The organism is Exiguobacterium undae DSM 14481, assembly GCF_000620805.1.
Taxonomy (GTDB): domain Bacteria; phylum Bacillota; class Bacilli; order Exiguobacteriales; family Exiguobacteriaceae; genus Exiguobacterium_A; species Exiguobacterium_A undae.
Genome location: NZ_KK211187.1, coordinates 2,596,732 through 2,712,074 on the forward strand (window position 1 = coordinate 2,596,732; position 115,343 = coordinate 2,712,074).

The 115,343-nt window shown below is 48.1% G+C and carries 102 protein-coding genes, 2 tRNA genes, 3 rRNA genes and 4 riboswitches (2 of these 111 only partly in view); of the genes, 26 read left to right on the plus strand and 81 right to left on the minus strand.

The annotated features are described in order from the left end of the window. Positions 1-27 carry the end of a CHASE3 domain-containing protein gene (locus P397_RS0114225; protein ID WP_026833880.1) on the plus strand. 591 nt of this gene lie to the left of the window's left edge, so only the last 27 of its 618 coding nucleotides appear in the window; its start codon lies beyond the left edge, outside the window; the stop codon is at positions 25-27. 61 nt (positions 28-88) lie between these two features. Here P397_RS0114225 and P397_RS0114230 read toward each other — a convergent pair whose 3' ends face one another. The 7 genes from P397_RS0114230 to P397_RS0114260 form a co-directional block, all read right to left on the minus strand. Further along, positions 89-454: an ArsR/SmtB family transcription factor gene (locus P397_RS0114230; protein WP_026833881.1), complete on the minus strand. Its 366-nt coding sequence runs from the start codon at positions 452-454 to the stop codon at positions 89-91. A 135-nt stretch (positions 455-589) separates the two neighbouring features. Continuing rightward, entirely contained in the window at positions 590-1,030 is a 441-nt protein-coding gene (locus tag P397_RS0114235) for a hypothetical protein (RefSeq protein WP_026833882.1), read from the minus strand. Between the two features lie 20 nt (positions 1,031-1,050). Then, a complete protein-coding gene (gene thiE, locus P397_RS0114240; RefSeq protein ID WP_028106934.1) occupies positions 1,051-1,689 on the minus strand; it encodes a thiamine phosphate synthase in 639 nt (212 codons plus the stop codon). Continuing rightward, a complete protein-coding gene (gene thiM, locus P397_RS0114245) occupies positions 1,679-2,449 on the minus strand; it encodes a hydroxyethylthiazole kinase (RefSeq protein ID WP_051524047.1) in 771 nt (256 codons plus the stop codon). Before thiM ends, thiE begins: the two co-directional genes overlap by 11 nt. Further along, positions 2,433-3,239 carry a bifunctional hydroxymethylpyrimidine kinase/phosphomethylpyrimidine kinase gene (gene thiD / locus P397_RS0114250; RefSeq protein WP_026833885.1) on the minus strand — a complete coding sequence of 269 codons (807 nt, stop codon included), beginning with the start codon at positions 3,237-3,239 and terminating at the stop codon, positions 2,433-2,435. The genes thiM and thiD overlap by 17 nt, the downstream gene beginning before the upstream one ends. A gap of 126 nt (positions 3,240-3,365) precedes the next feature. Continuing rightward, a riboswitch (TPP riboswitch) is annotated at positions 3,366-3,476 on the minus strand. A gap of 59 nt (positions 3,477-3,535) precedes the next feature. After that, on the minus strand, positions 3,536-4,828 hold the full coding sequence (locus tag P397_RS0114255) for a murein hydrolase activator EnvC family protein (RefSeq protein WP_028106935.1): 1,293 nt from the start codon (positions 4,826-4,828) through the stop codon (positions 3,536-3,538). 207 nt (positions 4,829-5,035) lie between these two features. Next, the gene (locus P397_RS0114260; RefSeq protein WP_026833887.1) at positions 5,036-6,484 is read right to left on the minus strand and encodes a murein hydrolase activator EnvC family protein; all 1,449 of its coding nucleotides are present in this window, start codon (positions 6,482-6,484) and stop codon (positions 5,036-5,038) included. Positions 6,485-6,739: 255 nt separating this feature from the next. Between P397_RS0114260 and P397_RS0114265 the strand changes: the two genes are divergently transcribed. Continuing rightward, complete coding sequence (locus tag P397_RS0114265) at positions 6,740-7,147, plus strand: VOC family protein (protein ID WP_028106936.1); 408 nt, start codon at positions 6,740-6,742, stop codon at positions 7,145-7,147. A 57-nt stretch (positions 7,148-7,204) separates the two neighbouring features. Here the strand turns inward: P397_RS0114265 and P397_RS0114270 are convergent, their stop codons facing one another. The 6 genes from P397_RS0114270 to P397_RS0114295 all read right to left on the minus strand — a co-directional run bounded on the left by P397_RS0114270 (position 7,205) and on the right by P397_RS0114295 (position 11,807). Further along, on the minus strand, positions 7,205-7,717 hold the full coding sequence (locus tag P397_RS0114270; protein ID WP_026833889.1) for a type 1 glutamine amidotransferase domain-containing protein: 513 nt from the start codon (positions 7,715-7,717) through the stop codon (positions 7,205-7,207). 29 nt (positions 7,718-7,746) lie between these two features. Beyond that, a complete protein-coding gene (locus P397_RS18025) occupies positions 7,747-7,917 on the minus strand; it encodes a hypothetical protein (protein WP_167331064.1) in 171 nt (56 codons plus the stop codon). Positions 7,918-7,945: 28 nt separating this feature from the next. Beyond that, positions 7,946-8,386 (minus strand): Ohr family peroxiredoxin, encoded by a 441-nt coding sequence (locus P397_RS0114280; RefSeq protein ID WP_026833890.1) that lies wholly within the window; start codon positions 8,384-8,386, stop codon positions 7,946-7,948. A 142-nt stretch (positions 8,387-8,528) separates the two neighbouring features. Next, positions 8,529-9,893 (minus strand): hemolysin family protein, encoded by a 1,365-nt coding sequence (locus P397_RS0114285; protein WP_051524049.1) that lies wholly within the window; start codon positions 9,891-9,893, stop codon positions 8,529-8,531. Between the two features lie 163 nt (positions 9,894-10,056). After that, positions 10,057-10,539 carry a DUF456 domain-containing protein gene (locus P397_RS0114290; protein ID WP_028106937.1) on the minus strand — a complete coding sequence of 161 codons (483 nt, stop codon included), beginning with the start codon at positions 10,537-10,539 and terminating at the stop codon, positions 10,057-10,059. A gap of 62 nt (positions 10,540-10,601) precedes the next feature. Continuing rightward, the gene (locus P397_RS0114295; RefSeq protein ID WP_028106938.1) at positions 10,602-11,807 is read right to left on the minus strand and encodes a DUF2254 domain-containing protein; all 1,206 of its coding nucleotides are present in this window, start codon (positions 11,805-11,807) and stop codon (positions 10,602-10,604) included. A gap of 196 nt (positions 11,808-12,003) precedes the next feature. Between P397_RS0114295 and P397_RS0114300 the strand changes: the two genes are divergently transcribed. Together P397_RS0114300 and P397_RS0114305 are read left to right on the plus strand one after the other, a co-directional pair. Then, entirely contained in the window at positions 12,004-13,488 is a 1,485-nt protein-coding gene (locus tag P397_RS0114300; protein WP_081776996.1) for an aldehyde dehydrogenase family protein, read from the plus strand. Between the two features lie 63 nt (positions 13,489-13,551). Continuing rightward, positions 13,552-13,941, plus strand: a complete 390-nt coding sequence (locus P397_RS0114305; protein ID WP_026833895.1) for a tautomerase family protein — start codon at positions 13,552-13,554, stop codon at positions 13,939-13,941. 66 nt (positions 13,942-14,007) lie between these two features. Here P397_RS0114305 and yidD read toward each other — a convergent pair whose 3' ends face one another. Next, the gene (gene yidD, locus P397_RS0114310; protein ID WP_026833896.1) at positions 14,008-14,274 is read right to left on the minus strand and encodes a membrane protein insertion efficiency factor YidD; all 267 of its coding nucleotides are present in this window, start codon (positions 14,272-14,274) and stop codon (positions 14,008-14,010) included. Between the two features lie 101 nt (positions 14,275-14,375). Here yidD and P397_RS0114315 point away from each other — a divergent pair, with 101 nt between their 5' ends. The 3 genes from P397_RS0114315 to P397_RS0114325 all read left to right on the plus strand — a co-directional run bounded on the left by P397_RS0114315 (position 14,376) and on the right by P397_RS0114325 (position 18,463). Continuing rightward, positions 14,376-15,341, plus strand: coding sequence for a quinone oxidoreductase family protein (locus P397_RS0114315; protein ID WP_026833897.1), 966 nt, complete (start codon positions 14,376-14,378; stop codon positions 15,339-15,341). Positions 15,342-15,558: 217 nt separating this feature from the next. Further along, entirely contained in the window at positions 15,559-17,916 is a 2,358-nt protein-coding gene (locus P397_RS0114320; protein ID WP_051524050.1) for a YhgE/Pip domain-containing protein, read from the plus strand. Next, complete coding sequence (locus tag P397_RS0114325) at positions 17,903-18,463, plus strand: TetR/AcrR family transcriptional regulator (RefSeq protein ID WP_026833899.1); 561 nt, start codon at positions 17,903-17,905, stop codon at positions 18,461-18,463. The genes P397_RS0114320 and P397_RS0114325 overlap by 14 nt, the downstream gene beginning before the upstream one ends. Positions 18,464-18,870: 407 nt before the next feature. Here the strand turns inward: P397_RS0114325 and P397_RS0114335 are convergent, their stop codons facing one another. Next, a complete protein-coding gene (locus P397_RS0114335) occupies positions 18,871-19,605 on the minus strand; it encodes a metallophosphoesterase family protein (protein ID WP_028106941.1) in 735 nt (244 codons plus the stop codon). Positions 19,606-19,942: 337 nt separating this feature from the next. Between P397_RS0114335 and P397_RS0114340 the strand changes: the two genes are divergently transcribed. After that, positions 19,943-20,965, plus strand: coding sequence for a PTS transporter subunit IIC (locus P397_RS0114340; protein WP_028106942.1), 1,023 nt, complete (start codon positions 19,943-19,945; stop codon positions 20,963-20,965). A 93-nt stretch (positions 20,966-21,058) separates the two neighbouring features. Here the strand turns inward: P397_RS0114340 and P397_RS0114345 are convergent. Next, positions 21,059-21,131: transfer RNA gene (locus P397_RS0114345), tRNA-Val, on the minus strand. 174 nt (positions 21,132-21,305) lie between these two features. Between P397_RS0114345 and P397_RS0114350 the strand changes: the two genes are divergently transcribed. Then, complete coding sequence (locus P397_RS0114350) at positions 21,306-24,413, plus strand: efflux RND transporter permease subunit (RefSeq protein ID WP_028106943.1); 3,108 nt, start codon at positions 21,306-21,308, stop codon at positions 24,411-24,413. Between the two features lie 42 nt (positions 24,414-24,455). Here P397_RS0114350 and P397_RS0114355 read toward each other — a convergent pair whose 3' ends face one another. Together P397_RS0114355 and P397_RS0114360 are read right to left on the minus strand one after the other, a co-directional pair. Further along, the gene (locus P397_RS0114355; RefSeq protein ID WP_026833904.1) at positions 24,456-24,932 is read right to left on the minus strand and encodes a DUF456 domain-containing protein; all 477 of its coding nucleotides are present in this window, start codon (positions 24,930-24,932) and stop codon (positions 24,456-24,458) included. A gap of 92 nt (positions 24,933-25,024) precedes the next feature. Then, positions 25,025-25,837, minus strand: coding sequence for a D-alanyl-D-alanine carboxypeptidase family protein (locus tag P397_RS0114360; RefSeq protein WP_026833905.1), 813 nt, complete (start codon positions 25,835-25,837; stop codon positions 25,025-25,027). Between the two features lie 234 nt (positions 25,838-26,071). On the opposite strand from P397_RS0114360, the gene P397_RS0114365 reads away from it, so the two are divergent. Next, positions 26,072-26,617 (plus strand): methyltransferase family protein, encoded by a 546-nt coding sequence (locus P397_RS0114365; RefSeq protein WP_026833906.1) that lies wholly within the window; start codon positions 26,072-26,074, stop codon positions 26,615-26,617. A 22-nt stretch (positions 26,618-26,639) separates the two neighbouring features. Then, a complete protein-coding gene (locus P397_RS0114370; RefSeq protein WP_028106944.1) occupies positions 26,640-28,127 on the plus strand; it encodes a phytoene desaturase family protein in 1,488 nt (495 codons plus the stop codon). Between the two features lie 48 nt (positions 28,128-28,175). Here P397_RS0114370 and P397_RS0114375 read toward each other — a convergent pair whose 3' ends face one another. Genes P397_RS0114375 through P397_RS0114385 form a run of 3 tightly spaced genes read right to left on the minus strand, consistent with a single transcriptional unit; the run spans position 28,176 to position 30,802 of the window. Further along, the gene (locus P397_RS0114375) at positions 28,176-28,742 is read right to left on the minus strand and encodes a histidine phosphatase family protein (RefSeq protein WP_028106945.1); all 567 of its coding nucleotides are present in this window, start codon (positions 28,740-28,742) and stop codon (positions 28,176-28,178) included. A 13-nt stretch (positions 28,743-28,755) separates the two neighbouring features. Then, positions 28,756-29,436, minus strand: coding sequence for a response regulator transcription factor (locus tag P397_RS0114380; RefSeq protein ID WP_028106946.1), 681 nt, complete (start codon positions 29,434-29,436; stop codon positions 28,756-28,758). A 4-nt stretch (positions 29,437-29,440) separates the two neighbouring features. Next, positions 29,441-30,802: a sensor histidine kinase gene (locus tag P397_RS0114385; protein ID WP_028106947.1), complete on the minus strand. Its 1,362-nt coding sequence runs from the start codon at positions 30,800-30,802 to the stop codon at positions 29,441-29,443. A 160-nt stretch (positions 30,803-30,962) separates the two neighbouring features. Here P397_RS0114385 and P397_RS0114390 point away from each other — a divergent pair, with 160 nt between their 5' ends. Beyond that, entirely contained in the window at positions 30,963-31,532 is a 570-nt protein-coding gene (locus P397_RS0114390) for a YdhK family protein (protein WP_028106948.1), read from the plus strand. Between the two features lie 40 nt (positions 31,533-31,572). Here the strand turns inward: P397_RS0114390 and P397_RS0114395 are convergent. Both P397_RS0114395 and P397_RS0114400 read right to left on the minus strand, forming a co-directional pair. Further along, a tRNA-Val gene (locus P397_RS0114395) sits at positions 31,573-31,645 on the minus strand. Between the two features lie 161 nt (positions 31,646-31,806). Beyond that, on the minus strand, positions 31,807-32,433 hold the full coding sequence (locus P397_RS0114400; protein ID WP_028106949.1) for a nitroreductase family protein: 627 nt from the start codon (positions 32,431-32,433) through the stop codon (positions 31,807-31,809). A 193-nt stretch (positions 32,434-32,626) separates the two neighbouring features. On the opposite strand from P397_RS0114400, the gene yhfH reads away from it, so the two are divergent. Continuing rightward, positions 32,627-32,773 (plus strand): protein YhfH, encoded by a 147-nt coding sequence (yhfH, locus tag P397_RS17430; protein ID WP_251135546.1) that lies wholly within the window; start codon positions 32,627-32,629, stop codon positions 32,771-32,773. 69 nt (positions 32,774-32,842) lie between these two features. Here the strand turns inward: yhfH and P397_RS0114410 are convergent, their stop codons facing one another. Continuing rightward, the gene (locus tag P397_RS0114410; RefSeq protein ID WP_028106950.1) at positions 32,843-33,850 is read right to left on the minus strand and encodes a serine hydrolase domain-containing protein; all 1,008 of its coding nucleotides are present in this window, start codon (positions 33,848-33,850) and stop codon (positions 32,843-32,845) included. A gap of 310 nt (positions 33,851-34,160) precedes the next feature. Between P397_RS0114410 and P397_RS0114415 the strand changes: the two genes are divergently transcribed. The 3 genes from P397_RS0114415 to P397_RS0114425 all read left to right on the plus strand — a co-directional run bounded on the left by P397_RS0114415 (position 34,161) and on the right by P397_RS0114425 (position 36,671). After that, positions 34,161-35,009 (plus strand): polysaccharide deacetylase family protein, encoded by an 849-nt coding sequence (locus P397_RS0114415; RefSeq protein WP_064506617.1) that lies wholly within the window; start codon positions 34,161-34,163, stop codon positions 35,007-35,009. A gap of 12 nt (positions 35,010-35,021) precedes the next feature. Beyond that, the gene (locus P397_RS0114420) at positions 35,022-35,672 is read left to right on the plus strand and encodes a YkyA family protein (protein WP_235184004.1); all 651 of its coding nucleotides are present in this window, start codon (positions 35,022-35,024) and stop codon (positions 35,670-35,672) included. A gap of 93 nt (positions 35,673-35,765) precedes the next feature. Then, positions 35,766-36,671, plus strand: coding sequence for an EamA family transporter (locus P397_RS0114425; RefSeq protein ID WP_028106953.1), 906 nt, complete (start codon positions 35,766-35,768; stop codon positions 36,669-36,671). Positions 36,672-36,699: 28 nt separating this feature from the next. Here the strand turns inward: P397_RS0114425 and nagE are convergent, their stop codons facing one another. The 3 genes from nagE to P397_RS0114440 form a co-directional block, all read right to left on the minus strand. After that, a complete protein-coding gene (nagE, locus tag P397_RS0114430; RefSeq protein ID WP_028106954.1) occupies positions 36,700-38,208 on the minus strand; it encodes an N-acetylglucosamine-specific PTS transporter subunit IIBC in 1,509 nt (502 codons plus the stop codon). A 158-nt stretch (positions 38,209-38,366) separates the two neighbouring features. Beyond that, positions 38,367-38,564 carry a CsbD family protein gene (locus P397_RS0114435; RefSeq protein WP_028106955.1) on the minus strand — a complete coding sequence of 66 codons (198 nt, stop codon included), beginning with the start codon at positions 38,562-38,564 and terminating at the stop codon, positions 38,367-38,369. Positions 38,565-38,664: 100 nt separating this feature from the next. Next, entirely contained in the window at positions 38,665-39,867 is a 1,203-nt protein-coding gene (locus tag P397_RS0114440; protein WP_026833919.1) for an ornithine--oxo-acid transaminase, read from the minus strand. Positions 39,868-40,037: 170 nt separating this feature from the next. On the opposite strand from P397_RS0114440, the gene P397_RS0114445 reads away from it, so the two are divergent. After that, entirely contained in the window at positions 40,038-42,071 is a 2,034-nt protein-coding gene (locus P397_RS0114445) for a sensor domain-containing protein (RefSeq protein WP_028106956.1), read from the plus strand. Positions 42,072-42,148: 77 nt separating this feature from the next. Here P397_RS0114445 and P397_RS0114450 read toward each other — a convergent pair whose 3' ends face one another. Beyond that, the gene (locus P397_RS0114450; RefSeq protein ID WP_200869455.1) at positions 42,149-43,546 is read right to left on the minus strand and encodes a basic amino acid/polyamine antiporter; all 1,398 of its coding nucleotides are present in this window, start codon (positions 43,544-43,546) and stop codon (positions 42,149-42,151) included. 115 nt (positions 43,547-43,661) lie between these two features. Between P397_RS0114450 and P397_RS0114455 the strand changes: the two genes are divergently transcribed. Then, entirely contained in the window at positions 43,662-44,345 is a 684-nt protein-coding gene (locus P397_RS0114455; RefSeq protein ID WP_028106958.1) for an MgtC/SapB family protein, read from the plus strand. Positions 44,346-44,454: 109 nt separating this feature from the next. Then, positions 44,455-46,089 carry a peptide ABC transporter substrate-binding protein gene (locus P397_RS0114460; RefSeq protein ID WP_028106959.1) on the plus strand — a complete coding sequence of 545 codons (1,635 nt, stop codon included), beginning with the start codon at positions 44,455-44,457 and terminating at the stop codon, positions 46,087-46,089. Positions 46,090-46,175: 86 nt separating this feature from the next. Here P397_RS0114460 and P397_RS0114465 read toward each other — a convergent pair whose 3' ends face one another. Then, entirely contained in the window at positions 46,176-46,433 is a 258-nt protein-coding gene (locus tag P397_RS0114465) for a hypothetical protein (protein WP_026833924.1), read from the minus strand. A 185-nt stretch (positions 46,434-46,618) separates the two neighbouring features. After that, the gene (ade, locus tag P397_RS0114470; protein WP_028106960.1) at positions 46,619-48,349 is read right to left on the minus strand and encodes an adenine deaminase; all 1,731 of its coding nucleotides are present in this window, start codon (positions 48,347-48,349) and stop codon (positions 46,619-46,621) included. Positions 48,350-48,473: 124 nt separating this feature from the next. Here ade and P397_RS0114475 point away from each other — a divergent pair, with 124 nt between their 5' ends. Next, positions 48,474-49,013, plus strand: a complete 540-nt coding sequence (locus P397_RS0114475; RefSeq protein WP_028106961.1) for a gamma carbonic anhydrase family protein — start codon at positions 48,474-48,476, stop codon at positions 49,011-49,013. Between the two features lie 108 nt (positions 49,014-49,121). Further along, complete coding sequence (locus P397_RS0114480) at positions 49,122-49,319, plus strand: hypothetical protein (RefSeq protein WP_028106962.1); 198 nt, start codon at positions 49,122-49,124, stop codon at positions 49,317-49,319. A gap of 145 nt (positions 49,320-49,464) precedes the next feature. Here the strand turns inward: P397_RS0114480 and P397_RS0114485 are convergent, their stop codons facing one another. Together P397_RS0114485 and P397_RS0114490 are read right to left on the minus strand one after the other, a co-directional pair. Further along, entirely contained in the window at positions 49,465-51,048 is a 1,584-nt protein-coding gene (locus tag P397_RS0114485; protein WP_026833928.1) for an ABC transporter permease/substrate-binding protein, read from the minus strand. Further along, positions 51,045-52,172: an ABC transporter ATP-binding protein gene (locus tag P397_RS0114490; RefSeq protein WP_028106963.1), complete on the minus strand. Its 1,128-nt coding sequence runs from the start codon at positions 52,170-52,172 to the stop codon at positions 51,045-51,047. The genes P397_RS0114485 and P397_RS0114490 overlap by 4 nt, the downstream gene beginning before the upstream one ends. 206 nt (positions 52,173-52,378) lie before the next feature. On the opposite strand from P397_RS0114490, the gene P397_RS0114495 reads away from it, so the two are divergent. Beyond that, complete coding sequence (locus P397_RS0114495; RefSeq protein ID WP_028106964.1) at positions 52,379-53,398, plus strand: LysM peptidoglycan-binding domain-containing protein; 1,020 nt, start codon at positions 52,379-52,381, stop codon at positions 53,396-53,398. 46 nt (positions 53,399-53,444) lie between these two features. On the opposite strand, the gene lysA is transcribed toward P397_RS0114495, so the two are convergent. The 12 genes from lysA to P397_RS0114555 form a co-directional block, all read right to left on the minus strand. Next, positions 53,445-54,758, minus strand: coding sequence for a diaminopimelate decarboxylase (gene lysA, locus P397_RS0114500; protein WP_035414256.1), 1,314 nt, complete (start codon positions 54,756-54,758; stop codon positions 53,445-53,447). 12 nt (positions 54,759-54,770) lie between these two features. After that, a complete protein-coding gene (gene alr, locus P397_RS0114505) occupies positions 54,771-55,829 on the minus strand; it encodes an alanine racemase (protein WP_028106966.1) in 1,059 nt (352 codons plus the stop codon). Continuing rightward, positions 55,829-56,761, minus strand: coding sequence for a branched-chain amino acid transaminase (locus tag P397_RS0114510; protein ID WP_028106967.1), 933 nt, complete (start codon positions 56,759-56,761; stop codon positions 55,829-55,831). The genes alr and P397_RS0114510 overlap by 1 nt, the downstream gene beginning before the upstream one ends. 25 nt (positions 56,762-56,786) lie before the next feature. Continuing rightward, positions 56,787-57,494 (minus strand): 2,3,4,5-tetrahydropyridine-2,6-dicarboxylate N-acetyltransferase, encoded by a 708-nt coding sequence (gene dapD, locus P397_RS0114515; RefSeq protein WP_026833934.1) that lies wholly within the window; start codon positions 57,492-57,494, stop codon positions 56,787-56,789. Next, positions 57,481-58,227, minus strand: coding sequence for a 4-hydroxy-tetrahydrodipicolinate reductase (gene dapB / locus P397_RS0114520; protein ID WP_028106968.1), 747 nt, complete (start codon positions 58,225-58,227; stop codon positions 57,481-57,483). The genes dapD and dapB overlap by 14 nt, the downstream gene beginning before the upstream one ends. Next, entirely contained in the window at positions 58,224-59,105 is an 882-nt protein-coding gene (dapA, locus tag P397_RS0114525) for a 4-hydroxy-tetrahydrodipicolinate synthase (RefSeq protein WP_028106969.1), read from the minus strand. Before dapA ends, dapB begins: the two co-directional genes overlap by 4 nt. A gap of 20 nt (positions 59,106-59,125) precedes the next feature. Then, entirely contained in the window at positions 59,126-60,118 is a 993-nt protein-coding gene (locus P397_RS0114530) for an aspartate-semialdehyde dehydrogenase (protein WP_028106970.1), read from the minus strand. Positions 60,119-60,130: 12 nt separating this feature from the next. Continuing rightward, entirely contained in the window at positions 60,131-61,330 is a 1,200-nt protein-coding gene (locus P397_RS0114535; protein WP_026833938.1) for an aspartate kinase, read from the minus strand. Positions 61,331-61,443: 113 nt separating this feature from the next. Continuing rightward, positions 61,444-61,621, minus strand: a riboswitch (Lysine riboswitch). 66 nt (positions 61,622-61,687) lie between these two features. Further along, complete coding sequence (gene argH, locus P397_RS0114540) at positions 61,688-63,061, minus strand: argininosuccinate lyase (protein ID WP_028106971.1); 1,374 nt, start codon at positions 63,059-63,061, stop codon at positions 61,688-61,690. Beyond that, the gene (locus P397_RS0114545) at positions 63,058-64,263 is read right to left on the minus strand and encodes an argininosuccinate synthase (RefSeq protein WP_028106972.1); all 1,206 of its coding nucleotides are present in this window, start codon (positions 64,261-64,263) and stop codon (positions 63,058-63,060) included. Before P397_RS0114545 ends, argH begins: the two co-directional genes overlap by 4 nt. Before the next feature lie 119 nt (positions 64,264-64,382). Further along, positions 64,383-64,811: a GNAT family N-acetyltransferase gene (locus tag P397_RS0114550; RefSeq protein ID WP_028106973.1), complete on the minus strand. Its 429-nt coding sequence runs from the start codon at positions 64,809-64,811 to the stop codon at positions 64,383-64,385. After that, a complete protein-coding gene (locus P397_RS0114555) occupies positions 64,808-65,959 on the minus strand; it encodes an alanyl-tRNA editing protein (RefSeq protein ID WP_028106974.1) in 1,152 nt (383 codons plus the stop codon). The genes P397_RS0114550 and P397_RS0114555 overlap by 4 nt, the downstream gene beginning before the upstream one ends. 128 nt (positions 65,960-66,087) lie before the next feature. On the opposite strand from P397_RS0114555, the gene phnF reads away from it, so the two are divergent. Then, a complete protein-coding gene (gene phnF / locus P397_RS0114560) occupies positions 66,088-66,825 on the plus strand; it encodes a phosphonate metabolism transcriptional regulator PhnF (protein ID WP_028106975.1) in 738 nt (245 codons plus the stop codon). 64 nt (positions 66,826-66,889) lie between these two features. Here the strand turns inward: phnF and P397_RS0114565 are convergent, their stop codons facing one another. From P397_RS0114565 to P397_RS0114585, 5 genes are all read right to left on the minus strand, one after another. Next, positions 66,890-67,987, minus strand: coding sequence for an LCP family protein (locus tag P397_RS0114565; protein ID WP_035387679.1), 1,098 nt, complete (start codon positions 67,985-67,987; stop codon positions 66,890-66,892). Positions 67,988-68,191: 204 nt separating this feature from the next. Next, on the minus strand, positions 68,192-68,950 hold the full coding sequence (gene nagB / locus P397_RS0114570; RefSeq protein ID WP_028106976.1) for a glucosamine-6-phosphate deaminase: 759 nt from the start codon (positions 68,948-68,950) through the stop codon (positions 68,192-68,194). A 3-nt stretch (positions 68,951-68,953) separates the two neighbouring features. Continuing rightward, entirely contained in the window at positions 68,954-70,102 is a 1,149-nt protein-coding gene (gene nagA, locus P397_RS0114575; protein WP_028106977.1) for an N-acetylglucosamine-6-phosphate deacetylase, read from the minus strand. 397 nt (positions 70,103-70,499) lie between these two features. Then, positions 70,500-73,058 (minus strand): bifunctional lysylphosphatidylglycerol flippase/synthetase MprF, encoded by a 2,559-nt coding sequence (gene mprF, locus P397_RS0114580; RefSeq protein WP_028106978.1) that lies wholly within the window; start codon positions 73,056-73,058, stop codon positions 70,500-70,502. After that, entirely contained in the window at positions 73,055-74,410 is a 1,356-nt protein-coding gene (locus P397_RS0114585) for an MATE family efflux transporter (RefSeq protein ID WP_026833948.1), read from the minus strand. Before P397_RS0114585 ends, mprF begins: the two co-directional genes overlap by 4 nt. 97 nt (positions 74,411-74,507) lie before the next feature. Here P397_RS0114585 and P397_RS0114590 point away from each other — a divergent pair, with 97 nt between their 5' ends. Beyond that, complete coding sequence (locus P397_RS0114590) at positions 74,508-75,290, plus strand: CHAD domain-containing protein (protein ID WP_028106979.1); 783 nt, start codon at positions 74,508-74,510, stop codon at positions 75,288-75,290. Here P397_RS0114590 and glsA read toward each other — a convergent pair. From glsA to P397_RS0114605, 3 genes are all read right to left on the minus strand, one after another. Continuing rightward, positions 75,287-76,219: a glutaminase A gene (gene glsA / locus P397_RS0114595; protein WP_026833950.1), complete on the minus strand. Its 933-nt coding sequence runs from the start codon at positions 76,217-76,219 to the stop codon at positions 75,287-75,289. The genes P397_RS0114590 and glsA overlap by 4 nt on opposite strands. Positions 76,220-76,453: 234 nt before the next feature. Further along, complete coding sequence (gene clpB / locus P397_RS0114600) at positions 76,454-79,027, minus strand: ATP-dependent chaperone ClpB (RefSeq protein WP_028106980.1); 2,574 nt, start codon at positions 79,025-79,027, stop codon at positions 76,454-76,456. 6 nt (positions 79,028-79,033) lie between these two features. After that, positions 79,034-79,900 (minus strand): DnaJ C-terminal domain-containing protein, encoded by an 867-nt coding sequence (locus tag P397_RS0114605; RefSeq protein ID WP_026833952.1) that lies wholly within the window; start codon positions 79,898-79,900, stop codon positions 79,034-79,036. Positions 79,901-80,090: 190 nt separating this feature from the next. Here P397_RS0114605 and P397_RS0114610 point away from each other — a divergent pair, with 190 nt between their 5' ends. Then, positions 80,091-80,282: a YwbE family protein gene (locus tag P397_RS0114610; protein ID WP_026833953.1), complete on the plus strand. Its 192-nt coding sequence runs from the start codon at positions 80,091-80,093 to the stop codon at positions 80,280-80,282. Positions 80,283-80,362: 80 nt separating this feature from the next. On the opposite strand, the gene P397_RS0114615 is transcribed toward P397_RS0114610, so the two are convergent. The 3 genes from P397_RS0114615 to P397_RS0114625 form a co-directional block, all read right to left on the minus strand. Beyond that, positions 80,363-81,529 carry an amidohydrolase gene (locus P397_RS0114615; protein ID WP_028106981.1) on the minus strand — a complete coding sequence of 389 codons (1,167 nt, stop codon included), beginning with the start codon at positions 81,527-81,529 and terminating at the stop codon, positions 80,363-80,365. A 12-nt stretch (positions 81,530-81,541) separates the two neighbouring features. Then, positions 81,542-82,396 carry a MurR/RpiR family transcriptional regulator gene (locus P397_RS0114620; RefSeq protein ID WP_028106982.1) on the minus strand — a complete coding sequence of 285 codons (855 nt, stop codon included), beginning with the start codon at positions 82,394-82,396 and terminating at the stop codon, positions 81,542-81,544. A 187-nt stretch (positions 82,397-82,583) separates the two neighbouring features. Then, positions 82,584-83,762, minus strand: coding sequence for a CamS family sex pheromone protein (locus P397_RS0114625; RefSeq protein WP_028106983.1), 1,179 nt, complete (start codon positions 83,760-83,762; stop codon positions 82,584-82,586). 134 nt (positions 83,763-83,896) lie between these two features. Here P397_RS0114625 and P397_RS0114630 point away from each other — a divergent pair, with 134 nt between their 5' ends. After that, a complete protein-coding gene (locus P397_RS0114630) occupies positions 83,897-84,472 on the plus strand; it encodes a class D sortase (RefSeq protein ID WP_028106984.1) in 576 nt (191 codons plus the stop codon). Positions 84,473-84,558: 86 nt separating this feature from the next. Here the strand turns inward: P397_RS0114630 and ligA are convergent, their stop codons facing one another. From ligA to P397_RS0114760, 26 genes are all read right to left on the minus strand, one after another. Further along, positions 84,559-86,553, minus strand: a complete 1,995-nt coding sequence (gene ligA, locus P397_RS0114635) for an NAD-dependent DNA ligase LigA (protein ID WP_028106985.1) — start codon at positions 86,551-86,553, stop codon at positions 84,559-84,561. A gap of 14 nt (positions 86,554-86,567) precedes the next feature. Then, positions 86,568-88,793, minus strand: coding sequence for a DNA helicase PcrA (gene pcrA, locus P397_RS0114640; protein WP_026833959.1), 2,226 nt, complete (start codon positions 88,791-88,793; stop codon positions 86,568-86,570). Between the two features lie 44 nt (positions 88,794-88,837). Continuing rightward, a complete protein-coding gene (gene pcrB, locus P397_RS0114645) occupies positions 88,838-89,521 on the minus strand; it encodes a heptaprenylglyceryl phosphate synthase (protein ID WP_028106986.1) in 684 nt (227 codons plus the stop codon). Positions 89,522-89,605: 84 nt separating this feature from the next. Then, positions 89,606-89,830, minus strand: coding sequence for a hypothetical protein (locus P397_RS0114650; RefSeq protein ID WP_028106987.1), 225 nt, complete (start codon positions 89,828-89,830; stop codon positions 89,606-89,608). Between the two features lie 12 nt (positions 89,831-89,842). Next, the gene (locus P397_RS0114655; protein WP_028106988.1) at positions 89,843-91,222 is read right to left on the minus strand and encodes a TrkH family potassium uptake protein; all 1,380 of its coding nucleotides are present in this window, start codon (positions 91,220-91,222) and stop codon (positions 89,843-89,845) included. Between the two features lie 39 nt (positions 91,223-91,261). Continuing rightward, a complete protein-coding gene (locus P397_RS0114660; RefSeq protein ID WP_012369366.1) occupies positions 91,262-91,576 on the minus strand; it encodes a YerC/YecD family TrpR-related protein in 315 nt (104 codons plus the stop codon). A gap of 67 nt (positions 91,577-91,643) precedes the next feature. Beyond that, on the minus strand, positions 91,644-93,383 hold the full coding sequence (locus tag P397_RS0114665) for an adenine deaminase C-terminal domain-containing protein (RefSeq protein ID WP_028106989.1): 1,740 nt from the start codon (positions 93,381-93,383) through the stop codon (positions 91,644-91,646). A gap of 216 nt (positions 93,384-93,599) precedes the next feature. After that, positions 93,600-94,856, minus strand: a complete 1,257-nt coding sequence (gene purD / locus P397_RS0114670) for a phosphoribosylamine--glycine ligase (RefSeq protein WP_028106990.1) — start codon at positions 94,854-94,856, stop codon at positions 93,600-93,602. 15 nt (positions 94,857-94,871) lie between these two features. Continuing rightward, entirely contained in the window at positions 94,872-96,392 is a 1,521-nt protein-coding gene (gene purH / locus P397_RS0114675) for a bifunctional phosphoribosylaminoimidazolecarboxamide formyltransferase/IMP cyclohydrolase (RefSeq protein WP_028106991.1), read from the minus strand. Beyond that, positions 96,389-96,964 carry a phosphoribosylglycinamide formyltransferase gene (gene purN, locus P397_RS0114680; RefSeq protein ID WP_026833965.1) on the minus strand — a complete coding sequence of 192 codons (576 nt, stop codon included), beginning with the start codon at positions 96,962-96,964 and terminating at the stop codon, positions 96,389-96,391. The genes purH and purN overlap by 4 nt, the downstream gene beginning before the upstream one ends. Next, positions 96,961-97,995, minus strand: coding sequence for a phosphoribosylformylglycinamidine cyclo-ligase (gene purM, locus P397_RS0114685; RefSeq protein WP_028106992.1), 1,035 nt, complete (start codon positions 97,993-97,995; stop codon positions 96,961-96,963). The genes purN and purM overlap by 4 nt, the downstream gene beginning before the upstream one ends. A 19-nt stretch (positions 97,996-98,014) precedes the next feature. Further along, complete coding sequence (gene purF, locus P397_RS0114690) at positions 98,015-99,424, minus strand: amidophosphoribosyltransferase (protein WP_026833967.1); 1,410 nt, start codon at positions 99,422-99,424, stop codon at positions 98,015-98,017. Beyond that, entirely contained in the window at positions 99,400-101,619 is a 2,220-nt protein-coding gene (gene purL / locus P397_RS0114695) for a phosphoribosylformylglycinamidine synthase subunit PurL (protein WP_028106993.1), read from the minus strand. Before purL ends, purF begins: the two co-directional genes overlap by 25 nt. Next, positions 101,600-102,283 carry a phosphoribosylformylglycinamidine synthase subunit PurQ gene (purQ, locus tag P397_RS0114700; protein ID WP_028106994.1) on the minus strand — a complete coding sequence of 228 codons (684 nt, stop codon included), beginning with the start codon at positions 102,281-102,283 and terminating at the stop codon, positions 101,600-101,602. Before purQ ends, purL begins: the two co-directional genes overlap by 20 nt. Further along, positions 102,280-102,528 (minus strand): phosphoribosylformylglycinamidine synthase subunit PurS, encoded by a 249-nt coding sequence (gene purS, locus P397_RS0114705; protein ID WP_026829308.1) that lies wholly within the window; start codon positions 102,526-102,528, stop codon positions 102,280-102,282. The genes purQ and purS overlap by 4 nt, the downstream gene beginning before the upstream one ends. Then, positions 102,525-103,232 carry a phosphoribosylaminoimidazolesuccinocarboxamide synthase gene (gene purC / locus P397_RS0114710; RefSeq protein WP_026833970.1) on the minus strand — a complete coding sequence of 236 codons (708 nt, stop codon included), beginning with the start codon at positions 103,230-103,232 and terminating at the stop codon, positions 102,525-102,527. The genes purS and purC overlap by 4 nt, the downstream gene beginning before the upstream one ends. A 60-nt stretch (positions 103,233-103,292) precedes the next feature. After that, complete coding sequence (gene purB, locus P397_RS0114715; RefSeq protein ID WP_028106995.1) at positions 103,293-104,588, minus strand: adenylosuccinate lyase; 1,296 nt, start codon at positions 104,586-104,588, stop codon at positions 103,293-103,295. Beyond that, positions 104,585-105,688: a 5-(carboxyamino)imidazole ribonucleotide synthase gene (purK, locus tag P397_RS0114720; protein WP_028106996.1), complete on the minus strand. Its 1,104-nt coding sequence runs from the start codon at positions 105,686-105,688 to the stop codon at positions 104,585-104,587. The genes purB and purK overlap by 4 nt, the downstream gene beginning before the upstream one ends. Next, a complete protein-coding gene (gene purE, locus P397_RS0114725; RefSeq protein WP_026833973.1) occupies positions 105,685-106,176 on the minus strand; it encodes a 5-(carboxyamino)imidazole ribonucleotide mutase in 492 nt (163 codons plus the stop codon). The genes purK and purE overlap by 4 nt, the downstream gene beginning before the upstream one ends. Before the next feature lie 89 nt (positions 106,177-106,265). Then, positions 106,266-106,367: riboswitch (purine riboswitch) on the minus strand. Between the two features lie 224 nt (positions 106,368-106,591). Then, positions 106,592-106,798: an NETI motif-containing protein gene (locus P397_RS0114730; RefSeq protein ID WP_026833974.1), complete on the minus strand. Its 207-nt coding sequence runs from the start codon at positions 106,796-106,798 to the stop codon at positions 106,592-106,594. Between the two features lie 98 nt (positions 106,799-106,896). Continuing rightward, positions 106,897-107,012 (minus strand): 5S ribosomal RNA (rrf, locus tag P397_RS0114735). Positions 107,013-107,060: 48 nt separating this feature from the next. Continuing rightward, a 23S ribosomal RNA gene (locus tag P397_RS0114740) occupies positions 107,061-109,975 on the minus strand. Between the two features lie 166 nt (positions 109,976-110,141). Next, positions 110,142-111,703, minus strand: a 16S ribosomal RNA gene (locus tag P397_RS0114745). Together the 16S, 23S and 5S rRNA genes form the textbook arrangement of a ribosomal RNA operon. A 326-nt stretch (positions 111,704-112,029) precedes the next feature. Further along, the gene (locus P397_RS0114750; protein ID WP_035414260.1) at positions 112,030-112,941 is read right to left on the minus strand and encodes a proline dehydrogenase family protein; all 912 of its coding nucleotides are present in this window, start codon (positions 112,939-112,941) and stop codon (positions 112,030-112,032) included. 92 nt (positions 112,942-113,033) lie between these two features. Further along, positions 113,034-114,338, minus strand: coding sequence for an NCS2 family permease (locus P397_RS0114755; RefSeq protein WP_026833976.1), 1,305 nt, complete (start codon positions 114,336-114,338; stop codon positions 113,034-113,036). A 134-nt stretch (positions 114,339-114,472) separates the two neighbouring features. Continuing rightward, a riboswitch (purine riboswitch) is annotated at positions 114,473-114,574 on the minus strand. A gap of 212 nt (positions 114,575-114,786) precedes the next feature. Then, positions 114,787-115,343, minus strand: the final stretch of a protein-coding gene (locus P397_RS0114760; RefSeq protein ID WP_028106998.1) for a DEAD/DEAH box helicase family protein. Its footprint extends 1,942 nt past the window's final position; the window shows 557 of its 2,499 coding nt (coding positions 1,943-2,499); its start codon lies beyond the right edge, outside the window — the gene reads right to left on this strand; the stop codon is at positions 114,787-114,789.

The window sequence follows — 115,343 nt, forward strand, 5'->3', positions numbered from 1 at the left end:
TTCCATCGCTCCAAAACCGCTTCTTAAAACAAAAAAACACGTATCGGATACGCCTTTTTTTTTCATGGCATATTCGATACGTGTTTTTTTAGTGTGTTGCTTTACCTTCATTGACGTGCTCCATCGCCAAATGAACAAGAGAGGAGACATGGTAGTCATCAAGTGAATAATAGACAACTTTGCCTTCTTTTCTATATTTGACCAATCCTTGTTTCAACAAGGTCCGCAGATGGTGAGAAGCGGTTGCAATCGAACAGTCGACTGAAGCCGAGACGTCACAAACGCACAGTTCGTCCTCGACGGTTAAGGCGTACGCAATTCGTAACCGCGTCGCGTCGGATAAGACTTTAAACAGTTTTCCGATTTCAAGCGTCGGAATCGTATCGACGACCTGTTCAATTTCTTTGGCGCGTTTCGCATCAATGGCAATCGTTTCACAACGGGGTGCTTCCATTGTCATCACCTCTTTCCTTCCAATTGCACCATCGTTTTGTCTCAATTGCAAGCAAATGAAATCAAGCATGAGCTTTTGGTCAGAAGAGCTGATTCACCCTTTCTGTTTGCAACAAAATCTGATCTACATGCGAAATCATCGTTTATGGTGATTTCGTCTCGTGATCGAGTAAAAAAGCCAACCCCCTAAAAAATTTCCGATATCCCAGACAATTCGATTGTTATCGACGGCCCGGACACCAATATCGATGATGCCTGTACTCGTCAACCGTTCCCGGTATCGTCTCCGCAACAGTTTGGGCAACGGCAAACGCAACATGACCCGGTAGTAAAGATCCAGATGAGTATGACCCCAAATTTCTGTCGCAATGGAGCTTGTTTGAATGAATAACGATCGCTTATACCGTTGTTGATATTTATTTTTTAACAGGACGGCTAATTGATAAGAATAACGATTGGGAAACGGAAACAATACTGCCCCTAAATGATATTTCCCACGATTATCGACTCGAATGATTTGTGGTTCGATTCTGTATCGAATCCACCGTCCCCGAAATCGAATAGACTGCCATTTCACGTACATCACCTCTGAGGTGATTATACCCTGTCTGAAACGCTCTGATGCACCTGTTTGGCGGCTTCTTTAAATTCTCTTGTCGCCCGTTCGACATCCGGTTGGGCAAATAATGCGGAGACGACGGCAAATCCATCCACTGCGGTCCCTACTTCTGAAACATTTTCCAGCGTGATGCCCCCGATCCCGACCAACGGAAGCTCAACCGCTTGTCGGATTGCATGCAATGTCTCTTTCGACATGAACGTCGCGTCGTTTTTGGTTGCAGTCGGGAAAAGCGAACCGACACCAAGGTAATCCGCCCCATTTTGTTCAGCCGAGATGGCTTGTTCGACTGTCGAGACCGAGACACCGATTGTAGCGGTCGGCAAGAGTCGACGGGCTTCGGATAACGGAATGTCTTCCTGTCCGATGTGCAGTCCTGCCTGCACGAGCTGCGCGATATCGATCCGGTCGTTGATGATAAGCGGAACCCTGTACCGGTCCGCGAGTGTTTTCAGTTGAGTGGCCGCTTCTAGAAATTCCTTTCCGGAGGCTTCTTTTTCCCGCAATTGAACAATCGTCGCCCCGCCCTTGATCGTCGCTTCCACTGCTTCGACCAGCCGGGGTCTGGATTGAAGACGTGGATCCGTCACGGCATACACTAAATAATCAGGCTTCATTAAAATGCACCTCCCGGAGTGTCTCTTCTGTCATCAAGCTGACGGCATTAAACAAACCGGTCCGAAAATCGCCGATTCCTTTTTTCTCATCCGCCTGCTCTCCAGCTTTCCCCATCAAAAAGGTTCCTAAAGCAGCAGCTTCAAAACGTGCATAACCGGCCCCTAACAGCGTCGCAATCAAAGAAGCTGTCATACATCCCGTCCCCGTCACTTGACCGAGCCGTTTCGTTCCGACATCAAGATGAAGCTCGTGCTGTCCGTCCGTCACGAAGTCAACCGGTCCTGTGACCACGATGACTTGATTGGATTCGGCTGCAAACGCCCGGACTGCATGAAAATCCAGCGATTCTCCTTCGGCGACGTCGACTCCCTTTGTTGTCGTCGCCTGCCCAAGTAACGTTTTGATTTCTGAAGCATTTCCTTTAATCACCGTAAATTGAATCTGTTGCATCAGTTCCTTCATAAAATCCGTTCGCAAAGTAGTCGCCCCTGCTCCGACCGGATCCAAAATGATTGGTTTCCCTAAACGATTGGCGGTTTTACCTGCCAACAGTTGCGCCTCGCGCATCGCAGGATTCAGCGTCCCTGTATTGAGCACGACGGCATCGGCAAGTGCCACCATCTCTTCAACTTCCAACAAATCGTCTGCCATGACAGGAGATCCGCCGAGTGCAAGTGTCATATTGGCACAATCATTAATGGTCACGGTATTCGTCAAATGATGGATCAATGGTTTTTTTTCCTCAATGGTTCGTAACATGATTTTCCCTCCAGAATTCATAAAAGTGATGCGTCGGTCCAATCCCGTGCCCAAGCGCAAAACCATGACGAATCGCTTCCGTCACATACCGCTTGGCATGGGCTACACTGTCGGTAAGCGAGTCCCCTAGTGCGAGGCGTGCTGCAATCGCAGCTGACAACGTACAGCCTGTCCCGTGTGTATGCAGACGATCCAGACGCTCCTGCTCAAAGAAATGGTGTTGACCTTGTGTGTATAAAAGATCCGTTGCTTGTTGCCCTTCCAAATGTCCGCCTTTCAGCAAGACGGAATCCACCCGTTGTTTAGACAGCTCGATTGTGGCCTGCCGCATCTCCTCGATCGATTGAACCGGATAACCGATCATCCGCTCGATTTCCGGAATATTGGGCGTCACGAGTGTCGCGAGCGGTAACAGTTCCTCCATCAATGCCTGCTTTGCATCCGTCTGCAGTAAATCGTGCCCGCCTTTCGCGACCATGACCGGATCTAAAATGATCGGAACGCGACAGTGCTTGAGTTGTTGCGCGATGACGTGGATCGTTTCTTGATTCGAGACCATCCCGATTTTGACGGCATCCACACGAATATCGGAAAAAATCGAGGTGAGTTGCGCCTCGACGAGCGCCGGCGACACATCTTCAACCGCCTGAACCCCTAACGTATTTTGGGCAGTGATTGCTGTAATGACACTCATACCGTAGACACCAAGGGCGGAGAATGTTTTTAAATCTGCCTGGATTCCCGCTCCACCACCGGAATCAGATCCTGCAATCGTCAGTACATGTTTCATATCGTTTCCTCACTTTCGTGTGAGCAAATCTAAGGAGAGAAAACGGACGACAAAACAAAAAGCGCCGTCCGCTGTAAAAAAGCAGACGACGCCATGAACGACCGGTTACACCGGACGATACTTTCATGTCTTCGATCTCAACTTTCCTACGCTGGTATTATCCAGTTCAGGTGACAGGGTCGAAAACAGAATGGTTTTCCTCTCAGCCGGACTCCTCCAGCTCCCCTAGTTGCTCGTAATAATATTCCTTTTCACTGTAGCACAGCCATAAAAAAAAAACGAGCCGAAGCCCGTTTTTAGAAATATCCGAGAGGATTGACCGTATTCGCCGGTCCTGTCGCACTGTACTGGTATCCACCAACATGTAACTCAAAGTGAAGGTGTGGACCCGTTGAATTTCCTGTGCTTCCAAGTGTTCCGAGTGATTGTCCTTGTGTTACGGTTTGACCCGCCCCGACGGATAACGAATTCATATGTGCATAAACCGTCGTATACACTTGACCATCCAGGAAGTGTGAAATCATGACATGATTTCCGTATGGTCCGCCACTTCCGGCTGTAATGACCGTTCCTGCTGCGGCTGCGCGAATCGGCGACCCGACAGGACCACGAATGTCGACTCCATTATGGAATGTATACCCATTTACACCACTTGCTGGTCCAAACCCTTGTGAGACACCACCGGCTGCCGGTCGAATAAACTTCGCCGATCCAGCAGGCACATTGACGACCGGTGCAGGACTGTCTGCTTTTCCAGTCGACTTACGTGTCGTGTCAGCCGCTGTTTTTGAAGCTTGTTCAGCTGCTGCTTGTTCAGCCGCCGCTTTTTCTGCTGCCGCCTTTTCTGCTGCTGCTTTCGCTGCGGCTTTTGCTGCCGCAATGGCACGTTCCTGTGCTTCCAGTGTTGCCTGTAATTCTTTTGCATCGAGTAGCTCTGTCGTAAATTTCACTTTCCCTTTACGCAGCTTTTTCAACGTTGCACTTCGCTCTTTCATCTGCTGTTTCAACTGTTTCTTTTGAACAAGTAAAGCTTCTTTTTCTTGAACACGTTCTGCTTTTTTCGTAACAAGTTCAGCTTTTGCTTCAGCTAATTTTTCTTGCGTTTCCAAATACGACACGATCATCTTATCATCTTGTTCAGCGATCTTTTTTCCTGCCATGACACGACTGAACAGATCCCCTAAGTTTTTTGATCCAAAAATGACTTCTTCCCATTTAATTGAATTCCCATCATTTTCTTGAAGAACCCGTAACCGATCTCCGAGCAGTTCCTCTTGCTTGGCTAACATTTCTTCATAACGAATAATCTCTTGTTCAAGATCTTCAATTTGCACATTCAACTGACGAATTTGCTTATTTTTTTCCGAAATCCGGAAGATGTTTTCATTAATCGCAGCATCAATTTTGTTAATTTCTTGTTGTTCGCTGGATATTTTAGCTTCCTGTTTTTTGATGGCTTTTTCCAACTTACGCTGTTCTGCTGCATTTTGCGATTTTTTCTCTTTAATCGTCGCAGCATTCGCTGAAATCGGTACACTTGTAAACAGTAATGTTCCGAATAATACCGTTGAAAGTAATTTTTTTAACATGTATGGTTTCCTCACTTATGTATAAATTCTTATTTGAAAAGCATTTAATTCGAAGTATTTCTCTCTGAGATTGATTATAGCACCGAGATAGTTTCAGTAACGTTTCATTTGTGTTTCAAGTGAAAACGTTTTTTTGTCATATTCACGTCTGACAGTAAACCGCATAAAAAAAGAAACCCTTGCCGAAGCAAGGATTCCTGTGGATTTTTATAACATAGACATTGGATTAACTGTATTTGCTGGACCGGAAGCACTGTAGCTGTATCCACCTACGTGAATCTCGAAGTGCAGGTGAGGACCTGTTGAATTCCCTGTGCTACCGAGGGCTCCAATTTGTTCCCCTTGACTGACACGTTGTCCTGCACGAGCATTTAATGAACTCATATGGGCATACACTGTCGTATACGTTTTTCCATTTAACTGGTGTGCGATCATGACGTGGTTTCCGTACGGTCCACCACTTGATGCTGTAATGACAGTCCCCGTTGCTGCTGCAACGATTGGTGTTCCGACGGGTGCACCAAAGTCAATTCCGTTGTGGAACGAGTAGCCGTTTGAACCATTCGCTGAACCATATCCTTGTGTGATTGATCCACTTGTTGGATGAATGAACAGAGAAGATGATGATGGAGCAGGTGCCGGTGCTGGTTCCGGTGTCGGTGCTGGCGTTGCTTTTGGTACTGTTACGGCTGGTGCAGATTGTTTCGTTGAACCTGTCGCAGGTGCCGACGATTTCTGATTCGCTTTAGCTTCAGCTGCTGCTTTTGCCGCCGCTGCTTCAGCCGCCTGTTGCTCTGCCGCTGCTTGTTCTGCCGCTGCCGCTTGTGCCGCTTGAGCTTCCGCACGTGCTTTAGCTTCCCGTGCTGCTTGAGCTTGACGCTCCTTCTCGATTCGCGCTTCACGTTCGCGTGCTGCTTTTTCCGCTGCAATCGCTTGTTCCTGTGCAATCAAGATTTGTTGAACTTCTTTAGCGTCCATCAATTGTGTTTCAAATTTCTTTTTCTGTTTTCTGAGTTCTTTCAAACGTTGGTTACGTTCTTTGATCTGTTGTTCAAGTTCTGCTTGTTGACGTTTGAGTTCTTGTTTTTCTGTCACTAGTTTTGCTTTTTTATCTTTTAGCTCTTGTTGAGCAGCTGCTAATTTTTTCTGTGTGTTTTGGTAATCAGTGATCATCTTGTCGTCCTGCTGTGAAATCGATTTCCCTGCCAAGACACGGCTGACGAGATCGCCTACATCTTTAGAGCCGAAGATGACTTCTTCCCATTTGATTGAATTTCCGTCATTTTCCTGCATGACGCGTAAACGGTCACCCAATAATTTTTCTTGTTTTTTCAGTTTTGCTTTATACTTTTCGATCTGTTTTCCCAGTTCAACGATTTCAGCTTCCGTTGCTTTAATTTGACGATCTTTTGCTTCAACGGCAAACATTTTTTCGTTTAATGCTTGATCTAAACGATTCACTTCTTGTTGTGTTTTTGAGATTTTTTGACCTTCTTGATTAACAGAGGATTCTAACTTTTTCTGAGTTTTAGAGTTTTCTTGTTGCTTTTGTTCGTTTTTGGCTTTTTGTTCACTTAAATCATCTGCTGATGCAAAATGAGGAGTTGATGAAAGGACAAGTGCGGAAACGATGAGCGACGCGAACGTTTTTTTCATGTAGTAATCCCTCTTTTTCTGTGTAGTTTATATAAGTAATTTAGTAGTTTTATTTAAATTTCATAATAGTTTTTAAAAATTATAAGAACGTTTTTGATTATAGCATCCATTTTGCCTCTATTATATTTCAGTGGTATGTCATTTTTGATAAGTTCTCTTTTCGGACCTTGGCAACATCTTGATTGGTTCCTCGGCGTTGCGTGTTGTGGAAGAGTTTGACACACTAAGACTATGGAAGTAAAGGAGGAACTAGTTATGCATTTAGATCATACCGGCATCGCCGTTCGCGACATGCAAGAAGCCATTACGTTTTATACCACTATCTTAGGCGGAACATTGATTCGTGAATACTCGAATCCAACACCGGGTGTTGCCTCAAATATCGCTGTCATCGCCTTTGAGGATGCTCACATCGAACTCTTGACACCGACAAGTCCTGAAAGTCCGATTGCCCGATTCTTAAAACAACGTGGAAAAGGGGTTCACCATATTGCCTATCGCGTCGATAACTTGGATCAAGCCATTCAAGAAGCCAAGGAACGCGGGATTACGTTTTTAGAAGATACGTATCGAACAACCCCCCTCGGACGACGATTGATTTATATGGATCCCCGCCATTCCCATGGTGTGATCACAGAGTTATGCGATTACCCGGAAAACTAAAAAAACGAGCGTCTTCCCTTTTTCAAGGTCAAGACGCTCGTTTTGTTTGAACATTTTTTAAGACAATTTTGCTAACATTTCACGGTTAAACGCTGGGATGTCGTCCGGTTGACGACTGGACACGAAGTTATCGTCGACAACGACTTCTTCGTCTTCAAACGTTACGCCCGCATTCTCCAAATCAACTCGAATTGATTTATAGCCTGTCATTTTGCGTCCCTTGACGATTTTTGCGTTAATCATCAATTGTGGACCATGACAGATTGAGAAGATTGGTTTTTTAGATGAATCAAATTCTTCCGTAAATGTGACGAAACGATCGTCTTCACGGAGTAGATCCGGTGAAAAACCACCCGGAATCAATAATGCGTCAAAGTCTGAAGAAGAAGTCTCGTCAATGGTTACATCAACTGTGACTTTTGCTTCCTCTTGTTTTCCGACTAATTCTGCACCTTTTTTTGTTCCGATGACTGTCACTTCATGACCCGCTTCTTTTAAAGCATCAACAGGTCCAGTGAATTCGACATCTTCAAAATGATCGGCAAGTACGACTGCTACTTTTTTACTCATTTCGTTCATCCCCCAAATAAAAGTTTACCTTACTTGTCGAATCCCCGATCTCTTGACGAGACCGGATCATCTGGCATCTGATCTTTTCCTTTTAACACTTCTTCTTGTTGTTCGGGCGAAAGCTCAAGTTCCTTGTCCGTCAAACGTTTTCGTTCATCTTCAAACTTTTCGTTTGGTCGATCCGTTCCTTTTGGAGCCATTTTGCTTCCCTCCCTCTTCAAGACAAAATCAGTTGTCTAAGGACTCTACTACTTTTACCGACAAGTCAACATCGATGTTGCCGCGTGTTGCTTTTGAGTACGGGCAAAACTGGTGTGTTTTCTCGAGTAGATCTTTTGCTTCTTCTTCTGTTACTCCAACCACTTCAACGACAAGTTTCGCTGCGATTTTGACACCGCCCGCTTCTTCGTCCTCGATGAGGCTGACTTCAGAATTCGTGCGTGTTTCTACTCGCTTTTTATCTTGACGTGCCATTAAGTTAAAGGCCCCATCAAAACAAGCCGCATATCCGGCTGCAAATAATTGTTCCGGATTCGATGTTGGTATATTTTCTTTGCCCTTTGTACCAGGCATTACGAGATCTAAATTAATTACGTTATCGTCAGAGGCGACCTTTCCATCGCGTCCCCCTACTGCAGTTGCGCGTGAAGTAAGAATTGTTTTCGTCATGAATAAGAACCCCTTTATCAGCTAATTTTTAGTAGCATGTTTTGGCCACATAAACAGTAATACCACTGTCAGCATGAGAATAAACAATCAAATATCTTTAAGCGAACAAAAAAGGCTACGCATGCGCGCAACCTTTTTATGTTCAGACGATGTCTTCTGTCACCGGTTCTTTCTCCGGTAATTGGAGATAAATCGATTTCACCTGATGATTGTCGACCTCCATCACTTTGACCGTATGGTTTTTGTAACGGAACTCCTGTCCACTTGATACTTCCGTATCTTGCGCCATCACCCATCCACCGATCGTATCGATATCCTCTTCCTCGATTCCGAGATTAAAACGTTCGTTTAAATCATCAATCAAGACACGACCGGAAATCCGATACAACCGTTCATGGATCTGCTCGATATCTGCTTTTTCATCTTTATCGAATTCATCCCGGATTTCGCCGACGATTTCTTCCAGTATATCCTCCATCGTGATGACACCGGCTGTCCCGCCGTACTCATCGATGACAAGAGCCATCGGCGTCCGTTCGACTTGCATTTTCAGCATGGCGTCCTGTAATGGGGAGTATTCCGAAACGATCGGTAAATTGTGCACGTAATAGCTCAACGCCTTGCCTTTGTTTGCCATATGATCCGTAAACAATTGTTTCGCATTGATGAAGCCAAGAATTTTATCCTTGTCGCCTTCTTCCGCGACAGGATATCGCGTGAACTGATATTCTTCGACCAAGGCGATGATATCCTGCATCGATGCGTCATTTGAAATGGTGATCAAATCCGTCCGCGGCAACATGATATCCTTTGCGATTCGTTCGTCAAAAGAAAAGATGTTCTGCATGTAAGACAATTCGGTTTGATTGATTTCACCGCTCTTATAGCTTTGTGTCATGATGATTTTGATTTCTTCTTCCGAATGGGCATCTTCATGTCCGGCCGGTTCGACACCAAACAAACGTAAGAATACACGGGCCGATCCGTTTAATAACCAGATGACCGGTTTCATCACTTTACCGAACCAGTAGAGTGGTGGTGCCAGTAACATCGTGATGGCTTCCGTCTTTTGAATCGCCAATGACTTAGGGGCAAGTTCGCCGAGGACGACGTGTAAAAACGTTACGACGGAAAATGCCAAAGTAAACGAAACGACGGTTGAAACGGATTGCGGAAGTTCAATTTCCTTGAAGAGCATCTCAAGAATAGCCCCAACCGTCGATTCGCCTAACCATCCTAAACCAAGTGCCGTCACGGTGATCCCGAGCTGACAGGCAGACAGATAATAGTCGAGGTTCTCCACTAATTTTTTCGCCGTCTTTGCGGTCTTACTGCCTTCTGTGATCAATTGATCGATTCGGGACATCCTCATCTTGACAACCGAAAATTCTGCTGCGACAAAAAATGCGGTCAACACAATTAATAGTGCAATGATCAAAAGCCGAATGATAATCGTTGTTGTATCGAATGTCTCCACTGCGTGTGTACTGTCCAATCGTTTCCCCAAACTAAGGGGATTCACCTCCATTTAATTAAGCCGGCATGCATTATGCCGGTCTTCTCCATCAAAAAGAAGCCTGTTTTAAGTAACAAGCTTCTCTACTTTTTCATATTCATACTATAACGGAACTCTTGCAAAATGTGTACTTGCAGGCAAATCTTCTTTTCATTTAGACGACGTACATGATAAACACGACGATCATCAACAACATCGCAATCCCTTTCAGTAAAGCACTCGAGAGAATTCCGAGCACCGTTCCGATCCCGATGGAAACCGAATCTTTCCATGTCTTTTTACTGATGATTTTTTCGGTCAAGATGGCAAACACAAACGGGAAAATCAGCAGACCGATTCCCGGAATGATAAACGGTCCTGTAATCAAACCAACGGTCGTTGCAATCTTTGCCGCCTGTGATCCTCCACGCCGGTCGACGGTATAAGAGCTGACCAGATAATCCAAGGTAAAGAGCAAGATGATAAACACTGTCTGGATGATCCAAAAGCTGACGGTTAGTTCCGTGAAGCTGAATCCAAACCCGTAAATTAAAAATCCGACGATGAGTAATGGTGCACTTGGTATGACAGGATACACAAGCCCGGCGAAGGCCGCTAAAAAACATAATGCAATTAAAATCCACAATAAGGTCGTCATGCCAATCTCCTACTTTCTAATTTCTTTCCTTTTTCTATTACGTTCAGTGTCTTCTTCAGGTTTCATAAAAGAGCTTTCTCCTGTGCCTGTTCCAGATGTCGACGATCCCACTCATTTAACGCGGACCAGTCCACTTCCGAACAAACAAACGGAATGAATCGGTCAATGCTCACCTTGTGTTCCGGCAGTGCATCCCGTTTCATGATTTCAAGGGCTTCAAGCATCGTCGCAAGCACTGAAATATCTTCTTCACCGTAATGTCTCAATTGGTAAAACGTCAGATAAAGGAAGTCTGAAAACGCTAATCGATTGACCGTAACAGCCCCTTCTCCGGTCACCAACAGATCCCCATCCTGCAAGACGGTGTAGCGTCTCAACAAATCTCCGATTTGCCGCATCGCATGCCGCGCCGTGTTTGGATCGTTGATACCGGGTGAAATCGCCCGGAGCGCCACTTCTGTCAACTTTTGAATCACAAACGGAAAATCTTGTTCTGCTGATCGTGTTGGTCCGATGATAATTCCCTGTTCCACTTCTTGTTGAGCGGCACTGCCGATACGTTGTCCCTGCGTGACGTAACTCCCGATCGCAACATCGATTGTCACCCGCTGACCCGATTTCATCACGGCATCATAATCGATGGCTTGTAGATAACCCGTTTGCGCAGCTGTCACATGGAAGGGATAAGACTCTTCCTGACTCGATACCAGTTGATAGTGCCCTTCTTTGATGGCATCGATGTGTTCGGTAATCAATGTACATCCTTCTTCATGCAGGCGATCAAGTAATGTCGTCACCCGAATCGACTGACTGACGATGTGGACGAAAGCAACAAACGCGATGATGGCAATCAAGACGACGATGACTGCAACAGCAGAGGCGACGACGCTGTCCTTTAGCGAAGGACGCATGAAAAACAGCATCGTGATCGAATAGGTGACGGTCCCGATAAAAATGCCAAAGATGTGTTGGACTTGCCGGTTCTCAATGAAATTCGGTAACGTCCGGGGTGAAAATTGGGATGAATAGGTTGTCAGGACAACTAAAATCGTCGAGAACGTGAATGTCATCATCGTCAGCAATCCCGTAAATACAGCGCTGTGGATGGTTTGTGCCAGTCCGAGTGTCGTTTTCCAGTCGTTCGGGAACAACTCTTTTGCGTATAGATCGATGGCCAGGACCAACGCTGTTAAAAATGCTCCCCCTACACCATAAAGGAGAGGCCACCACCAATTTGTCTCTCGATACAATAATTTCAACTTCTGCATGCCTCAATCACTCCACTCTTAAATATACCGCTATATTTTTTAATTCCTGTTTCTTCATCTAGTAAAACGTGTTCGATATATCTTTTTAAAACTTGCCGAGTCAATTCATTTTGTGAAAGTGTAAGTTTGTGTTTTACTTCTCCACATAACGTGAATAACTTAACTGTTATCAAAAACGAATTGGAGATGAATATCCATGCAACAGCAAACAGAATCAACAATCCATACAGATTTCACGAAGATTTTTATTAACGGTCAGTGGCGCAAAGGCGCAAGTGACAGCAACATGACAAACACAAATCCCTTCACAGGCGAAACATTATTTGAGATTTCAGCAGCAAACAACGAAGACTTGGATGATGCTTATCAATCTGCGAAAGTCGCGCAAAAAGAGTGGGCGAAAGTTCCGGCATTGAAACGCCAAGGACTCATCGAACAGTTCTTAAAAGTGATGTACGAAGAAAAAGAAACAATCATCGACTGGCTGATTAAAGAATCCGGCAGTACACGGATTAAAGCAGAAGGCGAGTTTCTCGCGTCTGTCTTAATCGTTAAAGAAGCTGCCACATTCCCGTTGCGGATGCACGGAGAAATTCGTCCATCTGTCGTTCCGGGCAAAGAAAACCGGATTTACCGGAAAGCACTTGGTGTCATCGGCATCATCAGTCCTTGGAACTTCCCGTTCCACCTTGCTATCCGTTCGATCGCTACGGCTATCGCAATCGGAAACGCGGTCGTCGTTAAACCGGCAACCGATACACCGGTATCAGGCGGCTTGATCTTTGCAAGTCTCTTCGAAAAAGCGGGTCTGCCAAAAGGTGTCTTAAACGTCATCGTCGGTCGCGGATCAGAAATCGGCGACTCCATCGTCGAGCACCCGGTCCCACGTTTGATTTCCTTCACAGGTTCAACGGAAGTGGGTCGCCATATCGGTGAGCTGGCCGGGAAACACCTGAAAAAAACTGCTCTTGAACTCGGTGGAAACAACGTCTTCGTCGTTCTTGATGATGCAGACTTAGATCGTGCGGTCGAATCCGCTGTTTACAGCAAATTCTATCACCAAGGTCAAATCTGTATGTCGACGAACCGAATTCTCGTTGCTCAATCGATTCACGATGAATTCGTCGAAAAATATGTCGCTCGTGTCAAAGAGCTTCAATTCGGTGATCCATCAAACGGTCGGACGCAAGTTGGTCCACTGATCAACCAATCACAAGTTGATCGCATCATGGAAGAAATCGAAAAAACAAAAGCTGCTGGTGCAACAGTTCGTGTCGGCGGTGAAGCAGACGGTAACGTCATCGCACCTACTGTCGTCACTGGTGTTACAAATGACATGCCGCTCGCTAAAAACGAAATCTTCGGACCGGTCGCTGTCATCATTCCATTCAAAGATGATGCAGAAGCACTTGAACTCGCAAACTCACTTCCTTACGGATTAAGTGGTGCTGTTCACGGTTCTTCTATTGAACGGGCAACAGAATTTGCGCTTCAAGTTGAAACAGGCATGATCCACATCAACGATCAGTCGGTTAACGATGAGCCACATATGCCGTTTGGCGGCGAAAAAGATTCAGGTCTTGGCCGCTTTAACGGAGAATGGGTTCTCGAAGAGTTCTCGACGGTACAATGGTTATCCGTCATGCACGAACGCCGTCAATACAAACCGTTTTTCGAATAAGATAATTGCACGATAGGAAGTACGGGTTCTCCCGTACTTCTACATATGAAAGGAAGATGTAACATGCCATTACTTCGTTTTGATGTCATCGAAGGACGCTCGGATGAAGAATTAAAGTTATTACTCGATACAGCACATGAAGCGATGCTCGAAGCGTTTGATGTACCGGAACGGGACCGCTATCAAATCGTTCATACCCACAAAGCAAACGAAATGGTCATCCAAGATACCGGTCTTGGACTCACACGGACGAATCGTGTCGTCCTAATCAGTGTGACGAGTAAGACACGAACCGAGGAAAAGAAACAGGCACTCTACCGTTTACTCGCTGAGCGGCTGGAAGCGGTATGCGGACTGGCGCCAAGTGATTTAATGGTTTCCATTGTTGAAAATGATGCTGCAGATTGGAGCTTCGGTCTCGGCAAAGCACAATTTTTAACAGGTGATCTTTAAACCGTTTTGCGTATTTATAAAAGGAGTCTGAACTCGGTGTATACCGAGTTCAGACTCCTTTTCCAATTACTTTTGCTGTTCTGCCGGATTTTCACGTTGTAGCGGTGCCTTCCAGTCAAAGGTCTCCGGTACAAAATCAAGACCACCCGGATGAAACGGCTGACATCTCATCAATCGTCGGGTCGTCAAATAGCCGCCTTTAATGGCGCCATGTTTTTCGATTGCTTCTTTGCCGTAATGAGAACACGTCGGATAAAATCGGCACGTCGCCGGTTTCATCGGTGAAATCACTTTCTGATAAAAGTGAATACCGCCAAGCATGATTTTTTTCATTTTTCCCCACCTTCTTTTCCCAACTGTAACGCATATCAAAAGGATTTTCTGTTTGAGTGAATTATACTACTTCTGACAACTACTAAAAAGGAAGTGTACCTATGAAGGCTCTTACGTTTCGCTCCTTCGGAGATTCCAGTGTCCTGACCTATCAAGAACATCCGACGCCTGAACTTCGTCCGAATGAAGTATTGATTGAGATGAAAGCCATCGGTCTGAATTTTGCCGACATCTATCGTCGCAAAGGAAATTATCATTTAGAGGGAACGCCACCCTACCTGTTAGGATATGAAGGGGCAGGCATCATTACCAAACTAGGAGACGCTGTACCGGACTTGCAGGTCGGTCAACGGGTCGCCTTCGCCGATGTTCCGAATGCCAATGCCGAGTTCGTCGCGGCACCATTTGATAAAGTCATCCCGTTACCGGATTCGATTTCTTATGAAACAGCTGCTTCGATCTTATTACAAGGATTGACCGCGCACTATTTGACACGGGACAGTTATGACATCCATCCGCGTGATCTGGTGTTGATTCATGCAGCAGCCGGAGGTGTCGGGCAACTGTTGACACAAATCGTCCGGTTACGCGGTGCGGTTCCAATCGGTCTGACATCCTCGACGGAGAAAGCAGACATCGCAAAACAAAATGGCTGTGAGCATGTGTTCCTGTATGCAGACGACTGGGTTGAAAAGATTCTCACGCTGACGGATCAACGAGGAATTGACGTTGTTTACGAGTCCGTTGGTTCCACGCTGATGGAAAGCTTCCGGGCAACGAAAATCCACGGGACCGTTGTCTTTTACGGTATGGCGGGCGGCGATCCTGTCGCCGTCGATCCCCGCTTGTTGATGGACAGTTCCAAAACGTTGACGGGTGGCGACCTTTGGAATGTCTTGACGACTCGGGAAGAACGGATTCGCCGCGCCGGCGAATTATTCAGTTGGATTGCATCAGATCAATTACAACTCGCTTCCCCTACACTTTTTGCGCTTTCCGATGGTCGACGGGCGCACGATTACCTCGAGAGCCGGCAAAGTACCGGCAAAATTTTGTTGATCCCATGATGGTTAACTAATCGCTGAATCATGATCACTCCCTCACTTTGGTGAAGGGAGTTTTTTGATGTTTTCTGTTCTTAATGATTACAAACAAGAAACAGTTCTCTTGCTCAGCAATTCATTTGCTTAAGTAGTTGCATTCCACTCTTAAAAAGCGTAAAGTAAATCTCATCAAAACCAGAAACTCAAATTAGTTTTTAGTTTCAAGAAGGAGATCTGATTTATGTTTCGCTCAGAATGGAAAAAATTAAAAAGCCCGATGATGATTATCGTGATTCTTGCTCTCATCCTTGTGCCGTTCCTTTACAATTCGATCTTTTTATCTGCGTTCTGGGATCCGTACGGTCAAACGGAGAACATTAAAGTAGCCGTTGTCAACGAAGACAAGGCGACGAAGTTTGAAGGCGAAAAAATTGATATCGGGAATCAATTCGTCAAAAAGCTGAAAAAAAACAACGATTTTGACTGGCAGTATCTGTCCCGGAAAGAAGCCGCAAAACAATTGCGCTCCGGGGATATTTACATGACCGTCGTCATTCCAAAGAAGTTTTCGCATAACGCAACGACTTTACTGGACGATCATCCGAAAAAAATCGAGTTGGAGTATTATCTCAATCCCGCAAAAAACTATTCCGGTACTCAAATTTCAAGTGCCGCTGCTAAACAATTAAATGAAAAAATCCGTAAATCCGTAACCAAACAGTACAGTAGCGCGATTTTTGGATCACTAAAAAAAATCGCCAAAGGATTCGAAGATGCTTCGGAAGGTTCTGCTAAACTCGAGGACGGTGCCAAAAAAACGACAGACGGCGCCAAGACGCTTACGACCAACCTCGGAAAACTGACGAGCGGAACCAATACTTTATCGACGAATTTAACGAAAGCGAATGATGGTTCTGCTCAAATCTCAACCGGTTTGAACACACTTACTGATGGAACACAAACGCTCGCAGAAAAGTCTGGTGAACTATCAAGCGGTCTGAACCAACTTGATGACAACAGCGCCAAACTGATTAAAGGATCAACAGATTTGCAGGCAGGATCGACTAAACTGCGTCAAGGCATCGAAACAGCTTCCGGTGGAACGACTGAACTTCGCCAAGGTCTTGAGACGGCTTCTGCCGGAGCATCGAAGCTCGACAATAACCTGCCGAAATTTACTGCTGGCCTTAATCAACTAAACGATAAAGCGCAAGAGGTCAATGCGACGATTACAGACTTAAACAATGCAGCTGCGACGTTAAAAACAGACTTAAGTGCACGTCGTGAAGCGATTGAAGCCAATGTCGCTAAAATCAAAGGTGTCATTTCGGCTTCCGAAACTTTATCTGAAGAAGAAAAAAATGCGTTACTTGCATCCATTGCAACCATGGAACAAGATGTACAAAATCTATCGCAACAAGAAACCGCACTTGATGCAAGTCTTGCTGCAGCTAATGACGCCACAGATAAAATCAATCAACTGGCGGTTGGTGGACAAGAAATTGCATCCGGTGTCTCACAACTGGATGGTGGTTTAGCAAAGCTGCTTGCCGGTTCAAAACGTTTGGAACAAGGACAAGCTCAACTGCTCACTGGAGCTAAAAGCTTAGAACAAGGACAAAACTCGCTCACTCAAGGCTTGACCACCTATACTGACGGTGTTCATAAAGCAGCCGAAGGAAGCACACAGCTGACGGCTGGTGCACAAAAAATTGCAACCGGTACGAATGATGCGAGCACGGCATCCGGCAAATTGACGTCAGCACTCGGTCAATTATCTGACGGTGCAGTTTCTCTTTCATCCGGTGCAGGACAATTAACAGACGGTGCTTCTCGTCTCGCGGACGGGAACTCAAAACTCGTTGACGGTGCTAACACCTTAAAAACAGAGCTCGGTAAAGGTGCTAAGGATGCTACCGTCAAGCCGTCCAACGAACGGGACAATATGCTCGCTGAACCGGTTGTCTTGAAAGAACATGACTATTCGACCGTCAACAACTATGGTTCTGGTCTGGCAGCCTATATTCTCAGCATTGCATTATTTGCCGGTGCCTTAATGTTCTCGTCGGTCTATCAAATCCGTCCGGAACACGGAGAAACCTTGACATGGCGTTTCCTTGTCGGGAAATTATCGCTCGTCTTACCAATCGGCGCCTTGCAGGGAATTGCCGCTTCCGCCGCCATCGTCTACGTACTGGATGCTGACGTCGCAAGCACACCTGCCCTGTACGGCTTTGCTGCATTGACCGGGATGACGTTCATCACGTTGCTGTTTACTTTAACGATGCTCTTTGGTCGCGTCGGTCAATTCAGTGCTTTCTTACTGCTGTTACTGCAAATCGGCGGCAGTGGCGGAACATTCCCGGTCGAAATGACACCAAGCTTCTTCCAGGCAATTCACCGCTTCCTTCCGATGACCTACTCGGTGACCGGTTTCCGGGAAGCACTCGGAATCGGTGTGACGGACACACTTATTTCAAACGGTCAGGTACTTGGTTTGATTCTATTCTCCGCCCTTGCGATCAGCTTTGCCGGTGCTTTAGGCGGGAAACGGATCCTACTTTCGACGAAAGCGAGAAAACGCCATGACACTGTCTGATAAGGAACATTTGATTTTAGATGCGGCAATGGCTTGTTTTTCTGAACTGGGTTATAAAGGAACGACGATTGAGCGGATCGCAAAACGCGCTCACGTCGGTAAGCCGACCGTCTATCAATTATTTGAAAGTAAACTCGATTTATTTGAATCGCTTGTTACACGTGTCCTGCAAGAAATGAAGGCCGAAGCTGAGAATGCCTATACAAAAACAGCTTCTGTCGAAGAGAACAAACAGGCGATGATTGATGCGATCGTCAATCATCAACAGCAACATTTGTTCATTCTGCAAATCACCCAAGAGACACACACTTTAAAATTACAGGAAATGTTTGAGTTGCGCGTACGGATTGAGCAGCATATCGTCGAGTACATCAAGAACTTGCTCGAGACACGTTTAGAACTCGAGCAACGCTCTCCGGAAGTTCCGGTCGAAGTGACGGCTTTCTTACTGTTCAAGACCTATATTGCGTTGATTTCTGAATGGCCGTTGATCGGCCCGCCACTCGACTTGAAAACAATCAGCCAAGCGATGTTAAAGTTGTTATAATAAAATAGCCTCTCAATAAATTGAGAGGCTATTTTTGCGTTATCGATTCCCAATCGTACCTGAATGGAGTGTTTTATTTGTCTCAACTTTTACTGTCCAATCTTCTCTTTACGTTAGCTTTACTGGTCTACGTCATTGTTTCGCTTTTTGATATGTGGAAAGCTTACACCCGTACCAGTTCTAAAACAGATTTTCTATTTTTTATTTTGACGTTAATCACCTTATTTATCGGATTTCTTGCCTCCCCTTTTCTCGCACTTGCTTTTCAGTGGAAACGAAGCCGGGCGAAGCGGGTCATCGGGATTCTACTGATTGGTATCCCTTTGACTCTTGTTCTGGTAAGTCGCTTTTTATAATACAAGCGTTCCTGACGAAACGACCCGTAACTTTTTGTGCGGGTCATTTTGTCATGTTCTCCCGCCTAAAAAAAGTTTACGCAACAGTTCTTTTTCCGGCATCGGTGCCGCATTAAACGCTTCTAAGTACGGTCGGTCATCATACTCCACTTCAATGACATCCACCTTCCACTCTCCGCCGCTCCGCTCGACTAAGGCGAATGGTGCCACAGCTTCCGGCTGACAGCCGAGCGCTCCCGGGTTTAAGTACGTTACGCCCTCTGCCCGGATGACTTGTTCCGGATGATGGTGTCCAAAACAAATCAGGCTCGCCTGGTGTCCTTTAAACAGATTTGGCAAGGATTGTTCTGTTCCGTCAACCGCTTTCGCCAATGGTTCCTCTCCGATGGGTTTCTGTTCATCCAGATACGCATAATGTGTAAACAATGCTTCCTGTTTCGAAAATGTCTTTCGGACGGTTCTTGGGAGCTGCTCCAAAAAACGTTGATTGTCCGGTGTTAACTGATCGGCAATCCATTGATGATGGTTTTTCGCATGACGGTAACTGTCCGGATATTTTTGACCATGTATCAACGCAAGGACATTCTCATCATGATTCCCGCTGATGGTCGTCATTTGTGGTGTCGATCGCACAATTTCGATGACTTCATTCGTTTGTGGTCCGATACCAATCAAATCTCCGAGACAGAAAATTTCTGAGACACCTGTTTCTTCCGTTATTCTTTTTAAAACTGCTTCTAATGCCGTTGCATTGCCGTGAATATCCGTAATGACTGCAAATTTCATGTAAACGCCCCCATCGCTAATTTAACGCCATTCCTGCCTTTTCCCTTGTTTCATACGAAAAATCCATAAAAAATAAATTGTCAGAAAATATTGATTATTCGTTTTAGCCATGTTAGGCTTAGAAAAATTCACGGAGAGGAGAACACCTTTATGTCTTTACACCAAACTGCAGGCCGACTGATTATTCTATGCTCGAGGGACTGAAACCTTTCCGATGACATTTCGGAATTGATTTTGGGCCCTCCTTTCGATGCATCGAATGAGGCGCCCGCAGGAATGATGGCGCCTATCCGATAACGGATAGGTTTTTTTAATGGCAAAACGAAAAAGAGAGAGGATGAGTGAGTTGAAGGAATATGCGATGGATCGAATGGTGAAAGTGTCTGCCGGTATGGCGAATGCCGTCTTGGTGACGTTAGGAGTAGGATTATTGATTGAAACGTTCGGCAACTTGTTACATATTGAGATGCTGTTGACGATTGGCGGTGTTGCCAAGGTCCTGCTTGCACCTGCTCTTGGAGCCGGCATCGCTTATCAACTCGGCGGGAATACGCTTGTTTTATTCAGTGCCATGATTGCCGCAACGATTGGCGGAGCGGCACTTCAGCCAACGGACGCCGGACTTGTCCTCGTGCCGGGTCAACCAATCAGTGCATTGCTCGCTGCTGCCGTCGCCGTATTCGTCGGTAAACGAATGACCGGGAAAACCAAATTCGATATGATGGTCATTCCCGTCAGCGCCGTTCTTGCCGGTGGTGTGACAGGCATCGCTGCCGCTGCTGTTACGACACCTTTATTAACACGATTCAGTGCTATGGTCACGACATCCGTCGAATCTTCTCCAATCGCGACATCACTTGTCATCGCCCTTATTTTTAGTGTCTTATTGATGTCACCTGCTTCATCTGCCGCACTCGCGATTGCTCTTCAGCTCGATCCCGTCGCCAGTGCTGCTGCCTTGATCGGTTGCTCCGCCCAGTTCGTCGGCTTTACGTTGATGGCTTATCGTCAGACCGATCCCGGTGGATTGATTGCTTCTTTCTTCGTCACACCAAAAGTCCAGTTTCCAAACATCGTCAAAAATCCACGATTGGTCGTCGCTCCGTTCTTGGCTGCCATGATTTCAGCGCCGATCGCGACACTTGTTCTCTCACTGGAAGTACCGTACGAATTAGCGGGACTTGGTCTAAACTCGATGATTGCGCCGCTCAACATCTTCGTCAATCAAGGATTCAACGCCTTTCTTGTCTTTGTTGCGACCGGCGTGCTTCTTCCCGGTATCTTGACGCTCGTCTTTTACCGGATGACGACAATGGTCGGTTGGACAAAAATGGGCGATCTTCGTTTAGAGATCCAATAAGGCTCAATTGCTATTCCTTTCATTGTTAATGAAGGAATAGCTTTTTTTATCCAAAAAAATCCCGTTCATCAAAAGATGATCGGGATTTTGGTATGATTCTGACTGGGCTCGAACCAGCGACCTCTACCCTGTCAAGGTAGCGCTCTCCCAGCTGAGCTACAGAATCATGTGATGTCGTACTGGGTATATGTTTATTATAGCAACATATCGAAATGTGTAAAGTATTTTTTATGATTTTCTTTTATTTTTTTTCTTCTGTGGCAACAGTTCAAAGTTGCAGGGTTTTCCTCCGTCCTCTACTATGTAAATAAGCACATATAAAATAAAGGAGGGGTACCCGTTGAATTTTTTAACAAGATTTAGTTTGAAGAACTCAGTTGCCGTGTTTATTATTGCCATTCTTTTAATTTTAGGCGGCGTGTATTCGTTTACTCAGCTCAAAGTAGATCAGTTTCCTGAAATCGAATTTCCTCAAATTTCAGTAGAAGCCGTTTATCCAGGTGCATCCCCAGATGATGTCGACAAACAAGTCGTCTCAAAACTGGAAACCGCACTCAAAGGAGTCGAGGGCTCCACCAAAATTACGAGCTCTGCCTATGAAAGTATCGGGATCATCAATATCGAATTCCCATTTGATACGGATATGGACAAGGTCGAACAACAAATTGATGCTGCCATCCAAGATGCAAATCTTCCGGAAGAAGCAACAACAAAGTTAAATCGTTTTTCATTTGGATCGTTCCCGATCTACAACATTTCCTTCTTTAGTAAAGATGGAAAAGAAATTGAATCCTTATTAAAGGATGAAATCGAACCAGAACTCAACAAAATTCCCGGCATCAACAGTGTTTCCGTCGGTGGTTACAAAGACGACCTCGTTCAAATCACTGTCGACAATGATAAGGCGACAGCTGCCGGCTTGTCGTTAACCAGCATCAAAGAACAAATCAATGCCAAATACGTATCGTTCCCGTCTGGTCAACTTGCAGAAGGTGATTCAAAAATCCCGATTCGGGTCGAAGAAAAGCTGGAAAACTTAGATAAGTTAAAAAATCTTCAGCTGACCTCTACTGTTGCGTCAAGTCCGGCAACAGGCGCCCCATCAGGTCCTCCTGCAGGAGGATCCGGTTCAGAAACCGGTGCACCAGGTGCACCAGAAGAAGCAGAACCAGCAGAACCAATCCGTCTCGGAGATATCGCAGAAATCGAAGCCGTTTCCGAGCAAAGTGAAAAAACACGTTACAACTTAAAAGATTCGTTATCGATGGCCATCACGAAAAAACAAGATGCCAACACTGTTGAAATTGCAGATGGTGTCACAAACATCTTGAACAAATACGATGATCAAATCGATTATACGATCGGAATCGATTCAGCTAAAGATATTGAGGAGTCGGTTGCCACTCTCGTAAAAGAAGGATTACTCGGTGCCTTGTTTGCTTCTCTTGCCGTCCTCCTCTTCTTACGAAACATCCGGGCGACCATCATTGCCATCGTCTCGATCCCGCTGTCGATTTTAATTGCGGCGATCTTCTTGAACTGGCAGGACATCTCGCTAAATATCATGACCCTTGGTGGTATGGCGGTTGCCGTCGGTCGTGTCGTCGATGACAGTATCGTCGTCATCGAAAATATCTTCCGGCGGGTCCGAAAATCAGATTCAGGTATGACGAATGAAATCATCGAGCAATCGACGAAAGAGATCTTAAAAGCGATCACGTCTTCTACCTTGACGACCGTCGTTGTCTTTTTACCAATCGGTTTTGTCGGTGGCATCACAGGGAAATTCTTCCTGCCATTCGCCTTGACGATCATCTTCTCGTTACTCGCTTCGCTTCTCGTTGCGATCACGATTGTACCAATCTTAGCGAAATTTGCCTTCAAAAAAGTACCTGCTGAAGAAAAAGAAGGTGCCTTGCAACGTTGGTATGGAAAACTGATTGAAAAATCACTGTCGCACAAAGCGATCATTCTCGTTGTTTCATTCTTATTGCTCGGCGGTTCGCTTGCAATCGTGCCGCAACTCGGGTTTACGTTCATTCCAAACGAAGCTTCCAAAACATTGACGGCTTCGCTTGAACTTCCCGCTGCAACATCTCTTGAGAAAACAAGTGATGTTTCGCTTAACATGGAAAAGATGTTCGACCAGGAAGACGCGATTGCCGATGTCACGACTTCAGTCGGTGCCCGTGATTTCACGACAGGTCTGCGTCTCGATAACAAAGCAAGTTACTTCTTGAATCTAAAAGACGGCGCTGATGTCGAACAGACGATCAAGTCGCTCGAAACACAGATGGAAGACATTGCGAAAGAAGACGACGTTGATGTTAAAATCAGTATCGCTGAACTTTCGACAGGTGGTCCGCCATCGAACAACAATGTCGATGTCGATCTATTCTCAACGGATCTTGAAGCGTTACAACAAGCAGCAAAACTCGTTGAAGATAACATGACTAAAAACAACGATTTGAAATACGTCACGAATAACTTCAGCGAGAAACAGAAACAGTTCCTCGTTGAGATTGATCCTGAAAAAGCAAGTGATCGTGGTTTATCCGGCTTCCAGATTCTTGGTACGGTCAACGATCAAACCAAACCGGTTACCGTCGGAACGCTTAACCTCGACGATAAAGACCAAAACGTTCAATTGTCTTACCAAGAAGATTTGACATCAAAAGCAGATCTTGAAAACGTACAGTTGTTCTCGGCAGCTGGTCCTGTCGCCTTAAAAGATGTCGCGACAGTAAACGAAGTCGAGACGTTCACGTCGATTCAGAAACTGGATGGAAAAGTGTACGCACGTGTTTCTGGACAAGTGAAGGGCGATAACGTCCAAACGGTTTCAAGCGACGTCAAAGCAGACGTCGAAAAAATCGACTTGCCCGACGGTGTCTCGTTAACGAGTGGTGGCGGAAACGACGATACGGTCGAAATCTTCCAATCGCTTGGTATTGCCATCGTCGTCGCCATCGGACTTGTCTACTTGACGATGCTGATCACGTTCGGAAAAGCACGGATTCCGTTCATCATCTTGTCATCGCTCATCTTCGTTCCGATCGGCTCACTCGTTACCTTGTTCTTGGCAAACGAGCCGTTATCCGTCAGTGTCATGATTGGTTTCTTGATGCTCATAGGTATCGTAACGACCAATGCCATCGTTCTCGTCGACCGGATTGGACAGAACATCACACGTGGTTTACCGATCCGCGAATCGTTGATCGAAGCTGGTAAAACACGACTTCGCCCAATCTTGATGACAGCATTCGCAACCATCATGGCCCTTGTTCCGCTGGCACTCACTACGTCATCCGGCACATTGATTTCAAAAGGTCTCGCCTTGACGGTCATCGGTGGATTAACGACTTCAACGCTCTTGACGTTGATCATTGTCCCTGTCGTCTACGAACTGTTCTTCTTCAAAAAAGTGAAAAAAGAACGTCAGTCCTAACAAAAAATCCTTCTCTCATTTATGAGGGAAGGATTTTTTTGATTATTTCTCAAGCACTTCATCAGTTCGATCAATCGTTCCGTTATGTTTAGCGACAAGACCGTCCAGTACAGACGGTTCAAATTCTTCACCAATCGCAATGATTCCTGTTTTTCCGGGTGGAATCACACCGAGTGTACGTTTAAACGTTTCCTGGACGGCTTGATTTTCTTTTAAATCCTTTGAGCCGCCAATCAACATCCCTGTCATCGAGCCTAACAGAATGCCGAACGGTCCTCCGAGAATCCCGACGGCCATCCCAATTAAAGAACCTTTGAAAGCTTTATTCGAGCCGCTTAAATCGACCGCATCTTCAAACGAAAACGCTCCGCTTTCACTTCGTTTAATGACAGCGATTTGTTCAAAATCAACTTGACCGTTGGCATGATACTTTTTCAGTTCACTGAACACTTGATACGATGTCGCCTCTTCTTCGAATGTAAAGGTAATGATATGATGCTTCTCTTCTTTTTTAGCCACAGCTTCCACCTCTTTCACAAAAGACAGACCGCAACCGTTGACGATGAGTGACACACCATTTATTTACCATTCGTCGCTTGAAACGAAACCTGTTACGGCGTCATCGGTTTCCCCGGTTCCAACTTGTAGTATTCTTCCATCGTCAAGCCGCTCACCTTCAACTGGGCAGCAAGCGTCGCCCCGACATAACGAAAATGCCAGCTTTCATACGTATAGCCGGTCCATGATTCTTTACCGAGCGGATAGCGGAGATGGAACCCGTAACGGTGGGCATTCGCAGCCAGCCACTTTGCCTCTTTTGTACTCGAGAAGCTGAACTTCGCATATTTGGAAGAGTCTGCTCCGCCGATATCGAAACCAAGTCCTGTCTGATGCTCACTTCTCCCGGGTTGTGCACTGTACGTACTTGCTTTTTCAAAACCGTCCCGTGCCACATACTTGTCAAACAGAGCTTTTTGATAGGCATACGAACGGTATGTACTGAATGCAACCAAGGTGATTTTTTCTTTTTTGGCAGCGAGCTTCATCTTTTCAAAGGCAGCTCGCGCCACCGTACTCTCACCGGGAGCATACGACGAACGGAGTGGGTAATTCGGATTGACGATCAACGTCTTGCCGATGCGTAATCCGCCGATTTGTTGATCGGTCAGCAAATATTTTGAGCTGGCATAACCCGTCTTCGTTCCATATCGCACTTTCGACCACGTTCCAAGTCGGCTGATCTCGTTTACATAGACGCCCGTCGGAATGATCGTGACGACTGCTTTTTCCGTCGATGCACCGGCCCGAAGGTTAAGGGGTGTTTTCGCTTGACGGTAACTCGAAGCTTCTGCCGCGAGAGAAAAGCTGACCGTTGACGTGACGACCGCTAATAAAACGAGCATCGTTTGTTTCATCTTTTTCATGGTTCGTATAAACTCCTTTTTTCAAGAACAGGGTAATGAATCTTTGATTTTAGAATAACATTCATTTCAAGACGTCACCATTTTTTGTTCATGGTGTAATCAAAATGAATTAATTCCCTGTTTTATTCAAATGAATGCGTTCTCGATGATTGAATCTCGTCTGGTTCGGGTAAATATCGGTTGTATGCGTTTTCTTTGAATAATGATTGGCATCAGTCAAGGGGGCGAATCTTCATGACCATTTTAGATGGGGTATTCATCGCCGTCTCCGTATTTTGGTTACTCGAACTGTTTCTTTTTCGAAACCGGCAGAAAGAACCGTCTCCACTTGAAGAACGACGAAGTTTTTATTCCATTTTGGCTACTTTAGTCGTTACGATTCTGTTGTCCATTTTGTTCAGCAGATCAGAACCATCCGTCCTATTACAACAAATCGGACTCACCTTCTTAAGTATTGGGGTTCTGTTGCGTTATTGGGGGATTTATCATTTGAAACATCAATTTACCCGTCACGTTGCAGTCAATCCGGGAGATCAACTCGTCAGTACAGGTCCTTATCGTGCCTTGCGTCACCCGCTTTACACCGGTTTACTTTTCATCACGGCCGGCTTTCCCCTGTACTTCGGACACTTGATATTGACGTTATTCGCGACAGTGCTGATGTTTTTTGCTTTATTACACCGCATTCGAATCGAAGAACGGCTGTTAACCGAAGGCTTCGGACCGGCTTATACTGCATGGGCACGTAAAAGAAAACGATTAATTCCGTTCATTTACTAAGACATAAGGAGATGTGATTTTTTTGAAAAAACAAGCTGTAGTCATTGGAGCAGGTTTAGCAGGTATGTCCGCCGCAATTCGCCTCGCAGGAGACGGATACAACGTCACGATGCTTGAGCAAAACGGAAATGTTGGCGGGAAGTTGAACCAACGGAGTGGTCAAGGGTTCACCTTTGATACCGGTCCATCCATCTTGACAATGCCTTGGGTGCTCGAACAACTCTTTACGAGTGTGCATCGTCGCCTGGACGATTACTTAGAAATTGAACGAATCGAACCGCAATGGCGGACATTTTTCGAAGACGGGACACAGCTCGATGTCAAAGGCGATTTGCCGGGGATGCTCGAAGAGTTTAAAAAAGTCTCTGATCAAGCTGACTTCGTCGAACTGTTCAGCTATTCGAAAAAAATGTATGATCTCTGCTTAGACAGCTTCTATAAATATAGTCTCGAAGATTTAAAAGACTTAAAAAAATACCATACGATGTCAGAATTACTGAAGATGGATCCGCTTAATACCGTTGCAAGCGGTACAAAAAAACATCTCAATAACAAGTATCTCGAACAGTTGTTCAACTATATGGTCATGTACGTCGGATCCAATCCGTACGAAGCACCTGCTGTCTTCAATCAAATGATTTATGTTCAGATGGGGCTCGGCATCTACTATGTCAAAGGTGGTATGTACAATATCGCCCGCGCGATGAAAACCGTCCTCGATGAGCTTCGTGTGACGGTTCACGTCAACACACCGGTTGAGCGGGTCGTCACGGAAGGAAAACGCGCGATTGGCGTGGAAGCAAAAGACGGTACTTTCTATCCGGCTGATGTCGTCGTGTCGAATCTCGAGGTCATTCCGACGTATGAGCGTCTCGTTGCTGACAAAAAAGGACCAAAACAGGCTAAAAAACTCAATCAATCGTTTGTTCCATCTGTCTCGGGTCTTGTCCTCCTCCTTGGTGTCAATCGCGAATACAAGGACTTAAAACATCATAACTTCTTCTTCTCCGACGATCCGGAGCGTGAATTCGCGCAAATGTTCAAGGAAGGTGTACCACCGGAAGATCCAACGATTTATGTCGGTGTTTCGTCTAAATCCGATGCTTCGCAGGCGCCTGAAGGCAAGGATAACTTGTTTGTCCTGACACACGTTCCGCCACTGACAAAACAAGGTGGAAAAACCGATTGGGATGCTTATCGCGAAGTTGTCCTCGATAAATTGGAACGCATGGGGGTAACGGATTTACGGGAAGCGATTGAGTTCGAATACCGTTTCACACCGGAAGATTTACAATCGCTGTACGGTCCAAACGGCGGCTCCATCTATGGAGTGGCTGCTGACCGGAAAAAGAATGGTGGATTTAAAATCCCATCGAAGAGTGATCTGTATGAAGGGCTCTATTTTGTCGGCGGATCAACGCATCCGGGCGGAGGCGTACCGATGGTCACATTGTCTGGTCAGCTCACGGCTGATTTAATCCAGAAACATGAAAATCCCGTCAAAGCGTGATAACCAATAAAACAGGAGATCGTCCCTTAAGGGGGATGATCTCCTGTTTTATTTGGATGATGAAGCCAGTGATACTTCTTCGATTTGAAGGCATCTCTCGCCGTCAAATACTAAACGATAAACGGCTGGCATCGCTAAACGCGACCAAAAGGAGTAATCGTATGCCGGATCAAAATGCTGCATCAACAACACCATGATATTCCCGTGCGTCCCGACGACAACTGTCTCATTTGTGTGTTTCCTGATTAACTGCTGCGTACCTGCAACAACACGGTACTGCGCAATGTCGTTTGATTCTCCGCCGTATGGATTTTTGTCCGGGTGATTCCAGACGTATTCGACAGCTTGCTGAAAATCATCCAGTTGACCGGGAGCCAGTAATCGTTCTTGAAATGCTTCCGCCTCCTCGATCGGCAGTCCATAATGTTCCGCTACCGGTTGAACGGTTTCAATTGCCCGCCGGTAGGGACTCGCATAAATGTAATCCGGTTGAACCTCTCGAAAAAGTGAAATCAGTTGTTTGGCGTCAGCCGTGCCCCGCTCGGATAGTGGTCGTGCTATTTCGTCCGGCGAATAGGTCGAATGGGCATGTCTTACTAAATAAATGGTTGTCATGGTGTCTCCCTTCTCAACTCTCATTTGTTGTTTCGAGCAATCGATACCCCACTCCCCGGACCGTCTCTAAATGAACATCAATTGGAAACCCGGCACGGCGTAATTTTTCGCGCAGATGGCGGATGTGTGAATCGATGGTTCGTGGTTCGATGGACTCGTCATCTCCCCACAGTGAGAGGACGAGCTGCTCCCTCGATAAAATACGATTCTTCGAGGCGAGCAATTTCCCTAACAGTTGAAATTCCGTTTTGGTCAGGAGGATTTTTTGTTGGTTGAATTCACAACGGTACGCAGCAGCATCATAAGACAGTCCATGAAATGTCTCTTGTTCCTGTTTGACTCGACCAATCAATAGTTCGATCCGTGCCAGTAGTTCTCCTTCATGGATCGGTTTCGCGACATAGTCATCTGCCCCTACTTCATGCCCTCGTAAAATGTCCTCTTTTTGATTACGTGCCGTCACCATGATGATCGGAAAATCAGCAACCTGTCGGATTTTTTGGCATAATATCCACCCATCCATTTCAGGCATCATGACATCCAATAAGGCCAAGTCGATCGGTACGGTTCGAACCAGTTCTAACGCTTTTTGGGCTGAATCGACCAAATGACAGGTATGCCCATAAGGTGCCAGATATAACTTCATCAATTGAAGCATCCGTGGTTCATCATCTACGATTAATATTCGTGCCATTTTTTCACGCCCTCCATTGAACTGTGACGCATGTCCCGGCATGCCATTCGCTTTTTATGTCGAGTGTCGCATCATGCGCTTGAACGATTGCCGTCGCAATCGTTAACCCGAGACCCGATCCGCCGCGGCTTCTGGAGCGTGATGGTTCACTCCGGTACAAGCGTTTTTTCACATGCGGCAATGCCTCTTCGGAAATCCCTATCCCCGTATCTTTTACTGTAAAATATGCTCCGGTCTCATTTTTTCCATAGCTGACCTCAATTTTACCGACCTCTGTATACTTCCGGGCATTATCGAGCAAATTTAACAGGACTTGACCAAGCCGGACTTGATCTCCCATTACAGTTACAGGATGACCTGACACCACAAAACGCAGTCCCTTTTCTTCAATCGCCGGTCGCATTTTGTCGGCAATCGATAAAATCACCTCGTCAAGTGCAAGCGGCAAACGATCGACCGAAAATTGATTTTCGTCCAGACGAGCAAGTAACATCAAGTGTTCGATCAGTTGGCTGAGGTGATTACTTTCTTCCTTGATAATGGAAAGATACATCGTTTTGTCAGAGTCGGGCAAATCGGGACGACTCAAGATATCAGCGTACCCTTTGACATACGTCAGTGGCGTTCGCAATTCATGCGAGATGTGTGCTAAAAATTCTGTGCGTTCACGGTTTACGTAGTCGAGATCTTTTGCCAGTTGGGTAATGGATCGTGCCAATGCACCCAGTTCATCTGAACGCTCAATCGGTAAATCCACTTCCAGGTTTCCGTCCCTCAACTTTGCGGTCGCCCGTTCCATGTTAATCAGCGGTTTCGAGATTAAACGTGTACAGAGCGCTACCGTGACCAGTGATAGAAGGACCGCGATGATTCCCACCTGAATGAACTGTTGCTGCAACGGTTTGACGACTTGTTGAATCAATCTTTCAGGAGCAAACATAAAAACATGCCCGCGATGACTGCCCGCAATGGTGATCGGACTATCCGTCATCAAAAAGTTTCCATGCTCCATTGGCGTCTGTAGCACTAAATCCTTTCGTTGATCTTGAAATTCAGTATGCGTCAATTCTGTTTTCATTTCTTCCGTTAAACGATTGGAAGATTTCAGGATTTTTCCCTTTTGATCGGTCACGACGACAGTAAATTCAGAAGCAGATTCCATTAAACTGACATGATCAATCGTTTCTTGATCAAATGACTTTTCCAAAACGTCTCGATGCGTATTTCCGCGATTCAATAATCCGGACAACACTTCATCGGTACGTTGATTCACAAGATTTAAATACAACGTACTAAAAAGAATACTCCCTATCAGAAAGAGCGCTGTGAAAAACAGCAGACCGATGTAATGAGAAATATGCCGCATACTCCCCCTCCTTAACTTCCTTCTGCTAAGTATAAGGATTTTTGAATCGAAAATGTATGTCAGGACACAGGAAACACAAATCGTCACGCTTTCTGCACGGTTTTTGCACACGCAACGGGTATAGTCGTAATGTAATCAGATTCATACGGGAGGTACATTCATGAAGAAACAAATGTTTGTTACAACACTGGCTCTCACTGCCGTTTTAGGTCTCGGTGCTTGTGGAACCGACTCTGATTCCTCCGGTTCGCACGACATGCATGACGCCGATAAAAGCAGCTCACATGATGGAATGATGCATTCAAGTGACGGAAAGGTTCCAGAAGGAATCAAACAAGCTGAAAATCCGAAGTTCGAGGATAACAGTAAAGTCATTTTTGCTTCTGATCATATGCAAGGGATGGATGGTGCGAAAGGCACGGTCGTCGAAGCCTTCGACACAACGGTCTATGCGGTCAGTTATACGCCAACGACCGGCGGAAAAAAAGTCACCAACCATAAATGGGTCATCCAGGAAGAACTCAACCCCGTCCCTGCTTCGGCTTTAAGTAAGGGAGACGACGTGACACTTGCCGCTGATCACATGAAAGGAATGGACGGTGCTGAAGCTACAATCGACAGTGCGGAACAGACGACGGTCTATATGGTTGATTTTAAGCCGACGACCGGTGGAAAAACCGTCAAAAATCATAAATGGGTCACAGAGGATGAACTTCAGGCAGATAATTAAAAAAAGCCCGCTCATCAAAGGATGAACGGGCTTTTTGGTATGATTCTGACTGGGCTCGAACCAGCGACCTCTACCCTGTCAAGGTAGCGCTCTCCCAGCTGAGCTACAGAATCATGATGCAGTACGTTATGTACTTGCTAGGACATGTATTAATATAGCAAGAAACTAACAATCTGGCAAGTACTTTTCTAAAAAAATATGAAAAAGAACGAGAAACGGGACTGAAGCACACCATGCATCCAAAAATACAGGCTTTTTTCAGTCCCGTCTCCTGTTATAAGATCGTTGTTACTTGATCAACCGGTAATCGGAGTGCCGGACGTTTTTTCGCATTTTCAACTGCTTTACCAACAGCAATCAACATGACGGGCACATAACGCTCATCCGTGATGAACGTATCCGTAAAGGCTTGATGGTTGAAGCCACCCATTGCGAGCGTCGATAATCCCTTCGCTTCCGCAACCAACATGAGTTGCATCGCAGCCAGGCTCGCATTCGACATCGCTGCATCTCGGGCATAGGCTTCGCTTTGATAAGCTCCCTCGACTTGTCCTTTAATGGAATCAAACAGATCTTCTGTCATTCCGCCCGCCTCGACTGCCGGTCCGTATACGGGATTGTAGTTCCGGTTTGCCTGCAGATCCCCGAGTACTGCAATGACGACTGAAGAGGAACTGACGGCCGGTTGATTATAAGCAATCGGAGCCAGTTGTTGTTTCGCTTCTTCTGAATGGAATGCTAAGAAATGCCAGTGTTGCAAGTTCCAGGCACTTGGTGCAGCTGTCGTCAATTCAATCAGTTCCTCGACTTCCGTTTGCGAAAGCGTAAAGGTTTCATCGTAATGACGAACTGATCGGCGTTCTGTCAAAAGCGATAGTGTTTCGGTTAATGTTTGATTCATGATAATCCCCCTTAAAATACATCTGTTTACTTTGTTATCGTATCATCCTCTGTGCCAGCTGTCATATGACAAGACTTATTTAACCGCCTTCTGTTATAAAACAATAATTGACATTAACATTCTGTACTAGTACAATAAAATTATTCAAGTGCTACCCACTGACACAACGAGGACTAAGAGGAGGAATATAATCATGGAACAACCCCTGTATCAAGAGACGTCTCCAGAATTTTACCGCCAACTTCCCGTCAAAACCTGTTCACATTGCGGAAAAGAAATGGACGAACAGTGTGAATCGTATAAAACAGAGTGCGATGAGTGTGCAGTAACGGAACATTAAGAGGCAACAGCACGAAAAAGAAGAGCGGACGCACGATGCGTCCACTCTTCTTTTTTCTATGTTTGATGATCAATGGATTGTAAAGGTCTCCGATGCCAGATTGCTGAACTCACGCAGATAATGAAGATAGTGGCTGCCGCCGTAGTTATACCGTCTGTTGTACATCCTCACCACAACAAGTTGTTGTTCTGGTACGACGAGTAGAAGTGGACCTGTGTTTCCAAGAATTTGATAGGACCCCTTTGGCACTTGTTCTCCGATTTCACTTCTGTCCTTTGCTTCGTCTTGTACATACCAAAACAATCCATTGTCGGGAAGTTGTGCATCATCATATTGCAGATTTTGAATGGATGTACAAAGTCGAATGACTTCTTCCGGGACTACTTGAATCCCTTGATGTCGTCCCATATTCAGGTGCAGGTTTCCCCATATTGCCAATTCTCTTGCGGTGGTATGCAGATTTGAACCCATTCCGTCAGCAAAAGGATAAAGCTGAAAATCTGCCGCTTGTTTGGGATCATCGATGACTTTAACTAAAGTGGCCGATATCTCCGTCGACCACTTGGTGTACTTAAACCCTAACGGAACAAAAATCCGCTCTTCTAACAGTCGAGGGAAATCATACCCATACAGATGCTTAAAAAGTTGGGTCATGATTTTGACATTGATTCCACGATAGGCCCACCCTTCACCAGCAGCGAACTCCCTGTAGATCGATCCGTCAGCTCGTTCATTCAATCCATGCGAATGCGTGACCAGATGGCGAATGGTCGTACCTTGAACGACCCCCGTATCATACGTATTCAAATAGTGTGAGATCAAATCGTCCAGACTATGGATTTTCTTTTCATATAAGGCGAAACCGATGGCGAATGCCAGGTAACTTTTACGGGCGGAAGCGATATTGAACATGGAATTTATATGAATCGGGTTCGAGTCCTCATTGGAATGAAACCCTTCATAATGCTCCAGAATGATGTTGTCATGCTGCATGACAAGCAACGCAGCGGCACTGCTGTGATTCTGCTCCTTGATCTCACTTACATACGAAATGAGCTGACGGTATGACGCTTGCAAATGAACAACGCTCCTTTCCGATTCTTAATCAAGTATTCGCTCTCCTCGTCGTACTTCCTCTACATGTCTTGATATTGCTTACCTGTAAAATAAAGACACCAATTCGTCTGATTTGTGATGCGACACTTCACGTTAAGGGCTTTGTACCATTCCTGTTTTTATACAGAAAAACACCCTTCTTCTATTTAAAATGAGTTTTTTCGAAAAACAGCCCACTCAGTCATCTTTTTGTAATATTTTTGTTACAAATGAAATAGACAAAATGTTACAGTTAACTCATAAGATTTTCCGCAAAGGAGCTCAGACAGCGATGGACTCATACAACTCAGGTAATCCAATCGGACTTGGTCCAAGACAACGTAAACAAAAACGAAAATATCTTGCGAAGCTTTTTATTTTTCTAGCCCTTCTGTTGCTTCCGATCGGCGGTTATGTCATTTATCAATACCTCGGTTCAAACCAACAGCAAACTGCCTCAAAGTCCGTGCAATCATTAAGTGAGGTCCCGGTTGCAAATCTCGACAAAGCACGTGTCGAAAAATGGAACGGCATTACTAAAAAAGTGGCTTACCTGACTTTTGAAGATGGTCCGACAGTTTTGACGTCAGATATTTTACAGTCTTTAAAGGAACAAAACGCCAAAGCAACGTTCTTTTTGATCGGTCCAAACATCGATCAGCAACCGGATGTGGTGCGTACGATGTCAAACGACGGTCACTACATCGGATTACACAGTGAAACGCATGACTACGATACGTTGTATAAAAAGAAGCAATATGTTCCCGAAATGCTGCGTGTTCAAAAACAAATCAAGCAACTGACGGGTCATGTCCCACTTCTGACACGTCCGCCGTACGGTTCGTCTCCCGGTATCACGAAATCAATTGCGAAAGAAATGGAACAATCAAATCTTCGGGCCTGGGATTGGTCAATCGATTCGATGGATTGGTACTACAAGGACAGCGCCAAGGAAGTTGCTAAAACAGTCATTGACCGGGCGGAGGATCCCGTCGAAATCATCCTGTTACACGAACAACCGCAAACGTTGCGCGCATTACCGGCAATCCTTGCAGGTCTCAAGAAAAAAGGTTATCAATTCTCGATTTATGATGAAGACTTCCATATTCCCTATAATTTTGCGAAATACCCAAATCTGTAAGGAGCTACGATAATGAAAAAACGGACGTTTTTAGCTAGTGGTTTGACCGGTCTCAGCATCCTTCTACTCAGTGCCTGCTCGACTGATCCGGCTTCCTCGATCTACGACCGGTTGGAAGAACAAGCTCAGCTCGAACAAAAAGCAGTACCGATCGCGGAGCAACGAACACGACAAGATGAAGTTTCTGTTAATACGTATCAGGCAGTGTTAGAGGCCGGAGCCGACGACATCAAACGTGCTCAAAATGAACGTGATGAATTGTCTGCTTTGAATCAAGAACGGGTTGATTTATTAAAACAAGAACAAAAAGTTCGGAGCCGTGCGTTCGAAGAGTTCGATCGACAGGAATTGGCGGATGAAATAGCGACCTTACCGGCTGCTGCCAAAAAAGAGGGGACGGCGTTACTGGATATTTTTGATCAGCGAAAAAAAGCCTTTAATACCTTTTTGAAGCGTTACGAAGCGGCGATCGCCTCTGAAAAGAAAGTGCTTTCCTACTTGACCGAAAAACCAAATTTCGTTAAGATTGATGAAGCAACAGCCGATTTAAACCGGACTTCTCGTCAAGCGACAGACGCTTTAAAGACGTTTAACCAATTGACAGTCCGTTACAACGAATTAAAGCCGACCTTTTATGACAAGGCTGGACTCAACATTAAATAACTCACACAGGTTGCAACCAAACCCTGTCCAAAAAACCTGGACAAGGCCCCGTTGCAACCTTTTTTGTGCGTTCTAAAACATGGAGGAATCTGTATGAACCGTTCAAAAGCAACACTTTTTGTCCTAATCGGCGCCATCAGTTACGGCGTCTTATCGACCATTGTCAAGCTGGCTTACAGCGCCGGTTTTGACTCTGCCGCTGTTTCCGGCAGTCAGTTCTTTTTCGGCTGGCTGATGATTTTCATCTTAGCCTTACTGACCAAAAATTTACGTTTGTCTCCCGCTACTGCACTTACCTTGATGGCAATCGGGATTTCCAGCGGAACGACCGGATATCTGTATTATCAAAGTCTGCAAACCGTTTCCGCTTCCGTCGCCATTATCCTGCTGTTCCAATTCACATGGATTGGAGTCGTCATTGATTCACTTCTGACAAGACGTCTTCCGTCACGTCCGCATTTCCTATCCGCCCTATTGTTGATTGGCGGGGCCATCTTAGCCAGTGCGGCATATTCCAGTGCCCTGGATCTTCGGGGAACGCTGTTCGGACTCGGCGCGGCTGTCAGTTTCTCGATCTTCCTGCTCGCAAGCGGTCGTGTCGCGAATCACGTCCCGGTCATCAAAAAGAGCTTTTACATGATGACGGGCGGCTTAGCGTTTGTGATGATCATGTATCCACCGACAACGTTCTTGACGACAGCGAACTTTGAACAGGGATTGATTTGGTACGCTCTCCCACTCGGCCTCTTTGCTTTAATTTTGCCGCCACTGCTGTTTGCTGCCGGAGCACCTCACCTCAGTCCGGCAAGCGTTTCGTTGCTTGGCGCAGCGGAACTGCCGACCGCGGTCATCTGTTCAGTCCTGATTTTAGGGGAACACCTCGCGGCTTCACAATGGATCGGGATCGTCATCATCCTGATCGGGATCTTTTATCCGATCTATGTCAGCAGCCTCAAACAAACAACCACGTCCACTCAACGCCAAAACGACCTTTCCTGATTCGTCAGGAAAGGCCGTTTTTTTATGATCATTTTTGTCGTTTCATGGCATCTGCGACGAATTCAACATCCGTACCAATGATGATCTGGACATTTTTCGCCCCCATCTTCATGACACCTTTCGCACCCGCTGCTTTGATTGCCGCTTCGTCGATGATACTGGCATCTTTTACTTGCAGACGAAGACGTGTCGCACAGTTATCAATCGCCGTCACGTTCTCCGTTCCTTGTAGCCCTGCAAAAATCCGGGCTGCTTGTTGCTCGTACTTATCATCCGAAACGTCTGCTACAAGTCCGGCGTCTGTGACGAGCGTCTCATCTTCACGACCTGGTGTCTTCAGATCAAACTTCGTGATCATGAAGTAGAACAGGAAGTAGTAGATGACCGCGAACGCGAGACCGACCAGAAGTAACAATAACGGTTTCGTTGCGATTCCAAAGTTTAAGACATAGTCGATGAAACCTGCCGAGAAGGAGAAGCCGTGCAGAATACCGAGCAGGTTGACGACCGCCATCGAAACCCCTGTCAAGACCGCATGGATGACATACAGCACAGGTGACAAGAACATGAATGAAAACTCGATCGGCTCTGTGATTCCCGTTAAGAACGACGTTAATCCCAAACCAATCATTGCCCCTGCGACTGCTTTCCGGTTCTCTTTGCGGGCAGCCATGACCATGGCTGCTGCCGCTGCCGGCAAGGCAAACATCATGATCGGGAAAAAGCCGGCTTGATAGATTCCAGCTGTCGGATCGCCTGCGAAGAAGCGGGCAATATCCCCGTTCGCAATTGTTCCGTCGGCTTTTTCATAGGAACCAAAAACAAACCAGAAAATATTATTTAAGACATGGTGCAGACCAACAGGAATCAACAGACGGTTGAAGAAACCAAACAGTGCGGCTCCACCTGCTCCGAGGCTGACCATCCACTCTCCTGCATTGTTAATACCGTCTTCAATGAACGGCCATAAGTAACCGAAGATAAACGCCAAGACCAACATCGCTGCTGATGTGACGATCGGAACGAAACGACGTCCACCAAAGAAAGCCAACCAATCCGGTAATTTGATATTATAGAACCGGTTGTATAACAGTCCGGCGACGATACCGGCAATGATTCCGCCGAAGACGGCCATGTTGACCATCGAACCTAACGTCGCCTGATTCGCAATGGACGTCAAGGTGGCTCCGTCGACTTTGGTCGAGGAGTCATTGACAATGGCGGCAATCGCATCATACTTTGCCTGAATCTGGGCATTTGAATAATCTTTGTTCATGGAGTCGACACCGGTCTTTAAAACCAAGTAACCGACGGCTCCGGCTAAACCGGCTGCCCCGCTTGCGTCAATCGATAAACCGATCGCTACACCAATCGCAAAAATCAGCGGAAGGTTATCAAAGATTGCTCCGCCGGCTGCCACCATCAGCGGAATGTCCAACATATCCGCTGAACCAAGTCGAAGGACAATTCCTGCGGCCGGTAGAACGGCGATCGGTAGCATTAACGCTTTACCGATTCGTTGTAAAAACTGCAACATATACTTCACCCTTTCTAAATAAAAACAAATAATGACATGACGATGAAAACGCTTTAACACTTATTATTATTCCACATACACATCTAAATGACTAGACCTTTATACAAATTTTTAAAATAAAAAAAAATCCCTTGTGTAAGGGACCTTGTACGTATCAATTAACGACGGTTTGTATCGTCAAGATTTTGTTGAACGTTCCCGACTGTTTTTTTCGCGTCGCCTTTAAATTGATCTTTTTTTCCTTCGCGTTCTGTTGATTTGTCTCCCGTTGCTTTTCCAAGCGCTTCTTTCGCTTTACCGGCAACTTTATCAACTAGACCATCAACTTTTTTGTTTAATCCGCTATTGTTTGACATATTCATTACCCCCTATTTTTTAACCGCATAATAGTATGTTCCCACGTCAGACAGAATCAAACCTAAAAAACTCTCCGCAGTTTCTGCAGAGAGTTTGTTTTTACTGAGCAACCGATACGCCAAGCACTTGTTCAATTCGTTCAAATGCCCAATCCAACTCTTCTTTTGTAATGACGAGTGGTGGTGCAAATCGGATGACTGTATCGTGTGTTTCTTTACACAGCAATCCTTTTTCTTTTAACGCTTCACAATACGGACGCGCCGCTTCCGTCAACTCGACACCGATAAACAAACCACGTCCCCGAACATCCTTGATTAACGGATTATCGATTTCTTTAAGACGGTTCATGAAATACGTTCCCAGTTCCAATGAACGTTCCGGTAATTTCTCTTCTTCCAATACTTCCAGCGAAGCGACGGATACCGCACAAGCCAACGGATTACCGCCAAAGGTTGAACCGTGTGATCCCGGATTAAACACATTCAGGATATCGCGATTCGCAGCAACACAAGAAATCGGGAACACACCACCACCAAGTGCCTTACCTAAGATATACATATCAGGTGTGACTTCATCCCAGTCGGATGCGAACCATTTTCCTGAACGACCGAGTCCGGATTGAATTTCATCTGAGACCAGCAATACATTGTGTTCCTTACAGACGTCTTGTGCGTCTTTTAGGAATCCTTCATACGGAATCAGAATTCCTGCTTCACCTTGGATCGGTTCGACGATGAAAGCAGCTGTATTTTCTGTGATTGCCCCTTTTAAAGCTTCGAGATCACCGTATGGGATCGTTTTGATGCCCGGTAGAAGTGGACCGAAACCACGTTGATACTCCGCTTCTGTCGACATCGAGACCGCTGTCATCGTCCGTCCGTGGAAATTCCCCTCACAGACGATGATTTCTGCATCACCCGGAATTTGTTTGACTTCATATGCCCAGCGGCGCGACGCCTTGACTGCCGTTTCGACAGCCTCTGCCCCTGTATTCATCGGTAACACCATGTCTTTGCCAGTCAATTGTGCCACTTTTTCATAGAAAAACCCTAGCTGATCGTTATGGAACGCACGTGATGTCAGCGTAATTTTATCCGCTTGACGTTTTAAGGCATCGATGATTTTTGGATGACGGTGTCCTTGGTTGACCGCTGAATAAGCACTGAGCATATCCATATACTGTCGCCCTTCCGGATCTTTGACAAAGACTCCTTCCGCTTCCGAAATGACGATTGGAAGTGGATGATAGTTGTGTGCTCCGAACTTCTCTGTTTGTGTGATGATTTTTTCTGTTTGGTTCATAAATAAATCCCCCTTCACTTAGAAAACGCTTTCAAAATGATTATAACAGATTATCACGAATAATCTTCAATCGAAATACAGGATTTCTTTGCTTGAGAATTGAATATATTGGGAATAGACAAGACAAGTGAACCGTCAACTCGGACAACTAAAAGGAGTGTGCGCCTGTAATGGATCGTTCGACCATTGATTCCTATGAGATCGTCATGCAAGGGTTTCCTTTACCCGCATTCATTTTAAACGTAGATTTAACCATCCATTCATGGAATGAAGCTGCTGAATCCTTCTGGGGATGGAAGGCTGAAGATATCTTAGGTCTCACGATTCCTCTGGTTGACCCAGAAGATGCTGCTTTCAGCCAACAAATTTGGCACTCTTTTTTGGAACGCCGCCAAACCATCCAACTTTCCAATACGACCTTTTTGCACAAATCAGGGGAACGGACGACATCGACATTGGTTGTTTCCCCCGTGTTTGACGAACAAGATCAAATCTCCGGCGCCTTCTTCTGTAACCTTCCGACTTCTGATGCGCCATTAGGTAGCAAACCGCTGTTTCAAGGATTAATGGACTTGCGTTACGCATTCGATCAGATTGCCTGTGTGCTTGTTTTTGATGCCCGTGGGACAATCAAGTACTCGAATGCTAACATGACAGAGGTGACTGGCTTTTGTCCCCGGATGTTACTCGATCAGCCGTGGACAACACTATTAAATCCGTCGGCAGAAGCGGTTGTGGAAATCCGTTCGCAAATTAAAGAGAGAAAAGCCTGGTCAGGTAAATTACCGCTTCAAACCAATGACACGGGTGAAAAGATTCTACAGGCGACACTGATCCCGATTTACGATGTGAACGGTGTCCGTTTCCAACATATCTTCATCGGAACCGACATCACAGAAACCGAACAGCTCGAACAAGAACTTGATTTTCTTGTCCATCACAATGAGATGACGCATCTGTTGAATCGACGAGGATTTCTTCGCGAAGGGGATGCTCTGTTTACAGACGCAACGGAGACGGACCCGATTGCCCTCATCTTATTTGATATCGACCGCTTTAAAGTCATCAATGATTCGTTCGGAACGCATGTAGGCGATCAACTGCTGCAATCACTTGCGACCCGCCTTTCGCAACATGCGGAAGGGATGTTGACCTTCCATCCGACAAGTGACTTGTTTGGGTTACTCGTCACCGTCACAGACCGCAATTCTTTATTTCAGTACGCTCGGAAATTACAACAGATTTTACAACGTCCCTATTACATCAATGGACATTCCTTGATTATTTCGTGTACGTTCGGCATCACGGTTTATCCGTCTCAAGCCAAATCACTGGAAGATTTATACCGTCGTTCTGAAATGGCGTTATATGCCGGGAAAACGGTCGGAACCGGAACGATTCAATATCTGACTCACGAAATGGATGAACAGTTCACACGAAAACTCCAGCTCGAACGGTCACTTTTTACCGCACTCGAAGATGAAGCGTTACACCTGGCTTATCAACCAATCATTAATTTAAAAACCAAACATGTTGATGGGTTTGAAGCCTTACTGCGTTGGGACCACAAAGCGCTCGGTAGCATCCCGCCTGATGAATTCATCCCTCTTGCTGAAGAAGCGGCATTGATTACGCCGATCAACAACTGGGTCGTACTCGAGGCGTGTGATCAATTGGCCAAGTGGCATCAACAGCTTTCACCTGACTTAACGATGGCAATCAATATTTCACCCCACCAGTTCCAAAGCGACTCCTTTGTCCGGACATTGCAACATGTCGTCGCTGAGAAAAAAATTCACCCGCGGTTTGTCACTCTGGAGATGACGGAGAACATCGCCATTCTCCAAACGCAGCGGACCGTCGAGCGGATGCAATTGATCAAATCATTGGGCTTCCGTCTGTCGATTGATGATTTCGGGACCGGGTACTCTTCCTTACAGTATCTTCGGGCGTTCCCGATTGATGAACTCAAGATTGATAAAGTGTTTATCGACGGCATCGACTTAGGTGAAAACGGTTTGTTGGATTCGATCATCCAGCTTGGCCGGAACTTGAACTTGAACCTTGTCGCTGAAGGCGTCGAGACGTCAAGTGCTCTGCACTATTTAGAAAAGACGGATTGCCAGCAAATGCAAGGCTTCATCTTCGCAGAGCCGTTATCCGTCGACGAAGTGGCCGCCCGGTTCGGTGACGCTGCGCAATAAAATCGTGTTCCTCCAGCAAACAGACAACGCCCTCAACCATATTGGATGAGGGCGTTTGTTAGTATTTTTCGATGACGTCACAATTGAATTTGTCCTGCGACCATCCCGTAGACGGCAACTGCCGCCAAAATCACGAGTACACCGCTGGCAATAAGTTCGTAACGCGACATACCGCCGCGTTTTTGTTCCCGCTCGGCCATCAAATAAGCAATGATACCCGGCGCATAGACGAGAGCTGCGATCACGATATACCAGATCCCGGAAGCATAGACCAACCAAAGGGAATACAACGCGGCAATCGTTGAGAAAATCAGCATTTTTTTGTTGCGCTCGGCTTTTGAGAAGCGAACGCTGTAGATGGCTGACAACAAGTAAGGCAACAAGGCACAAATACCGGCAATGCTCGACAGAACTAGATAGGTTTGAGCCGAGAACAAGGCGATGCCCGCCACGAGTTGCGTCGCGATTTGTGTAATCAACAAGGCACCGACCGGCGCCCCTTTCCGATTGGTTTTCGCGAAGAATTTCGGAAACGCACCATCTTTCGCCACTAAATAAGAAATTTCAGAAGCAAGAATCGTCCAACCTAACAAGGCGCCTGACAAGGAAATGATTAACCCAATCATGATCAACGTCGCACCAAACGGACCAATCGCCGCTTCCAACACATACGCCATCGTCGGTTCTTGTAGACCCGCCAATTGTCCTTGACTCAAGACACCAAGCGACAAGACAGAAATTAAGATGTAGATGACGAGTACACCGACAAGTCCCATGACCGTCGCTTTTCCGACATCACTCCGTTTTTTCGCGCGCGTCGACAGGACGACCGCCCCTTCGATTCCGACGAAAGCCCATAGCGTGACGAGCATCGTGCCTTTGACTTGTGTAAAGATGCTCCCAAGCTCCGTTCCTTCTCCCCAAAAATCGAGATTAAACGTCTTCACATTAAAGGCGATTGCAACCAACAGGATGAAAATCAAGATCGGCACCAGTTTCGCGATTGTCGTGATTAAATTGACAAGTGTCGCTTCCTTAATCCCACTGGAGACGATAAAGAATAATCCCCAGACGACGACAACGCTCATCGCCAGTAAAAATAAACGATTTTCCGATGAGAAAATCGGGAAAAAGTAACTGAGTGCATTAAAGACTAACGTAATATTGGCGACTGTCCCGATCCAAGCCGATACCCAGTATCCCCAGGCACTGTTGAAACCGATGAAACGTCCGAACCCTTCACGCGCATACGCGTAGATTCCACCCTCCAGTTCCGGTTTGTTGTTCGCAAGGTGTTGAAACACAAGTGCCAACATGATCATTCCAAGACCGGTGATACTCCATCCGATTAAGATGGGACCCGCACTTGCTTTTTGAGCCATTGCTCCCGGGAGGTTAAAGGCACCTCCACCGACCATCGAGCCGATGACCATGGCAGCCAGTGCAAAAAAGCCAATTTTCTGTTGATTCATTATCAAACACGTCCTTTTAATTCTGTATATCTATTCATATCAAACGTATATTCATTCGAAAGACACAAAATTCATTATAACAAAATCAGAACTAATGTAAAGAAAGGATTTGTTCATCATGAATTGGGTCCATTCGTTCCAACTGGAAGATTTCTTAAAATTAATGATTGCTGCAGTATTTGGAATCATCATCGGTTTTGAACGTGAAATTAAAAATAAGCCAGTTGGTATACGTACTAGCCTCGTAATTACCCTGATCAGTTGCCTGTTAACCATCGTTTCTATTAAATCTGTAGTTCTTTACAGTACGATTGCTCCGAACGTTCAAATGGACCCGATGCGACTTGTCGCTCAAGTCGTCGCCGGAATCGGTTTTATTGGGGCCGGAGTGATTTTAAGACGTCCACACGATATCGTCAGCGGCTTGACTACAGCGGCCATTATCTGGGCTTCAAGCGGAATCGGGATTGCTGTAGGCGCAGGATTCATCTTAGAAGCAACACTGTTAGTCCTGTTTCTATTCTTTTCTTTAGAAGGTATCACGTGGATCATGAAACGTTTCAACAACAGTCGCTTCGAAGCAAATGTCATTGTTGCTCATTTGACGTTATCAAACGAAACGAACGCCCAACAGATTAAAGAAGCTTTGGAACAACAAGGTATTCGCATCACGAACATCCGGTTACGCGGTCATCCGCAACAGCTGACATTACGGATGTATTCCCCTCATAAATTAACGATTTTCATACTTTATGACTACTTGAAATCACTCGGAATTGAGCATATAGACCTTGATCAATAAGAATTGTCAGAAAATTTGTGTTGCATTTTCATTCGTTTTCACTTAAATTTACATTATGTTCACACTTTTCTGAAATTATTTTAAATTAAATCGGGGGGTCATCTTTCACATGAAGAAACACACTAAGATCGCTTTCGCTGGTTTATCCAGCGCGGCGCTGCTCGCAGTAGCAGCTTGTGGCCAAGGTAATGAATCGGATGGAAATTCTTCTTCATCAAATGAGAAGAAACAAGAAGTGACACTCGTCTCGACGACGGATGTTCCACAACTTGATCCGACCAAAACAACAGACTCGACATCCATCATCGTCACAAACAACGTCTTTGAAGGGCTGTACCGTCTCGATGGAGAAAATAAACCGACTCCAGGTATTGCGGAAAGTGTTGAAGTATCCGATGACAAGAAAACTTATACATTCAAACTCCGGAAAGATGCGAAATGGTCGGATGGTTCGGCTGTTACGGCGGACGATTTCATCTACTCTTGGAAACGCGCTCTCAACCCAGAAACTGGAGCTGAGTATGCGTACATCCTTCAAGATTTGAAAAATGCCAACAAAATCTTAGCCGGTGAAGCGGAACTGGATTCACTTGGTGTCAAAAAAGTGGACGATCAAACACTCGAAGTTCAACTGGAAGCTCCGGCACCTTATTTCCTAGGCTTAACAAGCTTCCCTACTTACTTACCGCTGAAGCAATCATTTGTGGAAGACAAAGGTGATAAGTTCGCAACGAACGTCGAATCGATGATCTTCAACGGACCATTCATCCTTGATAAATGGCAGTCAAACGCAGGATGGACATACAAAAAGAACCCGGATTACTGGGATAAAGCAAACGTTAAAATGGAAAAAATCGACGTGAAGGTCGTTAAAGAAATCTCGACCGGCGTTAACTTATTTGAATCAAAAGACGTCGACTTCGCCCCGATCACTTCGGAATTCGTTTCGCAGTACGAGCAATCGGAAGATTATAAGACACGTCCAGATGCTCGGATTAACTTCCTTCGTTTCAATCAGAAAAATAAAGCGCTCAAAAACGAAAACATCCGTAAAGCGTTGGCACTCGGTTTTGAGAAACAAGGCATCACGGACGTCATCTTAAACGATGGTTCAAAACCTGCGAACTTTATCGTCGCGAAAGACTTTACGTTTACACCGGATGGTGCAGACTTCCGTGAAAAATATCCGGATCTTCAAAGCTTTGATGCAGCCGAGGCGAAAAAAGCTTGGGATGCCGGCTTAAAAGAGTTGGGTGTCAAAACTGTTGAAGTGGACATGCTGTCACGTGACGAAGATGCCTTCAAAAAGGTTTCTGAGTTCTTAAAAGGTGACCTCGAAAAGAACTTACCGGGTCTGACAATCAACATCAAACAACAGCCGTTCAAAAACTTCTTGGATCTTGAGGCGAAAGGCGATTACGATATCTCAGCTGCCGGTTGGGGACCTGACTACCAGGATCCAATGACGTTCCTCGATATGTGGTTAACGGACGGAAGCTTTAACCGGATGGAGTATTCGAACAAAGAGTTCGACAAGATGATCAAAGATGCGAAAGCGGAGCCGGATGAAGCGAAACGTTGGTCGACTCTTCAAGAAGCTGAAAAAATGCTCTTGGCGGACGACTATGCGATTGCGCCAATCTACCAAAAAGGTGAAGCGTACTTGCAACGGGCGAACATCGACAAATTATACCGTCACCCATTCGGAGCAGATATGAGCTTCAAATGGATGGAAGTTAAATAAGAGTATTTCTGCCGGTAATCGAGGTCTCCTTGATTACCGGTTTTTCTATACAACAAAGACCCCTTCTGCCGGAGCCGTCGGGGTCTTTACTGTGCGATTTGTTTGTAAAACTCGATTTCTTCCCGTTGTCCTTCTTCGACGGCGCGGAAAAATTCGGCAAAGAATGCGTACAAGACGGTGCGTTCCTGATAGGTCGGACCCGCTTGGCGAATGACCGAAAATGCAAGATTACGCAACTGACGTTTCGTCCGGCGATTCGTCGGTAACTCATGGAACCGATCGATAAAGGAACGATAAACATCAGAAATCAGCTGTTCGTGACCTTCAAAATATGACTTATCCATTAAATCTGTCCTTTCCTAATCATTAGTTTCTATACTCTTCTTTACGAAAATAGTCGCTGAAGGTTTCAAAAAATCAGCGCTTTTCATCAAGATGATAAGACCTACTATAACAAGGATCAAATAATGATTCAACCGGAAAACTATTAAGAAAAGGTAAAGTCCAGTCGATGGACTTTACCTTTGAATCAAGCTTGGACGGAAATATGTTGGAACGTCTTCACATCAAACAACCCACTGTCGGTCAATTTTAAATTCGGAATGACCGGCAAGCAAAGAAACGACATCGTCAAGTAAGGATTAAACGAGCGATCTGCTTCGAGAACATCAAGCGCGTCGTTCAGCGCTTCGAGTGTGTCGCCGACTTCCTGGAATGGTCGACTCGTCATCAAACCGGCAATCTCAAGCGGCAGCTCCGCCAGGATATCTGTTCCATTCACTGCGATGACCCCTCCCCCTGCTTTAACAAGACGTTCCGCAGCTAATTTCATCTCGGCATCAGATGTCCCCACTACGACGAGGTTATGCGAGTCATGGGCAACGGTTGCGGCAATCGCCCCACGCTTCATACCAAAACCTTTGACGATGCCGACTGCCGAAAATTCGGTCGCATTATGACGTTCGATGACGGCAATCTTCAACAAGTCCTGTTCGGGTACAGCGACGAATTTTCCGTCCTGCAAAGGGACCTCTAAAATCAAATGTTCGGTGACGATACTTTTGGGAATGATTCCAATGACATGCGCTTTTGGTTTCTCCAACACCAATTCAAAGACTTGATCCGTAATCGGTTTCGTTTTCAATTCCCCGCGCAGTGTCGATGGAACAGGTCTCTTTTCAGACGCAATAATCGTTTTCCCGTTCCGCACAACCTGTTGGCCTTTGACGAATACTTCGTTGATTGTCACTTGATCGGCATCACTTAAAATGACGTAGTCGGCACGACGACCCGGTACGATGGCTCCCCGGTCGTTTAGTTGATAGGCGTTGGCGGCATGAAGAGAAGCCATCGCATAGGCGGTTTCCCGCTTGATGCCATGCTTGATGGCATAGCGGATGTTGTAGTCGATCGTTCCTTCGCGTAACGTATCGTCGAGATGTTTATCGTCCGTACAAAATAAAAATCGACTCGCATTACTTTCTGTAACGGCATCGAGCACCTCTTTTAGATTCCGGGCAGCTGACCCTTCTCGTACTTCGACGTATAACCCACGACGCGCGCGTTCAATCGCATCCTGCTTACTGACGGACTCATGATCCGTCCGGATGCCGGCGACGCCGTAAATGTTCAATTCACGTGCTCCGAGTCCTGCGGCATGCCCATCCACCAGTTTACCGGCGGCTTCAATCTGTTCAATTTTTTTCAGCATATCCGCATCAGCCCGTTCGACTGCCGGATAATCCATGACTTCCCCCAAACCATGCACACCGGGATGGTGAAGGAACGGCTCAAGTGATTTCGCATCGAGTGACGCGCCTGCGTGCTCAAATGAAGTCGCGGGCACACAGCTCGGTAACATCATCCGGACGTCCAGCGCCAGTCCTTCCGCATCGTCTAACATAAATTGCAGACCTTCCGCCCCCTTCACGTTCGCAATCTCATGCGGATCCGCGATGACGGTCGTCACGCCGAGCGGTAAAATCGCCTGTTCATATTCACTTGGTGTCACCATTGACGATTCGATATGGACATGCCCATCGATGAAACTTGGCGCGATGAACTTTCCGCTCCCGTCGATCGTCTCCAGCCCTTCATACCCGTCGCCGACGGCAACGATGTAGCCGGAATCCACCGCGACATCCGCCTGATAGGTTTCCCGCGTCATCACATCGATGACTTGAATGCCTTGATAGACGACCGCTGCTTTTTCTTTTTTTGCAGCAATCGCGATAAGTCGTGCCCGAACTGTTTGATCCATCCTGTTTCCTCCTGTTGTGAACGGTATTTTTACCATCTTACAATTAGTGTGTAAGCAGTTGCAATTTATTTTTCGACAAGTCAAGATGAAAACGTACATTTAAAAGTGAAAGCGAGGAATCCACATGAAATATCGTGTAGGTCAACTTGTCCCGAACGTCGATTCGAGTGTCTATTTAGCCGCCGGGGCAAAAGTCATCGGTGAAGTCGAGATCGGGAAAGATTCAACGGTTTGGTTCAATACGGTCATCCGTGGTGACGAGGGACCGATCACCATCGGCGAACGCGTCAATATTCAGGATGGATCGATGATTCATCAGTATGAAGGGTACCCGACCATCATTGAAAATGATGTCACGATTGGGCATATGGCGATGATTCACGGCGGGATTATCCGTCAGGGGGCTTTGATCGGTATGTCCGCAACGATTCTCGATGAAGCCGAAATCGGAAGCGGTTCGTTTGTCGCTGCCGGAAGCGTCGTTCCTCCGAAGATGATCGTCCCGCCAAACTCGATGGTCATGGGGGTGCCGGCTAAAGTCGTACGCGAAATCAATGACCATGACCGGTTTATCATGGAACGGACCATTCGAAAATATGTGAAACGTGGTCAACAGTACGCTGCGGAATGTGAACCGATTCAAGAAGATTTGACAACCATGTGAAAACGTTTACAAAGTTCACCTGTTTTTAACAATTCCCTGCTACACGGTTTACATCCATCGATTACACTACAGGTGTAAGACATGAATCGAGACTGAGGGGGATTTGAAATGACTCCATTATTCGAAGAACGGTTAATGGTTGAGCTGTTTTCATCGACGAACAATCCAAGTTACGGTTTACCTACTTTACTGGAACAGGAAACAGATTGGTTGACGGAAGAGCTTCAAGCACGTATCGTTAGTGATGCCGAGCAAAAATCCTTGAGCTTAGGAATAATTCAATCAAGAGAGGAAGAACTTGTATGATTCAGCAAAGTACAGTTCGCGCTTGGCTCGCTAGTCGAATCAAAAAATAATGATCTAATCAGGATTACCTATTTTCCAAAACGATATAGCGCGTCAGCGCGCATAACAAAGAACCGAAGCGGATTCCCGCCTCGGCTCTCTTTTTTTACTTTTTAATGAGACCTTCTTCAATCAAGAAGTCACGTGCGACATCTTCCGGACGTTCTTTTTCAACGTCCGCTTTAAAGTTCAGTTCCTGCATTTTCTCATCTGTGATTTTATCCTTCAACAGATTCAGGACTTCTTTCAGCTCTGGATGTTCTTCCAGCGTTTCCTGACGAACAAGCGGCACCGCGTAATACGGCGGGAAAAACTCTTTATCGTCCTCAAGGACTGTTAAATCAAATTTCTTTAACAAGCCGTCGGTCGAGAAACTATCGATGACATTTGTTTTTCCATTGGTTAACGCAGTATAACGAAGACCACCGTCAACCGGTTGGACGTCTTGGAATTTCATGTCTGGATACTTTTCCTTCAGTCCGAGGTATCCGTCTTCACGGTTCGCGAATTCGATCGTCGATCCGAGGATAAGACGGTTACTGACCGCTGCCATATCGGATACCGTTTTTAAGTCATACTTTTCAATATCTTCTTTTGTCATTGCTAACGCATACGTGTTATTAAAACCGATTGGATCGAGGACATCGACCTGACTTTTCGCCGGAATCATCTCCCCGACTTTTTTATAGACGGCTTCCGGATCGGTTTCGACGCCTTGTTTCAAGACATCGATTAGCAATGTTCCAGTGTATTCGACATACGCATCAATTTCACCGGTCTCCAGTGCCCCGTAGGCAACTTTTGTTCCACCGAGGTTCAACTGGCGTTCGACCTCAAGATCGGTTTTTTCTTCAATTAAGTCTGCCAGCATGTTTCCTAAAATCAATTGTTCTGTAAAGTTTTTAGAACCGATGACAATTTTATCTTCTTTCAAGAACGAATAAGCGACCGTTCCACCAATCAAGAGGAATACGATACTCGCAATGGCGATTTTCTTTCCGGCCGACATCGCTTTCCGACGTTTACGCGCTTTGCTTTTGATACGACCGTCTGCAAGCGGGATACCGTTTGGTGCGACAGAGTACTCAATTCGACTGACGATGAAGTCGATCGCAAGGGCCAAGATACCGGCAGGAATTGCTCCGGCAAGGATTTGGTTGTTATCGACGGTTTGGATACCTGAGAAGACCAGATAACCGAGTCCACCGGCACCGATGAAGGCAGAAATCGTCATCAGACCAACAGCTGTAACAGCCGAGATCCGAATTCCGGCCATCATGATCGGTAAGGCAAGCGGAATCTGAACTTTCCCTAAAATCTGGCGTTCAGTCAAACCAATTCCTTTTGCCGCTTCCAACGTATCTCCCGGTATACTCGACAGACCGGTATACGTATTTTTAACGATCGGAAGAAGTGAATACAGAACGACCATGATGATCGCCGGTGTTGACCCAATCCCAATGAACGGAATCAGGAAACCGAGCAAGGCAAGACTCGGAACTGCTTGGACAACACTCGTCAAGGCGAGGATGGGTTTGGCAAACCGTTGATACCGTGTGATCAAAATCCCGATTGGAATCCCTAAGACGACGGCAATGACGACAGCAAATACAGTCAGTTGTAAATGTTCGAGTAAGAGGTCAAAAATTTGACCGGTGTTATTTTGTACATAATCGAAAAATCCATTCATTGTGCTTCCTCCTCCTGAATGAACTGCTCACTCAAGACGGAAAGTAAGCTACTTCTTGTAATCAGTCCACGTAATTGACCGGCTTTATTGGTGACCGGCAGATAACCTGTTTCTTCATGGTTCATGACTTCCAACACATCCAGTAAGGAATCCTGCTCATCAACCGCTACAAGTTCCCCTTCCATGACGTCTTCAATCCGAATCCCTTTATCCGGTGCCGTTTGAATATTCTTCAGTTTGACGATTCCCTGCAAAATCCGGTCACGGTCCGTAATCAACAGACTGTCGACCTTCCGTCCACGCATGATTTCAATGCCTTGTAACAGCGTACGCTTCCCGCTGATGGAGACAGGATCTTCAATCATGATGTCTTCTGCTTTGATGAACGCCGGACTGCTCCAAATCTTATTTTTTCCAATAAATGATTCGACGTATTCATCTTTAGGGTGACGCAGGATTTCTTCCGGTGTATCGAATTGAACGATTTCCCCATCACGCATGATACAAATCCGATCAGCTAATTTAATCGCTTCATCCATATCGTGGGTGACGAATACAATCGTTTTTTTCACTTCTTCTTGGAGATTAAATAACTCTTCTTGGAGGTCATTGCGGGTCACGGGATCAAGGGCACTGAACGGTTCATCCATTAAGATGACGTCCGGATCATTCATCAACGCCCGGGCAAACCCGACACGTTGCTGTTGTCCACCACTGAGTTCACTCGGATAACGATCAATGAATTGTTTTGGATCGAGACCAACCATCTGAAGTAACTCTTCCGTCCGGAGGTCCATCTGATCATGATCTTTCCCTTCAAGACCGGCAATCAATTGAATGTTTTCCCGAACCGTCATATGTGGGAATAAACCTGTTTGTTGAATGACGTACCCCATGTGACGACGTAATTCAATCATATCGGTTTTCATGATGTCTTTTCCGTTCACTAAAATCGTACCTGATGAAGGTTCAATCAATCGGTTGATCATTTTAAGAGACGTTGTTTTTCCACAACCACTGGGTCCGATGAAGACGACCAGTTCGCCCTCTTTGATTTCGAGGGTCAAGCCTTTTAAGACAACGTTATCTTTAAACTGCTTCCCAACGTTTTTAAATTCAATCATCCATATTCCACTCCTTTTACTATTTCCATATACCATGTTTTCCCTGTTCATTTCATGATTAAACAATTATTTTATTTTTTTCAGTTTGAACCCGTAAAAAATCGGGAATTATTTCCCTCTTTTTTAATTTTTTTGCTGAGAAAGGGTAATAGATAAGTAGAGGCAGACGAGGCAGAGTCATCCGAGAAAAAGGAGGCGAACTACACATGCACAGCAAGTGGATTCGAATCATCATGATTGTGTTAATGTCGCTTTTTCCTTTCTTCAGTTATAGTTTGACAGCAGATGCAGCGAGTTCGACATTTGTCACGAAAGGATCGACGACGAGTAAAGTCGTCGCACTGACGTTTGATGACGGTTCAGATGGTGGCAATATCACGAAGATTCTCAGCATCTTAAAAAGTAACAACGTCAAAGCAACCTTTTTCCTGACCGGTGCAGGGGCGAACAATCACCCTCAACTGATCAAAAACATTGCAACGGCCACCCCGACGCATCAAATCGGGAATCACTCTTACACGCACCCTGATTTCACGAAATTAACCGCAGCTCAAATGACAAGCGAACTGTCCAAAACCGAGACATTGATCAAATCACTGACCGGTCGGACGACTAAACCGATTTTCCGTGCGCCGTTTGGTGCCAGTAACAGTGCGGTTCTCGCTGCCGTCGGAAACGCCGGTTACACCAAAACGATTCAATGGAACATCGACACGACAGACTGGAAAGGTATCAGTTCGACCGCCATCTTGGCGCGTGTCGTGCCGAACGTCGTACCGGGTTCAATCGTCTTGATGCACACCGGTGTAGGGGCGCCGGGTACTCCAGTCGCTCTCCCTTCAATGATTTCGCAACTTAAAGCGAAAGGATACAAATTCGTCACGATTTCTGAATTGCTGCAACTTCCTCCGAGCGGCAGTAAAACCTATACCGTTAAATCAGGTGATACTTTGTACAAAATTGCCAATCTATACAATGTCAGCGTTTCAGCTCTTGCGAAAGCCAACAATATCACGAACTATAATCTGATTAACGTTGGTCAAGTTCTCGTCATTCCGGGCACTACGCCGCCGCCTGCGACCGTCACTTACACGGTGAAGGCCGGAGATACGTTATATTCCATCGCAACGAAATATGGTGTCACCGTTACCGCTCTCGCCAGTGCCAACAAGATCACCAATGTCAATTTGATTTCGGTCGGACAAGTCCTTGTCATTCCGAAATAACTAAAAAACACCTTCGTCCGTTAAAGGCGAAGGTGTTTTTGGTTTTTTAAGAGGATGGAATGTTTTCCAGTCCGAGATCACACTGGATCAAGTCGGCATACGTCTGTCGACGCACGACTTCACGGGACTCTCCGGCGTTGACGAAAACAACAGCCGGTCGTAAAAATTGGTTGTAGTTGCTCGCCATCGAATAGTTGTAGGCACCTGTTCCGAACACAGCCAGTGTATCTCCACTGACCGGTTCCGCTAGATCAGCTGACTCAGCGACCAAATCTCCTGATTCACACGCTGCACCGACAACGGTCACGTGACGTGTCTCCCCCTGAATCCGGTTGGCGATGACCGTTTCGTACACCGCTCCGTATAAAGCAGGACGGATGTTGTCCGCCATTCCGCCATCGACGGATAAATACGTTCGGACACCCTGTACTTCTTTGATTGCCCCGACGGTATAGAGGGTCGTTCCTGCATTCGCGACGACCCAACGTCCCGGCTCAATGCCGATTCGTGGACGATCGATGGCGAGACGGGACGTCTCTTCGTCGATGATCGCCATCACCCGCTCCATCGTCTGTTCAAAATCAAGTGGCTGATCCGCTTGCGTGTAGGCAATTCCGAATCCGCCGCCAAGGTTGACTTCACTTGCGACAAACGCCGTCCGTTCACGAATCGTTTCGACAAACCCCATCATCGTCCGGGCCGTCCGTTCAAACAGCTCGATCTCTTGAATTTGCGAACCGACGTGACAATGAATACCGAGTAAGACCAGATGCTCCGCTGCTAAAACGGCTTCGACCGCTTCCAGGTAAGACTCGTCATGCGTCGAGAAACCGAACTTCGTATCGACACCACCGGTCTGAATTTTCGTGTGAGCCCCACCAATGACTTGCGGCACGATCCGAATCAGGACGTGGACCGTTTGACACGCTTCTGCGGCAATCTGATTGAGTTGGGCGATTTCGCCGTAATGGTCGATGACAATCTTACCGACACCTTCTTCGACGGCATAACGTAAATCCTGTGACGACTTGTTCGAGCCGTGGAAATAGATCCGTTCGGCCGGGACACCCGCCTTGCGGGCGATAAACAGTTCGCCGCCCGTTACGACATCGATTCCAAGTCCGTGCTGGACGACTTGCTGATATACGGCACCAATCGTCAACGCTTTAGAAGCAAACGAGGCATACGTATTCGGATATTTTTCTAAAAAGGCATCCCGTACGGTCGCCAGACGGTCTGTCAATTCACGCTCTGCCATGACATAAAGCGGTGTCCCGTATTGTTTCGCAAGCGTCGTTGCCGCCACACCATCAAGTTGTAATTCATTCTCTTGTTCCGTCAAATATTGGCTTCCGTACATCTGGATTCCCCCTTATAAATAACGATGTGTCAAACGCCACGAACGGGCACACATCTGCTCCGAATTATTGGCTGTGCCGGTCCGGGTGATATCATCGATTTCGATGCCGTCCCCGTACAGTACAACTTTGTCACCGATTTGAACCGTCGAATCGATGGCGATGAATGTATGACTCATGAACAATTTGCTGATGATCGGATATCTTTTCCCGTTGATGATGACCGGCAGCGATGAGCGTCCGCGGACGACCCCGTCTCCGTATCCAACCGGCAGAACAGCGACACGAATCGCTTCCGGCGCCGTATACGATGTACCGTAGCCAACGTGTTCCCCTGCCTCCACTTGACGAATCTCAACGACTTCCGTCGTCATCCGGAGAGATGGCACGAGCCAGTCCATTTTTTCAATCGGTGAGTAACCAAACAAGAAAATACCAGGACGGACATAGTTACAAAAAGCGAGACGTGGATCATGTTTGACGATCGTCGCGCTGTTTTCCGCATGCAGATACGTAAAGTCATGTTCCGCCCGTAATGGTCCGCCGATTTCGAGGAATCGTTCGACCTGACCATCATGATCGGCTCCTGGCTCATCCGCCAGTGGAAAATGCGTGTAGAGCCCCGTCAGGATAAGCTCGTGTTCGCGCACTGTCTCAAGTACCGCTAACGCTTCTTCAAGCGAACTGACACCAAAACGGTTCATCCCGACATTTACTTTTAGATGAAGTTCAATTCCTGATAACTCAGCTTGATGACGTTTCAGCCAGTCGAGTGAAGGAATTCCAAGTGCTACTCCATGCAACCGGACTTCTTTAAAATGCGACGCCGGATTCATCGCCAGGACATAACTGTCTGGAAAATTCGTTTTGATTTCAATTGCTTCGTAGACTTCTGCCACTGCGAAATGCCGGACACCGGCTTCCATCAATGTGGCGACCATCTCAATCATTCCTAAGTTGTAAGCATTGTTTTTGACCACGGCAAAAATCTGCTTATTGGACCGGGCGAAAACCGATGCGACGTTATGTCGCACCGCTTCCCGATCGATTGTAACGACAGTTCGTGAACTCATTATTCTGCGATGGCAGGTGTCACGTAAGTCAACCATGCCGCATATTGTGGCAATTGACCCGAGACCGCTTGACGGTAAAGACCAAGTAACTCATCTGCGACAGCCCGTGTTCCGCCGTTGATGACGATATGATCAATTTCACCGACACTAGTGATTTCTGCAGCTGTACCCGTCAAGAAGATTTCGTCTGCGACGTATAACTCATCACGACCGATATGACGTTCGACGACCGGATACCCTTGATCCTGCGCAAGACGCATGATGACTTGACGTGTGATACCGTCAAGAACCGAACAGTCGAGTGAAGGCGTATAAATCGTGCCGTTTTTCAACATAAACAAGTTGGCGACACTCGCTTCACTGACATTTCCGTTCATATCAAGGGCAATCGCCTCATCAAATCCATCACGAAGTGCTTCTCCTTTTAAGAGTTGCGAGTTCATGTAGTTGGCGGCAGCTTTTGCTTGCATCGGCATCATCGTCGACGAAACGCGACGGTATGAAGCGACTTTCGCACGGATGCCGGCACCTTTATCAAAGTACTCACCGAGCTCCCAACAAGAAATTCCGACGTGAACCGTCGTATCTTTTGCCATCAGTGCCTGCCACGGTGTACCGAGGAAAACAAATGGGCGAATGTAACAAGATTCAAAGCCGTTTTTGGCGACAAGATCAATCGTCGCTTGGACGAGTTCTTCCACTGTATAAGGAATCGTCACGTGATAAAAAGCACAACTCCGGAACAGACGTTCAATGTGTTCCGTCAATTGGAAAATCGCCGGACCATCCGGTGTCGCATACGCACGGATTCCTTCAAAGAATCCACTTCCATAATGGATCGCATGTGACATGACGCTCGTATTTGCTTCTTTTGGATCATGAAAAACCCCGTCTAACCAAATCGCTTCACCATACTGTGTATCCACTGCCATGTGTTTTCCTCCTCTTAGACGTCAATCAGAGTGAACGTAAATCATCCACGAGTTGCGTCTTTTCTGCTGTTTTTTCGTCTTTCTGTTTGATCACGCGTGCTGGTGTACCAGCAACTACGCTACCGGCAGGAACGTCTTCTGTGACGACACTGCCCGCTGCGACGACGGCATCTTTTCCGACGCGGACACCTTCTAAGATGACGGCGTTCGCTCCGATCAAGACACCATCTTCAATGATGACCGGTGTTTTTGAAGGTGGTTCAAGGACCCCAGCGACCACTGCACCGGCACCCACATGAACGTTTTTACCAATCGTTCCGCGTGCACCAACGACGGCGTTCATATCAATCATTGTACCATCTCCGATCGATGCACCGATATTAATGATTGCCCCCATCATGATGACCGCATTGTCGCCGATGACGACATGATCACGAATCCATGAACCTGGTTCGATCCGGGCATTCAAATGACGTGTATCGAGCATGGGCACGGCACTGTTGCGACGGTCGTATTCGACGTGCACTTCAGTAATCCGGTCTGCATTCTCTTCTAAGAAAGTTGAAGCAAGTCCTGCATCGGCGAAGAAAATTTTGGATTGATCCGTTCCGAATGCCGTTGCTCCTTCAATCGTCAATCCTGCCAAGTCACCGTTGACGTACAATTTGACGGGCGTTTGTTTTTTCGCATCTTTGATGAATTTCGCAATTTCATAAGCATCAGTTAATAACATGTGAATCCTCCTGTGTGTAGAGCGTCTCCAGTGTATAGAGTCCCGCTGATTTTTGAATGAGTGCTTCTGCCGCTTTGATGGCGCCTGAAGCGAATACTTTTTTGGATAACGCCGTGTGTTTGATTTCGATCAACTCATCGACGCCGGCAAACAACACTTCGTGTTCGCCGAAAATCGTTCCTCCACGCATCGAGTGCATCCCGATTTCGTTTGATTCCCGCTTTTCACGCGTCGACTCACGTTCGTAAACCGGTTGGACATTTCGTAAATCCTGAATGGTCCGGAGCAACAGCTCTGCCGTCCCGCTCGGTGCATCGACTTTTTGATTGTGGTGTTTTTCAAGCAGTTCGATGTCAAATGCTCCGGCAAGCGGAACGAGTGTTTTCAACAACTGTTGCATCATCGCGATTCCAAACGACATGTTATACGATTGGAAAATCGGAATCTGTTTGGAAGCGTCACGAATCGTCTGCAGCTCGGCTTCCGAGAAACCGGTCGTCGCAATGACGAGTGGTGTCTTCGTTCTCATCCCATAATCCAGTAGGTCCGGCAACAAGCTCGGGTGTGAGAAGTCAATGATCGCGTCGACTGATTCCGTCATTTCAGCGAGCGTGCCGTATGAGGGCACACGTTCCGCCGTTTTCGTTTTGTCGATGACGGCAACGACGGCATCCGGTGCCAGTTCATGCACGTAATGTCCGGTCGCTCCGTATCCGTGAATGGCGAGTCTCATCCAACCACTCCTTTATAGCTCCGCATCGTCTCAAGCAGGTGCGTATGTCCCGCTTCCGACTGACGGACGAGCGGCAGACGCGGAGCCCCGACGGCAATCCCGATTTCTTCAAGTGCTGCTTTGACGGGAATCGGATTGACGTCGCTGAACAAGGCGGAAATGACAGGCATCAGATCACTCTGAATCCGGCGTGCCGTGTCGTAGTCGTTTGCAAGCAGCGCTTCTGCCAAGGCTTGCGTCTCAGCCGGATACGGATTCGACAAGACGGAAATCACGCCTTGTGCCCCCCATGCCATGTACGGGAGAATTTGATCGTCGTTGCCGCAGAAAACGGCAAAGTCGTTTGGTAAAGCCGTCATCAGTTCACCCATGAAGCTGACGTCCCCACTCGCTTCTTTGAACGCTTGGATGTTCGGATGCTTCGCAAGCGTCACGGCAGTCTCAACTGAAATCGCTACCCCCGTACGTGACGGGACGTTATACAGCATGATCGGCAGCGAAACCGCATCCGCGACAGCCGTGAAATGCGCCACGAGCCCGGCTTGTGACGTTTTGTTGTAATACGGTGTCACGAGCATCGCTGCATCGGCACCGAGACGTTCCGCCGCTTGTGTCTTTTCAATCGTCTGCGCTGTATTGTTCGTTCCGGTTCCGGCAATGACAGGCACGCGTCCTGCCATCACACGGACCGCCGTTTTCAGTAACGTCTCGAACTCTTCATTCGTCAGCGTCGATCCTTCTCCCGTCGTCCCACCGACGACCAATGCTTGAATGTTTGCCGCGAGTTGCTGTTCAATGAGTTGTTCAAATACGGTTAAATCCAGTTCACCCGTTGACGTGAACGGTGTTGCCAGTGCTGTTCCTGCTCCTTTAAACATGTCGGATTCCTCCCCGTTTCTTAAGAATGGATTGAACTTTCAAGTGCTTGGCGCGCCACTTGAACGGCGTTCGAAGCGGCCCCTTTTCGAATGTTGTCGGCGACACACCAGATGTGGAAGGTGTTCGCAAGACTCTGATCCTGTCGAATCCGTCCGACGTACACGTCATCCGTTCCACTGGCGTCAAGCGGCATCGGATACTGATTTTGACTGACATCATCGACCAGAACGACGCCGGGTGCTTGACGCAATGCTTCGCGGACTGCTTCGACCGTCGTCTCCTGCTCAAACGTCACGTTGATCGCAACGGAATGAGCGTTCGTGACCGGGACGCGGACACATGTCGCACTGACCGGCAACTCCGGTAAGCGGAAGATTTTGCGCGTCTCATCAATCATTTTCTGTTCTTCTTTCGTATACCCATCCGGTAAGAACACATCGATATGCGGCAGGATGTTATCGTGGATCGGGTGCGGATAATTAACCGGTTCTTCGCCGCGACTGCCGCGGGCTAAATCCTCAATTCCTTTTTGACCCGAACCGGAGACCGCTTGATACGTCGTATAGTTGATACGCTGTAAACCAAACTGCTGAAGTGGTGCCAGAGCGACGACGGATTGAATCGTCGAACAGTTCGGATTAGCGATCAATCGATCGTCCGGACCGATTGACTGCGGATTCACTTCCGGTACGACGAGCGGGATATCCGCCTGCATCCGGAAGGCACTCGAGTTGTCGACGACGAGTGTTCCTGCTGCAGCGAGTAACGGGGCATACTGTTCACTGATCGTTCCGCCTGCTGCGAACAGTGCGACATCGATGCCGTCTTCTGTGATTTGCTCCGATAATGCTTGAATCGTAACGTCTTGTCCTTTGAACTGGACGGTTTTCCCGGCAGAACGGGCTGAGGCGTAAGCTGAAATTTGACGAACCGGAAAGTCGAGTTCCGCCAAGACTTGCAACATTTTTTGTCCAACGGCGCCTGTTGCGCCAATGACTGCTACATGATACATATGGTTTCCTCCTTACAGGTCAAATGCATTGGCGATTGCTGCGACGGTCCGTTCGATGTCGGCTTGGGCAATCGTATACGAGATGCTGATTTCTGACGTCGTGACTTGATAAAACGTGATGTTTTCCGCCCGGAATGTCGCAAATAATTTCGAAGCGACGCCTGTTGCGTCACGCATTCCGATTCCAACGACCGATAACTTGGCATGTTGGTTATGACGGTCGACTTTGACGGTCGGGAAACGATTGATGATATCCTGCAGGGCTTCTTCCAAAAACTCTTCTTCGTCGAGCGGACACGAGAACGAGAGGAAGATGTCACTGTCAAACGTCGTCTGACTGATCATATCGATGTTGACGTGACGTCCTGACAACAATTCAAAGATATCTGCGACCGCTGAGTTTGTCTGTGGTACGTGTTTAATCGATACCGTCATGACGTTTTTTGTCACACTGACACTTGTGACCGCTTTTTGTTCCATCGTTTCCGTTGCCTCCATGATCCAAGTCCCTCTTTCCGATTCAAGTGTTTTTCCGACAAAGATGTGTACACCGTATTTTTTACCTAATTCGACACTCCGCATCTCCATGACTTTGGAGCCGAGAGCACTCATTTCCATCATCTCATCATATGAAATGTGCGGAATCGGCTGTGCTGCGGCATGGATCCGTGGATCAGCCGTATAGACGCCATCAACGTCCGTATAGATTTCGCATCGTTTATCGAGAACGGCTGCCAGTGCGACGGCTGTCGTATCCGATCCGCCGCGCCCCAGTGTCGTGACGTCCCCCAGTTCATTGACCCCTTGGAAACCAGCGACGATGATGACATCGTAGGTCTCCAGTTTTTTCCGGAGTAATTCGCCGTCAATTTGTTTGATTTTACTTTTCGTGTGGAGTCCCATCGTACTGATGCCTGCTTGTGCGCCCGTCTGAGACAAGGCTTTTGTCCCGAGTGAGTTCAAGGCGATGCTGAGCAACGAAATCGTCTGTTCTTCACCGATTGCAAGCAGACGGTCCAGTTCGCGCCGTTCCGGTCGATCCGTGATCGCCTGGGCTTGGGCAATCAATGAGTCAGTCATTTTCCCCATCGCCGATACGACGACGACTAATTTTTCTCCTTGATCCGTCCGATTCTTCAAATAATTCGCAATTGACTGAATCTGTTCGACAGTCGCAACCGAACTACCACCAAATTTAAGTACAGTTGTCACAATCCTATCTCCTTTTGTCCCGAAACAGAAAAAAACGACGGGCCGGTAGGAGCGTTCCTACGGCCCGTCGTTATCACGATCGGACAAACGATGACAGTGTCATTCGTTCTTTTACGTAAGATAGCGCTCCGAAACGTGGGTTTCGGCAGTACAACGGATCTTAACCGTTGTACCAGCAACCAAGAAAAAGCATTTTCTTGTTCACTTCGGCGGATTTCCCCTTTCACATCACTTGGCATGCTTGCCTTTGTAAGTGTTGCTACTGATGTCATCCGCGCCTCTATCTGTCGGTTGTTAGTTACAGTTATAGCAAACATTTTTTGTTAAATCCAGTGATTTGCCAAACTTTTTTGATTTTTATGCTTTTTGAAGGGTCTGCTTGGCTTGGGTCAGCTGTTCGCGCACAGCGTTAAAACCTGTTCCGCCATAACTGCCTCGTCTTGCGACGGCTTGAACGGGATCGAGCAATGGATAGACGTCTTCCGTAATGACCGGATGGAATGTCTGATACGTCTCGAGTGTCAAATCCTTCAAGAAACAGCCGGTCTGGACACAATGCAGGACGGCTTTGCCGACGATTTCATGCGCTTCCCGGAAAGGAATACCTTTTGTGACAAGGTAATCGGCCAGTTCCGTTGCATTCGAGAAGTCTTGCATTGTCGCCTTCTTGAGCGCTTCTGTCTTAAACGTAGCGGATTCGAGCATCCCGGTAAAAATCTGAACCGATTGTAAAACCGTATCAGCCGTATCAAAGACGCCTTCCTTATCTTCTTGCATATCTTTATTGTAAGCGAGTGGTAATGCTTTCATCGTCGTTAAGAACCCCATCAAGTTTCCATATACCCGTCCTGTCTTTCCGCGAATCAATTCCGCGAAGTCCGGATTCTTTTTTTGCGGCATCATGCTTGATCCCGTCGAAAACGCATCGGACAGCTCAATGAACGAAAATTCTTGCGACGCCCAGATGATGATTTCTTCACAGAACCGTGACAGATGCATCATGACTGTCGACGCGATGCCAAGGTATTCAATGACGAAGTCCCGGTCCGAGACAGCGTCCAAACTGTTGGGATAGACGTGTTCAAACCCAAGCAACTCGGCTGACTTGAACCGATCGATCGGGAAAGTCGTTCCGGCGAGTGCACCGGCACCAAGCGGTGACATCCGGACCCGTTTTAAGTTGTCCGTCAGTCGCTCGGCATCACGCTCAAACATCCAAAAGTAAGCCAGCAAGTGATGCGCGAGCGAAATCGGTTGGGCACGTTGCAGATGGGTATAGCCGGGCATGACCGTTTCGACGTGTTGATCCGCTTGTTCCGTGATGACGGATTGCAGATTGCGAAGACTCGACAGGAGTTCTAAAACATGCTGCTCCATCCAGAGATGAAGATCAGTTGCGACCTGATCGTTTCGACTGCGCGCTGTGTGCAGTTTGCCGGCGACAGGACCAATCTGTTCCGTCAATAACCGCTCGAGGTTCATATGGATATCCTCATCGGCCAGTGAATAGACATGCTGATCAATCGTCGCTTGCAGATGATTAAGTCCGGCTTCGATTTGTTGCCATTCCGTTTCCTCGAGAATCCCTTGTTCGTATAACATCTGCGCATGGGCCAGGCTGCCTTGTAAATCGACAGCCGCCAATTTTTGATCAAATGAGATCGATGCGCCGAATGCCTCCGCCTGAGCGGAAGCACTTTCCGTAAACCGTCCGCCCCATAGTTTCGTCATTTTTTCACGCCTTCCTGACGATGGACACTCGCATGTGTCGCAATCGCTAGACCATGCAGTTTGATGAATCCTTTTGCCGCTTCGTGATCAAAGGCATCTTCTTTTGTGTAAGTCGCGAGTTTCTCGTCATACAACGAAACAGCCGATTGACGTCCGGTGACGGTTGCATTCCCTTTATAGAGTTTGACACGGACTTCGCCGGTCACATCCTGCTGTGTCGCTGACAAGAAGGCTTTGAGTCCTTTTGTTAACGGAGCATGGAACAATCCGTTGTAAATGGTTTCTGCATATTGTTTGCTTAAAATCGGTTTGAAATGAGCGACATCTTTTGTCAACGTAATCGTTTCGAGTGCTGCATGCGCTTTGAGTAAAACCGTTGCGCCCGGGCATTCATAGACTTCACGTGACTTGATTCCGACAAGACGGTTCTCGACGTGATCAATCCGACCGACTCCGTGCGCCCCTGCAATGATATTCAGTTCTGTGATCAGTTTTGCGAGTGGATATGCTGTTCCGTTGATGGAAACCGGCACGCCCGCTTCAAAGCCGATGATGACTTCTTCTGCTTGATCCGGTGCGTCTTCCGGTGCGACGGTTAAAGCGTACGCATCTTGCGGCGGCTCCGTCCACGGATTCTCAAGGACCCCACATTCATTACTGCGTCCCCATAAGTTCATATCAATTGAATACGGGCTGTCGAGGTTAATCGGAATCGGCACATCGTTTTCTTTTGCGTAGGCAATTTCTTCTTCACGTGACCATTTCCACTCGCGGACCGGTGCAATGACTTCGAGTGACGGATCAAGAGCGGCGACCGAAACTTCAAACCGGACTTGGTCGTTACCTTTTCCGGTACAACCGTGCGCCACCGCTGTTGCACCATGGGCATGTGCGACTTCGACCAGTTTTTCAGCGATCAACGGGCGGGATAGAGCTGAAATCAGTGGATACGCGCCTTCATAATGAGCGCCGTATTGAAGGGCCGGTAAGACAAACTCGTTCGCGAATTCCTCTTTGACATCAAGGACAATGGATTCAACGGCTCCGACAAGCAATGCCTTTTCTTTGATGACCGTCAAATCTTTTCCTTCACCGACATCCATGCATAACGCGACGACATCATAGTCCTTGCTTAACCATTTGATGGCGACTGAAGTATCGAGTCCACCGGAATACGCTAAAATCAATTTTTGTTTTGTCATTACTAATTCCTCCTTGAGATCGACTGTATCTATCTGTATAAAAATTCACTATGGATTATATATATACATAAACTTTTAAAAAAAGAAACCCTTTTTTAGGATTTCTCATAAAATAACCGTTAAATTTTTTTCTCCATCGTCCGGTGCGGAATACCGGCATCATCAAATTCATCCGACACGATTACATATCCGAGACCTTGATAAAACGGAATCGCCTGGACTTGGGCACCGAGTGTCAAAATCGTCCGCCCTTCCCGCCGAGCCACCCGTTCCATCGCCCGCATCAATTCGCCGCCGTATCCTTTCCCCCTTGTCGCAGCAAGCGTCGCGACACGTTCCACCTTCATCCGTTGTTCGTCATAGGGACGCGTCCGTCCCGTTGCAACGGGACGATTCATTTCATCGAGAACGAGAAGATGAATCGCTGTTTCATCGTGCGTGTCATATTCCAAATTACGCGGCACCCCCTGTTCTTCGACGAAAACGCGCTCGCGAATCATCCGGACTGCCTGTTGTTGTTCTGCTGTCTTTACCTGAATTACCGTCATGTATGTAATTCCTCCTTCAATGCTTCGATATAGCCACTTGCATCTTCATACGTCGTAAACAAGGCTTGGGCATTTTTTTCGCTTCCGCCGCCGCGTCCATTAAATTGTTTTAAGTGGGTTTTCGCAAATTTGCCGAGATGGACCAGTCCTGAACTGCACATCAATAATTTTTTAGCGGCCTCATTCCAAATCAACGCTGTCCGTTTTTCCTCTGCCAAGGCTTTCATCATCTTTTCGGAAAATCGGATATTTTCCTGTTCATGGTGCAACACCAAGACGGGGTCTGATGAAGTCAACACCTGTTGCAGAACGCTGGTGACATGTAAATCTTCCGCTTGTCCAATTTGACGGTTCAACCGGAGTTGCTCCTGTTTAAGTTCTTCGACGACGGTATGGACCTGATCCTTTTTCGCGGACAATGCCCGTGCCGTCTCGGTTAAGACCCGTCGTTCAGCCGTCAACAAACGAAAAGCGCGGTCTTTGGCAACATACATCAAACGGACATTCCCCCGGACTTTTTCCTGACCCGTGAATAAAATCAGTTCCAGTTCCGATGTCGATCCGAGATGCGTCCCTCCACAAGCACTATAATCAAGTTCGCCGATCTGGACAACCCGAATCTGTCCTGTCACTTGCGGTGTTTTCCGTAACGGTAATCGGACAGCGTCGGCTTCTGTATATTCCGTTGCTGTAATTGGCAACGCCGCTCGAATGACACTTCGCAAGCGGTCCTCCAGACGGTTTTGAATCGTTTCAGTCCATTCGTTCAACTCAAGATCCAGTGTCGATTCTTCTGATCCGGTACGGAAGCTGACCGTCTTGATTTGAAACTCGTCTTGAAGAATCGCGGAAATGACATGTTGGGCTGTATGCTGGGCGGCATGATCTGTTCGCGTGCCGTCATCGATTGTACCTTGCACTTCGTTTTCAAGGAGTGGTGTTTCAAGTCGATGCCAAACGATTCCCTCTTCAAGTTGCACATCAAGGACCGGGATTCCGTTCAGTGTGCCCCGATCGGCCGGTTGACCGCCGCTTTCCGGATAAAAATAACTTTTCTCAAGCGCAACCCATTGCCCTTGCTGGTCTTTGACATCCGTCACGGTCGTTTCGAACGTCCGGACCTCCGGGTAAATTTGTTCAAGACGCATCCTACGTCCACCTTTCTTCATCTGATTTCGCTTCTATTATGCCACAAATTAACTACAATCGTTTGTCGGCATCCCCTTTTCCTAGTACACTAGATGAAAGACTATCGACCGCGAAGGGACGAAATGCCGTGATTCAGCACATCAATAAAAATTCACCACTTCCAATCTACTACCAAATTGAAGCTGCCTTAAAACAACAAATCGAAAGCGGCTTGTTACAGCCCGGTGATTTGATCCCTTCTGAACGAGAGTTCGCCGAAGCTCATCAAATCAGCCGAATGACGGTGCGTCAAGCGATTTCGAATTTAGTGAATGCCGGCTATCTGATCCGTCAAAAAGGACGGGGTACGTTCGTCGCCAACAAAAAAATCGTCATGCAACTGTCTGGATTAACCAGCTTTTCGGAGGAAATGGAACATCTCGGTCTGGAACCGGCGAGTGAACTCTTGTCCTATCAAATGATTGCTGCTGACATGCCGATTGCCAACAAACTCGGAATTCGTGAAGGGGCTCAGATCTACGAATTAAAGCGGTTACGCATTGCTGATGAACAACCGCTTGCACTTGAAACTGTCTATATTCCGGAACAACTGTTACCCGGCTTGAATCAAGAAGTCGCCATCACTTCCTTGTATGCTTTTGCGGAAGCCAGTGGACTTAACCTTGGGCGGGCCAGTCAGACGTTCGAGTCACGTCTCGCCACAAAAGAAGAGGCACAGCATCTCGGATTGTCGGTCAGCTCTCCTGTGTTGTCCGTCGAACAATTGACGTTTCTTGCGACCAATCAACCGTTTGAGTACGTCATTTCCGCTTACCGGGGCGACCGGTATACGTTTACGGTCGAAATGGAACGGCAACGTGGATGACCTGAATCGTAAAAAAAGACCGTTTTTCCATCAGTTAATGATGGAAAAACGGTCTTTTTTAAATTCATTGAACAGGTTCTTCTACTGTTGTTTCGTCAGTCGATACAGGTGTTTCCGTTTCCTCTTCAAGTGGAGCAACCTCTTGTCCTTGCATCGCTTTGGCTAAATTCGCTTTGACGAGTTCCAACTGATTCGGATCAAGGTGATATTCCCATTTGCCGCTGATGCCGATATATCCTTCTCCGGCAAGCTGGTACTCTGTCGTATCACGTAATGCCGTCGTGAAGTCCGCCAGACGTGTGTAGTCGTTCGGACCAAGGTTCGTTTCGACGTTGTCTCCGACTGCATCCAAAATGTCACGGTACGCACCTAGTGACCGGAAGCTCGCCGCCTCTTTCGCAACGGCTTGAATGACTTGCATCTGTTTTTGACCACGCCCGATGTCCCCGAGCGGATCGTCATGGCGGTTCCGGACATAGGCAAGTGCCTGTTCACCGCTCAGATGTTGCATTCCTTTTTCGACGGTAATCGTCCCAGCTTTTCGCGCTGAATCTTGTTCTTTAAAGGCGTAACGGACATCGATATCTACACCGTCCAAAGCATCGATCAACTGAACGAATCCTTGGAAATTGACTTTGACGACGTGATCGATTTGAATGCCAAGCAGGTTTTCTGTCGTCTCACGTGCTAGCTTGATACCGTTGTAGGAGTTCGATTGATCCATTGAGCCAAAGTAATGGGCATGCGTGATCTTATCCTGCTCGACGCCTGTTTTTCCGTAAGGCACGTCGTATTTCGAGTAGTCGATGTTGACAAGAGAATCCCGCGGAATGCTCGTCAACACAAGCTGTTCGGTCTTTTTATTCAAGACCCCGACAATCATGACATCTGATCGTGCCGGTTCATTCCGTGATTTACTCGCCTTTGTCTCATCCGTTCCTAAAATCAGGAATGACTCCGACGGCACATCGTCGTACTTCGAACTGACATTTGATCCTGGAATGTTAATTTGTGTTCGCGCTAATGTTTCTTGTGTTTTTATAAAAACTGCTCCCGCATAACCGGAACCAATGACAGTGAAGAGTAATAACAAGGCAGCAATCACTTTAAGGAACATCTTCCCAGCGCTCGGTTGCCTTTTTCTTGCTGATCTCGTCTGCATCTTTGAGCCCTCATTTTCATGTAAATTTTCTGTAAAGTTCACTATCCTCCATTATCCGGACTTTTATACAAATGTCAATTTACGATTCGGTTAAGATCAGATCGCAACATTTCTTTGACGTTGAACAAAAGTTACTTCGGTAAACAAAAAAACGTTCCCTGTCGCAAATACCGAAGGCATTGACGAAAGGAACGTTTATCTGACTCATTTCATGAAATTCGTATAGGCTGCCCGCCCTGTCCGCTTGGCTTCCTCTGATAATAAACCGGCTGCTTCTTCATCGAGGACAACCATGACATCCGCATGCCGTTGTAAAATCGTCGCCGGACAATCGACCGTCGCCGGTCCTTCCATCATGTCCCGAACCGCTTCCGCTTTTCGTTCACTGGATGCGACAAGCAAGATTTTCTCCGCTTCCATGATTGTTCCGATTCCCATCGTAATCGCTTCTGTCGGGACATCTTCCAACCGGTCAAAAAACCGCTGATTCGCCATCCGCGTCGATTCCGTTAATTCCGTCACATGTGTTTTCGCGTCAAACGGTGTTCCCGGCTCGTTAAAGGCAATATGACCGTTTGAGCCGATCCCAAGCAGTTGAATATCGATTCCCAACGTCCGGACGAGTTGCTCGTACCTTTCACTTTCCTGATGTGAATCCGCCGTGTTGCCAATCGGCAGATACGATTCCTTGAACGTCACCGTATCAAAGAGATGCTCCTTCATGAACGTATGGTAACTGTGCGGATGGTCCGGACTGAGTCCGACATACTCGTCGAGATTGACGGTCGTCACGTGACGGCAATCCAGTTCGTCTTGACGCCACTCTTCATACACACCAAGTGGTGAACTGCCTGTCGCAAGTCCGATCGTCAAGCCTTCCGGATGTCTCAGAATCTCCTGCTTCATTAACTGGTACGAAACGTTTGCTAGTTCTTCTGCTTTTTTTACAATCATCCATTTCATTCGTTATTCCCCCTCTTGTCCTCTAAATTGATGAATCGTCCCGCGGTGAATCGTCTGTTCCACTTCCAAATCAGGACTTAATACCACAAAATCCGCATCTTTTCCTTGTTCAAGCCGCCCTTTTTGTGTCAGACCAAACTCTTCCGCTTGATTGACCGATGTCATTTGCACGGCTTGTTCCAGTGAACAGCCGGTGAACGCAATGATATTGCGAAGCGCCTGATCCATCGTCAAGACACTTCCTGCTAAATTGCCAGTCGCAAGCCGCGCAGCCCCGTCCTTCACATATACCGCCTGTCCGCCTAATTCATACTCTCCGTCCGCTAAACCTTTTGCCCGCATCGCATCGGTGATGACCGTCAATCGTTCCGGACCTTTCATCCGGTAAGCGAATTCGACCATCTCTTTTGAACTGTGGATGCCGTCCGGAATAATCTCGGCGAACACCGTCCGCTCCAACAGACAGTACCCGACCGTCCCCGGTTCACGATGATGCAAGGCCCGCATCTGATTGTAAAGATGTGTTCCGTGCGTTACCGCACCAGAACGATTTTGTTCAAACGTCGCGTCTGTATGACCGGCAGAAGGAATCGCCCCTGTCTCTCGGACGGCCGCTTCAAATGCCCGTGCGCCCGGTCGTTCCGGTGCATACGTGACCAGTTTAATCTGATTCCCGGAAGCCTGTTGCCAGTTCAGGAACTGTTCGACGCTCGGTTCGACGATGTGTTCCAAAGGCTGTGCACCGGCATAATCCGGATTGATGAACGGTCCTTCGAGATGGATTCCCTCGACCGTCGTTTGGCGAGAAGCTATGACCTCCTCCGCGACTTCCAAGGCTTTCGTAATCTGGTCCCAGTCTTGGGTGATCGTCGTCGCAAAAAAGGAAGTGACACCTTCCGCAAGCATCGCTTCACTGAAACGGATCAATCCGTCCCGGCTCGCATCCATCGTGTCGACATCGTATCCGCCATGGACATGAATATCAATCATTCCCGGTATCAACCGTTTTCCTTTTAAATCGATGACTGTCTCTTCACGTGGAATGTACTCCGTCATCTCACCGATTTCTTCGATGACATGATCGAATCGGATGTAGCCGTCGTGAATGATCGTCTGACCTGTATAAATTTCTGCATGAATGATACTTGTCATGTTTTCGCTCCCTTTCGGTTCATGATTCCGGCCGTCAATGTTTCTTCTTCCTCAGTATAACGCGATTGATTCTAGTTGTATAGACCTTTATACATTTAACCGTGAATAGAAAAATGAAGCTGATTCAAAAAAGAATCACTCGTCTTTTCACGCCCTTTCCTCAGGCGAGACACAAGCCCATTTTCCTGCCTCATTCAAGCAGGAAAGCGGATCTTGTTTGTCTCTGACAGCGCAAAATGCGCTTTTGCCTGTAGGAGTTGCGTGTAACGAGTAATTCTTTTTTACGAGATAAGGGTGGCAGATTATCATTCTGCCACCCTTACCTTTGGAGAGACTGACTTTTGAGTCAGTCCTATTTTGTATAGCGACTGCCTCGGAAGCAATCCTTCTTGAGTCGTTACGGCAATAAAATCCGATCTTTTTTCTTCGAGATGAGACGTGTTACTTTCAGGATCGCCATCGTCAAAGATTGGCGTTTCCGGTAAGCGAGATAACGTCCTTCCCACTTCGGATCATATTTTTCTTTGTACCGTCTTAAGCCGGTGAAACTGTACATATACCGGATGTTATTAAAGACGTCTGCTGCAACCCGCTCCTGCCAAAAGGACGTCTCGTCCTCTCCGACTGACGATAACGGTGCCATCCCCATATTGAACGTATGGTAGCCGTTGTCTTTCGCATAATCGAACAAGCGGATGAACATCGCGTCCATGATACCGTTTGGTCCGTCCGGACGAAAACGCATCAAATCAATCGACAAAACACCTTCTTGGTAAGCAGGCATGAAAGTCATGAAACCAAGCATCTGTCCCTCTGCATCCCGCATCACACCAATCGGCGCTTGGTTCAGATAGGTTTCCTTAAAATAACCTAGCGAAAATCCTTTTTCAGACTTTCCACCTAACCACTCATCCGAGACATCACGCAATTGGTGCAGGAACTCTTCTGTAAAGGGAGGCGAAATAACATCAAACGTCATTTCCTCCCGCTCAAAACGATTTTTAATCGAGCGCAATCCGGCCCGCTTTTTCCCTGAGACCGTGAAGCTTGTAATATCAACGATCGCTTCTTCACCCAGTTTAAAGAAGTTGAAGCCAAAATCGTGATACAACGACATATTTTGCGCTTGAATCTGATAGATATTCGGGATGTAGCCCAAGTCTTCAACCCGGCGTAAAAAGCAGGCAATCAGTTGTGAATGTTCTTCCGGATCACCGCTCGGATCACCGAGCATCATGATTCGATTGCCCGTCTGACTGAACTGGATGAACGAACGATTGGATTCCGAGAAGAAAAATCGTTTGTCCCCTAAAAAAGCCAGATGACTTAAGTAGTTCCCCCCTTGCTCTGCCAAAACCTGCCGCACTTTTTGTTCATCTAACTTTTCTCCCAATACCGGTTGATTAAATGTATTGAACAAACGGATGAACACAAGCGTGTAGACCAGGGCAAAGATCGAGGCACTCGCCGCGAACATAAAGATTTCATGTGCCGGGTAGACTTTTGTTCCATCTGCAGAACCGAGTGTATAAAAGGCGTATCCAAAAAAGATGAAGCCGCCGATGTATAAAAATCCGGCAATTGCTGAACGAATCAGCCGTGTCGTCGTGATCAAGGTCCGTTCCCGTTGAAACGCGTTCCGCGACATCATCACCAGGATGAGAACAATCAAGACGATGGACAACGAAATCAGATTAAATCCACGGAGAGCCATCCCGATGAGGGCAAAGACCGATGCGCCATATACCATATACAACGAACGTTTTGTCCGCCGGTATAAGGAGGGCGCGAGTAACACATACAGAAGACCGCCCATTAAAAAGAAACTGTTGGCAAGCAATAATAACTCATGCGGCAGACGGGCCTCCAGGTATTCGTATTGAGTGGAGTTAGGCGGTAAAATCGCCAATCCCCAAATCGTAATTCCGGCCAGTAACGTAATCAAGGCGAGCGTAAAGTGCCGCACCTTGCTTAAAAAGCGTAATTGAAGCCGCCAGATGACTCCTCCGACTTCAACGGACGGTCCAACAATCGGTTTGTCTTCAATCATTTTGACGACCGGACCACTGAATTCACGTGCCGAGAAAATCACACCAATCACAAACGGAATCAAGTAATAGACCAGTCGATAAATCAACAGTCCCGTCAAGACGATTCCTTCTTCGACGCCGGCGCGTTGCATTCCGATCAAAAAGACCAAGTCGAACGAACCAAATCCACCGGGAACCATCGAAATCAATCCAGCTGTCGCTGCGATGATGAAGACGCCGATGACTTTTGAAAAGCTGACATCCGTTCCGAGCGCCGCCAAGATGAAGTAGACAACGACTCCGGCACTGAACCATTCCGCGAGTGACACTAACGAATACAGGGCAATCGAAGACGGACGGATGCTGCTGCTCCCCCGTCGGAACGTAAACAGCAGATAAACCGGGAAGAAAAAGGCCACACCGATAATGACCGGCCATAACCATTTTTTCAGATCCAGCACTTCAAATGCCGGGAAAATGTTCAGCAACGACAAAGCAGACAAGATGGATAATCCACTGATTAATGTCGGTGCCATCCATCCGATTGCTTTCAGCAACCGCGTCCCTTCGACAAAGGGACGATACAGCGCTGAACGAACACCAATCCCCGCCAGTCCCCCGAAACCGATGATGCCGTTAAACGAATTGGCGATCCACGACGCCCGAAATATCAATCCAAGCGGCACTTTAACTTGGAGCGAGCGTAATAAGAACACATCATAAAAGAACATCGTCGCGACAGCTGCCAATCCCGCGAGAATCAATAAAATAAATTCCCAAGACGGAATTTGCTGAATCGCCCGAATCGATTCTTTCAACGACAAACTTTTTAATTCGTTTTGTCCCTGATAGAAAATGAAAGCAATCAAGACGATCGGCAAAATGACTTTCGCAATCGTGATGATGCGTTGTTTGTTGATTTTCATTCTGCAACCTCCTTCGATTTTCTGACGAGATGCATTAAGCGGAGTAACAGAAGACCGGCGCCAACGGCAAGTCCGATGATCAGTCCCCACCAATACCCGTCTGGTCCAAGCGCTGTAAAACGCTCAAAGTAGAATCCAAGCGGCAAGCCGATGACCCAGTAAGCGGTGATCGTCAAAATGAAGGTGACATTAACGTCTTTGAAGCCGCGCAACGCTCCTTGGGTCGGAGCGGCGATCGCATCCGATAACTGAAAGAAAATCGCGAGGATCATGAAGTGGGCAGCCATTTTGATGACAGCCGGATCATTACTGTATAAGGCCGCAATCTGTTCGTTTTGAACGTAGAGCAATGCGCCTGAAAATAAAGAGACGGCGAGACACAGCAACAAGCCGATCCAGACATATTGCACGGCATCCTTGACTCGTCTTGCCCCTACCTCAAATCCAACCGTGATCGTCAATGCCGAAGCGGCAGAGAGCGGAATCATATAGACGAAGGAAGCGAAGTTGATTGCAGCTTGATAGGCCCCGATGACGACATCGCCGTAGGCGCCGAGCAGCAACGTGACAGCTGAAAAGATACTGACTTCTGAAAAAATCGCCAATCCAATTGGTGCACCGAGTAAAACCAATTCTTTAATCCGCTTGAGATCCGGTTTATAGAAACGCCGGAGAATCCCGAGGCGCTGGAACAGTTCTCCTTTTAAGACGACGCCGATGACCGCGAGACATAAAATCCAGTACGTGATGGCCGTCGCCACTCCGGCACCGATTCCGCCCAGCTCAGGAAAACCAAACTTTCCAAAGATGAACAGATAATTGAAAGCGACATTAATGGGTAAAGAGAATAATAATAACGTCATCGTGATGTTTGATTTCCCTAACGAATCAATCAGGGTACGCAGGACAAAAAAGACAAACATCGGAATGATACCAAAACCTAACATGATGAGATAGACACGAGCCACGTGGCGCGCGGTATCGGATAACTCCATCTGATTTAAAATCGGGTTGACGAGTAAAAATCCAAGGACAACCGTCAGCAGAATGATGACGACCGACACATACAGAGCCTGGATGACGATTCGTTTGACTTCCCGTTCCTTCCGGGCACCCATCGCCTGGGAGACAAGCGGCGCAACAGCCAATAAAATACCGGTCAATCCGGTATAAACAGGCGCCCACAAACTGGCTCCGACGCCGACACCCGCCAAATCAGCTGATCCGTAACGACCCGCCATGACAGTATCAAAAAAACTAATTAAGTAAAACGCTACCTGTGTGACCAGAATCGGAAAGAAGATTTTCATGAATTGCTGAATCTTTCCGGATAGCGTAGTTGTCTCTAACATTGTTCCACCACATTCCAGGGCAACACATTCGCCCTATTTTTAATCAACGGTCACTGCCGTCGTCTGTTCTACGTAAAACACATAAGGAGGGATTCAGATGAATCATCGTGATGTCGAAAATTTAACCTTTGAATTGCTGGAAACCTGGTCGACGTTTAATCATTATGCCAAAGAAGCACAAACCTTTAAAAATCCGGAGGATGTACACCAGGCCCGGATTCGTCTGCGGAAATTGATTACATTCGCCAAATTACTCGATCAAACGGAAGAACCGATTTATCTCATTTGGAAACGTCTGATGCATGCGTTCGGGCAAGTCCGGGACTTGGACGTCCAATTGAGCCAACAATCCGTCAAATCACCGATTGAACAATTGTTTGCCGAACATCTCGCTTTGCAGTTGCAAGGAAAACGCGCGACATTGATTGAAACGATGCATCTGTTGATTTCAAATGAACTGGATCGTTCGGTCCGCCGCTTCCTGGCAGGTCCTTTGACCAAACAGTTGAAACGCATCCATGAAAAGGAGCTGCTTCAAACTGCTGAAAAACGATTCGATAAAAAGAAATTGAACTATGAAAAAGTCCAACACAAGGAAGGGTCAAAACGGATTCAGATGATGCACGAATTGCGTCTTGCGACGAAGTTCTACAGGTATACGGTAGAATACTTGCGTCCTTACACGGATGTCCAAAAGACCACTGTCGACCGACTTAAACGCATTCAGACTCAACTCGGTGACGTCAACGATACGTACAACCGTTTAGAACGCTGGCGTCTCTTCAGTCCACCGGTCGCGCAAGCGCCGGATCAAGCTAAAGAAGTCGCACGTCTCGAACGAAAGTTAGCGAAGATGCTCGATCAACTCTCGTTCGCTTAAGGATGGCGTTGGACAAGCAGTTCAAGCATTTTTGTTCCGGCGATTGAATTTCCTTTCAAATCCAGTGCCGGTCCGAAGATACCGATGCCAAGATCCGCCATGTCGAAATCACTTCGACCACACGCGACGATTGCGCCGGAGACCCCACTCTTTCCCGGTAATCCGACTTGAACCGAAAATTCACCGGAAGCATCATACATGCCGCAAGTCGTCATGATTGCCCGGATGATCCGCGCATTCCGACGGGAAATGACTTGTCTTCCCGAAGGGGTTTTCCCGGACTGGCTTAAAATCTTGCCCATCATCGCCAGACCCTTACAGTTCGTTAAAATCGCACACTGTTTGGTATACACATCGATGATTTCTTCAACATTTCCTTCAATGACTCCATGATAACGCATAAAGTAGAGCAACGCCCGGTTCAAATCCGTCGTTTCAAATTCAGATTTTGCGACTTCCGCATCATATTTGACCATATCCAGTTCGATGTCGAGCAGGTCGGCAATGAATTGACGCAGTTGATTTAACTTGTCCGCCGCATCTTCTCCCGGCAACATACTCGTGACGGCAAGCGCCCCTGCATTGATCATCGGATTAAGCGGCTTCGTCGGAATCGTCTCCTCGAGTTTCGCAATCGAGTTGAACGCATCGCCGGTCGGTTCCATCCCGACTTTCGAGAACACATAATCCTCGCCGAACGTCTCTAAGACAAAGGCCAGTGTGATGATTTTGGAAACACTTTGTAACGTAAACATCGTTTCCGCATCACCGGCAGACACAAACGTCCCGTCTGCATTACAAACCGCGATTCCGAGCTGTGTCGGTTCCGACTTTGCCAGTTCTGGAATATAACTTGCCACTTGCCCGAGCACCGTATACGGACGGCATTCTGCAATTAATTCTTCTAGTTGTTGTTGCGTTACGTTCATTAAAGTCCCTCTTCCTGTCGTTTTCACTAGCTTATCATGCTTTTTGGAAACGAGATATGACCGTTCTTCTTTTTCAACTGTCGTCGTCAAAAAAAGGGACCACCTCAAAAAGGAAGCACGCGCTTTCCTCAAGTGAGTGATCCCTTCTGAACAAGACAAGGGTGGCAGACTTATCATCTGCCACCCTCGTCTGTGTAGAGATTGACTTGTGAGTCAGCCTCCTGCTTGTAGTCCTTAGCGAATGATCAATTCTGTCCCGTCTGTATCGATTGCGACGTGCGAACCGTCTTGGATCGCTCCACTGATCAAGGCGCGTGCAAGTTTCGTCTCGATCGTCCGTTGAATATAACGGTTGATGGGACGCGCACCATATTGAGGTTCAAAGGCTTCATTGAAAATCAACGTTTTTGCTGCTTCCGTCACATCAATCGTAATCTCACGACCCGACAGACGATCACTCATTTTGCTGACTGCTTTATCAATGATTCGTTCGATTTCCGCCCGGTGAAGCGGATGGAACAGAATCGTATCATCAATCCGGTTTAAGAATTCCGGCCGGAAATAATTTTTCAATTCCTGGCGAACGGCTTCCTCTTCCGCCGCATCGATTTCCCCATCCTTCGCCGCTTCGAGCAAAATGTTCGCGCCGATGTTCGACGTCATGATGACAATCGTATTTTTAAAATCAACGACCCGTCCCTGGGCATCCGTTAAACGGCCGTCGTCCAAGACCTGCAGCAGGATGTTAAAGACGTCGCCGTGTGCTTTCTCAATTTCATCAAACAACAGAACCGAATACGGACTGCGGCGGACGGCTTCCGTCAACTGACCGCCTTCTTCGTAACCGACGTAGCCCGGAGGCGCACCGACGAGACGAGAGACATTGTGTTTTTCCATATACTCCGACATGTCAATCCGGACGATGTGGTCTTCGCTGTCGAACATCGCTGCGGCAAGTGCTTTCGCCAGTTCTGTTTTCCCGACACCGGTCGGACCAAGGAATAAGAAGGAACCGATTGGACGATTCGGGTCCTTGATGCCAGCCCGTGCCCGAATGACGGCGTCCGAGACCAGCCGGACCGCTTCATCCTGACCGAAAACCCGTTCATGAAGCGTCTCTTCCAGATACAACAGCTTTTCTCGTTCCCCTTGTGCCAAACGGGTCACGGGAATCCCTGTCCACTTCGAGACGATATCTGCGATTTCTTCGTCCGTCACCGCCTCACGGACTAATTCATGCGACACATGCTCTGCCGATTCTTCCGCTACTTTCAACTGATTCTCAAGTGCCGGAATCTGACCGTACTTGATTTCAGACGCTGTATTTAAATCATATCGTCCTTCTGCTTCTTGCAGGGCCAATTTCGCCTTTTCGAGATCCGCCCGCAATTGTTGGACATTTTGCGAGCTGTCTTTTTCACGTTGCCAACGTGTCCGGAGTGCACTTTCATCTTCGCGGACAGAACTGAGTTCCTGTTGTAAAATCTCGAGTCGTTTGCGTGAGGCGTCATCGGTTTCTTTTTTCAATGCCGCCTCTTCGATTTCGAGCTGCATCACCCGTCGGACCAACGAGTCGAGTTCTGCCGGCATCGATTCCATATCGGTCCGAATCATCGCACAGGCTTCATCCACAAGATCAATCGCTTTATCCGGCATGAAGCGGTCCGTGATGTAGCGATCTGACAGGATTGCTGCTGCGACGAGGGCATTGTCATGAATCCGGACACCATGGTGAATCTCAAACCGTTCCTTTAAGCCGCGTAAAATCGAAATCGTATCTTCGACATCCGGTTCCGCCACGAGGACTTGTTGGAACCGGCGTTCGAGTGCCGGATCTTTTTCGATGTATTTACGGTACTCATCCAGCGTCGTTGCTCCGATACAATGTAACTCTCCGCGGGCAAGCATCGGTTTTAACATGTTCCCGGCATCCATTGCCCCGTCCGTCTTTCCGGCTCCGACAATCGTATGCAGTTCATCAATGAATAACAGAATTTGACCTTCCGCTTCTTTCACTTCGTTCAGGACGGCCTGCAACCGTTCTTCAAACTCGCCCCGGTATTTGGCACCGGCGACAAGCGTACTCATATCGAGACTGAACAATTGTTTGTTCTTCAGACTTTCCGGCACATCACCCCGGACAATCCGTTGTGCCAGTCCTTCGACGATTGCCGTTTTCCCGACGCCCGGCTCCCCGATCAAGACAGGGTTATTTTTTGTTTTGCGGCTGAGGATGCGGATCACCCGGCGAATCTCATCATCCCGTCCAATGACAGGATCCGTTTTACCCGACCGAAAATCAGCAACAAGGTCGCGGCCGTATTTCTTGAGGACATCAAAGGTCGCTTCCGGATTTTTGGTCGTCACTTTCCGGTTCCCGCGCATCTCGATGATGGCTTCACGAAGCAGCTGTTCCGTCACGCCTTGGCTCCGCAAGTACTGGGTCGCTGGACTGGATTGCTTGATCAGCCCCAGCAGCAAATGTTCAACCGAGACATACTCATCCTGCATCAATCTGGCTTCTGTTTCCGCTTCCGTCAAGACTTGCAACAAGGAGTTGCTGATGCGCGGAGTCGAGGATTGGGCAAGTGCCGGTAATCGCCCGATTGCTTCGTTGATTCCGGTCTCCAACTGATCAATCCGTTGGTCGAGCTTCTCAAAAACGATGCGGGCAATCCCTTCCTCCTGAGAAAGTAAGGCGAGTAAGAGATGCCATTCCGTAATCTCACTGTGTCGACGTTGTTTGGCAATCGCTTGTGCCGATACGATTGCCTCATGCGCGCGATCTGTCAATTTTTCGAAATCCATTTCACGTCACTCCTTCACAGATAAACGATTTTCCCATTCTTCATAAAACGCTGGATCCATTTCCGGAAGTTTTACTTCCAGTTGAACAAGCAAGGCTCCCCGGTGACCCTCTCGATTGCTGAGTCCACGATTCGGAATCCGGAGACGTGCCCCCGGTTTTGTGCCCGGCTTGATTTTCAGCTTCACCCGTTTTCCTTCCAACGTATCCGCTACCACTTCTCCTCCTAGGACAAATACCGTCGGATACACGCGGACGGTTGAGATGACATCCGTTTCCTGCCGGCGGAAATGATCATCATCTTTGAGATGGATCGTCACATACACGTCCCCGGCAACACCTTTTCGATTCCGCATCGAACTTTTTCCGCGCAACCGGACTTTTTTACCGTCATATAAATCTTTTGGAAGACTCATTTGAATCGCACCGGATGCCAAACGAATCGTCACCTTCTCATTCGTGCTGAGATGACTGAGCGGGACGGTCAACTCGAGTTCCTCGTCGGTCGCTTCTTCCTCTTGACTGAAGAAGGAGCCAAACATGTCTTCAAAACCAAACGATTGCCCGGCTGATCCGGTCGGTCGTGATTGACGTCCGTTAAATTGACGGAACAGATCGTCATAATCTGCGGATTGTCCCGCTCCCGCTCCAGCCATCCGTTCGAAGTTACTGCCGTAGCGGTCATATTGTGCCCGTTTTTCTTCGTCCCCGAGGACATCAAACGCTTCTTGAATATCTTTAAACCGTTGATCGGCGCTTGCCTCTTGGTTGACGTCCGGATGAAACTGTTTTGCCAGCTTCCGGTACGCTCGCTTGATTTCCTGGTTCGAGGCTGTCTTCTCGACGCCGAGCGTTCGATAATAATCTTTCGCCACTCTGATCACTCCTTTTACTTTTGTTCTGTATCTTAATTATAGAATTGGTCAGTCCATTGGTCAAATATAGTCAAACTTTTTCAGAACGATTCTTTTGTTCTTTTCACTTTACGGATTTTCCTCAAACAAGTTTCGCTCGGAGAAGCATGATATACTGACAACTATCATTACTAAAAGGAGCGATTAAGACATGGATGGGAAAAAACGAGCCGACGTCAAAATCGGACAAACAGTCAGTATCGTGTTAAAACAGGATCAACGGACAGGCAAACGGACGGAAGGCATCGTCAAAGATTTGTTGACGAAGTCACCGAATCACCCGCACGGTATTAAAGTCCGTCTCGAAGACGGACAAGTCGGTCGGGTTCAAGAAATTTTATAATCATCCGTACACGACACCCTCTACATCAAAGACACCCGTTTTTTGGTCTATCACCAAAAAACGGGTGTCTTTTTCACGGCTCATTCCGCCAGATAACGTTTCGTTGCCTCGATTAAAATCCGGGCGGCATATTGCATCGCCTGTTCTTCAAAATCAAATTTCGGGTGGTGGTGCGGATAAAACGTTTCATCGCCTGCACCGGTAAAGAAAAACGTCCCCGGGACCTGTTGCAAGTAATAGGCGAAGTCTTCTCCACCCATCGTCGGCGCAATCTCAAAGACCTGATCTGCTCCGACGACGTCCGTTGCGACGGCACGAACCAGTTCCGTTTCCACCGGATGATTGACGACCGCCGGATAACCTCTTTCGTATCGGAACGTATACGTTGCCCCTGCCGCGTCACAGACGCCTTTGATCGTCCGCTCCATCTCTTTGACGATCTGATCGGCGACGAGCGGATCAAACGTCCGAATCGTTCCGGTCAATTCCGCACTGTCGGCAATGACGTTAAACGTATTTCCGGCATGAAGGGTGCCGATCGTCAACACAGCTTGTTGCAACGGATCAAGTCGTCGGCTGACGATACTTTGCAGTTCCTTGACGACGGTCGCTCCAAGTACGACGGCATCAATCGTTTCGTGTGGTTTCGCCCCGTGTCCGCCGCGGCCAAACAATGTCAGCTCAAATTTATCAGCTGCCGCCATGACCGGACCGACGCGGTAACCGATGGTACCAAGCTTCGTCGTCGACCAGAGATGTGTCCCGAAAATGACGTCGACGCCGTCTAAACAACCATCGGCAATCATGTCACGCGCTCCACCCGGGACGACTTCTTCCGCGTGTTGATGAATCAACACGACATTTCCCGCCAAGTGTTCTTTTTGACCGACAAGAATTTCCGCAACCGCCAACAACGTGGCCGTATGACCGTCATGACCGCAAGCATGCATGACACCGGGAACCGTCGACCGGTAGTCGACTTCTTTTTCATCTTGAATCGGCAAGGCATCAAAATCAGCCCGCAACGCAACCGTTTTGCCCGGTTGACCACCGCGGATTGTCCCGACGACACCTCGTCCGCCCACTCCGGTTCGGACTTCAATCCCAAGCTCGGTTAATCGTTCGGCAATGAACCGTGGTGTGTCGACTTCATGAAACGACAGTTCCGGATGTTGATGTAAATAACGACGCCGTTCAACCATGACTGGAAATAACTGCTCAACCATCTCTTCCACTGTCTGTTTCATTATGTACGCCTCCTATTTTTTGCTGTGCAACATCTTCACGCTTTCCCGTGTATATTGAAGACGCTCAATCGTATCGTCATAATGTACTGCCGCATAGGACAAGAACAAGACATCAATCGCAAACAACTGTGCCAACCGGGAACTGAGGGCCGCACTGCGTAACGGGGCTTCCGGTGCGCGCGACGTCCATAACGCGATGTCTGCGAGCTGACTGATCCGGTTGTCCCCAAACCGCGTCAAACTGATGACTTTCAAACCGCGAATCTTGGCAAGACGAATCAATTCAACGACTTCTTCCGTTTCCCCGCTGTAAGAAATCGCAAAAAAGACATCCTCCGGACTCGCATTCGCAAGAATCGTCGCAACGAGATGTTGGTCGGATTCTTGAATCGTCAATTTACCGACCCGTGTCCATTTTTGTGCGGCATCTAAGGCGACAACGTTGGAAGCCCCGATTCCATAAAAATAAATGGCCCGTGCCTGATCCAACACTTCCGTCGCTTGCGCAATCCGGTTTTCACTGAGCTGCTTCGCCGTATCCTGCAAGGCTTGGATACTGTTGCTTAATGTCTTTTCCACCAGATCCGCCGGACGTTCATTTTTTTCGATATCGTGATACCCTTTTAAATCCGTCCGTGCCGTATCGGCTGAAATCCGCATCCGCAATTCCGGATATCCTTTTAGACCAAGCGCCCGGCAAAAACGGACGACGGCAGCCGCGCTCGTTCCCGATTCTTCCGCTAAATGATGAATCGTCATTCCCGCAATTTCATTCATATGCGCCAAAACAAAATCAGCGACTTTCCGTGATGAAGAGGGCAACTCTTCGCGGACAGCACTAATCTGTGAAAAAATACCACCTTTCATGCAATTCTCTCCCTTACAATGGATTAAAACAGACGAATTCAGCGTCAATCCGCCTGATCCGCATTATGCTTCTTTTCTATTATGCTCCTCCAAGATAGCTTTCGTAAATCCAAACAAGTCCATCGATGTAATTAAGTAGCAAAAAAGACTCCCGCTTTCGCAAAGAGCCCTTTTTCTAATGCTGAAATCAACGAATTTTGACGATTGGTTTTTTCGTATCCGGCTCGACGAACAGCATCGCTTCCGTATCTCCGTTCAGGTTCGTGACGGTAATCGTCGTCGGGACATTACGATTGTACTCCCAACGGTTTTCCAACAGGTACGTCACGTACTGAATGAACGCCACAAGCTCTGCTTTTCCGTAAAATTGAACCGGAATCTTAATCTCCAGTTTTTTCAGCTCACCTTCTTGGTAAAACCCTTCCCCCATCATGCCGGTGTAGTTCGGGAAGTAGTCTTCCAAACGGTCCTTGAACAGATCAAACTTGGCCGCATCATCGCGGACATCATTGGTTGCAGCACTTGACGGATAGTAATAATACTTTTCATCATAGTTTTTCCAGTCGTTGGCACTGATCTGGTTCCCGCGTCCAATGAAAGCAGACGACAGGTAATGACCGGAAACCGGTGACCCTTCATTTTCTTGCAGGTACAACGCCACATGAATCGGTGTCGTTTTCATGCCTTCTGTTTTTCGCATCTTCTTCACGAGTTCGTTCGCCATCTGTTTCCCTTGCGCGACGACCTTTTTCTCATCCAGCTTGACCGTGTAGGTTGGTCCATAATTCTCATCCTGGAAGACATACTCACTGTTTAAGACGAGAGCGATTGACGTCCCGCCGAGCTCCAGCTTTTTATCTTCTTCCAACATATAGTCTTGCTCGAGGATGTGCGATAGAATCAAAGGAGACTTTTGGTTTTTTTCTTTGTAAGTTTTTCCGGTCGTATACGCCGGGTTTAATCCGTTCGGGTCACTGACTCCGTCTCCGGCTTTCCCTTTGCGCAAAAGCCACTGGGCGATTTGATCCGCTTCCAGCAATTGACCTTCTTGATAATAATATTTTTCCGGATCAAAGAATTGCGTCGAATGCCGCATCAAGCCGGTCTCGATTTCATCCAGCTCAAGGCGCGAGCTGACACGTTTTTGTGTCATACCGCGTGCAACACTTGGTCGAAACGGTAAAACGGTCCGGTAATAAGAATCTGTCGTATCGATCGCCGGACTGACGACGGCCTGGACTTCTTTTCCTTGTTCACTTTCTGTAATGACTTCTGTTGTATCGCTTTTTTGTGATAAGTCAAACGAACACGCACCGAGGAACAATGTACTTGTTAACGTCACTGCCATCATTTTTTTATATTTCATTGATTTACGCACCCCATGTTTTTAAAATCGTTCTCTCTATCATAACAGAATAGTTTTCCATCGGGGAAGGTGTAGTTTTTCCCTGTTTTTCAAAAAAGTACACCCTGCTTTTCAGCAGACGAAAGGATTTTTTTATGAAACGACAAAAAATTTTAGGTCTGCTTCTATTGACCGCTGGTATTTTACTTATCATCTGGCCGCTCTACACCTCGCATCAAAAACAAACTGCCGCTGAAGAACTGAAACAACGTTGGACACAGGATTTGAAAGCCGTCGATGCCAAAGAAACGAAACGACCGGTCGCGACTTCGGGAGCCGGTTTACTGACGATTCCGTCGCTTGATTTTGAGCAGGTCATCTTAGAAGGAGCTTCGACCGACATTCTTGACCAAAGTATCGGGCACATCAAACAGACCGGATCACCGGGTAAAGGAAATTATGCCTTAGCGGGACACCGCAGCTTCACAAAAGGTCTTCACTTCAATCGCTTGCCGGAGTTAAAACAGGGAGCGCACGTCATCGTGACGACAAAAAGTCACCGCTATACGTATAAGATGATGACGTCACAGCTCGTCAAACCAACTGATGTCTCCGTCTTGAATCAAGACGTCAAACAAGCGACCATCACCCTCATCACATGTGACCCGCCGGAAACGGCAACCAATCGTTTGATTAAACAAGGGACTTTGATCAAAACGGAGTCACTGTGATTCATTGTCCACGTTAATACGAAAAGGGACTGACTTTTGAGTCAGTCCCTTGTTTTATTCAGGTCATCCACTTGATCAACCTTGTATTACCCTTCATATTTGGCTAACTCTTCGAGCAATTGCGCTTCATTCCAAATCTCAATTCCTAACGATTCCGCCTTCGTCAGCTTCGAACCGGCCTTCTCTCCTGCCACCAAAATGTCCGTTTTTTTACTGACACTGCCGGTTACGTCTGCCCCGAGCAATTCCAACCGTTTTCCGGCTTCAGAACGTTTCAGCGTTTCGAGTGTGCCCGTCAGGACAATCGTCTTTCCGGCCAGTGGCGCGTTCGACTGGTCGACCCGTTGTCCGAGGAACTGTTGATTAAGTCCCAGTGCAGCCAAATCTTGAATCAAGGCCTGCGCTTCCGGATGCTCAAAATATTTCGTGACCGAATCAGCAATCTTACTGCCGATGCCGTCAATCGCCAGAATATCGTCGTACTCTGCTTGTGCAATACCATCGAGTGTATCAAACCGTTCGGCTAACAAGTAGGCCGCTTTTTGTCCGACCAATCGGATACCAAGACCAAACATCAGCCGTTCCAATGAGTTGTTCTTGGACGCTTCAATCGCCTTCAGTAAATTCTCGACCGAGGTTTCGCCCATCCGCTCATATGTCAACAATTCTTCCCGATCGAGCCGATACAGGTCGGCTAAGGTCCGAATCGCTTCGTTTTCGTACAATTGGCGGACGACCTTCTCGCCCAGTCCATCAATGTTCATCGCTTGTCGCGACACAAAATGAATGATGCCTTCCACCAATTGTGCCGGACATTCCGGACTGACACATCGGATATCCGCTTCGCCCTCGAGGCGAACAAGTTCCGACGCACAAGCCGGACAGTGTGTCGGAAACTCAATCGGTTGTTCGTTCCCTGTCCGTTCTGAGACGACGACACTGACGACCGCTGGAATGACATCGCCGGCTTTTTTGATGATGACTTGATCATGCAGACGAATATCTTTTTCCGTGATGAAATCGGCATTGTGGAGTGTGGCATAACTGACCGTCGAGCCGGCGACGACGACCGGAGCAAAGCGTGCACGCGGCGTGACTTTCCCGGTTCGTCCCACACTGAAATCAACTTCTTCGACCGTCGTCATGACTTCTTCTGCAGCAAATTTATAAGCCGTTGCAAAACGAGGACTTTTCGCTGTGAACCCGAGCTCTTCTTGATCATCGTAGCGGTCAACCTTCAGCACGATCCCATCGATTTCGTACGGAAGTGTTGCCCGTTCCACCGTCCAGTGCTGAATGTAAGCCAAGATATCTTCCACCGTCTCACACGTCTGCATCTCTTTGTTCGTCGGCAGTCCGAGTTCAGCAAGCTGAAGCATCGCTTCACTGTGCGAACGGGCGCTGAGTGTATTGACACCAACACCATACACGAACAACGACAGATTACGGGATGCCGTAATCGACGAGTCGAGCTGGCGTAAACTTCCGGCTGCCGCATTCCGCGGATTGGCGAACAAGGCTTCTTCCCGTTCCGCCCGATCTTGATTCAGGCGTTCGAAAGATTGTTTAGGCATATAAGCTTCACCACGTACCTCGACCGTTTCATTTTGACGTAACCGCAACGGCAAGGCTTTGATTGTCCGCAGATTTTGCGTGATGTTCTCACCGACCGTTCCGTCGCCGCGTGTCGCACCGCGGACGAGACGTCCGTCTTCGTACTTTAAGGAAATCGCCAGACCATCAAACTTTAATTCGGCGACATATGTCGTCGAACGGCCGAGCGACCGTTCAATCCGGGCGACCCACTCGCGAATCTCCGTCTCATCAAATACGTTCCCGAGCGACAACATCGGTAAGTCATGTGTCACCTTCTCGAACGCGTCAAGCGGAGCCGCGCCGACACGTTGTGTCGGCGAATCGGCCGTAATCAGCTCCGGATGTTCGGTTTCAAGCTCCGTCAGTTCATGCAACAGTTGATCGTATGTGCTGTCCGGTACCGTCGGCTGATCTTGGACGTAATATTCATAACTGTACTGGTTCAGTTTCTGGCGCAATTCATCGATTCGTACTTGTCCTGTCATCTTGGTGCCTCCACTCATACCTTTTTGATCGGTGCGAATTTCGCAAGCAATCGTTTGACCCCGACTTCCGGGAAAGCGATGTCGATTTCTAAGCTGTCACCTGATCCGCGTGTCTGAACGACCGTTCCGCGTCCCCATTTCCCGTGTTCCGCCTTGTCCCCGACGTTCCAGCCGAGTGATTCAGCACCGGACGTCTTCATCGCCGTCGGTTTCGTGACCGAACGTCCGATGACGGCTTTTCCTTGCGGTACCGGACGATCTTCCCACGGCAACGGTTTTGGTTTTTTGCCGGTCCGCTCGAGCACTTCCTCCGGTAATTCGGCGAGGAAACGGGATTCGAGGTTGGCATTCGTCCGTCCGTACAGCGAACGCATTCGCGCGTGCGAGAGATACAATCGTTTTTCAGCGCGTGTGATGCCGACATAGGCGAGACGACGCTCCTCTTCCATCTCATCTTCATCCTGCAACGAACGGCTGTGCGGGAACAAGCCTTCTTCCATTCCGATCAGGAAGACGATTGGGAACTCGAGACCTTTGGCCGAGTGTAACGTCATCAACGTCACTTGTTCACCCGGATCACTTTCATCCAGGGAATCGACATCAGCGACCAACGTCAGATCGGTCAGGAAGGCAATGATCGTCTGTTCTTCCGGATCCGCTTGTGCCGTTTCTTTTTCAAAGTTTTGCGCTACCGTGATGAACTCGTTAATGTTCTCGAGACGGCTTTGTGCTTCAAGTGTCTTGTCTTCTTTTAAGACTTGACGGTAGCCGCTCTTCTCAAGCACTTCTTCGACCAGCTCGGATAAGCTGATGAACTCTTGCATCTGTTGCAGACCAAGAATCATCGTCCGGAAGTCCGTCAGTTTGGCTGCCGTTTTCGGGGCGATGCTCGACAATTCGATGTCACGGATTGCTTCCATTAGGGAGACTCCCTGTAAATCCGCGAAATCACGTAATTTATCGATCGTCGTCGCGCCGATTCCGCGCTTCGGTTCATTGACGATGCGGGCAAACGATAAATCTTCGTTCGGATTCGAAATCAGACGCAGATAAGCCAAGACATCCTTGATTTCTTTCCGGTCGTAGAACTTCGTGCCGCCAATCATTTTGTACGGAACATTGGATTTGAGCAACGTTTCCTCAATCGCCCGTGACTGGGCATTGGTCCGGTACAGAATCGCGACATCGTTTAATTTCATCCCGTAACGCAAGGCATTGCGGATTTCCTGAACGATATAGAACGCTTCTTCCCGTTCGTTTTCTGCTGTATGGATCACGAGTTTTTCGCCTTCCGCGTTTTCCGTCCACAGTTTTTTATCTTTACGGGTGCTGTTGTTCTGAATGACGTGGTTCGCCGCGTCCAGAATCCGTTTTGAAGACCGGTAGTTTTGTTCAAGCAGGATGACTTTCGCTGTCGGATAGTCTTCCTCAAACGACAGGATATTGGCGATGTCGGCTCCGCGCCAACGGTAAATCGACTGATCCGAGTCCCCGACGACACATAAGTTCTGGTGCGCCGCTGCGAGCAGATTGACAAGATCATATTGGGCTTTGTTCGTATCCTGATACTCATCAACATGGATGTATTGGAACTTGCGTTGGTAAAACGCCAAAACGTCCGGATTTTGTTTGAACAACTCGGTCGTCTTCCCGATCAAGTCGTCAAAATCCAGCGCGTTATTGCGGCGCAAGACGGCTTCGTACCCTTTGTAGATTTCAGCAACGGTTTTTTCGTACGGGTTCGTGACGATCGAGGCGTAAAACTCCGCGCTCCGCAATTCGTTTTTTTGACTTGAGATGATCGACAACATCGACCGCGGATCCCATTTCTTCGGATCGAGGTTTTGTTCTTTTAACACAAGTTTAAGCGCCGACTGTTGGTCGCTTGAATCGAGAATCGTGAAATTTCGGTTGTAGCCGATTTTTTCGATGTCCCGACGTAACATCCGGACACACATCGAGTGGAAGGTCGACACCCAGATGTCGTTGGCGACACCACCGACGAGCCGGGAAATCCGGTCACGCATCTCGCGTGCCGCTTTGTTCGTAAACGTGATCGCCAAGATGTTCCACGGGGCGACTTGTTTCGCAGCCATCAAATAGGCGACGCGATGCGTCAAAACACGTGTTTTTCCTGATCCTGCTCCCGCCATGATCAGCAGGGGTCCGTCCGTATGTTTGACCGCTTTTGCTTGCTCCGGATTCAGACCGCTGACAAGCTGTTCACTTAAATTAAACATCTAAATAGCCTCATTTCTATATTCCGAACTTTTGTTCTTATATTTTATCGTGTTGCCGTGACTGTCGCAAGTGCTGCTTCCAAATTCTCATAGATGATGTTGCCGACGATGATCGTATCGGCATGTTCCAGCATTTCTTTCGCCCGCTCGCCCGAGTCGATGCCGCCGCCGTAAAACAACCGACCTTGCTTCAGCACGCGTTTGACCGAGGCGACCAGTTTCGGATCACCATAGATCCCGCTGTACTCCAGATAAACGACCGGCATCCGGAACACACTGTCTGCGAGTTGTGCGTAGGCAATGACCGTGTCGTCCGCCAATGGCTTGGCTTGCGTGACACGGGCGACCTTGGCATCAGGATTCAGTACGATATACCCTTCCCCGACAAGATCGGCGTGCGCTAACATATGACCTACTTCCTCCAGTGCCTCGACTTGTTTTTCAATGACGTGCTCAAGCGTTCCGCTGTTGAGGACGCTTGGTGTCAAGTACGTATCGAACCCCATCGTCGCCGCTTCGAGCTCAGATACTTCCAGGGCAACGGCCACCGGGTAACGACGCAATCGCATCAGTAAATCAAGTGTCGCATCGAGCGTGATGTCATCGGTTCCTCCGACGATGATGGCGTCGGTTCCTGACGTGGCAATCGCTTGGAGGGCGTCTTCTTCAATTTCCTTTGCCGGATCGAGCTTAAAGACATGACGCCATTCATTATACGGTAACAACATGTTGGTTCCACCCTCTCTTTTCATTCGCTGTGTCCAGTATAAAACAAAAACCCATCCCGCGCAGCGCGAGATGGGACACACCTTTCAAGTCCGGACTTGGCGTTTCGTCAACAACGCGGCAAGCCCAAAGGCAAGGAAGGCATACAGGACGGCAAACGCCCATGGTTCAGCCAAGAAAAAACCAAGCACCGGCACATCCAGTAACGGGGAGTCCGGCGAACAGAGCGCCCGCCCGTTAACAATCGCCAGAAACGGCAACGCCGGAACCATGAAGATATAACCAAAGTTGATCCAAAATGCACGTTGCATGACGCAACCTCCTTAACCGATGATGACCGATTCTTTTGGATAATTGTAATTCCGTTTCGGCTGGTTGGCTTTGAGCAGGAGCACAAAGGAAATGACACCGATTCGTCCGATGAACATCAAGACGGACAAGGTCCACTTGCCGACATCGGATAATTCACTCGTAATCCCAAGTGACAATCCGGTTGTTCCAAACGCCGAACAGGCTTCAAAAAACAGGACCAGGAACGGGGCATCTTCAAAGATCAATAAGACAATCAATCCGATCATCGTCACGCCGGTCGAGACGACGATGACGACAAACGCTTTCCAAATATCGGACTGTCCGATCTCACGTCCAAAAATCTTAATCCCATACTCTCCGCGGATAAAGGCAACGACACTGAGCACGGCGACGGCAAACGTCGTCGTCCGAATCCCTCCCCCGACGGAGGAAGGCGACGCCCCGATGAACATCAGAATCGATAAAACAAAAATCGAGGCTTGCGAGAAGGTCGTGATGTCGACCGTCGTCAGTCCGCCGTTTCGGGTCGTTACGGATTGGAACAAGGCATCAACCAGCTTTTCACCGACCGGCAACCCTTTAAAGGATTGATTCCATTCAAACAGCAGCAGGCTGGCTGTTCCGAACAGGACCAAAATAAAGAACGTCGAAGCCGTTAATTTCGTGAATAATGAAAAATGGTACGGTTGACGTGTTGATTGGCGTGTCGCCCGGTAAGAGATGTAGCGCCGGACTTCAACCAAAACCGGGAACCCGATCGCCCCGAGCGTCAATAACAGAATCTGCATGAACACGACAAATAAGTCCCCGCGAAACGGCAATAACGATTCTCCGGTAATATCAAACCCGGCATTGGTCGTCGCGCTGACAGAACCAAACAATCCTTGTAACATCGCTTCACCCAGCGTCGGAAAGTACTTCGTATAATACAAGCCTAAAATCAATGCTCCAATGAGTTCAATCGATAGGATGATCAAAATGACTTCGCGAATGTATTTGACAACACCTTGCATCGTCGTCTGGTTTTGGTCACGGACAACAAGTTGCCGTTCCCGGAAACCAATCCGTTTGCCGAGGATAACCCACATCGCGATATGCAACGACATCAAGCCGATCCCGCTGACCTGGACCAAAATCATGATCATAAAGTAACCAAACGTCGTAAACGTATCCGAGACCGAGACCGTCGTCAGACCGGTCACGCTGACACAACTGACAGCCATGAACACAAGGTCCGTAAAGTCCCAATTGTAATCTCCCCGTGTCGACCAGGGCAATCCAAGCATAATGATTCCGATGATGACGGCAACGAAATAAATAATGACGAGTGACTGGATCGGCGTCAGTTTTCGAATAAAATGTTGCATTTTTTGTTGAAACGCTAAATCCATCCGGCTTCGTCCTCCTTCGCAGAAATAGCGGATAACCGGTTAGTTATCCGCTACTTCCTCCTCTACAAGACCTAATCGTGCGAGTGCCAAGTCATAGCCGCCAGAACCGTAGTTCAGACACCGCTTCACACGGGAAATCGTTGCTGTTGAAGCACCTGTTGCTTTTTCAATCTTGTGGTACGTGTTTCCTTCCCGTAACTGCCGGGCGACTTCAAGTCGTTGTGCCAATGCCTGAATCTCATTGACCGTCGCTAAGTCTTCAAACAATGTATAACAATCTTCTAATGAATCCATCTTCATGATGGCCGTAAATAATTGATCAAGTTCTTTTCCACGCAATTTATCGAGTTGCATCATCTGACTCCCTTTCCCATTCATTGCTCTTTAACAGTTTAAAGTGCGACGTTTTAAATTTCAAGCGTCATCGCAAAATTGCCGGGAAAAGTACTTTCTTGCGTAAGACTTCATAAATCCCCTGCGGTGTGATCCGCACATACGGCAAGTGGGTCGAAGCCAGGAACAGCAAGGTATAGATTGGATCTTCAAACTTGTATCCTCGGGCAAACAACGCTTCGCGCAAAGCCGTTTCTTGAGTGATTAAATCTTCGAGCGGCAAATCGGACGTTTGGCCCATCAACGTTAAAGGAATTTCCGCAATCACTTCGCCGTCATCGACGAGAACGACGCCACCGCCAAACGATTTCATCCGTTCAAAGGCAATCTGCATGTCCCGTTTGGATTTTCCAATCAACAAGATATCGCCGCTGATCGAATACGAGCTGACGAGTCCACCGACGTGGGTCGCAAAGTTTTTTAAGACGGTGTTCAGACGCCATTTCCCTTCGCGGTCAACCAGCATCAAAAACGACTCCGCACATCCGTCCGGTAACACTTGCATGCTCGTATCATGTTCAATCTGATACAGCTTCATGATGACGGAATTGACCATTTCCAGTCCGACCGGCATGCTGAAGGAAAAGTCATGTTCCGTCAGTTCAATCCCGATTTCAGACTTCTGCATCAAGTCAAGCGCATGATCCATCGCTTCGACCGGGTAACACGGGATATCGTTTTTCCGGACCCATGTTCCTCGTGCCAAGACATCGACCGGTGTCGGTTGGTCTTTTGCTTCCAAGATGTTCAGGTGGGCAATCCGTCCCGGTGCGATGCTGCCGAGCAGATGATCCAGGTTAAAGTGACGTGCCGCATTATAAGAGGCAATCCGGTACGCTTCTTCCGGAGCAATCCCTGCAGCCAGCATCAACCGAATCGTCTCATCCATCAGACCGGCTTTATAAAAGGAAGGGGTCGATCCATCTGTCGTCACGAGCACCTTCTCGTAGTTCTGTAATCCCGCTTCAACGAGTCCCGCAAAAATATCCGGTAAGTCGGGACGAATCGACGAGTAACGGATGGTCGTCGTATAGCCGAGCTCGAGCCGCATCAATGCTTCTTCGACCGTCATCGCTTCGTGGTCGCTCGTCACGCCGTATAATGCCATCTTCGTCAACGTTTTCGCGGAGGCTCCCGGAAAATGTCCTTCGATCGGTTTTCCGAGCTTCATCGCATCCTGCATCCATTGCAACAACTCGTCATCACCTTGCGAAAGACGCGGCCAGCCGGTCAGTTCGCCGGCTTGAATGACTTGGGGATGCTTCAGCCAAGCTTGAATCCGCCGGTTGTCAATCGTGATGCTGTCGGCGTCGAGTTCCGTCTGGGCATCGAGTCGTGCCCACCAATACATCGAGGTCGGCAGATCCGCTAATGCTTCGACTTGCGCAAACGCTTGCTCCACCGGCTCTAACAAAAGAAGCATATTGTCATTCACAAGTGTCGTCGTGCCGCGTTCCGCCGCAAACTTCGCAAGCGTCGCCGGGTTATAGAGTTGGAACGGGTGCGCGTGCGGTTCGATGTAGCCCGGGACGATGAATTTCCCGGCAGCATCGTACACTTCGTCCGCCGTTTCCGGCATGTCCGGTCCGACGTAGATGATCCGGTCGCCGCTGATCCAAATGTTCGCTGTCCGCCATGCTTTGAGTCCTTGATTTAAGTACGTCGCATTTTCAATCACGAGTGTAGGCGCAAGCTTTCCATTGATGACCGCTTGATGGGTCCGGACTTCTGTTTTCGTCCATGGGGACCGTCCACAATTTTTTTTCATGAAAGCTCGACCTCCTTTTTATCTGAAAACGCTTTCTTATAGTTCTTATACTAAAATGTTACCGGAAAAGTTTCAAGCTTATTCGTCGTCAATTCGACTCATTTCGCCAAAATAACACAAAACCGCCACGGAAGACAAGCGTCTTTCGTCGCCGGATACAAAAAAAGCCGGTCCCTCACAATCATGTGAGCGCACCGGCTTATTGCCGTTATAAAATCAGATCGTTCGAAATGCTTTTTTGGCGATATCCGTCCGGTAAAAGAAGCCGGTCCGGTCAAATGATTCGAGTCCGCTGTAGATCGTCGACACTGCCTCTTCCGTGTTCGCCGCTTTCGCGACACAAACGAGGACGCGTCCTCCTGCAGATAACACCGTCTCATGTTCACCGGCGACGGTTCCGGCATGAAAGACAAGGACATCGGAACCAATCGTATCCGTCCGGACCAGATGGCCCGTTGTCGGCTGTTCCGGATATCCATTCGCCGCGATGACGACACCGACGACGGCTTCATCCGACCAGACGACTTCGGGAACGTCGCCTTCCATCAAGGGGATGATGACATCCAGCAGTTCGGTTTCGAGGCGGGGCAAAATCACTTCCGTCTCCGGATCGCCGAAGCGCGCATTAAACTCAATCACGGACGGTCCACGGTCGGTCAACATCAGACCGGCGTATAGAAAACCGGTAAACGGAATCCCTTCACTCGCCATCTGTTCGACGAGCGGTCGGAGAACTCGTTGCATCGCTTCCTGTGTTACCGCCTGTTCATCAAACTGTGGTAACGGACTGTAAGCGCCCATACCACCCGTGTTCGGACCAAGATCACCATCAAAGACCCGCTTGTGGTCTTGCGACAAGACCATCGGAATGACGGTTTCTTCGTGCACGAAAGCCATCAGCGAACATTCCTCTCCGACAAGACACTCTTCGATCACGACACTGCTCTGCTCCCCGAAATCACCGGCAAAAATTTCGTCGACAGCTTGGATGGCTTGTTCCGTCGTCGCAGCGACGGTCACACCTTTCCCAGCTGCCAGACCATCTGCTTTGATGACGATCGGTGCTCCTTGCGCCCGAATGTAAGCATTCGCTTCGACCGCGGAAGTAAAGACCGCATGGTCAGCCGTCGGAATCCCGGCCCGGTCCATCAAGGCTTTCGCAAATTGTTTACTGCCTTCAATCGCCGCCGCTTCACGGGACGGTCCAAAGATCTTTAATCCGGCTGCTTGGAACGCATTGACGATTCCGAGGACAAGCGGTCCTTCGGGTCCGACGATCGTCCAATCAATCTGCTCGTCACGGGCGAACTGAACCAATTCCCCAATGGCGTCTTCCCGAATCGGGACACAAACAGCTTCCGTCATCCCGACGTTTCCAGGTGCTGCATAAATCGTATCAATCCGGACATCTTGTGCCAGTTTCCAAACGAGCGCATGCTCGCGTCCACCTTTACCGACTACTAATACTTTCACTCGGACCGCCTCCGCTTAGTGTTTAAAATGACGAACGTTCGTAAAGATCATCGTGATGCCGTGTTTGTTACACGCATCAATGGATTCTTGGTCACGAATCGATCCACCCGGTTGGATGATCGCCGTGATGCCTGCCGCTGCCGCTGCTTCGACCGTATCCCCCATTGGGAAGAAGGCGTCTGATCCCATTGCGGCACCAATCGCTTTCTCACCGGCTTGGGTAATCGCGATATTCGCTGAACCAACACGGTTCATCTGTCCGGCGCCGACGCCGACCGTCACTTCGTCTTTCGCAATGACGATGGCGTTCGATTTGACGTGTTTGACCGCACGCCAAGCGAGTTTTAAGTCTTCCCATTCAGCTGCCGTCGGTTTCCGGTCCGTTACGACACGTGCTGACGCATCATCGAGTGTCTCATCGTCACTGTCTTGCACAAGCATGCCGCCGGCGACTGCCGTATAACGAATCGCTTGGACACGTTTGACATCCAGTTCGAGTAACCGAAGATTTTTCTTCGCTGCAAGCAACGTAAACGCGTCTTCCGTAAAGGAAGGAGCGATGATAATTTCGAGGAAGATTCCGCTTAACTGTTCTGCTGTTGCGAGATCGACTTCGCGGTTCAAGGCCACAATCCCACCGAAGATGGAGACAGGATCGGCGGCGTGCGCCCGGCGGAAGGCTTCGTCGATTGTCGGACCAACCGCGACGCCACATGGATTCATGTGTTTGACGACGACGGCTGCCGCTTCGCGGAACTCATCGAGAATCTCAAGCGCTGCATTGGCATCCTGAATATTGTTGTAGGACAATTCTTTGCCGTGGAGTTGCTTCGCGGAAGCGAGTGATGCCCCGCGGTAAATCGGTGTTTTGTAAAAGGCGGCTTCCTGGTGTGGATTTTCTCCATAGCGCAGATCCTGAACCTTCTCTAGCGTGATCGTCAACTGATCCGGGAACTTTTCGCCTGTCTGCGTCAAGAAGTAGTCCGCAATCAAGGCATCGTAAGCCGCTGTATGGCGGAACGCTTTTGCTGCCAGCTTTTGGCGTGTTTCGAACGTCGTTCCACCAAGATGAATCTCGTTGATGACATCTGCGTAATCTGCCGGATCAACGATGACCGTCACCGCCGCATGATTTTTCGCGGCAGACCGGATCATGCTCGGTCCACCGATATCGATGTTTTCAATCGCATCGGCGTACGAGACGTCTTCTTGCATGACCGTTTCTTTGAACGGATAGAGATTGACGACAACAAAATCAATCGGTTCGATCTGTTGTTCTGCCATCTGTTCCCGGTGGCTCTCGAGATCACGTCGTCCAAGCAGTCCACCATGGACCATCGGATGAAGGGTCTTGACCCGTCCGTCCAGCATCTCTGGAAACTGTGTGACTTCACTGATACCAATGACCGGAAGTCCTGCTGCCTCAAGGGCTTGATGTGTCCCACCTGTCGAAACGAGTTCAATCCCTGCCTGATGCATCGCCTGTCCTAATTCCACGATGCCGGTTTTGTCTGATACACTGATTAACGCTCTCATACGTTTGCCTCCTCTTTCATCCACTCTTCGATGACTTGCGGGTACAGTTTATGCTCGACTTGCTGAATCGCCTGTTGCAGCGTTTCCCGTGTCATATCCTCTGTGATCCGGACCGCTTCTTGTGCAATGATCGGTCCTGTGTCCATCCCTTCATCGACTATATGAATTGTAACACCTGTGATTTTGACTCCGCCACGAAATGCTTGCCCGATCGCATCTTTTCCGGGAAAAGCCGGCAACAACGACGGGTGGATGTTGACGATTCGTCCGGCGTAGTGGGCCAGCAGGACATCCCCGATCAACCTCATATACCCCGCCAGGATGATCCGCTCCACATGTCGCCGCTCCAACTCGGCGACGATTTCCCGCTCGAACGTTGGTTTATCCGGATACTCCTTGGCTGTAAACACGAACACATCACAGTTACGTGCGCGTGCCCGTTCAATCACTTTCGCTTGTTTTTGATCACAGACGACGAGTTCAATCGTAGCCTGCAGACGTCCTTCTTCAATCGCTTCGAACAATGCTTCGACATTACTGCCACTTCCCGAGGCAAAACAGGCGATTTTCATTGATCGACTCCATGGATGCGGACGCCCGGCTCATCCGTGACTGTCCCAATCGTATAGACTGTCTCATTTTCACGGGCAAGGCGTGCCGTGACGGCATCGACATCTTCCGGTTTAACGATCATCATGTAACCGATGCCCATGTTGAAGACATTGTACATATCGTGACGTGGCACGTTTCCGGCTTGTTCGAGCCAATCGAAGACCGGCAACGTCGGCCATTTTTTCGGATCAAACGTCGCACCGCATCCTTCAGGAAGAACACGTGGAACGTTTTCGTAAAAACCGCCGCCGGTAATATGGACCATCGCCTGAATTTTTTCTGTTTCGAGGGCCGCTTTGACCGCTTCGACGTAAATCCGCGTCGGCATCAGCAACGTATTGCCGATCGTACTGCCGAACATCATCAACTCATCTTCGTACCGCAGACCGCTTTCGGCGACGATCTTCCGGACAAGTGAGAAACCGTTCGAATGGACACCCGACGAAGCGAGACCTAAGATGACGTCTCCCGGTTGAACGTGTTCTCCTGTGATCAATTTTTGTTTTTCGACGGCACCGACCGCGAATCCGGCGATATCGTATTCACCGTCTGCATACATCCCCGGCATTTCTGCCGTTTCCCCGCCGATCAATGTACAACCGGACTGGACACAACCTTCGGCAACGCCGGCGACGATCCGTTCAATTTTAGCGGGGACTGCTTTCCCTAGGGCGATGTAATCGAGGAAATAGAGCGGTTCCGCCCCTTGGACGATGATGTCGTTGACACACATCGCAACACAATCAATTCCGATTGTATCGTGCTGGTCGAGGGCGAAGGCAAGCTTCAGCTTCGTCCCGACGCCGTCCGTACCGCTGACGAGGACCGGTTCTTTCAGATTCAATTGACTGAGGTCGAACATTGCACCGAAACTGCCGAGTCCCGTCATGACTTCTTTGCGCATCGAGCGGGCCACGTGTTTTTTCATTCGAGAAACGGATTCGTATCCTGCCGTCAGGCTGACACCTGCTGCTTCGTATTGTTTACTCATGCTTTGTTCCCCCATCTGTTCAAAGTTTGGCTTCTAGTTCTAATGCACCGATTGGTGTTGGATATTCGCCTGTGAAACAAGCCGTACATTGACCTTTTAACGGACCATCAAACGGGCGGTCGATTGCATTGACCATTCCGTTGACCGTCAGAAACTCAAGTGAATCGGCTCCGATTTCCCGGCAAATCTCACTTGGTGTCAAGCGGGCGGAAATCAGTTCATCTTTTGAGGATGTATCGATCCCGTAATAACACGGATTGGTGATGGGTGGTGCCGTGATGCGGACATGGACTTCGGTTGCCCCGGCTTCCCGTAACAGTCCGACGATGCGGCGGCTTGTCGTCCCGCGAACGATTGAATCATCGACCATGATGACCCGTTTGCCGTTGACGACACCCCGCAGTGCCGATAACTTCATCTTGACGCCGCGCTCACGGAGTTCTTGTGACGGTTGAATGAACGTCCGACCGACATAACGATTTTTGATCAATCCCATTTCATACGGGATGCCGCTCGCTTCCGCATACCCGATGGCAGCGGAAATACTCGAATCCGGCACTCCGGTGACGACGTCTGCCTCGACCGGTGCTTCTTCGAACATCTTTTTGCCAAGTGCTTTTCGTGCCGTATGGACGTTGACCCCATCAATCATCGAATCGGGACGGGAAAAGTAGATGTATTCCATCGAACACATCGCCCGCTCATGTGGTTCCATATATTGACGCGATGACATGCCGGACGTTGTGATGGTCACGAGCTCCCCAGGCTCGATATCCCGAATGAACTCGGCGCCGACGATGTCAAACGCACATGTTTCGGACGAAAAGACGATTCCGCCGTCCGGTGTTTTCCCGAGCGACAACGGCCGCAGACCGTGTGGATCAACGGCGACGTACAACGTATCTTCCGTCAAGAACAAGAACGCGAACGCGCCGACGAGTCGGGCCAGACTATCGGCAATCCGGTCTTCAAGCGTCGGTAACTTACTCCGTTTGACGAGGTGAGCGACAACTTCCGTATCACTCGTCGTTTGGAAAATCGCTCCCTCTGCTTCAAGCAGATGTTTTAACGAATCGGCATTGACGAGGTTCCCGTTGTGCGCAAGCGCCAAGTCGCCCGTCCGTGATTTAAAATGGAGCGGTTGTGTATTTTCAAGCGTATTTCCCCCAGCCGTCGAATAGCGGACATGTCCGATGGCGTGGTGCCCGGATAAAGAATCCAGTGTTTCTTGCGAAAAAACTTCCGTGACGAGCCCTTGTCCCCGATGCGGCAGGAGCAGTTTGCCGTCGCTTGCGACGATCCCTGCCCCTTCCTGTCCCCGGTGTTGCAGGCTGTGGAGTCCGTAATACGCCAGTTGCGCCGCTTCCGGTTGTCCAAAAATCCCGAACACCCCACACTCTTCATTTAATCCTTTGATGTCATATAACACGCGATCGCCCCTTCCCAGTCGGCTTGCAGTGTTGAACGTTTTGCTTCGATGAGTGTATCGCTTGTCTTGATTTGCAAAGCATCTTGATCGGTAACGTATCCTATTTTATGCGCCCCTGTAAGTTTTACGAAGGCTGCTTCCTGTTCCGGCTTCACCGTCACGACGAAACGTGATTGCGATTCACTGAACAGGTGCAGGGCTGGTCCGTCAAATGTCACGTCAAGACCAAGTGTCGTTCCGAATGTCATCTCGGCTAAGGCAACGGCGAGACCACCTTCTGCCACGTCATGGATCGCTGTGACTTGTCCCGCTTGAACCGCCGCTTGCAAAGCCAGTAAACGCTCTTGTTCGACGGCTAAGTCAATCTGCGGTGCTTTCCCGAATGATTTTTCGAATTGCAGGTATTGCAGTTCACTGCCGCCGAATTCTGCTGTCGTTTCTCCAAGCAGGTAAACAGCGTCGCCTGCTTGCTTGACGTGTTGTGTCGTAATCCATTCTGTCTGTTCGTGAAGACCGACCATCCCGACGACCGGCGTCGGATGGACTGCTTTGCCGGCGGATTCATTGTACAAGGAAACATTCCCGCCGATGACCGGCGTCTCGAGCACACGGCACGCTTCTGCCATTCCGGCCGTCGCTTGCTGTAGTTGCCAGAAGCCTTCCGGTTTATCCGGATTCCCGAAGTTCAGGCAATCGGTGATCGCCAGTGGTGTCGCACCACTCGCAACGATGTTGCGGGCTGCTTCGGCGACGGCAATCTGTCCGCCGACGAACGGATCGAGGTAAACGAAACGGCTGTTGCAGTCTGTCGTCATCGCGAGTGCTTTGTTCGTTCCGCGAACCCGGATGACGGCTGCATCAGAACCCGGTGCAACGACCGTTGACGTTTGAACCATATGATCGTATTGGTCGTAGACCCAACGTTTTGAAGCAATCGTCGGTTGTTTGAGCAAGGCACGCCATGTCTCGACCACATCGTCAACGACTGGTAACGTTTCCTCCATCGTTTGGAACTCTTCATAATATGCCGGGACACGGGATGGTTTGTTGTAGACCGGTGCTTCTTCCGCGAGTGCATCCACCGGTACTTCAGCGACGATTTTGCCGTGGTGAACGAGACGAAGGACTTTTTCATCGATGACTTCTCCGACATGCACTGCATGAAGTCCCCATTTGCTGACAATCGCTTCGATTTCCGATTCGCGTCCGCGTTCAACGACCAACAACATCCGTTCTTGTGATTCCGATAACATCATTTCATAAGCTGTCATGCCTGTTTCCCGTTGCGGGACATCATCCAGATGCATCTCGATGCCCATACCGGCTTTTGAAGCCATCTCGGCTGATGACGATGTCAGTCCGGCAGCTCCCATATCCTGCATGCCGACAAGCGCCGGATGACCAACGATTTCAAGACAGGCTTCGATCAAGAGTTTCTCCATGAACGGATCCCCGACCTGAACGGCCGGACGTTTCGCTTCCGTATCTTCCCCAAGATCTTCTGAAGCAAAGGTCGCTCCGTGAATCCCGTCGCGTCCGGTTGCGGCTCCGACGTACATGACCGAGTTCCCCGCCCCTTTGGCGAGACCCTTTTGAATGTCTTCATGGTTGATCAAGCCGATACACATCGCATTGACAAGCGGATTGCCCTCATACGAATGATCAAAGCCGACTTCTCCTCCGATCGTCGGAATCCCGACACAGTTCCCGTATCCGGCAATTCCAGCGACCACTTGTTCAAACAGTTGATTGACACGCGGTGTGCCGAGGTGTCCGAACCGAAGCGAGTTCATCAAGGCGACCGGACGGGCTCCCATCGAAAAGATATCGCGGATGATTCCACCGACACCGGTCGCTGCCCCTTGGTACGGTTCGACGGCTGACGGGTGGTTGTGACTCTCGATTTTAAAGACGACGGCTTGATTGTCCCCGATATCGACGACACCGGCTCCTTCACCCGGACCTTGCAGGACGCGTGGACCTGTCGTCGGAAACTGACGTAACACCGGCTTCGACGTCTTGTACGAACAGTGCTCCGACCACATGACGGAAAATAATCCGATTTCTGTGTAGTTCGGTTGGCGTCCGAGTAAGTTGACGACCATCTCATATTCCGCGTCGCTCAGTCCCATCGTTGCGTAGATCCGTTGTTCCTGAATTTGCTCCATCGTTGGTTCAGACTGTTGTTTTAACATGATGTGCCCCCTGTTTGACGAGTGAAGTGAATAACTTAAGTCCATCGGTTCCGCCGGTCAGCAGCTCAACTGCCCGTTCCGGGTGTGGCATCATGCCGAGAACATTCCCGGCTTTATTCGTGATGCCGGCGATATCGCCGCGTGATCCGTTCGGGTTATCGGTATACGTAAAGGCAATTTGTCGGTTCGTCTGTAACATCGCATACGTTGCATCGTCACAGTAGTAGTTGCCTTCTCCGTGTGCGATCGGAATCGTAATCGTTTCTTGCGCTGCATAATCCGACGTAAAACGCGTCTCATTGTTTTCGACCTTCAGTTCAACCGTCCGGCACATGAACTTCAGTCCCGTATTGCGGTGCAAGACACCCGGGAGAAGCCCGGCTTCAACAAGAATTTGGAATCCGTTGCAGATGCCGAGGACTGTTTTGCCTTCTGCCGCAAATCGTTTCACTTCCTCCATGATCGGTGAGAATTGAGCGATCGCGCCACACCGGAGATAGTCACCGTAGGAGAAGCCACCCGGTAACAGGACGCCGTCGTATCCTTCAAGGGACGTTTCCGTATGGAAGACGTAGTCCGCTTCTTCGCCGAGTGCGTCTTTGACAGCATGATACATATCTAGATCACAGTTCGATCCGGGAAAAACGATGACGGCAAACTTCATACGGTCGTCACCTCTTCTACGTCAAAACGGTAATCTTCCATCACAGTGTTGACGAGCAGTTTCTGACACATCTCATGAATCATCGCGTCCGTTGTCTCATCTGAAACGAGCAACTCAATCCGCTTGCCGATCCGAACTTCTTCGACCCCTGCAAAACCAAGCTGGCTGAGACCGCCTTTGACCGCGACACCTTGTGGATCTAAAATACTTTCTCGTAATGCGACCGCTACTGTAACCTTTTTCATTGTCCGTTTCCCCCTAGGCGATTGAATAGTGTTTGGTATGTGTCGATGAGTGATCCGATATTGCGGCGAAAAACGTCTTTGTCGAGGTGTTCGCCCGTTTCCTTATCCCATAACCGGCATGTATCCGGTGAGATTTCGTCTGCCAGCAAAATTTCGCCGGCCGGTGTTTTACCGTATTCCAGTTTAAAATCAACGAGCGTAATGCCCTTGTTATCAAAGTAGGGACGCAAGACGTCATTGACACGATGGGCTTCCTGTTCAAGCCGTAAAAGCTCTTCTGTAGTCGCAATCTTCAGTAAATTGATGTGTGCCGGTGTGACAAGCGGATCACCTAAGCTGTCATCTTTATAATAAAACTCGACGATCGGCGTCTCGAGCACCGTTCCTTCTTCGATGCCCAGCCGTTTACTGAGGCTGCCGGCGACGACGTTTCGCACGACGACCTCAAGTGGAATGATGGTGACACGACGTACGAGCTGTTCGCGCTCCGATGTCCGTTCAATGAAGTGGGTCGGAATTCCCGCCGCTGCGAGGACCTCAAAAAAGTGGCTCGTCAAGCGGTTGTTTAATTCTCCTTTACCGGCAAACTCTGCCTTCTTCTCTCCATTAAATGCTGTTGCCTCGTCTTTGTAGACGATGCGGAGCACATCCTGCTCCTGCGTCGTGTATAACCGTTTCGCCTTGCCTTCATAAAGTGGTTGCATCGATTTCGTCCCCCATGATCCTAAGATGTAGACGGGAGCTGAGCTCCCGTCCCAGGTTGATTAGTTCAAGCCACACCGTTCAAAGATTTCATCGACTCGGCTCGTATGATACGTTGGATCAAAACAAGCATCGAGTTCTTCTTCTGTAAAGAGTTGTTGAATGTCCGCTTCCTGCCATAAGACATCGCGGAACATGATTTGTTCTTCCCATGCCTGCATCGCCCGCGGTTGAACGAAATCGTAGGCCGCTTCACGTGACCAGCCTTTTTCGATCAAAGCGAGTAAGACGTGACCGGAGAAGATGACACCAAACGTCCGGTCCATGTTGCGTTTCATGTTTTCCGGGAACACCGTCAGATTTTTGATGATGTTACCGAACCGGTTCAACATATAGTTGAGTAATCCCGTCGCATCCGGCAAAATGATCCGTTCCGCAGACGAATGGGAGATATCCCGTTCATGCCACAGTGAGACATTTTCGTACGCTGTCACCATATGGCCGCGGATGACACGGGCAAGACCCGTCATGTTCTCCGAACCGATCGGATTCCGTTTGTGCGGCATCGCCGATGATCCCTTTTGACCTTTAGCGAAGAATTCTTCGACTTCACGGGTCTCCGTTTTTTGAAGACCACGAATTTCCGTCGCCATCTTTTCAATCGATGTCGCGATTAAGGCAATCGTCGACATGTAATGGGCATGACGATCACGTTGCAGGGTTTGCGTCGAGACCGGTGCCGGTTTCGTGCCAAGCTTCTCACAGACATATTTTTCGATGAACGGGTCGATGTTCGCAAACGTTCCGACCGCCCCCGACATCTTGCCGTATTCGACTGTTTCCCGTGCTGCCTCGAACCGGACTTTATTGCGTTTCATTTCTTCGTACCAAAGGGCCAGCTTCAGACCAAACGTCGTCGGCTCAGCGTGTACGCCGTGCGTACGTCCCATCATGACCGTATACTTATGTTCGTTGGCTTTGACCTTCAAGATTTCAATGAAACGATCAAGATCGGCCGCCAAGATATCATTGGCTTGTTTCAACAGATACGATAACGCCGTATCAACGACGTCCGTTGACGTCAGTCCGTAATGAACCCATTTGCGTTCTTCGCCCAGTGTCTCTGATACGGCACGTGTGAAGGCGATGACGTCGTGTCGTGTCTCTTGCTCGATTTCATTGATCCGATTGACATCAAAGGAAGCTTTTTCCCACAGCAACTGGACGTCTTCTTTTGGAATCACACCAAGCTCACTCCAGGCTTCACATGCTAAAATCTCAACTTTCAACCAGGCTTCGAATTTGTTCTGTTCTGTCCAGATCGCTTTCATTTCAGGACGTGTATAGCGTTCGATCATCTAACCGTCTCCTTCCATATCTGCAGGCGCGCAACTTCGGCCAACGCTTCTTCGACCGAATCAGCCAAGATGTTCAGATGCCCCATCTTCCGCCCCTGTTTTGCGTCCTGCTTTCCGTATAAATGGACTTTCGTCCGTGAGGATAACATCGGTAATGCCTCGTCTAATGCTGTGATATGTTGACCTAGGATGTTCGCCATGACGACCGGTGTCGTCAAGCGGGTATCGCCAAGCGGCAGTCCGCAGATGGCTCGTATGTGTTGCTCAAACTGTGACGTCTCGCACGCATCAATCGAATAATGACCCGAGTTGTGCGGACGCGGCGCCAGTTCGTTGACGATCAGTTCGGAACCGACGACGAACAGTTCGATTGCCAGTGTGCCGATCAAATCGACATCGTTCGCGAGACGCGTCGCCAGGTCAATCGCTTGGTGCTCCAAGTCGCTTGAGATGCGGGCGGGAACGATCGACAGATGCAGGATGTTGTCTTGATGGATATTTTCACTGACCGGGAAGACTTTTGTTTCCCGCTCGCTTCGCGTGACGATGACGGAAATCTCTTGGTCAAACGGCAACCACTTTTCGGCGACGTATGCTGTCGGTTCAAAACGGGCGACGGCCGTTTCTAGATCCAGTTCTGTTCGAATGACCGTCTGCCCTTTGCCGTCATAACCAAACCGGGCTGTTTTTAAGACGAAGGGAAGACCTAACTGCCGTTTTGCTTCGAGAAGATCATCGGTCGTCTGAACTGCCTGGTATGGTGCCACCTGGTAACCGAGCTGTTCCATCAGTTCCTTCTCACGAATCCGGTGTTGTGTCCGAAACAGAAGTTCGGTGCCGTGGATCAATTTACCACCGATGGCTTCCGCTACTTCGTGTGAGATGTTTTCAAACTCATACGTTACGACATCCGAGGCGTCAGCCAGTCGTTTTGCTGCCTCGACATCCGTGAACGGTGCCTGAATCTGTTGATCGGCAACTTGCGCACACGGTGCATTCTCCGTCGGATCCAGCGTGATAAGCGAATATCCCATTTGGCGTGCAGATAAAGCCATCATCCGCCCTAATTGTCCTCCGCCTAAGATTCCAATTCGTGTCATGTCAGATGCACCTCCGAAGCGATGACATCCCCTTCCAGTTCGACCCGCATATGATCTAAAGCCCGGGCAATCCGTTCATCGACGGTCGCAAGAATCTGAGCTGCAAGCAAACCGGCATTTTTCGCTCCAGCGTCTCCAATCGCAACGGTCGCGACCGGAACACCACCTGGCATCTGAACGATCGAGAGTAAGGAATCGATGCCTTGGAGTGCTTTGCTCTGAATCGGGACACCAATCACGGGGAGCGTTGTCTTCGCTGCCACCATTCCTGGAAGGTGGGCTGCCCCACCTGCACCGGCAATGATGACTTTTAATCCTCGTTCCCGAGCGGATTCCGCATAACGAAACATTAAGTCCGGTGTCCGGTGTGCGGAGACCACTTTCTTTTCGTATGCAATGTCCAATTGATCCAGTACATCACACGTTTTCTGCATGGTCACCCAATCCGATTGACTGCCCATGATGACTCCGATTTCCACCTTACTCATCTTCGTCTCCTCCTTTTTGCATAAAAAAAGCCCAAACCACGTCTAAAAGGGTGGCTTAGGGTATAAAAAGGTACGCCAAAAAACGATCGACGAACATCCATATACCCCATAGTCCAACGATTTAGGGTCGTCGGGTAGAAACTTGCAAGCCATATCCCTGCTATTATACGAGGTGTTATATTCAATCTTCCTATCACGCCTTCATCTTAACAAGACTGAACTCGATTCGTCAACCAAAGGCGAACAATTTAATTATCTGAAAATTCATCGTTCGGTTTTATACTTAATTTCTCCCATTTGGTTGGTTTTCCATTCGGAAATTTAAACTGCTGTCAACCTGACAGAAAGAAAAACTACTAAAAAAGACCACCCTCTCATAAAAGAAAGGATGGTCTTCGCGAAAAAACAATTCGATTCATGCGTTCTCAGATTCGAGTTTCGGCTTACAGTCAAAGATAATTTGTTGTCGGATAGGGTACGGTTCTCCGTTGGCATCAAGTCCAAAAATCGGTTCTTCCCGTCGAACGGTCGGACGATAACCCATGGCATCAATCCGATCAATGCACTCGCTGATCGTTTCATTTTCTTCTACGGCAACGCGCATTTTTTGTTTTTTTGCCATGAGTCTCACATTCCTTCCTTATTATATATAGGAAAAAAACCAAAAAAAGTCCATAAAAAAGCGGCGGCCCTTGAGCGTATGCTCCAGAACCACCGTTTGCCTGGCAACGTCCTATCCTCACAGGGGGAAGCCCCCAACTACTTTCGGCGTTCAAGTGCTTAACTTCCGTGTTCGGCATGGGAACGGGTGTGACCACTTGGCTATCGTCACCAGACGACGGGCTCGCGCCCTCAAAACTGAAGTCATCAACAAGATCATCTGCTAGAACAAGGCCTCGACCGATTAGTATCACTCAGCTCCGCATGTCGCCATGCTTCCACCCGTGACCTATCTACCTCATCGTCTCTGAGGGGTCTTTCTTGATTACTCAAAGGGAAATCTCATCTTGGAGGGGGCTTCATGCTTAGATGCTTTCAGCATTTATCCCGTCCGCACGTAGCTACCCAGCGATGCTCCTGGCGGAACAACTGGTACACCAGCGGTGCGTCCATCCCGGTCCTCTCGTACTAAGGACAGCTCTCCTCAAATTTCCTGCGCCCACGACGGATAGGGACCGAACTGTCTCACGACGTTCTGAACCCAGCTCGCGTACCGCTTTAATGGGCGAACAGCCCAACCCTTGGGACCTACTCCAGCCCCAGGATGCGATGAGCCGACATCGAGGTGCCAAACCTCCCCGTCGATGTGGACTCTTGGGGGAGATCAGCCTGTTATCCCCAGGGTAGCTTTTATCCGTTGAGCGATGGCCCTTCCATGCGGAACCACCGGATCACTAAGCCCGACTTTCGTCCCTGCTCGACTTGTAGGTCTCGCAGTCAAGCTCCCTTCTGCCTTTGCGCTCTACGAATGATTTCCAACCATTCTGAGGGAACCTTTGGGCGCCTCCGTTACTGTTTAGGAGGCGACCGCCCCAGTCAAACTACCCGCCTGACACGGTCCTCCAGCCGGATGACGGCTGCGAGTTAGAGACTCTATGCATGAAGGGCGGTATCCCAAGGGTGACTCCTCCGAAGCTGGCGCTCCGGTCTCGACGTCTCCCGCCTATCCTGTACATCATGCACAAAGCCTCAATATCAGGCTGTAGTAAAGCTCCATGGGGTCTTTCCGTCCTGTCGCGGGTAACCTGCATCTTCACAGGTACTATGATTTCACCGGGTCTCTCGTTGAGACAGTGCCCAAATCGTTACGCCTTTCGTGCGGGTCGGAACTTACCCGACAAGGAATTTCGCTACCTTAGGACCGTTATAGTTACGGCCGCCGTTTACTGGGGCTTCGGTTCAAAGCTTCGCTTGCGCTAACCCATCCCCTTAACCTTCCAGCACCGGGCAGGCGTCAGCCCCTATACGTCATCTTGCGATTTAGCAGAGACCTGTGTTTTTGCTAAACAGTCGTTTGGGCCTATTCACTGCGGCTCTACTCATGTAGAGCGTCCCTTCTCCCGAAGTTACGGGACCATTTTGCCGAGTTCCTTAACGAGAGTTATCCCGCGCGTCTTAGAATTCTCATCCCGCCTACCTGTGTCGGTTTACGGTACTGGCACCTTCCACCTCACTAGAGGCTTTTCTTGGCAGTGTGAAATCGTGACCTTCGTCCCTACGGGACTCCGCATCGTTCCTCGACTTTGATGCCTGACGGATTTGCCAATCAGACGGTCTCGAAACTTACACATGCACTTCCATCCGCATGCGTCACTATCCTCCTGCGTCCCCCCATTGTTCAAACGGTGGATCGGTGGTACAGGAATATCAACCTGTTATCCATCGCCTACGCCTTTCGGCCTCGGCTTAGGTCCAGACTAACCCTGAGCGGACGAGCCTTCCTCAGGAAACCTTGGGCTTTCGACGGAGGGGATTCTCACCCCTCTTTTCGCTACTCACACCGGCATTCTCACTTCCAAACGCTCCACTGCTCCTTACGGTACAGCTTCACAGCGGTTTGGAACGCTCCCCTACCATTCCTTACGGAATCCGCAGCTTCGGTGGTATGTTTAGCCCCGTTACATTTTCGGCGCGGCGCCACTCGACTAGTGAGCTATTACGCACTCTTTGAATGGTGGCTGCTTCTAAGCCAACATCCTAGCTGTCTAGGCAGCGCCACATCCTTTTCCACTTAACATACACTTTGGGACCTTAGCTGGCGGTCTGGGCTGTTTCCCTCTTGACTACGGATCTTATCACTCGCAGTCTGACTCCCGAGTATAAGTTGCCGGCATTCGGAGTTTAACTGAATTCGGTAACCCTGTGGGGGCCCCTAGTCCAATCAGTGCTCTACCTCCGGAACTCTCAACCTCGAGGCTAGCCCTAAAGCTATTTCGGGGAGAACCAGCTATCTCCAGGTTCGATTGGCATTTCACCGCTACCCACACCTCATCCCCGCACTTTTCAACGTGCGTGGGTTCGGACCTCCAGTCAGTGTTACCTGACCTTCATCCTGGACATGGGTAGATCACCTGGTTTCGGGTCTACGACAACGCACTATGGCGCCCTATTCAGACTCGCTTTCGCTACGGCTCCGCCTCATCAGCTTAACCTCGCGCGCTATCGTAACTCGCCGGTTCATTCTACAAAAGGCACGCCATCACCCATTAACGGGCTCTGACTACTTGTAGGCATACGGTTTCAGGATCTATTTCACTCCCCTTCCGGGGTGCTTTTCACCTTTCCCTCACGGTACTGGTTCACTATCGGTCACTAGGGAGTATTTAGCCTTGGGAGATGGTCCTCCCGGATTCCGACGGGGTTTCACGTGTCCCGCCGTACTCAGGATCCACTCTGGAGGGAAAACAGTTTCAGCTACAGGGCTGTCACCTTCTTCGGCCGACCTTTCCAGGTCGTTCACCTACTGTCTTCCTTTTTGACTCCGTATAGAGTGTCCTACAACCCCGGAGAGCATGCTCTCCGGTTTGGGCTGTTCCCGTTTCGCTCGCCGCTACTCAGGGAATCGCATTTGCTTTCTCTTCCTCCGGGTACTTAGATGTTTCAGTTCCCCGGGTCTGCCTCACATTACACTATGTATTCATGTAACATGTCCCATCCCATTACGGATGGTGGGTTCCCCCATTCGGAAATCCTCGGATCAAAGCATACTTACTGCTCCCCGAAGCATATCGCTGTTCGTCGCGTCCTTCATCGGCTCCTAGTGCCAAGGCATCCACCGTACGCCCTTCATACCTTGATCTAGCATTTTGGTATTCTAAGAACACACGTCTAATGACATGGTTATAAAAAGTTTGATGTCTTGTTGATGTCTTCAGTTTTCAAGGTGCGAGTGTCTCTATCGAGACTGAGAGACGAGCTCTCAAAACTGAACGATGGGCATGTCCCGTAAGGGACGTTTTCCTTAGAAAGGAGGTGATCCAGCCGCACCTTCCGATACGGCTACCTTGTTACGACTTCACCCCAATCATCTACCCCACCTTCGACGGCTGGCTCCTTGCGGTTACCTCACCGGCTTCGGGTGTTGCAAACTCTCGTGGTGTGACGGGCGGTGTGTACAAGACCCGGGAACGTATTCACCGCAGTATGCTGACCTGCGATTACTAGCGATTCCGACTTCATGCAGGCGAGTTGCAGCCTGCAATCCGAACTGGGAACGGCTTTCTGGGATTGGCTCCACCTCGCGGTCTCGCTGCCCTTTGTACCGTCCATTGTAGCACGTGTGTAGCCCAACTCATAAGGGGCATGATGATTTGACGTCATCCCCACCTTCCTCCGGTTTGTCACCGGCAGTCTCCCTAGAGTGCCCAACTAAATGCTGGCAACTAAGGATAGGGGTTGCGCTCGTTGCGGGACTTAACCCAACATCTCACGACACGAGCTGACGACAACCATGCACCACCTGTCACCCTTGTCCCCGAAGGGAAAACTTGATCTCTCAAGCGGTCAAGGGGATGTCAAGAGTTGGTAAGGTTCTTCGCGTTGCTTCGAATTAAACCACATGCTCCACCGCTTGTGCGGGTCCCCGTCAATTCCTTTGAGTTTCAGCCTTGCGGCCGTACTCCCCAGGCGGAGTGCTTAATGCGTTAGCTTCAGCACTGAGGGGCGGAAACCCCCCAACACCTAGCACTCATCGTTTACGGCGTGGACTACCAGGGTATCTAATCCTGTTTGCTCCCCACGCTTTCGCGCCTCAGCGTCAGTTACAGACCAAAGAGTCGCCTTCGCCACTGGTGTTCCTCCACATCTCTACGCATTTCACCGCTACACATGGAATTCCACTCTTCTCTTCTGTACTCAAGCCTTCCAGTTTCCAATGACCCTCCCCGGTTGAGCCGGGGGCTTTCACATCAGACTTAAAAGGCCGCCTGCGCGCGCTTTACGCCCAATAATTCCGGACAACGCTTGCCACCTACGTATTACCGCGGCTGCTGGCACGTAGTTAGCCGTGGCTTTCTCGCAAGGTACCGTCATAGCATGAGCATTACCTCTCATACCTGTTCTTCCCTTACAACAGAGTTTTACGATCCGAAAACCTTCATCACTCACGCGGCGTTGCTCCATCAGACTTTCGTCCATTGTGGAAGATTCCCTACTGCTGCCTCCCGTAGGAGTCTGGGCCGTGTCTCAGTCCCAGTGTGGCCGATCACCCTCTCAGGTCGGCTATGCATCGTCGCCTTGGTGGGCCATTACCCCACCAACTAGCTAATGCACCGCAAGGCCATCCCAAGGTGACGCCGAAGCGCCTTTCATCATCAGACCATGCGGTCTGAAGAACTATTCGGTATTAGCTCCGATTTCTCGGAGTTATCCCAATCCTTGGGGCAGGTTCCTTACGTGTTACTCACCCGTCCGCCGCTCATTCCCTTCACTTCCCTCCGAAGAGTTCCGTGAGCTTCCTGCGCTCGACTTGCATGTATTAGGCACGCCGCCAGCGTTCGTCCTGAGCCAGGATCAAACTCTCCATAAAGTGTTTGACTTGCTCGTTGTGTGACCGAAGTCACGTTGACGAAGCTTGCGCTTCATTCATTGTTTGTATCCGAAGATACGTTTTTTGCCTCATCGTTCAGTTTTCAAAGTTCGTCATTTCTTTTGCGTCGTGTTAGCGACTTTAATAGATTAACAGGTTCTTTCGATTATGTCAACCATGTTTTAGAAAAGATTTTTCAGCCCCAACAAACCGTTTATAAAAGGCGTCTCGCTGGAACATTTATTAATATAACAACAAAATTCGACAAACACAAGCATTATTTCAAAAAAACTTTACAAAGGATTCAAAAACCCTTTGTAAAGCCTTTAAAGTCTTAACATGCTGATTGCGGTAAAGACAATGTTTGCCGGTCGTTCTGCCAAACGTTTCATCAGATACGTATACCAATCGACACCATGCGGCACATAGATGACGACACGGTATCCCTCATCGACTAATTCCTTTTGACGATTCGGCCGCATTCCTTGCAGCATCTGGAACTCGAATTGATCGAATCCAATCCCTTGTTGATGCACGAACCGAATGATTTCTTGGATCATGTCTTCGTCATGTGTCGCCACCTGCGTATAACATCCTTGTAACAGGTTGTGTTTAACCAGTTGTAAATAGGTCGCGTCCACAGTTTCTTTTCGTTCAATATAAATATCTTCCGGACCGGTATATGCCCCCTTGACGACACGAACGGTGGATTGCAAGCGTTCGAGATCAAAACGTGTCCGGTATAAATTGGCTTGCAAGGCAATCCCGACATTTGCGAACCGCTGTCGCAACTGTTCAAAGACTTGGATGATCGTCTCACAAACAGCCTCTTCTTCCATATTAACTGTCACACGCATCCCAAACTGTTCTGCCGTTTCTAAAATTCGGGTCATTTGTGTAACCGCGATCCGCGGATCGAGTCGTAATCCGACGGATGTGAGTTTCAGCGAGACTTGAGCATTCAGTCCCTCCTCTGAAATTCGATGGATGACTTTAATGCATTCATCAGCGATCGCTGCTGCATCGCGTTCCGATTCAATGAATTCACCCAAACAATCGACCGTTACCGCCCGTCCATCTTCATTAAACGTTCGAACTGTGTCAATGGTTTCTTCCGTCCGTTGTCCACCGACAAAAAACGTTCCACCTAAAGGTAAACCGACTTTACGCGCCACCTGAATCAACCGTTCGTCCTCCGCCAAGTATTCAAAGACGGGACCTGTAATCTTTTCAATCATGGAAACACCTCCTCTTAGTCCCCTTTCCCTCATGTATAAAAAAAACGCCTTTCTTCTATATAGAAGAAAGACGTCATTACAAACTGAAAGAATTAGTGTAACCAGATGAAGTACGCGAGGAATCCAAGCGACATCACATACATGATCGGATGGACTTCTTTTCCGCGTCCCTTTGCGATCATCGTGATCGGATAGAACAAGAATCCAAAAGCGATCCCGGTTGCGATCGAGTACGTGAGCGGCATCATGATGACCGTCAAGAAAGCCGGAACCGCATATTCGAACTTCTTCCAGTCAATCTGGAGAAGGGACGAAGCCATCAGTACACCGACGATGATCAAGGCCGGCGCTGTGACCGGTGCCGTGATGACGGCAAGTAATGGCGAGAAGAACAAGGCAAGTCCGAAAAATAACCCTGTAACGATCGCCGTCATTCCTGAACGACCACCCGCTGCGACACCTGCACTTGATTCAATGTACGAGACTGTCGTCGATGTTCCGAGGATTGAACCCGCAACTGTTGCTGTCGAGTCAGCGATCAAGGCACGACCGGCACGTGGGACTTTATTTTCTTTAATCAATCCTGCTTGGTTCGCGACGGCAACCAGTGTACCTGCTGTATCAAAGAAATCAACGAAGAAGAACGTCAGGATGACAATCGCCATTTGAACCGTGAAAATTTCGTTGAAGTGTAAGAACGCTTGACCGAATGTCGGCGCGATGCTTGGTGGTGCTGAGACAATCTCACCAAGACTTGATGGAACCGGAATCAGACCAAAGATCATACCGGCGATTGCCGTCAAAATCATTCCGAAGAAAATCGCACCTTTGACACCACGTGTCATTAAGATGGCCGAAACCACTAAACCGAAGACGGCAAGTAATGTCGTTCCTTGACCAAGGTTACCGAGTGAGACGAGCGTGGCTTCGTTGGCAACAACGATACCGCCTGTTTTTAAACCGATGAAAGCAATGAATAAACCGATTCCGGCAGCAACTGCCATTTTAAGCGGTTCAGGAATCGCATTGATGATCGTTTCGCGGATACCAGACGCTGTTAACACCATGAAGACAAGACCGGATACCAGGACACCGGATAAAGCGGTCTCCCACGGAATGCCCATCCCGATGACGACGCTGTAAGCGAAGAACGCGTTGAGTCCCATGCCGGGCGCCAAGGCAATCGGATAGTTGGCGAGTAAGCCCATCGTGACCGAACCGATGATTGCAACGAGTGCGGTTGCGCCGAAGACCGCTCCGGCATCCATTCCCGCTTCGGCAAGCGTGTTCGGATTGACGAACAAGATGTACGCCATTGCGAAGAAGGTCGTCATACCGGCGATGAACTCTGTCCGCATATTCGTACCGAGTCCATTAAAATCGAAGTACCGCGCGATCGCGTTCTCCTTTGGTTTAGGTTGCTGCTGTTTCAACTGTGTGCTCATGGTTGCCCTCTTTCCAAATAAGCCGTCTCAAGAAACGAAAAAAACGGCAGTTACCTAAGCGGTAAAAGCCGTTTCGTTAAGCGCACACCAGAATCAGTGCACGCCGTAGTAGGAACCTTTAAGGTGTTCCTGTAGAGACTTCCGGGCCATATCCCCAGAATTATACGGCATTATTTTTTGTTTTTTAGTGGATGATTAAAATAAGAACAGACACATCGTAGCACGCTCTAAATCACCGGTCAACCATAAAAACGAAATTTAGTCGTTCAAATAATCCGAACGTTCGGTTTTGGAAGCGTTTTTTTAGACTAACTGACTTTTCCCGAGTTTTTCTTCTCGCGGTTGTTTTGTTTTAATCACAACTTATCTGTATGCCTTTAGATATTTGTCAGTTACAAAGTTACTTTGATCCAGCTTCGAATTCAACAGTATATTTTTCTATAAATGAATCGTGTTCAAAATAAAAGCTTTTTAGTAATCCAGCAACCGTTGGCTTATCATAAGAACAAGATGCTACTTGAGTAATAAACGCTCCTAAATTTCCTCTTAACTCTTCTAGTTTTTCTTTTGTAATAATTCTTGTAGTTGCATGAGGTGTTGCCGCGTACTCGAAACGATTATACGGATGTATCATAATTGGTATTTTCTTAGAGATTAAAGGATAATGACTTTCAAACCAAACTAGAGAACCATTTAATTGATTACAGTATTTTTTAGAAATACTTGATGTTGTAGCCTCGTTTTTACACTCAATAATAAAAGCTGAATTTTCTCCAGTTGCCCATAAATTATCTGGACCTTTGTTAAATTCATTTTCAGGTCTTTGTGAAATAAATCCTAAATGATCACCCAAGTCTTTTATAGCTTGTTCAAAATTATTCGCAGAGTAATTGACAAATTGCAATTTTTCCACAACCGCTTTAAAACCCAATACATACTCATTAGTACTCGAGTAGG

Excerpts from the sequence above, each read along its gene's own strand:
- P397_RS0114375 (WP_028106945.1), bottom strand. The coding sequence starts at position 28,742 with ATGACAACCATTTATTTAGTAAGACATGCCCATTCGACCTATTCGCCG.
- thiD (WP_026833885.1), bottom strand. The coding sequence starts at position 3,239 with ATGAAACATGTACTGACGATTGCAGGATCTGATTCCGGTGGTGGAGCG.
- P397_RS0114480 (WP_028106962.1), top strand. The coding sequence starts at position 49,122 with ATGACTCCATTATTCGAAGAACGGTTAATGGTTGAGCTGTTTTCATCG.
- P397_RS0114655 (WP_028106988.1), bottom strand. The coding sequence starts at position 91,222 with ATGGATTTAGCGTTTCAACAAAAAATGCAACATTTTATTCGAAAACTG.
- P397_RS0114380 (WP_028106946.1), bottom strand. The coding sequence starts at position 29,436 with ATGGCACGAATATTAATCGTAGATGATGAACCACGGATGCTTCAATTG.
- P397_RS0114385 (WP_028106947.1), bottom strand. The coding sequence starts at position 30,802 with ATGCGGCATATTTCTCATTACATCGGTCTGCTGTTTTTCACAGCGCTC.
- thiM (WP_051524047.1), bottom strand. The coding sequence starts at position 2,449 with ATGTTACGAACCATTGAGGAAAAAAAACCATTGATCCATCATTTGACG.
- P397_RS0114400 (WP_028106949.1), bottom strand. The coding sequence starts at position 32,433 with ATGAATCAAACATTAACCGAAACACTATCGCTTTTGACAGAACGCCGA.
- ade (WP_028106960.1), bottom strand. The coding sequence starts at position 48,349 with ATGGATCAAACAGTTCGGGCACGACTTATCGCGATTGCTGCAAAAAAA.
- P397_RS0114630 (WP_028106984.1), top strand. The coding sequence starts at position 83,897 with ATGAAACGACAAAAAATTTTAGGTCTGCTTCTATTGACCGCTGGTATT.
- P397_RS0114445 (WP_028106956.1), top strand. The coding sequence starts at position 40,038 with ATGGATCGTTCGACCATTGATTCCTATGAGATCGTCATGCAAGGGTTT.
- P397_RS0114435 (WP_028106955.1), bottom strand. The coding sequence starts at position 38,564 with ATGTCAAACAATAGCGGATTAAACAAAAAAGTTGATGGTCTAGTTGAT.
- purB (WP_028106995.1), bottom strand. The coding sequence starts at position 104,588 with ATGATCGAACGCTATACACGTCCTGAAATGAAAGCGATCTGGACAGAA.
- argH (WP_028106971.1), bottom strand. The coding sequence starts at position 63,061 with ATGACGAAACTATGGGGCGGACGGTTTACGGAAAGTGCTTCCGCTCAG.
- P397_RS0114390 (WP_028106948.1), top strand. The coding sequence starts at position 30,963 with ATGAAGAAACAAATGTTTGTTACAACACTGGCTCTCACTGCCGTTTTA.
- P397_RS0114420 (WP_235184004.1), top strand. The coding sequence starts at position 35,022 with ATGAAAAAACGGACGTTTTTAGCTAGTGGTTTGACCGGTCTCAGCATC.
- P397_RS0114555 (WP_028106974.1), bottom strand. The coding sequence starts at position 65,959 with ATGCGTCTTGAACAAATTTACCCGGAGGTCCGGACGTTCGAAACGACC.
- P397_RS0114665 (WP_028106989.1), bottom strand. The coding sequence starts at position 93,383 with ATGAAAAAAAATTGTGGACGGTCCCCATGGACGAAAACAGAAGTCCGG.
- P397_RS0114260 (WP_026833887.1), bottom strand. The coding sequence starts at position 6,484 with ATGAAAAAAACGTTCGCGTCGCTCATCGTTTCCGCACTTGTCCTTTCA.
- mprF (WP_028106978.1), bottom strand. The coding sequence starts at position 73,058 with ATGAAAATCAACAAACAACGCATCATCACGATTGCGAAAGTCATTTTG.
- dapB (WP_028106968.1), bottom strand. The coding sequence starts at position 58,227 with ATGAGACTCGCCATTCACGGATACGGAGCGACCGGACATTACGTGCAT.
- purE (WP_026833973.1), bottom strand. The coding sequence starts at position 106,176 with ATGAGTAAGGTGGAAATCGGAGTCATCATGGGCAGTCAATCGGATTGG.
- P397_RS0114545 (WP_028106972.1), bottom strand. The coding sequence starts at position 64,263 with ATGACAAAACAAAAATTGATTTTAGCGTATTCCGGTGGACTCGATACT.
- P397_RS0114455 (WP_028106958.1), top strand. The coding sequence starts at position 43,662 with ATGAATTGGGTCCATTCGTTCCAACTGGAAGATTTCTTAAAATTAATG.
- pcrA (WP_026833959.1), bottom strand. The coding sequence starts at position 88,793 with ATGTTTAATTTAAGTGAACAGCTTGTCAGCGGTCTGAATCCGGAGCAA.
- P397_RS0114325 (WP_026833899.1), top strand. The coding sequence starts at position 17,903 with ATGACACTGTCTGATAAGGAACATTTGATTTTAGATGCGGCAATGGCT.
- P397_RS0114750 (WP_035414260.1), bottom strand. The coding sequence starts at position 112,941 with ATGATTGAAAAGATTACAGGTCCCGTCTTTGAATACTTGGCGGAGGAC.
- P397_RS0114660 (WP_012369366.1), bottom strand. The coding sequence starts at position 91,576 with ATGCAACTCGATAAATTGCGTGGAAAAGAACTTGATCAATTATTTACG.
- purS (WP_026829308.1), bottom strand. The coding sequence starts at position 102,528 with ATGAAAAAGGTTACAGTAGCGGTCGCATTACGAGAAAGTATTTTAGAT.
- P397_RS0114265 (WP_028106936.1), top strand. The coding sequence starts at position 6,740 with ATGCATTTAGATCATACCGGCATCGCCGTTCGCGACATGCAAGAAGCC.
- P397_RS0114490 (WP_028106963.1), bottom strand. The coding sequence starts at position 52,172 with ATGATTGAATTTAAAAACGTTGGGAAGCAGTTTAAAGATAACGTTGTC.
- purN (WP_026833965.1), bottom strand. The coding sequence starts at position 96,964 with ATGAAAATCGCCTGTTTTGCCTCGGGAAGTGGCAGTAATGTCGAAGCA.
- dapA (WP_028106969.1), bottom strand. The coding sequence starts at position 59,105 with ATGTTTAAAGGAGCAGGAACAGCACTGGCAACACCGTTCACGTCAACG.
- P397_RS0114290 (WP_028106937.1), bottom strand. The coding sequence starts at position 10,539 with ATGACGACCTTATTGTGGATTTTAATTGCATTATGTTTTTTAGCGGCC.
- P397_RS0114320 (WP_051524050.1), top strand. The coding sequence starts at position 15,559 with ATGTTTCGCTCAGAATGGAAAAAATTAAAAAGCCCGATGATGATTATC.
- nagA (WP_028106977.1), bottom strand. The coding sequence starts at position 70,102 with ATGACAAGTATCATTCATGCAGAAATTTATACAGGTCAGACGATCATT.
- P397_RS0114510 (WP_028106967.1), bottom strand. The coding sequence starts at position 56,761 with ATGGCAGTGGATACACAGTATGGTGAAGCGATTTGGTTAGACGGGGTT.
- P397_RS0114300 (WP_081776996.1), top strand. The coding sequence starts at position 12,004 with ATGCAACAGCAAACAGAATCAACAATCCATACAGATTTCACGAAGATT.
- P397_RS0114585 (WP_026833948.1), bottom strand. The coding sequence starts at position 74,410 with ATGTTAGAGACAACTACGCTATCCGGAAAGATTCAGCAATTCATGAAA.
- P397_RS0114610 (WP_026833953.1), top strand. The coding sequence starts at position 80,091 with ATGGATGGGAAAAAACGAGCCGACGTCAAAATCGGACAAACAGTCAGT.
- glsA (WP_026833950.1), bottom strand. The coding sequence starts at position 76,219 with ATGAACGTAACGCAACAACAACTAGAAGAATTAATTGCAGAATGCCGT.
- P397_RS0114550 (WP_028106973.1), bottom strand. The coding sequence starts at position 64,811 with ATGACGGTAATTCAGGTAAAGACAGCAGAACAACAACAGGCAGTCCGG.
- nagB (WP_028106976.1), bottom strand. The coding sequence starts at position 68,950 with ATGAAATGGATGATTGTAAAAAAAGCAGAAGAACTAGCAAACGTTTCG.
- ligA (WP_028106985.1), bottom strand. The coding sequence starts at position 86,553 with ATGACAGGACAAGTACGAATCGATGAATTGCGCCAGAAACTGAACCAG.
- purQ (WP_028106994.1), bottom strand. The coding sequence starts at position 102,283 with ATGAAGTTTGCCGTCATCGTTTTTCCCGGATCGAACTGTGATCTAGAT.
- P397_RS0114305 (WP_026833895.1), top strand. The coding sequence starts at position 13,552 with ATGCCATTACTTCGTTTTGATGTCATCGAAGGACGCTCGGATGAAGAA.
- P397_RS0114270 (WP_026833889.1), bottom strand. The coding sequence starts at position 7,717 with ATGAGTAAAAAAGTAGCAGTCGTACTTGCCGATCATTTTGAAGATGTC.
- dapD (WP_026833934.1), bottom strand. The coding sequence starts at position 57,494 with ATGTTATTAACTGATGCTTATGAAATTGCGAAATTCATCAAAGATGCG.
- yidD (WP_026833896.1), bottom strand. The coding sequence starts at position 14,274 with ATGAAAAAAATCATGCTTGGCGGTATTCACTTTTATCAGAAAGTGATT.
- pcrB (WP_028106986.1), bottom strand. The coding sequence starts at position 89,521 with ATGTTGTTACCGTATAATGAATGGCGTCATGTCTTTAAGCTCGATCCG.
- P397_RS0114495 (WP_028106964.1), top strand. The coding sequence starts at position 52,379 with ATGCACAGCAAGTGGATTCGAATCATCATGATTGTGTTAATGTCGCTT.
- purM (WP_028106992.1), bottom strand. The coding sequence starts at position 97,995 with ATGAGTAAACAATACGAAGCAGCAGGTGTCAGCCTGACGGCAGGATAC.
- P397_RS0114650 (WP_028106987.1), bottom strand. The coding sequence starts at position 89,830 with ATGCAACGTGCATTTTGGATCAACTTTGGTTATATCTTCATGGTTCCG.
- P397_RS0114360 (WP_026833905.1), bottom strand. The coding sequence starts at position 25,837 with ATGAAAAAGATGAAACAAACGATGCTCGTTTTATTAGCGGTCGTCACG.
- purK (WP_028106996.1), bottom strand. The coding sequence starts at position 105,688 with ATGACACGAATTGGAATCTTAGGCGGAGGACAATTAGGGCGGATGATG.
- P397_RS0114365 (WP_026833906.1), top strand. The coding sequence starts at position 26,072 with ATGACCATTTTAGATGGGGTATTCATCGCCGTCTCCGTATTTTGGTTA.
- P397_RS0114730 (WP_026833974.1), bottom strand. The coding sequence starts at position 106,798 with ATGGCAAAAAAACAAAAAATGCGCGTTGCCGTAGAAGAAAATGAAACG.
- nagE (WP_028106954.1), bottom strand. The coding sequence starts at position 38,208 with ATGTTGCAGTTTTTACAACGAATCGGTAAAGCGTTAATGCTACCGATC.
- P397_RS0114460 (WP_028106959.1), top strand. The coding sequence starts at position 44,455 with ATGAAGAAACACACTAAGATCGCTTTCGCTGGTTTATCCAGCGCGGCG.
- P397_RS0114485 (WP_026833928.1), bottom strand. The coding sequence starts at position 51,048 with ATGAATGGATTTTTCGATTATGTACAAAATAACACCGGTCAAATTTTT.
- clpB (WP_028106980.1), bottom strand. The coding sequence starts at position 79,027 with ATGGATTTCGAAAAATTGACAGATCGCGCGCATGAGGCAATCGTATCG.
- purC (WP_026833970.1), bottom strand. The coding sequence starts at position 103,232 with ATGCAACCACTTTATGAAGGCAAGGCGAAACGGTTATACACGACGCAG.
- P397_RS0114255 (WP_028106935.1), bottom strand. The coding sequence starts at position 4,828 with ATGTTAAAAAAATTACTTTCAACGGTATTATTCGGAACATTACTGTTT.
- P397_RS0114415 (WP_064506617.1), top strand. The coding sequence starts at position 34,161 with ATGGACTCATACAACTCAGGTAATCCAATCGGACTTGGTCCAAGACAA.
- P397_RS0114340 (WP_028106942.1), top strand. The coding sequence starts at position 19,943 with ATGAGTGAGTTGAAGGAATATGCGATGGATCGAATGGTGAAAGTGTCT.
- P397_RS0114465 (WP_026833924.1), bottom strand. The coding sequence starts at position 46,433 with ATGGATAAGTCATATTTTGAAGGTCACGAACAGCTGATTTCTGATGTT.
- alr (WP_028106966.1), bottom strand. The coding sequence starts at position 55,829 with ATGAGTTCACGAACTGTCGTTACAATCGATCGGGAAGCGGTGCGACAT.
- P397_RS0114280 (WP_026833890.1), bottom strand. The coding sequence starts at position 8,386 with ATGACGAAAACAATTCTTACTTCACGCGCAACTGCAGTAGGGGGACGC.
- P397_RS0114590 (WP_028106979.1), top strand. The coding sequence starts at position 74,508 with ATGAATCATCGTGATGTCGAAAATTTAACCTTTGAATTGCTGGAAACC.
- P397_RS0114475 (WP_028106961.1), top strand. The coding sequence starts at position 48,474 with ATGAAATATCGTGTAGGTCAACTTGTCCCGAACGTCGATTCGAGTGTC.
- P397_RS0114335 (WP_028106941.1), bottom strand. The coding sequence starts at position 19,605 with ATGAAATTTGCAGTCATTACGGATATTCACGGCAATGCAACGGCATTA.
- purH (WP_028106991.1), bottom strand. The coding sequence starts at position 96,392 with ATGAGAGCGTTAATCAGTGTATCAGACAAAACCGGCATCGTGGAATTA.
- P397_RS0114230 (WP_026833881.1), bottom strand. The coding sequence starts at position 454 with ATGGAAGCACCCCGTTGTGAAACGATTGCCATTGATGCGAAACGCGCC.
- P397_RS0114425 (WP_028106953.1), top strand. The coding sequence starts at position 35,766 with ATGAACCGTTCAAAAGCAACACTTTTTGTCCTAATCGGCGCCATCAGT.
- P397_RS0114615 (WP_028106981.1), bottom strand. The coding sequence starts at position 81,529 with ATGAAACAGACAGTGGAAGAGATGGTTGAGCAGTTATTTCCAGTCATG.
- P397_RS0114295 (WP_028106938.1), bottom strand. The coding sequence starts at position 11,807 with ATGCAGAAGTTGAAATTATTGTATCGAGAGACAAATTGGTGGTGGCCT.
- P397_RS18025 (WP_167331064.1), bottom strand. The coding sequence starts at position 7,917 with ATGGCTCCAAAAGGAACGGATCGACCAAACGAAAAGTTTGAAGATGAA.
- P397_RS0114565 (WP_035387679.1), bottom strand. The coding sequence starts at position 67,987 with ATGCAGACGAGATCAGCAAGAAAAAGGCAACCGAGCGCTGGGAAGATG.
- P397_RS0114440 (WP_026833919.1), bottom strand. The coding sequence starts at position 39,867 with ATGAACCAAACAGAAAAAATCATCACACAAACAGAGAAGTTCGGAGCA.
- P397_RS0114315 (WP_026833897.1), top strand. The coding sequence starts at position 14,376 with ATGAAGGCTCTTACGTTTCGCTCCTTCGGAGATTCCAGTGTCCTGACC.
- lysA (WP_035414256.1), bottom strand. The coding sequence starts at position 54,758 with ATGTACGGAAGCCAATATTTGACGGAACAAGAGAATGAATTACAACTT.
- purL (WP_028106993.1), bottom strand. The coding sequence starts at position 101,619 with ATGTTAAAACAACAGTCTGAACCAACGATGGAGCAAATTCAGGAACAA.
- P397_RS0114530 (WP_028106970.1), bottom strand. The coding sequence starts at position 60,118 with ATGTATCATGTAGCAGTCATTGGCGCAACAGGCGCCGTTGGACAAAAA.
- thiE (WP_028106934.1), bottom strand. The coding sequence starts at position 1,689 with ATGAAGCCTGATTATTTAGTGTATGCCGTGACGGATCCACGTCTTCAA.
- P397_RS0114620 (WP_028106982.1), bottom strand. The coding sequence starts at position 82,396 with ATGAAAGGTGGTATTTTTTCACAGATTAGTGCTGTCCGCGAAGAGTTG.
- yhfH (WP_251135546.1), top strand. The coding sequence starts at position 32,627 with ATGGAACAACCCCTGTATCAAGAGACGTCTCCAGAATTTTACCGCCAA.
- P397_RS0114625 (WP_028106983.1), bottom strand. The coding sequence starts at position 83,762 with ATGAAATATAAAAAAATGATGGCAGTGACGTTAACAAGTACATTGTTC.